This is a genomic window from Streptomyces durocortorensis (assembly GCF_031760065.1).
Classification (GTDB): domain Bacteria; phylum Actinomycetota; class Actinomycetes; order Streptomycetales; family Streptomycetaceae; genus Streptomyces.
Map to the genome: position 1 here is coordinate 685,262 of NZ_CP134500.1, position 113,917 is coordinate 799,178.

A 113,917-nucleotide genomic window follows, 5' to 3' on the forward strand; every position below is an offset into this window, starting at 1 on the left:
CCCTCTCCCCCGTGACCGCGACCGCGACCCCGGCGGCCGCGCCCGCGCTGACCCTGGCGGGGCGGCCCGAGGCGTCCTGGGGCGTGCAGGTGGGAAGCGTCACGGCTTCGTCGGCGCTGGTCTGGGTACGGTCGGATCGGCCCGCCCGGATGCTGGTGGAGACCTCGGCCACCGCCTCGTTCCGGCGGCCCCGCCGGTGGCACGGGCCGCTGATCGGCCCCGGAACGGACCACACCGGAACGACGCCCCTCCGCGGCCTGCCCGCGGGCGAGCAGGTCCACTACCGCGTCACGCTCACCGACCCGGATGATCCGCGCCGTACCGGCCGCCCGGTGTACGGAACCTTCCGTACCGCTCCGTGCCGGCGCCGGGACGGCGTGCGCTTCCTGTGGTCCGGCGACATCGCGGGGCAGGGCTGGGGCATCAATCCGGACATCGGCGGCTACCGGGCGTACGAGGAGATGCGCCGCCTGGACCCGGACTTCTTCCTGTGCAGCGGCGACAGCATCTACGCGGACGGGCCGCTGGAGGCGAGCGTCAGACTGCCGGACGGGCGGGTCTGGCGCAACGTCATGACCGAGGAGAAGGCGAAGGTCGCCGAGACCCTGGACGAGTACCGGGGCAACTTCCGCTACAACCTGCTCGATACGAACGTCCGCCGCTTCAACGCCCAAGTGCCCTCCATCGTGCAGTGGGACGACCACGAGGTGCGCAACAACTGGTATCCCGGCCAGATCCTCGACGACTCCCGTTACACCGAGAAGAACGTCGACATCCTCGCGGCGCGTTCCGTGCGGGCCTTCCACGAGTACGTCCCGCTGTCGCCCTCGTACGGTTCGGCGCGGCCGTCCCGCATGTACCGGGTCGTCCACCACGGGCCGCTGCTGGACGTGTTCGTCCTCGACATGCGTTCGTACCGCAACGCCAACTCCCCGAACCGGCAGGCCGACGACACGACCGGCATCCTCGGCGCCGAGCAGCTGCGGTGGCTGAAACGCTCGCTCGCCGCGTCCCGGGCGGTGTGGAAGGTGATCGCCGCCGACATGCCACTCGGCCTGGTCGTCCCGGACGGCTCGGCGAACTTCGAAGCGGTGGCGCAGGGCGACCCGGGCGCGCCGCTCGGGCGTGAGCTCCAGATCGCCGAGCTGCTGCGGTTCATCAAGCACCGCGGGGTCACCGGCACGCTGTGGCTGACGGCGGACGTGCACTACACCTCGGCCCAGCACTACGCGCCGGAGCGAGCGGCGTTCAAGGACTTCGCCCCGTTCTGGGAGTTCGTGTCGGGCCCGCTGGCCGCGGGCGGCTTCCCGGCCAACAAGCTGGACGGCACGTTCGGACCCGACCGGGTCTTCGTGCGGGCCCCGGACCGCGCCAATGTGTCGCCGATGGAGTCCCCGCAGTATTTCGGCGAGGTCGAGATCGACGGCGACAGCGCGGATCTGACGGTGCGCCTGCGGGCGGAGGGCGGGGCCGTGCTGTTCACCAGGGTGCTCCGGCCCGGCCGCGTCGGGCAGTAGCGGCCGGGGGCGGCTTCGCCGTCCCCGACTCCCCCGTGCCCGGGAGTGCTGCCACTGGGCCCCGAGCAAACGATGTCAAGTACGTCAAATATGACCCCCAGAATTTGACTGAAAGGCGACGATAGGCAACCAGATCCACACTTAACCCATCAGTCACAAGGCGTTCGTGATCAGGCAACACCCTTCCTTCACAGTGAGGGTATGACTGATGTGACATCCGCGAAGAGCGCCCGCCGTCCGCACCACTGGCGACGGGACCTGATCGAGCTGGCCGCCCTGTTCACGGCCGTGGCCGTGGCAGACGCGATCGCCAATCTGATCGGGCACCAGCCCGACGGTCCCTATCTGCTCCTGGCCTCCGCGGTTGCGCTGGTGGCCACCGCGGCGTTCCACACCTGGTGGGCACGGAAGCACAGTCACGCTCCCCCATCAGCCGGTGGAGAGGCCGATACGGATACCGACGCCGGTGCGAGGACGGAGGCGGGCGGAGTCTCCGGCGCCGAGGAGACCGTGCTGTGGCGGATGCGGACGACGGTCCGCGACGCCCCCGGGAGTCTGGCCGCGCTGTGCGTGGCTCTCGCCCGGCTCCGGGTCGACATCCTCACGTTGCAGACCCACCCGCTCGCCGACGGGACGGTCGACGAGTTCCTGCTGCGGGCGCCCGCCGCGCTCCAGGCGCAGCAGCTGACCGGGCAGATCTCCGCCGCGGGCGGCTCCTCCACCTGGATCGAGCGGGCGGACGCCCACGATCTGGTCGACACCCCGACGCGGGTGCTGTCGCTGGCCACGCGGACGGCGCTCGACGCGGCCGAGCTTCCCCTCGCGCTGCGCCAGCTGCTGGGCCGGTGCACCATCCACTCGCTGCCCGCCGTCTCCGTCACCGGCCGTCCGACCGGGGAGAGCGCCCCGGTCGAAGGCGTGCTGGAGGAGACGGTCATGCGTCTGCGGGACCCGTCGGGCGGGGTCATCTCCGTGGAGCGGCCCTATCTGCCGTTCACACCGACCGAGTTCGCCAGGGCCCGGGCCCTGGTCGAGCTCGACGCCCGCCTCGGCCCCCGGGTGCCGCGCAGCGAGGACATCCTCACGCTGCCCGAGGGCAACGAGATCACCGTGCGGCGCGCGGACCGCGGCGATCTCGCCGCAGCCCGCGCCATGCACGACCGCTGCTCCCAGCACACCCTGGGGCTGCGCTACCACGGTCCCGTCGGGGACGCGGACCGCTATCTGGACCATCTACTGAGCCCTCGCTTCGGGCGCACCCTGGCCGTGCAGACCGCCTCCGGAAAGCTGGTGGCGCTGGGCCACCTCCTGTGGGACGGGGACGAGACCGAGGTCGCCCTCCTCGTCGAGGACGACTGGCAGCGCCGGGGCATCGGCTCCGAGCTGCTGCGCCGGCTGGTGGCCCTCGCCGACGAGGCGGGCTGCGACAGCGTCTACGCCGTGACGCAGGCCCGCAACACCGGCATGGTGGCGGCGATGCGCGCGCTTGAGCTGCCCCTCGACTATCAGATCGAGGAGGGCACGCTCGTCATCACCGCCCGGCTGAGGAGTGAACGGCTCACGCGGGAGCAGCTCACGAGTGAGCCAGGGACGGGTGAGCAGCGGGCGAGTGGGCAGGCCGCTCCGCCGACGGCCGCTCCGGCTGAACGGACCCGTCACTGAGGGCCTGGCACAGGTCCGCCCACAGGTCCTCGACGTCCTCCAGGCCGACCGACATCCGCAGCAGCCGGTCTCCGACGCCCGACGCCCGCCGGTCTCCCTCGTCCACGATGCGGTGGCTGATGGAGGCCGGGTGCTGGATCAGCGAGTCCACACTGCCGAGGCTGACGGCAGGGGTGATGAGCCGCACCCCGGCGATCACCCGGTGCGGGTCCCCGTACACCTCGAAGGAGACCATCGCGCCACCGATCTCCGGGTAGTGCACCCGGGCGATCCGCGGGTCGGCGGTGAGCCGGCGGACGAGTTCGGCAGCGCTGGCCGAGGCGGCCCGTACCCGTACGGGAAGGGTGGAGAGGCCGCGCAGCAGCAGGTATCCGGCCAGCGGGTGCAGCACACCGCCGGTGGCGAACCGCACCTGGCGCAGCGTGGCGGCGAACTCCTCGTCGCAGGCGACGACGCCGCCCATGACGTCCCCGTGTCCGCCGAGGTACTTGGTGGCGCTGTGCAGGACGATCCGCGCGCCGTGTTCGACGGGGCGCTGGAGGACGGGGGTGGCGAAGGTGTTGTCGACGAGCAGCGGTACGGAACCGCAGGCCTGGGCGACGGCCTGGATGTCGATCTCGGCCAGCGTCGGGTTGGCGGGCGTCTCGACCATCACCAGACCGGTGTCCGGGCGGATCGCGTCGGCTATGCCCGCCGGGTCGGTCCAGGTCACCTCGGTGCCCAGCAGTCCGGCGCCGAGGAGGTGGTCGCTGCAACCGTAGAGCGGGCGGACGGCGACGACATGGCGCAGCCCCAGGCTCGCCCGGGCGAGCAGTACCGCGGTGAGGGCGGCCATGCCGCTGGCGAAGGCGACCGCGCTCTCGGTGCCCTCCAGCCGGGCGAGCGCCGTCTCGAAACGGCCGGTGGTGGGGTTGTCCAGCCGGGCGTAGACCGGGGGCCCGTCGGGGCGTGCGCCGGTGGTGGCGAAGGCGTCGATCCGTTCGGCCTCGGCCCGCGAGTCATAGGAGGGGTAGGTGGTGGACAGGTCGAGCGGCGGGGCGTGCAGGCCGAGGGAGGCGAGGTCGTCGCGTCCGGCGTGCACGGCTTCGGTGGCGAGAGCCCTGGAAGGGGTGGCGGCAGGGGGCGTCATCGAGACTTCGTTCTCCATGCGCGTCACTCTGAACAGTTACCGGTTCGTAGCGGTATATCCCCGTGCTACGTTCGCCACATGGCCGATTCAGTCGCTCTTGATCCGGTGGATCTGCAGATTCTGCGGCTCCTGCAGAACGATGCGCGGACGACGTACCGGGAGCTCGCCGCCGAGGTGGGCGTGGCCGCCTCGACCTGCCTGGACCGGGTGGCCCGGCTGCGCCGTGCCGGGGTGATCCTCGGCGACCAGCTGCGGCTGGACCCGGCGAAGCTGGGCCGGGGGCTTCAGGCGCTGCTCCTGGTGCAGGTCAGGCCGCACCGCCGGGAGCTGATCGGACCGTTCGTCGACCGTGTCCGGGCCCTGCCGGAGTCGCGCGCGCTGTTCCATCTCACCGGCCCCGACGACTATCTCGTGCAGGTGGCGGTGGCCGACACGGCGGATCTGCAACGGCTGGTGCTGGACGAGTTCACCTCGCGCCGGGAAGTGGCCCGGGTGGAGACGCGGCTGGTCTTCCAGCAGTGGGACTGCGGGCCGCTTCTGCCGCCCCGGCAGGCTCCCGAGGCGTGATCGTCTTTCGGACGTCCCGTATTGAATGGTGGTGACGGGGGGCGTGCCGCCGTACGAGGATGTCCGCATGTCAGACACTTCGAGCAGCGCGCTGCCCCGTCAGGTCGCCGACGCCTACGTCGACGCGATCATCGAACTCGACCCCATCACCGGCACCTACCTGGGCGTGCCCGAGAGCTCGCACCGCCTGCCCGACTTCTCACCGGCCGGTCAGGCCGCGGTCGCCGACCTCATCCGGAAGACGCTGCGGGACCTGCACGCCGCGGAGCAGCGGCCCGGCGCGGACAGTGACGCCGAGCGGCGCTGCGGACGCCTGCTGCGGGAGCGCCTGACGGCGGAGCTCGCCGTTCACGAGGCCGAGGAGGGGCTGCGGACCGTCTCCAACCTGCACTCGCCCGCGCACAGCATCACCGAGGTCTTCACGATCACACCGACCGGGACGGACGAGGACTGGGCGGCGGTCGCGGAGCGGCTGCGCGCCGTGCCCGCCGCGCAGGAGGGGTACCGCGCCTCGCTCGCGCTGGGTCTGGAACGCAAGCTGTACGGCGGGCCGCGCGCGACCGCGACGTTCATCGGGCAGCTGACGGAGTGGGGCGGCGAGAGCGACAGCCCCGCGTTCTTCGAGGACTTCGTCGCCTCGGCTCCCGACGCCCTGCGGGCGGAGCTCGACGAGGCGGCCCGGCTCGCGACGGCCTCCGTGCTCTCGCTGCGGGACTGGATGCGCGATGTGTACGCCCCGGCGATCGAGGGGGCGCCGGACACGGTCGGCCGGGAGCGGTACGCGCGCTGGTCGCGGCTGTACAACGGCACCGACCTGGATCTCGACGAGGCCTACGCGTACGGCTGGTCCGAGTACCACCGGCTGCTCGCCGAGATGAAGACCGAGGCCGAGAAGGTGCTTCCCGGGGCCGGTCCCTGGGAGGCGCTCGCCCACCTCGACGTGCACGGCAAGCACATCGAGGGCGTGGACGAGGTCCGTGACTGGCTCCAGGAGCTGATGGACGAGGCGATCGAGGCGCTTGACGGCACCCACTTCGACCTCGCCGAGCGGGTCCGGAAGGTGGAGTCCCACATCGCCCCGCCCGGCGGGGCCGCCGCGCCCTACTACACCGGTCCGTCCGAGGACTTCTCGCGCCCCGGACGCACCTGGCTGCCCACCATGGGCGAGACCCGCTTCCCGGTGTACGACCTGGTCTCGACCTGGTACCACGAGGGCGTTCCCGGCCACCACCTCCAGATCGCCCAGTGGACGCACGTCGCCGACAGCCTCTCGCGCTACCAGGCGTCGGTCGGCCAGGTCAGCGCGAACGCCGAAGGCTGGGCGCTGTACGCGGAGCGGCTCATGGACGAGCTGGGCTTCCTGCCCGATCCGGAGCGGCGGCTCGGCTATCTGGACGCCCAGATGATGCGTGCCTGCCGGGTCATCGTCGACATCGGCATGCACCTGGAGCTGAAGATTCCGGCGGACTCCCCCTTCCACCCGGGCGAGCGCTGGACGCCCGGCCTGGCGCAGGAGTTCTTCGGCAACCACAGTGGGCGTCCCGCCGACTTCGTGGAGAGCGAGCTGACCCGCTATCTGTCCATGCCGGGCCAGGCCATCGGCTACAAGCTGGGCGAGCGCGCCTGGCTGCTGGGCCGCGAGAACGCGCGCGCGGCACGCGGCGACGCGTTCGACCTCAAGGCCTGGCACATGGCGGCGCTCTCCCAGGGGTCGCTGGGTCTGGACGATCTGGTGGACGAGCTGTCCCGGCTCTGACCGCACCGGCGGTGCCGACGGCTGTGGCGGGTGGTTGAAGTCGGCGGCGGCCAGGTCAGCGGGGTGCCTGCCGTGGTGGCGGCCGGGGAGCTGTTCGCGGCGCCGGCCGCCGCCGTGCCGCGCCGGAGACCCCGCGGACGGGGCCGCATCGGTGACGCCGGGTCAGCTGTTGCTCTCAGCAGCCGCAGTCGGCGTCGTCGAGCGGTGCGGTGAGCGGGTCGGCGGCGCGGCGCCCGCTTCCCTCCCAGGTCTCGTAGGCGAACCCCTCGCGCGCCCAGTACTCGAAGCCGCCGAGCATCTCCTTGACCTGGTAGCCGAGTTGAGCGAGGGCCAGGGCCGCACGGGTGGCGCCGTTGCAGCCGGGCCCCCAGCAGTACGTGACCACGGGCACGGCCGGGTCGAGCAGCGCCGCCGCCTGCTCGGGGATCAGGGCGGTGGGCAGATGCACCGCCCCGGGAATGTGCCCCTGGTCCCAGGACGCGGTGGAACGGCTGTCCACGACGACGAACCCGGGGTCGCCGTCGGAGGCGAGTGCGGAGGCGACATCGGAGACGTCGGCGTGGAAAGCGAGCGAGGCGGCGAAGTAGGCGGCCGCGGCGGCGGGGGAAGCGGGCGCGACGCGCAGCACGGGATTGTCGGCCGGAGTCGTGGATGCGGGTGCGGGCTGAGAGTTCATGACCATGAATTTACGGTCGCAGGCCGGTGTCCGGAAGTGGGATCTCCCGGCGCTCTTCTTGATCCGCCGGGGATTTCCCTGTTCTATCCGACCCATGACCGACTATTCCCCGGACGCCACCGACTGGCGCATCCTCGACGTCCTTCAGCGCGACGGGCGGGCGACGTTCGCCGAGCTCGCCCGTGCCGTCGCCATGTCCCCGAGCGCCGTGACCGAGCGGGTGCGGCGGTTGGAGGAGCTGGGGGTGATCAGCGGGTACGCGGCCGTGGTGGACGCCGAACGGCTGGGGCTGCCGATCCTCGCGCTCGTACGGCTGCGGTACCCGAACGGCAACTACAAGCCGTTCCACGACCTCCTGGAGACCACGCCGGAGATCATCGAGGCCCACCACGTCACCGGTGACGACTGTTTCGTCCTCAAGGTGACAGCCCGCTCGATGAAGCATCTGGAGGAGACCACCGGCCGGATCGGCGCCCTGGGCTCCGTCACGACGAGCATCGTCTACTCCTCGCCGCTCCCCCGTCGCGCGATCGGACGCTGAACCGGCGTGCGCCCGGCGGGGGTCACAGGCGGTGGCGCACCGAGGAGCCCTGCCGCTCCTTGACCACTTCGAGGCGGACCGGGATACGGCGGCGCAGGTCGGCCACGTGGCTGACGATGCCCACACTGCGGTCCCGCTCCCGCAGCGAGTCCAGCACGTCGAGCACCTCGTCCAGGGTCTGGTCGTCGAGGCTGCCGAAGCCCTCGTCGATGAAGAGGGTGTCCAGGCGTACGCCGCCCGCCTCCTCGGTCACCACGTCGGCGAGGCCGAGCGCGAGGGCGAGGGAGGCGAAGAACGTCTCGCCGCCGGACAGGGTCGCGGTGTCCCGTTCGCTGCCGGTCCAGGCGTCCACCACGTGCAGCCCGAGCCCCGCCCTGCGGCCGCCGGTGCGGGCGTCGGAGTGGACGAGGGTGTAGCGGCCGGAGGACATCCGCCGAAGGCGCGCGGTGGCGGCCGCCGCCACCTGTTCCAGGCGGGCGGCCAGGACGTAGGCCTCCAGGCGCATCTTGCGTTCGTTGTCGGCGGAGGTGCCCGCGGCCAGGCCCGCGAGCCGGGCGACGCGCTCGTACTCCTGGCGCACCGGGCCCAGCCGCCGGACCTCGTCGGCGGCCAGCGACGAGAGGCGGGACAGCTCGGCGCAGCGCTCCCGGGCGGCAGCGAGTGCGGAGGCGGCCTCCCGCAGCAGCCATTCCGCCGTGTCGAACGCGCCCTGTGCGGCGGCGGGTCGGGCAGGGGGACGCTCCGCCGCGGCGCGGGCGTCCTGCTCGGCGCGGCGGTCCGCGACCGCGGCGGCCTCGGACTGCCAGGCGTCGATGCGGTGTTGGAGGTCGCGTTGGGCGGCGGCGTCGAGGAGGGTCGCCGCGGCGTCCTGCGGGGTGTCGAAGCCCGCGCGGAACGCCGCGTCGGACAGCCGGTCGTCCGCTTCCTTGCGCCGCTGGGCCGCTTCCTGTTCAGCGCGTACGGCCTCGGCGGCGTCCGCGAGCAGCGCGACCCGGCGGGTGAGGCGGTCCGCGTACGCGGCTACCGAGCCGGACTCGGCCCGGGCCACGGCGAGTTCGCCCTCCAGCCCCACCTGTTCGCGGTCGAGCGCCTCGCGCCGCGAGGTGCGGGCGGCGTCCCTGCGCTCGGCCTGCTGGCGGAGTTCGAGCCGCCCGAGGTGCTCGCGCTCGGCCGCGTCGAGAGCCTCGTGCGCGGCGTGGGTCCCGGCGGCGAGGCGGTGGGCCTCGGCATGCTCCTCGGTCAACCGGTCGACGATCTGGCGGAGTTCGGCGACGGACGGGCCGGAGCCGGCCTCGGCCGGAAGGCCGGCGGGCTCCGCCGCCTGCGCGGGGACCGGGGCGGCGGGGAGGCCCGCGGTCGGCTCCGCCCGCGCGGCGTGCTCGTCGGCGGCAGGGCACGCAGCCGCCCCGTCCCCTGCCGTCACCGAAGGCTCCGCCTCGCGGGCCTCGGCGTGGGCTGCCGCGTGGCGTTCGCGGATGAGGCCGAGGGCCTGCTCCGCGCGGGCGCGGGCCTCCTCGGCGCGCCGGTGGGCGGTGAGAGCGGCCTCCTCGGTGGCCCGGTCGACATGGCCGTCGCCCTCGGTGGCGGGCGCCGGGTGGTCGGCGGAGCCGCAGACGGTGCAGGGCGCGCCGTCGACGAGCCCCGCGGCCAGCTCCGCCGCGATGTCGCGCAGCCGCCGCTCCCGCAGCCCGAGCCAGGTCTCGTGGGCGTCGAGGGCGCGTTCCCGGGCCTCGGACAGGGCGTGCCGGGCGGTCTCCTCCTCGACGGCCAGGGCGTCACGGCGGAGGGCCGCGTCCAGTCGGCGGCGGGCCGGCCCGAGGCGTCCGGCGAGTTGTTCGGCGCGGGTCGCGGCCTCCTGGGCCGTCGCGACGCGCTCCCGGAGCCGGGTGTGGACGGCGTCCCAGTCGGCCAGCCACGCGTCCGCGTCGCGGACGGTCGCGTCGTCAGCCCGGGCCTCCCGCTCCAGGAGGTCCCGTTCCTCGTCGATCTCAGTGCTGCGCCGCTCGGCCCGGCGGGCGGACTCCAGGCCGCCCAGCTCCTGCCGGAACCGGCGCTCCAGCTCGGTGAGTTGTTCGGCGCCCGCGTCGACGAGGTCGGGCGACAGTCGCGCCCTGGCCGTGTCGAGGGCGTCGCTCGCCGTCCGGTGGGCGCGCTCGGCCTCCTCGCGCAGCTCCAGCGCGGGGGCGACCCGCTCGGCCTTGCGGGCGCGCTCCAACTGCCGCTGGCAGCAGTCGTGTTCGGGGCGGCTTTCCTCCAGCGCCGCGGCCCGCGCCCGGGTCTCCTCGTACCGCTGCTGGAGGCGGGCCAGTTCGCGTTCGGCGTCCAGGGCGTGGCGGGCGGCGGTCTGCCGCCCCTCCGCCTCGGCGAGCACGCAGTGGGCGATGTCGAGGTGTTCGCGGGCGGCGCTGCGGGCGAGGGCGGCCCATTCCAGGGCGGCGTCGGCGAGGCCGGGTTCGCCGGGCCGGGCCGCGGGCGGCGCGGCCTCGGTCCCGGCGGGTCCGGCGGCCTGGGCGATGCGCTGGAGGAGGGCGAGGATCTTCTCGTCGCCCGCGGTCACCCTGGCCTCGGCGCCCCGGCGCAGTTCGGCGAGCCGCTCCTCGACGGCGGCGAAGCGGCGGGTGTCGAAGAGCCGGCCGAGGAGCTTGCCGCGGGCCTCGGCGTCGGCACGCAGGAAACGGGCGAAGTCGCCCTGCGGCAACAGCACGACCTGGCAGAACTGGTCCCGGCTCATGCCGATGAGCTGGGTCAGCTCCTCGCCGATCTCCTGGTGCGACTTGCTGAGGGCCTGCCAGCCGCGCTCGGGGTCGTGTTCGCGCAGCCTGCTCTGCGCCTTCTCCAGGGTGAAGCCGTCGCCCCGCTTCTTGGGGCGGGGCTGGGCGGGGCTGCGGGTGACTTCGAGGCGTCGGCCGCCGACGGTCAGTTCCAGCTGGACCTCGGTGGCCAGGTCCGCGGGCGCGTGGTCGCTGCGCAGGGAGGCGCCGGGGCTCTGGCGGGCACCGGGGACGGCCCCGTACAGGGCGTAGCAGACGGCGTCCAGGACGGAGGTCTTCCCGGCGCCGGTGGGGCCGTGGAGGAGGAACAGTCCGCCCGAGGAGAGGGTGTCGAAGTCGACTTCCTGGGTGGCGCCGAACGGGCCGAAGGCGGTGAGGGTGAGGCGGTGCAGTCTCAACGGGACACCTCGCGCACGCTCTCGTCCACCCGTACGTCGTCGAACGCGGCGCGCAGGACAGTGCGTTCGAGGTCGCTGGGTCCGCTGCCGCCGCGCACGTGGGCGACGAAGTCCTCGGCGATCTGGTGGTCGTCGCGGCCCTTGAGCCGTTGGGCGTAGGAGGCGAGGGGGTCCTCGGGGGGCCGCTCGGGGTCGAAGACGAGGCTGAGGGTGTGCGGGAAGCGCCGGGCGAGGCGGGCCATGGGGTCGGCGGGGCGGACCGGGTCGGTGAGGGTCGCCTCGACCCAGGCGTGCTCGTGGCGGTCCAGGCCCGGGTCCTCCAGGAGGGTGTCGAGGCGGCCGCGGAGCCGGGCGAGGGGACGTTCGACCGGGCAGTCGATCCGTTCCTCGGCGGCGATGTTCCCGTCGCCGTCGAGGTCGATCAGCCACATGGTCTTGCGGTGGCCGTCCTCGGAGAAGGAGTAGGCGAGCGGGGAGCCGGAGTAGCGGACGCGTTCGGTGACCCGCTGGCTGCCGTGGAGGTGGCCGAGGGCGACGTAGTCGACGCCGTCGAAGACTCCGGCCGGGACGGCGGCGACCCCGCCGACGGTGATGTCGCGTTCGCTGTCACTGGGCTCCCCGCCCGCCACGAAGGCATGGGCGAGGACGACGGAGCGGGTGCCCGCGGGCCGGGCGGCGAGGTCGGCGCGGACCCGGTCCATGGCGGCGGTGAGGACCGCCTCGTGACCGGCCTTGGGGGCACGCAGGGCGTCCTTGACCAGGGCCGGTTCCAGGTAGGGCAGCCCGTAGAGGGCGACGTCCCCGTGGTCGTCGGTGAGGACGACGGGGGTGGCGCAGCCCTCGGGGTCGGTCCGCAGGTGGATTCCGGCCCGCTCGAAGAGTCCGGCGCCGACGCCGAGGCGGCGGGCCGAGTCGTGGTTGCCGGAGATCATGACGGTGGGGACGCCGGCGGCGGCGAGCCGGTGCAGCGCGCGGTCGAACAGTTCGACGGCGCTGAGCGGCGGGACGGCCCGGTCGTAGACGTCGCCGGAGACGAGGACGGCGTCGACCTCGCGTTCCCGTACGGTCGCCACGAGGTGGTCGAGATAGGCGGCCTGGGCCTCCAGCAGGGAGACGCGGTGGAAGGACCGGCCCAGGTGCCAGTCCGAGGTGTGCAGAAGCCTCACGCCACCACCCCGCCGATCCGGGCCCGCATCGCCGTCACTCCGCCGGTACCGGCCCGCATCGTCCTCGTCCTCCACCCCGTGGGTCGCACGCCGTCGGTCCGCGGTCGCGCCGTCGGCAACGACCACGCTAACGCCGCCGGGTCGCCGAACCCGCATCGATCATGATTTTCGCGCCCAGCTCCAGGGTCACACCCCGGTCACACGTCCCCGTACGCCTCGCCGCCCAGCTCCAGTCCGGCGGTCCCGGCGGTCGCGTCGGCCAGCCAGGCGGTGAACGCCGCCACATCGGCGTCCGGCAGCCCGATCTCGATGGTGACGGCCTCCGCGTACCGCACCTCGCGGACGTCCCGGCCGGTGGCCCGAAGATCGTTCTCCAGCTTGCCCGCCCGCTGGTGGTCGACGCGGACCGTGGCGAGCCGGAAGCGCTGCCGGGTGATGGTGCCGAGCGCGTCGAGGGCCTCGCCGACCACTCCCCCGTACGCCCGGATCAGCCCGCCCGCGCCGAGTTTGACGCCGCCGTAGTAGCGGGTGACGACCGCCGCGACGTACCGCATCTCCCGCCGCATGAGCATCTGGAGCATCGGGACGCCCGCCGTTCCGCCGGGTTCACCGTCGTCACTGGCCTTCTGTACGGCGGCGTCGGCGCCGATCACGTACGCGAAGCAGTTGTGGGTGGCGGTGGGGTGCTCCTTGCGGACGCGGGCGACGAAGTCCTGCGCCTCCTGCTCGGTGGCGGCGGGGGCGAGGGAGCAGAGGAAACGCGATCGGTTGATCTCGCTCTCGTGCACACCCGCGCGGGCGACGGTCCGGTACTGCTCCTGCATCCGCCCACCCTATGTCCCGTCGCGCGGGCAGCTCCCGGCACTCCCGTCGGGAATGGCGGACGGGGGCCGCCGGTTGTCCCGGCATGCACGCAGACACAGACGCACGCCAAGAGGCGGAGACGATCCGGCGGATTCTTCAGGACACCGGCGACACCTGGGCGGTGGTGGGCCTGTCCGACAACCCCTCCCGGGCGGCCTACGGGGTGGCTCAGGTGCTCCAGCGGTTCGGGAAGCGGGTGGTGCCGGTGCACCCGAAGGCCGAGGCGGTGCACGGGGAGCAGGGCTACGCCTCGCTGGCGGACATTCCTTTCCCGGTCGACGTGGTGGACGTGTTCGTCAACAGCGAGCTGGCGGGCGCGGTCGCCGACGAGGCGGTGGCGGCGGGCGCGAAGGCGGTGTGGTTCCAGCTCGGGGTGGTGGACCGGGCCGCGTACGGGCGGACGCGGGCGGCGGGCCTGGACATGGTCATGGACCGGTGCCCGGCGATCGAGATCCCGAAGCTGCCGGAGCATGTCTGAGGGTGTGGGACCCGTCCCACGGCGGGAAGGATTTCCGCCGTGGACCACACGCTCCTTCACGACACGCTCGACGGGGCCCTGACGGCGTCGGCCCTCACCGCGCTGGGGGTGCGCCCCGGAGACGTCCTGCTGGTGCACGCCTCGCTGCGGGCGGTGGGCCCGGGCGCGGGCGGGGCCGACGGGGTGCTGGACGCGGTGCGCCGGGCGGTGGGGCCGGAGGGCACGGTGGTGGTCCCGGCCTTCACTCCGGAGAACTCGGACACCTCGCCGCACTACCGCGAGCGGGTCCGGGGGCTGGGCGACGCGGCGCGCGAGGCGGTGCGGGCGTCGATGCCCCCGTTCGACCCGGCGCTGACACCCGCGCCGTCGATGGGCGCGCTGGCCGAGACCGTGCGGACGGCGGCGGGCGCCGCGCGCAGCGCCCATCCGCAGACCTCGTTCGCCGCGCTCGGCCCAGGTGGAGCAGGTCTCCTCAGCGGCCACCGGGCCGACTGCCATCTGGGGGAGGATTCGCCGCTCGCCCGGCTGTACGAGGCGGACGCCCGGATTCTGCTGCTCGGCACCGGCTACGCCACCTGTACGGCCTTCCACCTGGGCGAGTACCGCATGCCGGGTCCGCCGCGCCGCCGCTACCGCTGTGTGGTGGCGCCCGCGGGTGTGCGCCAGTGGTGGGAGTACGAGGACGTCGCCCTGGACGACAGCGACTTCGCGGCCCTGGGCGCGGCGTTCGAGGAGGCCGCCGCCGGTGACGTACGGACGGCCCGGCTGGGGGCGGCCGCCTGCCGGCTCGTCGGGCTGCGGGCGGCGGTCGACTTCGCCACGGGCTGGCTCACGGAGCACCGGCCGGCGACGGCCGGCTGAGGCTGTCCGCCGGGCGGACACCGCCGACCGCCCCGGGCTTCTCAGCGGGCGGGCGGGATGGCGACGGCCAGGGTGAACACGGTCGGCTCGACGCCCTCGTTGCGGTAGCCGTGGGACACGTGCGCCTGGAACGTGGCGGAGGTGCCCGCGGGGACGGGGTAGCTCCGGTCCTCGACGAGGAGGGTCAGTTCGCCCTCGGTCACATGGAGCAGTTCGACGGTTCCCTCGGGGTGCGGGTCGGAGGTGCTGCCCTCGCCGGGCATCAGCCGCCAGGCCCACAGTTCGAGCGGGCCCCGGGCCTCGGTCCCGACGACCAGCGTCGTGGAGCTGCCCGCTTCGGTGGACCACATACGGACGGCCTGGCTCTGCGGCACCAGCCGGACCTGGGCGTCCTGCTCCTGGTCGAGAAGAGTGGTGATGCTGACCCCGAGGGCGTCGGCCAGCTTGACGGTCGTACCGACGCTGGGGTTCGTGCGGGCCTGCTCGATCTGGATGATCATGCCACGGCTGACTCCGGCGCGGGCCGCGAGGACGTCGAGGGTGAAGCCGCGCTCCCCCCGCCAGCGCTTGAGGTTGCGGGCGAGCGACCGGGTGAGCTGATCGAGGTCGGACACGTTCCGTCCCTGCGGTGGATGGCGGAGTGTGAAGGGGCCAGGCGTGGGCGGCACAGTCGCGTACAGCGCATGCCGGGGTCAAGAATATTGCACCGCCCCGCATGGCACTGCTCCGCATGGCACTGCCCCACGGCGTGCGCCCCCGATCACGGGCCGGTGGTGTCCCGCGCCCCGTCCAGCTCGGTGAGGGCGAGGAGCTGCTCGGGCGTGACGCCTTCCGGGATGGGCACGGGTGCGGGCGTGCGCAGGGGCGGCTGCCAGCCCGTCTCCGGGTCCCAGCTGCGCACGACGCGGGCCGGGGCGCCCGCGACCACCGCGTGGTCGGGGACCTCGCCCCTGACGACCGCGCCCGCCGCGACCACCACGTTCCGGCCGAGCCTGGCTCCGGGCAGGATCACGGCGCCGGTGCCGATCCAGCAGCCGGGGCCGATCGCCACGGGCTCCATCCGGGGCCACTGCTTGCCCACGGGCTCGTGCGGGTCGTCGTAGCTGTGGTTCGTCGAGGTGATGTAGACGTACGGACCGCAGTACGTGTCGGAGCCGATCGACACGGTCGTGTCCGCGATGACGTGGCTGCCGCGCCCCAGCACGACGCCGTCGCCCAGCGTGAGGATGGGGTCGGGCCCCAGGTCCAGGTCAGGCATCATTCCGGCCGTGAGGGTCACCTGCTCGCCGATGATGCAGTGCGCGCCGAGCTCGATCCACGGCTCCCCGAAGACGGTTCCCTGCGGGAAGGCGAGCCGGGTGCCCTCGCCGATCGCGCCGAACCGCAGCCGCCCGGGGTGTTCCGCGGTGACCGCGCCCGCCTCCTGCACCCACGCCCAGCCCCGGTGCACCGCGCGAGAGGCGGCACGGCGCGGCCAGCGGGCGAGGAAGGAGAACGTGTTTCGGTTCTTCGGCACGGGCTCACGGTAGTCGGAGGCGCGGGTGGCGATCCGCGCGGTGACCTGTGATGTTCGCCCCACTGCTCGGCGCACGCCGGGAACCGTCACCTACCGTGTGAGTCGGCCCGATCCGGCGGAGAGGGCCCCAGGAGCACCACACCGGCGCGAGGGAGCAGGCGATGGCGGAGCAGGCGTTGATCACGGGCATGGGCGGCAAGGAGCCGGACATCGCCGTGGACGCGTTCGTGGCCCCGACGTCCGTGGTCATCGGCGAGGTGACGCTCGCCCCGGGCTCCAGCGTCTGGTACCAGGCCGTGCTGCGCGCCGACTGCGGCCCCATCACGCTCGGCCCCGACAGCAACATCCAGGACAACTGCAGCGTGCACACCGACCCCGGGTTCCCGCTGACCGTGGGCGCGCGGGTGTCGGTCGGCCACAACGCGGTGCTGCACGGCTGTGTGATCGAGGACGACGTGCTGGTCGGGATGGGCGCCACGGTGCTCAACGGTGCGCACATCGGCGCGGGCTCGCTGATCGCGGCGCAGGCACTCGTTCCGCAGGGGATGCGGGTCCCGCCGGGGTCGCTCGTCGCGGGGGTGCCCGCCAAGGTCAAGCGGCCGCTGACGGAGGAGGAGCGGGAGGGCATCCGCTTCAACGCCGCCGGGTACGTGGAGCTGGCCAAGGCCCACCGCCAGGCGCACGAGGCCTGAGGCCGCACGCCGGGACGCGCCGGAACACGTCGGGCCGTGAACGCGTGAACGGCGTACGGCCCGGGGCCGTACGCCGTTCGTCCGCCGCCTACGCCGTTCGTCAGTCGTCGGCGCGCGGTCTCAGCTGTTGGGGCGCAGGGTCCACACCACGGTCATCTCTCCGGTGACCGCGCCGTCGGCACGCGTGATCTCGATGGCGACGGGGAACTCGGGGCGCTCCCCGGCGTCGAGTTCGGCGACGACGTCGGCGATCGGGCGGCCGAGGGTGGCCGTCGCGGTGACCTCGCCCATGGCGAGCTTCTTGTAGCCGATCTCCGCCTTCACGGCGAGCGGCACCGCCCGCGACATCTGGTCGCCGAAGGCGGCGATGACGATGGCACCGCTGGCGGACTCGGCGAGCGTGAACATCGCTCCGGCGTGCGGTCCGCCGACGTGGTTGTGGTAGTCCGCCTGGTCCGGCAGCCGGACGACGGCACGCTCCGGGGTCGACTCCAGGAATTCGAGGTTGAGGGTCCGGGCCATCGGAACCGTCGCGACGAGCATCTCGCCGACGGTCATCTGTTCAGCGCTCATGGACCGAAGGTTACTCACGAGTAGCCAGGTTTGGCCATCCCCCCGTGACAGCACCGGAACAGCACTGGGACAGGGGCGGCCGTAGCAGTGGACACGCAGCCCCTCTATGGTTACTGGCCATGTGGCCAGGACAGCAGCCGCCCGGGGGCGAGCAGAACCCGCAGGACCAGAACCAGAACCCGTACCAGCAGCCGGGGTACCAGCAGCCGAATCCCTATCAGCAACCGGGGTATCCGCCGCAGGGCCAGCCGGGGCAGCCCGGGGAGCCGGGATACGGATACCCGCAGGGGCAGCCCGGCGCGCAGCCGGGGTACCCGCAGCCCAATCCGTACCAGCAGCCGACCGTGGCGCAGTACGCGGTCCCGGGTACGCCCGGCGGGCCGAAGCCCGGCGACGACAAGAAGAAGACGACGATCGTGGCGATCGTCGCGGCGCTCGCGGTCGTGGCGGCCGCGGGCGTGACCGGTTTCCTGGTGTTCGGCAAGGACGACGAGGGCGGCAAGTCCGTCGCCGACGGCAAGAAGTCCGCGTCGCCGAGCGCGAAGCCCAGCGAATCGGACACCGGTGCCGCGCCGGCGGAGAACCCGCGGGGCTCGGACGGGGACCCCAAGCCGCTCATCGCGGGCTGGAAGGTCGTCACCAACCCCAAGTGGGGCACGCAGTTCGACGTTCCCGGCGACTGGGAGGTCGCGGGCACGGGCGTGTTCTCCGGCTTCGAGGACGTCAAGGACCCCACCGGCCCGCCGGTCGTGGGCTTCTCCGCACCCGCCTACTACAAGAGCAAGTGGTGCGTCGACGACTCCGACGGGGACGGCCGCGAGGAGAGCACCGGGCTGGCCGGCGTCGGCACGAAGGGCGCCCAGGGCGCCAAGAGCGCCGAGGAGGCCGCCCGGAACGAGGCCGCCAACTGGGTGTGGGGCGCCTACGCCCAGACGGACCCCAAGAGCAAGGTCAAGATCGGCAAGCCCGAGGCCTACACCACGAAGTCGGGTCTGTCGGGCAGTGTCGTGGAGGCCACCGCCCTGGAGCTGAGCAACAAGGAGAAGTGCGACACCGACGGGAAGTCGATCGCCTTCACCTTCAAGAACGCCAAGGACGAGTTCTCGACCTGGGTGCTCTACGCGAACGCGGGCGTCAAGGACGAGCTTCCGGACACGACCGTCCAGAAGATCCTGAGCACCGTTCGACTGGCCGGCACACCCACCGACTGACCCGCGCCCGGCCGCCGCACGTCCCCGCCTCAGCCGACGCTGAAGGCCCCGTCCGGCGGCTCGGGCGAGGCGACCGCGTCCGCGTCGGCCACCGGGCGGGCCGCGCCCATGAACCGGGTCACCGCCTCACCGTGGGTGACCCGGGCCGGGAAGGCGTCGGCGGCGCAGCGCCGGGTGAGCGGGGCCGCGTCGACCGGGGCGTGCGAGGCGAGCAGGACGACATTGCCGAAGCGCCGGCCGCGCAGCACCGCCGGTTCCCCGATCAGCGCCACCTCCGGGAAAACGGCCGAGAAGTTGGCCAGTTGGGAGCGGAGGAAGGCGAACGGGGCGCTGTCGGCCAGGTTGGCCGCGTAGATGCCGTGGGGGCGCAGCGCCCGCCCGGCGGCGCGCGCGTACTCCACGGAGGTGAGGTGCGCGGGCACCCGGGAGCCGCCGAAGACGTCCGCGATCAGGAGGTCGGCACTGGCCGGGGCCGCCGCTTCCAGCCGGGCCCGGGCGTCGGCGGCGTGCACGGTGATCCCGCTGCCCTCGGGCAGCGGCAGGTGTTCCCCGACCAGCCGCAGGAGACCCCGGTCCGCCTCCACGACGTCCTGGCGCGAGCCGGGCCGGGTCGCGGCCACATAGCGCGGCAGGGTCAGCGCCCCGCCGCCGAGGTGCAGGACGTCCAGCGGGGCGCCCGGCTCCGCCGCCCCGTCCACGACGTGGGCGAGCCGCCGTACGTACTCGAACTCCAGGTGGGTGGGGTCGTCCAGGTCGACGTAGGACTGGGGGGCGTCGTCGACGGTGAGCAGCCAGGCCCGGTCGCGGTCGATGTCCGGCAGCAGCCGGGCGGTGCCGCAGTCGACGTCGCGGATGACGGGTATCGGCTCGTTCACCCCTCCATTGTCGCCGGTGCCGCCCGCCACCCCTGAACTCGGGGGTGGCGGGCGGGCGGACCGCTAGAGCAGGCCGGTGACCGTGCCCGCGCCGACCGTGCGGCCGCCTTCGCGGATCGCGAAGCCGAGACCGGTCTCCAGCGGGACGTCACGGCCCAGCTCCACGGTCATCGTGACGGTGTCGCCGGGGCGCGCGACGGCCGCGTCGCCGAGGTCGACATCGCCGACGACGTCCGCCGTACGGATGTAGAACTGCGGCCGGTAGCCGGTGGCGACCGGGGTGGTCCGGCCGCCCTCCTTCGCCGACAGCACATAGACCTGCGCGGTGAACCGGCGGCTCGGGCTCACGCTGCCGGGCGCGGCCACGACATGGCCGCGGCGGACCCGGTCGCGCTCCACCCCGCGCAGCAGCAGCGCCACGTTGTCCCCGGCCTCGGCGGACTCCATCGGCTTGCCGAAGGTCTCCAGACCGGTGACGACCGTCTCCACTTCCGCGCCCAGCACCTCGACCCGGTCGCCGACGCGGACGGTGCCTCGCTCGACGGCGCCGGTGACGACGGTGCCCCGGCCGGTGATGGTCAGGACGTTCTCGACGGACAGCAGAAACGGCGCGTCGGTGTAGCGCACTGGCATCGGCACGTACGTGTCGACGGCGTCCAGCAGCCCCTCGATCGCCGCCGTCCAGCGTGGGTCGCCCTCCAGCGCCTTCAGCCCGGAGACCCGGACCACGGGCACGGCGTCGCCGCCGTATCCGTGCGCGGAGAGCAGGTCGCGGACCTCCAGCTCGACCAGGTCGGTCAGCTCGGGGTCGCCCGCGTCGGCCTTGTTGAGGGCCACGACGATGTGGTCGACGCCGACCTGACGGGCCAGCAGGACGTGCTCGGCGGTCTGCGGCATGATCCCGTCGAGCGCGGAGACGACGAGGATCGCCCCGTCGAGCTGCGCCGCTCCCGTGACCATGTTCTTGATGTAGTCGGCGTGTCCGGGCATGTCGACGTGGGCGTAGTGGCGGGTGTCCGTCTCGTACTCGACGTGCGCGATGTTGATCGTGATGCCGCGCTGGGCCTCCTCGGGGGCCCGGTCGATCCGGTCGAAGGACACGTAGGAGGTGCTGCCGCCGCCGCGCTCGCTGAGGACCTTGGTGATGGCGGCGGTGAGGGTGGTCTTGCCGTGGTCGACGTGGCCCATGGTGCCGATGTTGAGGTGCGGCTTGGTGCGCACGTATGCCGTCTTGGGCATGGCTGGTTCCTTTGAGAACGCGAAGCTGATGAAGAGAAGACCCCAGGGCCCCGCCGACCCTCCCCTTGCGGGGTCCGCCGGACTGTCGGGGGAGGGTCAGCTTCGGGCGCCGCCGATGGGCGCCGCGGCAGCGGTGAACGCTGCTGCCAGGACTGCTGCTGCGTTCGCGGCAGCCTTCGGCGCGTCCGCGACTGCGGACTGCGCTGCGAGGAAGGCGTACCGGAACATGCCCCTGATCATGTCGGGGAACGGCCGCCGCGTCGAACGGTTTTCGGCTGCCTCAGAGATGCTTGAGCGCCTCACGCACGGACAGCGGTGACAGCCGGTCCCGGGCGCCCTCGACGAAGGCCCGTACGGCGGTGGGATCGGTCTTGGCGTACTCCCGCAGGGCCCAGCCGATCGCCTTGCGGATGAAGAAGTCCGGGTCGTCCGCGCGTCGCAGGCAGTGGTCGAAGAGCCGTTCGGCATCGGTGGCCGACTTGTAGCGCAGCTGGTGCAGCAGGGCGGTCCTGGCCACCCAGAGGTCGTCGTCGATCCAGCGGTCCATCTCCCGGCCGAGCGCCGGATCGGCTGCGACCAGAGGCCCCGCGACATACGCGGCGAGCAGATCGACCGTGTCCCACCAGGGGACGGTGGAGACGAGGTGGTGCAGGACGGGCAGGGATCCGGAGGAGCACCGGCCCGCGTGGCGGCGCAGGTAGTCGACGGCGAAGTAGTGGTACTCGCGCTCGGGCAGCCGCCAGCAGCGCAGGGCGACCGCCGTGCAGTCCCGCTCGTCCGGCCGCCCGGTGCCCGCCAGCACGGCCCGCGACAGGGCCCGGCGCTCGGGGGTGGGAATCCCGAGGAACGGCGCGACGTGCTTCATGTACGCGGCGGCCGCCTGGGCCCGTACGGGGTCGGCGGCCGGGGCGTACGCGGCGGTCAGCCGTTCCAGCACGGCGTCGGCGAGCGGGCTGTCCGGCGGTACGGGGGCGGGGCGGGCGGCGGCGTTCACGCGACGCACATTACGGCGATCACACATCGTTTTCGGTTACTCTCCCGGAATGTTCGACCCCGTCCCCGCTGCCCGGCCCGCCGAGGGTCCGGCCCTGCGGCTCTCCAGGGCGCTGCTCTCGCCGTGGTCCCGGTTCTCGTTGCTCGTCGTGGTCCTGCTCGGGGCCGCCTCGACGATGCTGCTGTTCGAGCCACAGCGGCTGCTGGCTTCGGGGTGGCCGCCCCAGCTGACCGGCAGCGCGGCGGCGATGCTCTTCGGGCTGGCGTACGGGGCGCTGACGGTGGCGTTCGTGCCGCGTCCGCTGCTCAACCTCGCCGCCGGGGCGCTCTTCGGTACCCAGACGGGTCTGGCGGCGGCGCTGGCGGGCACGGTCCTGGGCGCGGGCGTCTCGTTCATGCTGGGCCGGGTGCTGGGCCAGGACGCGCTGCGCACGCTGCTGCGGGGGAAGCTGCTCACCGCGGCCGACGGGATGCTCAGCCGGCACGGCTTCCGCTCGGTGCTGGCCCTCCGCCTCTTCCCCGGCATCCCGTTCGCCGCCGCCAACTACTGTGCGGCGACCTCCCGCATGGGCTGTCCGCCCTTCCTCCTGGCCACGGGGCTCGGCTCCATCCCGAACACGGCGGCGTACGTGATAGCGGGCAGCGAGGCCGCTTCGCCGACCTCGCCCCTCTTCCTGGCCGCGACGGGCTTCATCGCGGTGTCGGCTCTCGGCGGGGCGCTGGTCGCCTGGCGCAAGCGCCACCGGCTGGGCCGGGGCACGGCGAAGGGCTGACCGGACGGCGACCGGGGCCGGTCGGCCCCGTTCACTTTCAGGCGATACGCTGCCCGCGACCGACCAAGGATCTCCCGGGGCCCGGGCCCCTCTTTCGTGATGTCCTTGACCGCACGCCGCACGCCGCCGACGGGCACCTTGCTCGTGGCCGATGCACGATCACCTCCGGGATGGCCAAAGCCCCATGAGCTGGTTCGAATCATTCGTCCTGGGACTCGTTCAGGGACTGACCGAGTTCCTGCCGATCTCCTCCAGCGCCCATCTGCGGCTGACCGCCGCGTTCGCCGGCTGGCAGGACCCGGGGGCGGCGTTCACGGCGATCTCCCAGATCGGCACGGAGGCGGCGGTGCTCATCTACTTCCGCAAGGACGTCGCGCGGATCGTGTCGGCGTGGTTCCGCTCGCTGACCGACAAGGCGATGCGCTCCGACCACGACGCCCAGGTGGGGTGGCTGGTCATCGTGGGCTCGATCCCCATCGGGGTGCTGGGCCTCACGCTCAAGGACCACATCGAGGGGCCGTTCCGCGATCTGCGGCTGATCGCGACGACCCTGATCGTCATGGGCATCGTCCTCGGCATCGCCGACCGGCTGGCCGCACGCGACGAATCGGGCGGCAGGCACCGCGTGGTGAAGGAGCGCAAGACCCTCAAGGACCTCGGCGTCCGGGACGGCCTGATCTACGGCTGCTGCCAGGCGATGGCGCTGGTCCCCGGGGTCTCCCGGTCGGGCGCGACGATCAGCGGTGGTCTGCTGATGGGCTACACCCGTGAGGCGGCGGCCCGCTACTCCTTCCTGCTGGCGATCCCCGCCGTGCTCGCCTCGGGCGCCTACGAGCTCAAGGACGTGGGCGAGGGACACGTCTCCTGGGGCCCGACGATCTTCGCGACCCTGGTGGCGTTCTTCGTCGGATACGCCGTCATCGCGTGGTTCATGAAGTTCATCACCACCAAGTCCTTCATGCCGTTCGTCATCTACCGCATCATTCTCGGCATCGTCATCTTCGTCCTCGTCTCGGCGGGTGTACTGAGCCCGCACGCGGGTGAGTCGGCGGGCTGAGGACAGCCCTCGGTCCACAGTCAGGTGTGCGTCCCGCCCGGGAGCAGCCGGGCGGGACGATCCAGCAGCGCAGCAGCCAGCAGCGCGGATAGATGTCACCACCGTAGGACGAGGGTCTGACAACGCGGTCGCACCGACGGCTCAGGGGGTGACGAGCCCCGTCGCCGCCAGGACCGCGTCCACCGTCTCCGCCACCGTCAGCTCGGAGTTGTCGATCCGGACGCCCTCGTCGGCCACCTCGGCGCACATCGCCCTCTCCAGGAACGACCAGTCCGTCGTGAGCGGCTTGTCCCGGGCGAGGTTGCGCTCCCCCGCCTTCGCCGCGCCCGGGGTGAGCACCACGAAGTGCAGCGGCCCGAGGGCGATCCGCCGTCGGTAGAAGTCGAGGTGGGCCCGGCGTACGACCACGTCGTCGATGACCGGCAGAAAGCCCGCGGCGGCGAAACTGTCCGCCAGCAGGCAGGCGTTGCGGGCCCGGAGGAAGATCTGCCGGTCCGCCTCCTCGTCCGGCTCCGGTGCGGGCCACCGGCCGCCGGAGACGATGAGGTCCTGGAGGGCGTCCACCTCGATGTGGGCCGAGGCGGCGAACCGGGCGGCGAGCGCGGCGGCCACCGTGCTCTTGCCGCTGCCGGGGATACCGCTCAGCAGGACCGTCCCCGGGGCCGGTTCCGCGTCCACCGGGACTTCCGTCCACCCCATGGCCACGCCCTTCGGTCACCTCGGTCAGTACACGTCACGCACGTATCTGCGGTCCGAGGCCAACTGCTTGACCTGGACCGCCGCCGCCTCGGGGTCGAGACCCCCGTGGGCGACCGCGATGTCGCGCAGGGCACGGTCGACGTCCTTGGCCATCCGGGAGGCATCACCGCAGACGTAGAAGTGGGCCCCCTCACGCAGCCAGGACCAGAGCTGGGCGCCGTGCTCACGCATCCGGTCCTGGACGTAGACCTTGGCCCGCTGGTCGCGGGAGAACGCGGTGTCCAGCCGGGTGAGCGTACCCGCTCGGCGCAGTGCGTCGAGTTCCTCACGGTAGTAGAAGTCGGTGGCCCGGTGCTGCTCGCCGAAGAACAGCCAGTTGGCGCCGGAGTGCCCCAGCGCCCGGCGCTCCTCCAGGAAGCCCAGGAACGGGGCGACCCCGGTTCCGGGCCCCACCATGACCATCGGGGTGGCCGGGTCTGCGGGCGGGCGGAAGCGCTCGTTGCGCTGGACGAAGACCGGCACGGGACTGTCCGGCGCGGCGTCGGCGAGGAAGGTGGAGGCCACACCCTTGCGTGTCCGGCCGCGGTGGCTCTCGTAGCGGATCACGGAGACCGTCAGGCGCATCCGGTGGGGGTCGACGAGCGGGCTGGAGGCTATGGAGTACAGCCGGGGCCGCAGCGGTTTGAGCACGGCGGCCCACTCGGCGGCCGTGGCCCGGGCGGGGTGCTCGGCGAGGACGTCGACGGCCTGCCTGCCCCATGTCCACCGGTCCCGCTCGCCCTTGTTGTCCGGGCGCAGCAGCTTCTTCAGGGTCCGGTCCCCGGTGTGGTCGGCGACCAGGCGCAACAGGTCCGGGGTGATGCGGGTGATGTCGAGGTGGCGGCGGAGGGCCTCGTCGAGCGCGACCTGGCCGTGGCCGGGGACGTCCACCCCGTCGGCGGGGTCCAGTCCGGTGGCGGCCAGCCATTCGGCGACCAGCTCGGGGCAGTTGAGCGGCTGCACTCCGAGGGCGTCCCCGGCCTCGTAGGTCAGCGGGGTGTCCCCGTGCCGGGTGTCGAGCGTGAACGCGCGGACCTCCTTCGTCGCGCCGGGCAGGCTCAGCAGCCGGTTCCCGGTGAGGAGGGCGGGGACGGGGACGGCGCGGGCGGGGACGGCCGGGACGGCCGGGACGGCCGGGGCCCGGGGTGCCGGGGCACGCCCGGCCGGGGCCGCGTTGTCCTCCAGCGCCTCCGTCGACTCCGTCGGCGCCTCCAGCGCGGCACGGACCTCTTTGAGCCACTGGTCCACGGGCTGTTCGTAGTCGGGTTCGCAGTCGGTACGCGGGACCAGCCGCTCCGCGCCCAGCTCCCCGAACCGTTCGTCCAGGCGGCGGCCGTGGCCGCAGAAGTCGTCGTACGAGGAGTCCCCGAGCGCGAGAACGGCGTAGCGGACGCCCTCCAGGCGGGGGCTTCCGGGGGCGTTGAGCGACTCCCAGAAGCCGGAGCCGTTGTCGGGGGCGTCGCCGTCACCGAAGGTGCTGGTGACGACGAGGAGATCGGCAGGGCGCGGCAGGGCCTCCGGCGTCCCCTCGTCCATGCCCAGGAGCGAGGTGCGGTGCCCCTCGGCGGCCAGGGTGCGCGCGGCCGAGGCGGCGACCTCCTCGGCGTTGCCGGTCTGCGAGGCCCAGAGCACCACGACGGGCCTGCCCTCGTCCCCGTCCGGGCCGGGTTCCGGGGGTGCGGTGGGCGCGGGCTCGGCGGCGGGGAGCCGGGAGTAGGTGCCCGCCAGCACCCCGTTGACCCACAGGGCGTGGTCCGGGGCGAACGGGGCGTGCTCGGGGAGCACCGGAGTGCCCGACGGCCGGTCGCCGAGGCCCGCCAGGAACCCGGCCAGATAGCGGCGTTCCGGGTCGGTGAGGACGGGCGGGGCGGTGTCCGCGAGCCCGAAGGCCGCGATGAGCGCGGGCCGTTGCCGCTTCTGGCCGTTCCGTGGCACCGCCGGGGCGGCCACCTTCGCCAGCCGTACCGCGCAGACCTTCAGTTCGGGCTGGAAGGAGATCGGGTCGACCGCGTCGTTGGTCACGGCGTTCACGCCGAGGTACTCCCCGAACAGGTCGTTCCAGTGGAACGGGGCGAAGCACTCCCCCGTCCGGACGCGGTCGGTGATCCGGGCCGGGAGCACCGCACGGCCGCGCCGCGAGGCGACCTCGACGCCGTCGCCCTCGGCCAGTCCGAGGGCGGCAGCGTCCTCCGGGTGGATCTCCACGAACGGGCCGGGGTCGAGCCGGTTCAGCTTGCCGATCTTCGCGGTCTTGGTCAGGGTGTGCCACTGGTGCTGGAGCCGCCCGGTGTTGAGGACGAACGGGAAGTCCTCGTCGGGCATTTCGGCCGGGGGCAGATGCGGGCGGGCGTGGAAGACGGCGCGGCCGCCGGGCAGCGGGAAGGCGAGCCTCGGCACGCTGCCGTCGGGCCGTACGGCCAGCTCCTGGCTCACGCCGTCGTTGAGGTACCGCACGGGGTTGCGGGCGGGGCCGTCGACCGCGGCGCTGGGCCACTGCACGGGGGTCTCGCGCAGCCGCTCGTACGTCACTCCGCGCAGGTCGTAGCCGGTGCGCGGGTTCGACGCCCGGGTGATCTCGGCGAAGATCTCCTCGGCGCTCGTGTAGCCGAAGGCGTCCTCGTACCCCATGGCGCAGGCCACCGCCGCGATGATGCGCCAGTCCGGCCAGGCCTCGCCCGGCGGATCGGTGGCGCGGCGGGAGAGGGTGAGCGTGCGCTCCGAGTTGATCATCACGCCTTCGGACTCGGCCCAGAGCGCGGCGGGCAGCACGACATCGGCGTACGCGTTGGTCTCGGTGTCGGCGAACACGTCCTGGGTGACGACGAATTCGGCGGCCTCCAGGCCCTCGATGACGGTTCTGCGGTTGGCGACCGAGGCGACCGGGTTGGTGCAGATGATCCAGCAGGCCTTGATCTCCCCCTCGGCCATCCGCCGGAACATGTCGACGGTGCCGCTGCCCGATCCGTCCGCGCGCAGCGTCCCGGGTTCCAGCCCCCACAGCTCCTCGGTGAAGGCCCGGTCATCGGCGTCGAGCACCGATCGCTGGCCGGGCAGCCCCGGGCCCATGTAGCCCATCTCGCGCCCGCCCATGGCGTTGGGCTGGCCGGTGAGTGAGAACGGGCCGCTGCCGGGGCGGCAGATGGCCCCGGTCGCCAGGTGGAGGTTGACGAGCGCGTTGGTGTTCCAGGTGCCGTGCGTGCTCTGGTTGAGCCCCATCGTCCAGCAGCTCATCCACTCGCCCGCCTCGCCGATCCAGCGGGCCGCCTGTCGGATGTCGGCCTCGGGGATACCGGTGATGCCGGCCACGGTGGCGGGCGGGTAGTCGCGCAGGAAGGCGGGCATCGCCTCCCAGCCGTCGGTGTGCTCGGCGATGAACCCGGGGTCGGTGTGGCCGTTCTCGACGAGGAGGTGCAGCAGCCCGTTGAGGAGGGCCAGGTCGGTACCGGGGCGGATGCGCAGGTACAGGTCGGCCTTGGCGGCGGTGGCGTTGCGCCGGGGGTCGACGACGATCAGCTTCGCACCCGCCTTGACCCGCTCCATCATCCGCAGGAACAGGATCGGATGGCAGTCGGCCATGTTGGCCCCGGTGACGAGGAAGACGTCGGCGTGGGCGAAGTCCTCGTAGGAGCCGGGCGGCCCGTCCGCGCCCAGGGACAGTTTGTAGCCGCTGCCCGCACTCGCCATGCACAGACGGGAGTTGGACTCGATGGTGTTGGTCCCGATGAAGCCCTTGGCCAGCTTGTTGGCGAGGTACTGCGCCTCCAGCGTCATCTGGCCGGAGACGTAGAACGCCACCGCGTCCGGGCCGTGGGTGTCCAGCACGGACCGCAGCCGACGCGCGGTCTCCGCGATCGCGGCGTCCCGGCCGAGCGGGACGGGCTGCTCGCTGCGGTCGGCCCGGGTCACGGCCGTGGTGAGCCGCCCCGGTGCGGCGAGCAGGTCCGCGCCGGTCGCTCCCTTGGTGCACAGCCGGCCGGCGTTCGACGGATGCTCCTTGTCCCCCGACGCCTTCAGCACACCCCGGCGGCCGTCGGGGCCGGTGGCGATGTCCAGGACGATCCCGCAGCCGACACCGCAGTACGAGCAGACCGTACGCACCCGGTCGGTGGCTGGGGCGTACGGAGGCGGGGTCGGCACGGTCATGGGCGGGGCCCTTCGGGGGTCGGGCGTTCCCGGAGGGACGCGGGGTGGGCAGCGGGCACCTCCGAATCTAGGAAAGGCCCGTTACCCAGGGATGACACCGGGCGAACAACACCGGTTACGTCGCCTGCACACCGCCCCCGGACCCTCGGTGAGGCTCCCGGCGGCCGGGCCCGCGCGGGGCAGTCGTCGGCCACGGCCGGGGTCGGGCACTTCCGGCCGGGGCGGCCGACCACTGGAGAGACACCGGGGGCGGGAGAGCCGCCCGGTGCCGGACACGGCAGGAGAGACACCGGGCCCACGGGGCGCGGGCCCGGAGGTGGCGCGCGCGGATCGGGCAGCGGCGCGCGATGCTGCTGGCGTTGGTCGCGCCGCTCCGCCGCCGTCACACGCTCAGCGCCTCCCGGACCGCCTCTCCCCGCTGAAGTTCAAGAACCTCAACGTCCTGGGCCGCTACAGCTTCACCCCCTCCACCCCGCGCCAGGGCCTGCGCCCGCTGCGCGCCCCGGACGCCCCCGAGCTGGACGAGGACGAGGACGAGGAGATGGCGTAGCGGACGGCGGCGATCGCGGGGCGCAGGCGCTACCAGCCCTGTCCCTCCGGCAGGTCACCCAGGCCGGGGGCAGACAGGTGCAGCACCTCGTAGCGCTCGGTCGCCTCCTCGTCCGGCGCGGAGGAGTCCGCCCACACCACGAACCGCAGCAGCTGCCAATGGTGAGGGTCGACGGCCAGTGCAGCGGTGTGTACGCCGTCATGTCCGGAGAGCCGTCGAAGTTGTTCGACCTCCCGCTCGATCAGCGCGGACAGGCCCAGTCCGGTGCCGTCCAGGTCCGCGTCGGAAGGTATCGGGATGAGACGGCGCGAGGCTGCCTTGGGAAGTGCTGAGCGGGCGGGGCCGGCATGGCAGGCAATGCCGGCCCAATGCCGGGCGACGGGGCGGCCGAAGTCCCGAACGATGTTCTGGAATCCTCCGCCACCGACGAGGAAGTGAGCCATCGCACCGGTGTCGTTCCACAGGTAGAAGGGGGCGTACTGGTTGACCGGCGAGCCGTCGATGCCGCGTTCACGGATGGCATACGCCTTCAGACCCAGTCCTGCCCGGTCGTCGAGGACGTGGCCGCCCTCGGCGACCCGCTTACGGATGATCTTCATGTCGTAGTCGGCGGGCAGGGTGATCTCGTACTGCTTTGCGTACACGGACGGCACTGCCTTTGTTCGTGGGTAATCAGTGGGCGAGCGGGCCGGTGAGGTATTCGGCCTCGGTGACATGGGGGCCGCGTTCGGCTTCGGTGCCGTCCTCGGCGACTTCCTGGATGGCCAGATGCGTCATGAAGGTGCTGGAAGAGGCGCCGTGCCAATGCCACTCGCCCGGCGCGACGCGCACACTGTCTCCGGCGCGAATGATGTGCACCTCTCCGCCGCGGCACTGGACGAGCCCGGTCCCCTCGGTGACGTGCAGAACCTGGCCGAGGGGGTGGCGATGCCACGCGGTGCGGGCGCCCGGCGCGAAGTGAACGCTGTCAACCCGGAAGCGCGAGGGTTCCTCGGGCGCGGCGAGCTCGTCGACCCATGCCGCGCCGGAAACCCATTCGGGTGGTGCGACGGCGGTGGGCTGCGGCGTACGGGAGACACGCATGAAACGCAGGACCTCTCTACTCGTGGGTGGTGGAGATATGTGCGGCCAGGAGGCCCAGCACCCCAGTGATCGCCTGGTCGAATGGCTGCACGGAGTCGGCAGCGCGAGCCAGGACGTAGCCGCCTTGCAGTACCGCGACGACAGTCGCGGCGGTCGCCTGCGGGTCCAGCGCGGCACCCAGTTCGCCGCGCTCGCGCCCCTCGACCAGCAAGTCGGCAAGGCGTTCCCGCAGCCAGGCGAGGGTTTCGTCGACGGGGGCCCGCAGCGCAGGGTCGGCCACGACATCCGGGTCCTGGGTAAGGCGCCCAATCGGGCAGCCCTTGAGGACGTCCCGCTCCCGGCGCAGGTACGCGGTGATGCGATCTACCGCGGTCTCCGGTGTGGAGAACTGCTCCTCGGCCCTGGCGCGCATCTCCTCGGCGGTGCGCCGGATCGCGGCGAGCGCCAAGTCCGGTTTTCCAGCGAAGTGGTGGTACATGCTTCCTTGCCCGGCGCCGGCCCGCTGCTGGATCGCTTTCGGGCTGGTGCCGGTGTAACCGCGTTCCCACAGCAGTTCGCGAGTGCTCTCGACAAGACGTTCCGCAGCGCTCATGCAAGCAGTGTACATACTCATAGGTACAGAAGATCCCGAACGCTTGGCAGCGCGAAAACCCGGGCTCATGACGGACCTCAAGAACCTTCCCCGCCCACCGGGTCGGAAGCCGATCTCGTCGAACGCCATCCGTGCCCGAGGTCCAAGGCGGCTCCCGGCTCGCCGTGCCGCTCGCGCTCCGCCGCGGTCGCGAGCGCGTATCACACCGGACGCTTCACCAAGGTGCCGAAGCTCGCGAAGGAGCTGCGGGTGCAGACGCCGGCCGACCGCGGGCCCGGCCAGCCCTGGCGCCCCGGGGCTCCGGTGCCCGCCGCGGTCGATCCGGACCTGCCGAGCGCTGACATCCGTATCGGCTACGGTCGTTGCTCGACGCTCGGGCAGGAGCTCGACTCGCAACTGGACGCACTCGCCAAGCACGGCATCGAGCGAGAAAAGATCTTCAGCGAGAAGATCAGCACCCGTATCAAGGTCCGCCCCGCCTTCGAGGAGGCTCTGAAGAGCGCCCGGGAGATCAGGGCCCACGCGCCGCACTGCCGGGCCCTGTTCACGGTGTACGAGATGAAACGACTCGGGCGGGACGCGGCCGAGCTCACCGCCCTCGCCGACCACCTCACTGAGCACGGCCTGGTACTGGAGATGCTCTCCGGGCCGCTGCCCGGCATCTACGACCCCACCGGGCCGGGCAAGCTGTTGCTCGGCTTCTTCGCGGCGATGGCGGAGACCGAGCGGGAGACCATCCGGGAGTCGACGCTGGAGGGGCTCGATGCCGCGGCCCGCAAGGGCAAGCACGGCGGTCGGCCCCCGGTCATCACCGACGACATGCCGCACACCGTCCTGCGCCGCAAGGCACTCGGCGAGCCCGTCGAGCAGATCCAGCCCGACCTGTTCATCCCCACCGGCAAGCGCAAGGGGCACAGCCCCTCCGTCGCGAGCATCTACCGGGCCCTCGCCGAACACGAGAAGGCCCAGGCGTACCCCGAAGCCATCGAGGTGGCCCACGCTGACTTCGCGGCACTCCTCCGGCGTCCCCCAACCCCGTCCGGACGCCACAACGCTCAGCTCATGACCATGACCAAGTGCTTAGCGTTAGTGGCTGCACCGATGTTCCCCAAACCGTTGACCTCCTCCACGGCCAGCCGCACACACGTCTCGCACCCCGGCCCGAAGATCCCCGCCGGGCCCTGCATCGGATACACCAGTGCCACATTCAGCACCGACGCGTCCACCGAGAACCACTCGGGGCTGCGCAAGTGCGTCGAAGGCCGTGACATGCGCCCATGATTGCGCCATCACCCGCCTGGATCCCGACGAGCGCCACGATCGAGACCGATTCGTAGACGTCCGCGCCCGCGACCGTCCGCTGAACGGCGTTTCACCTCGCGGCGACCGCATCCGGGCGGCGAGGTGAAACGTCGGAACGCCGCCTATCCCACGCGTACGGGGTCGGCCGGTTCGGTGCGCCACTGCCCGGCCAGTTCGCGGCGGGCGCGCGCCACACGGGAGCGCACCGTACCGATGGGGCATCCGGCGGCGGCCGCGGCGTCCTCGTAGGACAGCCCCAGCAACTGGGTCAGGACGAACGCCTGGCGCCGCGCCGGGTCCAGTCGCCGCAGGGCGTCCAGCACCGCCACGGACTCCTCGAACCCGGGCAGATGGCGGGGCTGGGCGCGTTCGGCCGCGGTCTGCCAGTCCGCGGTGTCGGCGGTCCGGGGGCGCGCGGCGGCGGTGCGGTACCGGTCGACGACGACGCGCCGCGCGATGGACATCAGCCAGGTCCGGGCGCAGGAACGGCCCGCGAACCGGGCCAGCCCGCTCATCGCCCGCAGATACGTCTCCTGGGCCAGGTCGTCCGCGCCCGGGACGTCCGCGCTGAGGTAGGCGACGAACCGGCGGACGTCCTCGTAGGTCGCCCGGACGAACCGGTCGGCGGCCTCGCGGTCCCCGCCGCCCGCCGCCAGGGCCCAGTCGGTGATCTGGCCGTCGTTCTGCCGGGCGGCGGGGGCCCGGGGCGGGCGGGCGGCGGTCACCCGGATCACCGGGGGCCGGGCGGTGGGCACCCGGGCGGGAAGCCCGGGTGCCGGTGGTGCGGTGCCTCGCAGTGTGGGGGCAGGAAGTGTCACAGCAGCCCTTCGCGTCCTAGCGGAGCCGGCGGCCGGCAACGGCCTCCGGGTCCGGTCACCGGCCCCGGACGCCCTGGGGCGCCCCCGTGGACCGGCATGCCTGTCACGGGTGTGCGCGACGCGCACACCCGTACCGCCTCCGGCCCGCAAGGGGCCGTAAGGGCGGATGGAGTTCAGGTCAGAGGAGGCGGAGGCGGTACGGGGGCCCTCGCCGGGAGACGCTGTGCCGGGCGAGAAGGTCCCGGCGGCGGCCGGGCCTGCGGCAGGTGCGCCGTGGGGCGGGGTCCGCCGGGGCGGGCGGTGTCGCGGACCACAGGCGCAGGGCCGACCGCAGCGGGGCCCGTACGAACAGCACCAGGGAGCGGCCCAGCCGGGCGGCGGCGACCTCGCCGCGCCACAGCCACCAGCCGCAGATGAGCCCGGCGATCGCGTGGGCGGCTGCCATGCCCGTGGTGAACAGCGAGCCATCGAAGGCCGCCAGAACCCCCATCAGGTCCGACGGGCCTCCGATCGACATGTCGTGGGCGGAGTGGCTCATCGCGCCCGGCAGATGGTGGGAGCCGCCCATGCGGTGCGCACCGGCACCGGACGGCAGCCAGGAACCGGCCGCGCTGAGGAAGCCGTGCAACCCCAACTGGCCCGAGGCGTGGGCCGCGACGGTCACCGGAGCGTTCCGTTCCCGTGCCGCGAGCCACCACCCCGCGCCGCCCACCGGCAGCAGCGCGGCGGCCTGGACGGAGAGAGGCAGGGGCGTGCCGGACATCAGCGCGTGGCCGAGCCCGGACACGGCGACGCACACCAAGGCGAACAGCGCGGTGCGCCCGAGTCGGAGTGCGGTTCCGGCTCCCATGGCGGCCATCGTGCCAGCACCACCCACCCCGGCGAGAAGGGGGCCGTAGGCGACAAATGCCGGGGTTCACCTTGTTTACCCCAGGAGCATCAAGTGTGATTCACATCACAAAAGAGTGCCGGGAACTTTCCCCGCCCCCCACCCGACTGCTCCGACGACGGGAGGCGCGCACCCGCAGACGTACGCTCGGAGACATGACCACTACCGATACCGATCTTCCCGTGATCGCCGCCGTAGACGGTTCCACGCACAGCTGGCAGGCGCTCGACTGGGCCACGCACGAGGCCGCTCGGCGCCGGCTCCCCCTGCTGATCGTCCACGTCCGCCCGCTCACCCGGCAGGCCGACGAGCAGACCCGGCGGCGCGAGGCGGACGAGCTGCTGGCCGACGCCGTACGCCGGAGCGCGCGGACCGTTCCGGATCTGCGCCCCTCGACGCTTGCGCCTCTGGACTTCCCGTCGGCCGCGCTGGTCTCGCTCGGCCGGGACGCCTCGATGATCGTGGTCGGCTCGCGAGGGCTCGGCGGCTTCCGGTCGCTGATGATCGGCTCCAACAGTCTCGCCACCGCATCGATGGCGAGCTGTCCGGTAGTGGTCGTGCAGGACGGCCGTCCTGAGGAGGACGACCAGCCCGGGGACCTGGAGGTCTTCACCGACATCGTGGCGGGGGTGGCCGCCGACGAGAGCAGCGAGGCGGTCCTGGAGTTCGCCTTCGCCACCGCGGCCTCCCGGCCGGACGCGCGGCTGCGGATCGTGCACGGCTGGACGATGTTCTCCTCGATGCTCGCGGGCGGTCCCGCCCTGGACCGGGAGGCGGCGGCGGGCTCGGCCGCGCGAACCCTGGCGGAGCTGACCTCGGGCTGGCACGAGAAGTACCCGCAGGTGGAGATCGTCCGGGAGCCGGTCAACGGCTCCGCCGCACGCACCCTGGTGACCGCGTCGGCGACCGCGGCGCTGACGGTGATCGGCCGCCGCAGGGGCGGCGAGTCGCTCGGGCTCGGGCTGTCCCCGGTGGCACAGACGACGCTCACGCACGCGCTCGGGCCGGTCGCGGTCGTGCCCTGCTGAGCGGTGCCACCCCTGTGAGGCCGCCTCCCCGCTGCGGACCTCTTGGCCTGGCGGGCTGCTTGACCGAGACTTGCCCGATGACACAGCGTGTGGCACTCGCGACCGTACTGGACCGGCTTGCCATCGATGACGTGATCACCGGGTACGCGGTGGCCGTGGACGACGGGGCCTGGTCGGACTACGGAGCCCTGTTCACCGAGGACGGCCGCGCGGACTACCGGGAAGCGGGCGGGGCCGAGGGCCCGGCCGACGAGATCGCCCGGTGGCTCGCGGAGACGATGAGCCTCTTCCCCGTCCGCCAGCACCTGATCGTCAACCGCCGCATCGAGCTGGAGGACCTGGGCGGCTATCCGGGCGACCGGGCACAGGTGCGGGCCGACTACCTCAACCCGATGCGCCTGGCCCGGAAGGATGACGCGGGAGCGGACAACGCGCCCGACTTCGTCACCGGCGGCCGCTACACCTTCGAGCTGCGCCGCGCCGACCCGGGCTGGCTGATCCGTACGGTCACCGTCAACGAGAAGTGGCGGCGGGCACCGAGCGGGTAGGCCGCATCGGCCGGGGCGGGGCAGGGCCGCATGCCCCGCACGGCCGTGTCCCCTGTCCGGCGGGGAGCACCTGCCCCACACTGGGTGGACAGGGGCGGACCGGCACCGGGGTACACGGGGGCGGACCGGAGAAGGCAGCCGACCGCCCGCGCACCACCGAGGAGGCCACGGCATGCGGACCCCGGACGGCGGGCCCTCGGCCCGTGACCGGCTCCTCGCCTCCCGCTGGGGCCGTGCCGGGGCGGCGCTGCTCGCCGGGGCACTGCCCGCGCTGGCCTTTCCCGCACCCGGCCTCTGGTGGTTCGCCTATGTGGCCCTCGTCCCCTGGCTGCTGCTGATCCGCGGCGCGGGCACGCCCCGCCGGGCGGCGCTGGACGGCTGGATCGGTGGGATCGGCTTCGTCATCGCCGTGCACCACTGGCTGATGCCGAGCCTCCATGTCTTCATCGTGCTGCTGGCCGCGCTGCTCGGGCTGCTCTGGATCCCCTGGGGGCTGCTGGTGTTCCGGCTGCTCGGCGGCGCGCCCTCCGCATGGCGGGCCGTGGCCGCGGTGATCATCGTGCCCTCCGGGTGGCTGATGATCGAGCTGGTCCGCTCCTGGGAAGGGCTCGGCGGTCCCTGGGGCCTGCTCGGCGCGAGTCAGTGGGAGGTCTCCCCGGCCCTGCGGGTGGCTTCGGTCGGCGGGGTGTGGCTGGTGAGCCTGCTGGTGCTCGCGGTGAACACCGGCACGGCCCTGCTGATCGCCGTGCCGGCCGCCCGGCGGACCGCCGGTGTCGCACTGGTGGTGTGCGCCCTGTCCGTCACCGCGATGTGGGCGTGGGCACCCCGGCCCGAGAGCACCGGCACGGCCCGGATCGCCGTCGTGCAGCCGGGCGTCATCGAGGGGCCCGGCAGTGTCGCGCGCCGCCTCGACCGGGGCGAGGAGCTGACCCGCTCGCTGGAGGGCCGGGGGGTGGACCTGGTGGTGTGGGGCGAGAGCAGCATCGGGGCGGGCGCGTGGCAGGACCCGGAGACCGCGCGGCGACTGGCGGAGCTGTCCCGCCGGGTCGGCGCCGATCTGCTGGTCAATGTGGACGCCCGGCAGACCAACGGCACGGGGAGGTCGGGGATCTTCAAGTCGGCGGTGCTCGTGGGGCCGGACGGGCCCACCGGGGACCGCTACGACAAGATGCGTCTGGTCCCGTTCGGTGAGTACGTCCCGGCCCGCGCTCTGCTGGGGTGGGTTACCTCCGTGGGGCGGGCGGCGGGCGAGGACCGGCTGCGCGGCGACCGCCAGGTGGTGATGCCCCTGCCGGACGGTGCCCGGGGGCTCCGGGTCGGTCCGCTGGTCTGCTTCGAGTCGGCGTTCCCCGACATGAGCAGGCGGCTGGTCCGCGACGGTGCGCAGGTGCTCGTCGCCCAGTCCGCCACCTCGACGTTCCAGGACAGCTGGGCCCCGGCCCAGCACGCGTCGCTGGGGGCCCTGCGGGCCGCCGAGAACGGCCGCCCCGTGGTGCACGCCACGCTGACCGGGGTCAGCGCGGCGTACGGGCCCCGTGGTGAACGGCTGGGCCGCCCGCTCGGTACGGACGCGAGTGCGGCGGAGGTGTTCGACGTGCCGGTGGCCCGCGGGACCACGCTCTACGGCCGCCTGGGCGACTGGCCGGTGTACGGGGCGATGGGGGCGATGGCCGTACTGTGCGCCGCCGTGGGGGTGCGGGCCCTCAGGAAGCCTGCTCCAGGGCCTCCCGGACCACCCGCTCACACAGCTCATGGGTCGCCAGAGCGTCCCGGGCACTGAGTGTCCCGCCCTCGCGCACGGCGTCGAGGAAGGCGTGGACGCAGGCCTCGATACCGCGCTGGCGGGCCACCGGAACCCAGTCGCCGCGCCGCCGCACCGAGGGCTGGCCCTTGTGGTCGATGACATCCGCGATATTGAGGACCTGACGCTTGGTGTCCTGGCCGGAGACCTCCAGGACCTCCTCGGTCGAGCCGTTCAGCCGGTTCATCATGCCGATCGCCGTGAACCCGTCACCGGACAGCTGGAGCACCACGTGGTGCATCAGGCCGTCCACGATCCGGGCGCGCACGGTGGTGTGGTCGACGGGGCCCGGCAGAAGGAAGCGCAGCGTGTCGACGACGTGGATGAAGTCGTCGAGGATCATGGAGCGGGGGTCCTCGGGGAGCCCCACCCGGTTCTTCTGCATCAGGATCAGCTCGCGCGGGTGCTCGGCGCACTGCGAGTAGCTCGGGGCGAACCGCCGGTTGAAGCCGACGGCGAGGCTGACGCCGCGTTCCTCCGCGAGGTTCACCAGCCGCTCGGACTCGGCGTACTCGTAGGCGATCGGCTTGTCGACATAGGTGGCGACCCCGGCGTCGAGGAGCCGCTCCACGATCTGCGGGTGCACGGCGGTCGGCGCGTGCACGAAGGCCGCGTCCAGCCCTTCGGCGAGCAGGGAGTCAAGGCTCGTGTGCCGCGCGCCGGCCGGAACGCGGTGGGCGTCGCCGACCCGGTGGAGCGTGGCGGGGGTGCGGGTCTGCAGATGCAGGTCGACCCCTGGGACGGCGGCGAGCACCGGCAGGTACGCCTTCTGCGCGATGTCGCCCAGCCCGATACAACCGATCTTCACGAGGGTCTCCCTGTTCGCCGTGACGCACTGCTGTTCCGCTGTTCCGCCACGGCAGCATACGTCCGGTCCGTGGCGGCCCCGCTCGCCGGTTCCCCGGCGAAACCCCTGGCCAGGGACATGATCATGGACAAGGATGGCCGCCATGACTTCTTCCACGGCTCCTTCCGTGTCGTCTTCGTCGTCTTCCGCGTCCCCCTCCGCGACCTCTTCCGCACTGCCCCAGCGCTCCGAGCCCGCTCTGGACGCCGCCGAGCGCCCCATGCTGGAGGGCTGGCTCGACCACCACCGTGAGACGCTCGCTCTGAAGTGCGCCGGTCTCACGGACGCGCAGCTGCGCGAGGCGTCCGTCCCGCCCTCCGCGTTGACCCTCCTCGGCCTCGTACGGCATCTGGCCGAGGTGGAGCGGTTCTGGTTCCGCGAGATCCTGGAGGGCGCGGAGCTGCCGGACCTCTACTCCACCGAGGAGGACCCGGACGGGGACTTCACAGTCACGGAGTCCGACACCTGGGCCGAGGCGGAATCCGTGTGGCTGGCGGAGACGGCGGCGGCCCGCAGGAGCGCCGCCGCGTTCGGCCTGGACGACTTCTCCCAGGGCGTCGGCTCGTCCGGCGAGCCGTTCAGCCTCCGCTGGATCTATACGCACATGATCGAGGAGTACGCCCGGCACAACGGCCACGCCGACCTGCTGCGCGAGCGCGTCGACGGCGCCACCGGCGAGTGAACGAACCGGTGCACCGCCGGGCACGGGGCTGACCGGGTCACCCGTGCGGGCCATTTCTCGTCCACCGGCTCCCCGGGAGCCGTGGCGGGACCACAGAGTTACCCGGGTGCAGCGAACCAGAATCAGCGTTCAACTCCTGGTCGGCTTAGCGGTCACGGCCGTGTCCGGCTGCGTTTCGGTGACGCCCCCGGCCGGCCCTCCCGGCCATCCCCCGCCCCCGGGCGCCACCGGCCCGGCCCAGGACGTGGCCCCGCAGATCGTGCAGCCGCCCGCCCGCGAGGCACTGGAAGTCATGGTGGACCCGAGCCCCTCGGCCTCCCGGCCGCCCGCCCCCACGCCCCCGGCGGCCTCCGACGCCCGCCCGGCGCCCGGGCGGGCCGGACCGCCACCGGCGCGGGAGCGCACGCACCTCCCACCGCGCACAAGACCTCCCCGGGTGCCGGGCGTCCCTCCCGTCGTGGTGCCCGTGCCCTCCGTACCACGCCTCCCGGGAAGTGGCGGGACGGACGTCTGCGCGCTGGGCAGGGGGTACGGCGGCTGGCCGGCGGGCAGCCGGGAAGCCCGCAGTTGCGAGGAGGTGTACGGCCGCTGACGCGGAACTCCCGGACGCGGCGGCCTCGCCCGGAGCCGTACCCGGTCACTGCTGCCGCATACGGAGCTCCAGCCGGTCGATCGCGGCCCGCACCCCGCCTCCGTTTCCGCCGTCCACGAGCGCGTCGGCGGCGGCGCGGGCCCGGCGGAGGTGGAGGCGTGCCGAGTCCGGGCGCTGGAGCTTGAGGTAGTCCGCCGCGAGGTTGAGGTGGAGCGAGGGGTAGAACGCCCGGACGGCCAGGGTGTCCCGGTGCTCCGCCGCCCGCTCCTCGCTCAGCCCCTCGGCGGCCGTCAGCGCACGCAGGTCCCAGGCCAGCTCGTCGCCGGGATCGTCCTGCGTGTCGGCCATGTAGTGCGCGAGGGTGCAGCGGTGCAGGGCGTCGCCGTCCGCGCCGAGCTCCGACCAGAGGACACCGAAGCGGTTGCGGGCCTCCTCGCGGTCACCCCCGTGGAGCAGCATGACCGCCTGGCCGATCCTGGTCATCACGGCGTCCTCGGACGCCTCCTGCTGCTCCACCACTGCGGTCTCCTCGTGCCCGTGCTGCCGGTTGCGGTCGTTCCGACGCTAACGCCGGGATTCCGCATTACCGCTCAGACACGGACGTACCACGCAAGGACCGAACAGACCGATCGAACACGCGCATACCGACCGGACTCAGCGGCCCCGGCACGTCAGCCGAGGTCGGGGATGCGCCAGTCGATCGGCTCGTGGCCCTGGGCTGCCACGGCCTCGTTGATCTGGGTGAAGGGGCGGGAGCCGAAGAACCGCTTCGCGGAGAGCGGCGAGGGGTGCGCGCCCTTCACCACGACGTGGCGCTCCTCGTCGATCAGGGGCAGCTTCTTCTGCGCGTAGTTGCCCCAGAGCACGAAGACCGCCGGGTCGGGCCGGTCGGCGACGGCACGGATCACGGCGTCGGTGATCTTCTCCCAGCCCTTGCCCTTGTGGGAGTTGGCCTCGCCGCCCCGCACGGTGAGCACGGCGTTGAGCAGGAGGACGCCCTGCTCGGCCCACGGCATCAGATAGCCGTTGTCCGGGACGGGCAGGCCGAGCTCCTGGTTCATCTCCTTGTAGATGTTGCGCAAGGACGGAGGCGTCTTGACTCCGGGCCGCACGGAGAAACACAGCCCGTGCCCCTGGCCCTCCCCGTGGTAGGGGTCCTGGCCGAGGATGAGGACCTTGACCCGGTCGTAGGGGGTGGCGTCCAGGGCGGCGAAGACCTGCTCGCGCGGCGGATACACGGGACCCTTGGCCCGCTCCTCCTCGACGAAGTCCGCCAGCTCCTTGACGTACGGCTTCTGCAGTTCTTCGCCGAGGACGCCGCGCCAGGACTCGGGCAGCAGGTCGATATCGGTCACGTCCACAACCTCCGGTGAGCAACAGGTTCTTGATCCCAGAACCTACCGCCCGCCACTGACAACGGACCCGCGAGCCGTATCGGCTGCTGCCGGCCGGCCCAGGGCCGGCCGGACCGGCTACCAGCTGGCCTTGCGGTACAGCTCCCACATCTGCATGACGGTCTGCGGGTCGAGCGCGCGCTCGCCGCCGCCGATGTCCTCACCCGCCGCCACGTACAGCTTGCCCTGCCACAGCGGGAGCAGCCGGACGTCGTCGACCAGGATCTCCTGGGCTCGCTCGAACTGCTTGCTGACCGCGCCCCGGTCGCTCTCCTGCCGCGAGGAGGGGATCAGCTGCTGGGTGATCTCCTTGTTGATGTACGGGGTGCCGGTGACGCTCTCCTTGCCCACGAAGGGGGCGATGAAGTTGTCGGGGTCCGGGAAGTCCGGGAACCAGCCGCGGCCGAAGACCGGGTACTCGCCCTTGTTGAAGCCTTCCTGGAACTCCTGCCAGGGCTTGCCGTTCAGCGTGATCTCGAACAGCCCGGAGCCTTCGAGCTGCCGCTTGAGCTCCTCGAACTCGGGCTCCGTGGAGGAGCCGTACCGGTCGGTGGTGTACCAGAAGCTCATCTTCACGGGCTCGGTGATGCCGGCCCCGGTGAGGATCTCCTCGGCCTTCTCCACGTCCGGGTCGCCGAAGGTGTCGAAGAAGCTCGTGGCGTGTCCGGCGATGCCCTTGGGAATCATGGAGTAGAGGGGCTCGGCGGTTCCCCGGTAGACCTTGGCGACCAGGGCGTCACGGTCCACGACGTGCGCGATGGCCTTGCGGACGGCGGGGTTCGCGGCGGCCGGGTCCTTCGGGTTGAAGACCAGGAAGCGGATGTCCGCGCCGGTGCTCTCGACGATCTGGAGGCCGGCGTTGTCGGCCTTGTTGTCCTCCAGGCTGACGACCTCCTCGGCGGTCAGACCCCGGTAGGTGGCGTCGATCTCCTTCGCCTTGAGCGCGCTCACCATCTCGGCGGACTTCTCGAAGTAGCGGATGGTGACCGCGTCGTTCTTCCGGTTGGCGAAGCCCTTGTAGTCCGGGTTCTTCTTCAGCTCGGCGGTGGCCCCGGCGTCGTAGGACTCCAGGAGGTACGGGCCGGAGCCGGTGACCTTGCCGTCGTCGCGGATCCCGTCCTTGCGGTAGTCGCCGGGGGCGACGAGCGACATGGCGGGAGTGGCCAGAATGAACGGGAACGTCGCGTCGGACTTGTTCAGGTGGAAGATGACGGTGTCGTCGCCCTTGGTCTCCACCCGGTCCAGCGAGCCGAGCATTCCGGCCGGGCCGCCCTTGAAGTGGATGTCCAGGACACGCTCGATCGAGTACTTGACGGCCTCGGCGTCGAGCTTCTCGCCATTGGAGAACTTGAGGTTCTTCTTGAGCGTGCACCGGTAGGCCATGCTCGTGGCGTCGGTGAACTTGCAGGATTCCGCCGCGTCCGGCTCCGGGCTCGTGCTGCCGGTGGGGAAGCTCACCAGGGTCTGGTAAACGTTCCGCATCAGTTCCCAGGAACCGTCCCAGGCTGCCGCCGGATCGAGCGTGGACGGGGAGCTGGTCGTCCCGACGGTTATCTTCTGGTCCGTTTCCGATCCACTGTCGGAAAAGAGACCGCAGCCGGCCAGCAGAGAAAGGGAAGCTAGGGCTGCAGCGGCCTGCAGACTGGCCCGGTAGAACACGTGCACGCTCCTCGATCAGCCATGGGTCGGCAGACCATACCGCAGCGCCCCGACGGGTCAATCCGTCGGCCCGACGGGGCACTTGCGTCAATCAGGGCCAAACCGGTTCAGGCCGCTCTCAGCCCACGCCGGCGTTCAGGAAGATTCCCCCGTCCACCACCAGGGTCTGCCCGGTGATCCAGTCCGACTGCGCCGAGGTCAGGAAGGCGGCGGCGCCCCCGATGTCCTCGGGCACACCGAGCCTGCCCAGCGGATAGGCGGCGGCCGCCTCCGCTTCGCGGCCCTCGTAGAGGGCTTCGGCGAACCGGGTCTTGACCACGGCGGGGGCGATCGCGTTGACGCGGACGGCCGGGGCGAACTCGTGCGCCAGCTGAAGGGTCAGGTTGACCATGGCCGCCTTGCTCATGCCGTACGCGCCGATGAACGGCGAGGCGGAGACCCCGGCGATGGAGGCGATGTTCACGATCGCCCCGCCGTTCTCCTTCTGCCAGGCCTTCCAGGTCTGCTGGGCGAACCCCAGCGCCGAGATCACATTGGTCTCGTAGACCTTGCGGGCGACGCCGAGATCGAGCTCCGCGATGGGGCCGAAGACCGGGTTCGTCCCGGCGTTGTTCACCAGGTGGTCGACCCGGCCGAACGCCTCCATGGTGCGCTCGACCGCCGCCGCCTGGTGGGCCTCGTCGTGCGCCTTGCCCACGATGCCGATCACCCGGTCGGAGCCGAGCCTCTCGACGGCCTCCTTCAGGGCCTCCTCGCCCCGTCCCGTGATGGCCACCCGGTCGCCGCGGGCGACGAGCGCCTCGGCGATGCCGTAGCCGATACCCCGGCTGGCGCCCGTGATGAGGGCGACCTTTCCGCTGTCCTGCACCGTCATGTGTCCGCTGCCCTTCGGATCAGTTGAGGGGTCCGCCGGCCACGTACATGACCTGGCCGGAGACGAAGCCCGCGTCGTCGCCCGCGAAGAAGGCGATGGCGTTCGCGACGTCCTCGGGACGGCCGACGCGCTGGACGGGGATCTGGGTGGCGGCCGCCGCCTGGAACTCCTCGAAGCCCATGCCGACGCGGGCAGCCGTCTGCGCGGTCATCTCGGTGACGATGAACCCGGGCGCGACGGCGTTGGCCGTGACCCCGAACTTGCCGAGCTCCTTGGCGAGCGTCTTGGTGAGCCCCTGGAGCCCCGCCTTGACCGCAGAGTAGTTGGCCTGGCCGCGGTTGCCGAGAGCCGAGGAGGAGGAGAGCGAGACGATCCGGCCGAACCCGGCCTCGACCATGTGCGCCTGCACGGCCTTGGCCATCAGGAACGCACCCTTGAGGTGCACGTTCATCACGATGTCCCAGTCGGACTCGCTCATCTTGAACAGCAGGTTGTCGCGGAGCACACCCGCGTTGTTCACGAGGATCGTCGGCGCGCCCAGCTCGGCGGCGACCCGCGCGACGGCGGCTTCCACCCGACCGGCGTCCGACACGTCGCAGCCGACGGCGAGCGCGGTGCCCCCGGCGGCGGTGATCTTCTCGACGGTGTCCTTGCAGGCCGCCTCGTCGAGATCGAGTACGGCGACGGCGCGGCCCTCGGCCGCGAGGCGTACGGCGGTGGCGGCGCCGATGCCCCGGGCCGCTCCCGTCACGATGGCGACGCGCTGCTCGGTGGTGGACATGCTTGGTTCTCCTCGCCCTTGGATAGCGGCTCAGCGGACGTCGGGCGCCTCCCAGGCAGTCGTCGGCAGAGCGACCCGATGGCTGAGCAACCGCTTAGTACCTTCAGCAGACGAGACGCTAGAAGCCCTGGCACCCGGTGTCAACGGCGCACGGCCCGGGGGGCCGCACGTCACACACGGCGGCGGCCCCCTCGTACCGGACTCAGCGCACCAGCAGGTCGAGCAGCCGCTCCACCTCACCGGCCGGATCGGTGGTGAGCCCACTGTGCACGGCCCCGGGCTGGACTACCGTGGAGCGCGGGGCGATCAGCCAGCGGAAGCGCCGCCCGGCGTCGTCTCCGGCCGCCTGCCCGGCCCCTTCACCGCCGCCGCAGACCCCTTCCACCGCACGGAGGGCGGCCCGTACGCCCATCACATCGGCGTCCGGGTCCAGCGCCCTCAGCTTCGCCTCGTCCAAGTGCGTACGGGCGGCGACGAACGACCGGGCCCGGCAGTAGACGAGCACCCCCGCGTTGAAGCACTCGCCGCGCTCGACCCGGGGCACGACGCGCAGAATCGCGTACTCGAAGACATCGCGCCTCGTCATCGGCCACCGCCCTCTCCCGTACGGACGGCGGCAGCGGAGCGGTCGTCGCCGGATGGCTTCGGCCGGGGCGGCAGGCGCTCGGTGAGCCAGCCCGGCGCCTGGGAGGGCCGGGTCGAGGCCGGTGCGTCCAGGGTGATCCGCCGGTGGATGGTGGCGGCCCGGGCGAGCAGCGGGGCGATGTAGGCCCGGCGCAGCTCGTCGGTGGACCCGAACCCCGGCTCGTCGGCCAGCCAGACGTCCGGCACCTCGGCGGCCACCTCGGTGAGCAGTTCCTCGGTGACCAGGGGGGCCAGCTCGGCGGCGGCAGCGGCGATGTCCGGGGCGAAGGGGGCCAGGACATGGTCCGACGCGTTGTACGGCTTGGCCGCGGAGGCCTCGGCGCCCGGCCAGTTGTGGTGCCAGATCATGGTCGCGCCGTGGTCGATGAGCCAGAGGTCGCCGTGCCAGACGAGCAGGTTGGGGTTGCGCCAGGACCGGTCCACGTTGTTGATCAGCGCGTCGAACCAGACGACCCGCCCGGCCTCGGCCGCCCCGACCTCGTAGGCGAGCGGGTCGAACCCGAGCGAGCCCGGCAGGTAGTCCATCCCGAGGTTCAGCCCGCCGCTCGCCTTGAGCAGCTCCTGCACCTCCTGGTCGGGCTCGGCGAGCCCGATGACCGGGTCGAGCTCGATGGTCACCAGTTCGGGCACCCGCAGCCCCAGCCGACGGCCGAGCTCCCCGCAGATGACCTCGGCGACCAGCGTCTTACGGCCCTGTCCGGCCCCGGTGAACTTCATGACGTACGTACCGAGATCGTCGGCCTCGACGATCCCGGGGAGCGAGCCGCCTTCACGCAGGGGCGTGACGTAGCGGGTCGCTACAACCTCTTCCAGCACTTTCCCAGGCCACCCATCTCTTCAGCCTTGCAGTCACACGGACGACTTCTCCGGGGCGTAGAGGCAGGCATGGCCAGTCAACGACACTGGGGGAAATCCGGGATTCTCGGCCGGCGGGCCGGTCTCCCCGCTCCCCCCAGCAGACCGCCGATGGTGCCGCGCCCCTTGCTTCCGGCTTCCGGCTTCCGGCTTCCGGCTTCCGGCATGAAGTGAGCATAGTAACCGAGGGTGATCGTCGGCGAGGAGTGTCCGCGCCACCGAGCCAGGGGCACGACGGGCCTGATCCGGTTTGCCGATCAAGGTGTTGCGACGATCAGTGGAATCCATCCAGTACACCAGTCGGCAATTCGTTGCCCTGGCAGCCCAGTTCGGGGCCCCGATGTCGGTCGGCCGCACCGGTCGGTGCTGGGACAGCGTGCTCGCAGAGTCGTTCTTCTCGACCAACGAACGCGAAACGCTCGTCTCCTACTGCCGGCCTTGCCCCTCACCAGCCCCGCCCCGCGACGTCAACTGACAGGCATGTCGCGTACTGGCGCGGACGGACACTCACCTGGCTTTGTTCGCGAGATCCGGCAGCGGATGTTCACCAGTTTCGACAGCACCCGACTGGCGCGCTGTTCGATTGTGTGGTGGGGCGTCCTGGTGAGCCTCGGCCGCTGCGCCCGGCAGTGGCCGAGGTCTGGTGCTGCGGTTCTCGGGTCAGGCCAGGGTCTTGATCCAGTCGGTGATGACGTCGACGTACTGCTGTGCCATCGGCTCGTGCATGGTGTGCGGCGCGTCGAGCGGGGTGAAGGTGACCGGCTGGCCGGTGGATTCGAGCAGGCGGCGGGCCTGGGCGGCCTGGATGTCGGTCATCGCGCCCATGAGCTGCCCGGTGTCGGGGTCCGTCATGTGGAAGTGGTGGGTGAGTAGCACCGGGGTCTTCACCTGGGCGAGCATCGTGGCGTGATCGACTCCGGCGTTGGCGGTGTCGGTGGCCCACGCCTGGCCCCATTCGGGGTCGTACTCCTTCAGGTGCTGCACCGGGGTCGGGGACGCGCCGGCCTCGGGGTCGCCGTCGCCCATCATGAAGCCGATGCCCGGGTGCAGGAAGGCGGGCAGCTCCTCGGGGGCGGCCTTGACCATGCCGGTCCAGTCCCCGATCGACCACTGCGGGCCCAGCCACTTGGCCCACAGCGCGAAGATCGGCCCGAGCGTCTGCATCATCCCGGGCCCGTACGGCGGGGCGCCCTGGGAGGCGAACAGCGGCGGGTCCTCCAGGATCGCGCCGCGGACCAGGCCGGGCTTGCCGTAGGCGGCCACATAGGCGGTGATGATCCCGCCGGAGGAGTTCCCGGCCACGATCGCGGGACGCTGGATGACCAGGTCGATGAACCTCTCGACGTCGGCACCCCAGGTGCCCAGGTTGTAGCGGCCCGGGGTCCAGGTGGTGCGTCCCTGGCCGCGCAGGTCGATCGCGAACACCTGGAACTGCGAGCTGAGCAGCCCGATCGCTTCCTCATAGCCCCACCAGGACTCGCCCTGGGCGGGGATCAGCAGCAGCGCGGGGGCGCTGGGGTCGCCCTCGGCGACGTAGTTCATGCGGATCTCGCCCAGGTCCACCAGCTGCTCGGTGAAACGGTGCGGGACGAAGGTGTCGGCGCGGTCGGCCGCCTCGGAAATGCCCATGGTCATACTCCTTGCACGCGCGGCAGGTAGCCAGGGTCATGAGTGGCTACCAGCTGTGATTCTTGCTGCGAGCCGCCCGGTCAGCGACCCAGACCGACCGTAGGACGGATTGAGGACGGTCACTGTCCTCAATCCCAGCCAAGCCGGTCACTCGCGCTGCGGGAAGCAGCACCTGGCTGTTCGAATCTGCGAGTCCGAAGCGCGCTGTCGAAACTGGTGAACATCCGCTGCCGGATCTCGCGAACAAAGCCACTCTCCTCAAGGCCGGCGTGAGACGCCCTTCCCCGTTCGGTCCGCTCGTTCGCTCCAGCCAGTCGTCACGCCTCCGGCTCCCGCCACATGGCACGGAGGGCCGAACCATCGGGAAGCGGCAGCTCTCTGACGGTGCGGAACCCGTGGCGGGCGTACAGAGACTGATTGAGGGCGCTGGTCGCTTCCAGGTAGGCGGGCAGGGCCTCCCGGTCGCACTGCTCCAGCAGCGTGGTCAGGAGCGCCGAGCCGATGCCGTGGCCCTGGTGTTCGGGGCGTGCGGCCATGATGGGCAGGTAGTAGTGCGATTCGCGCGGATGGTTGTCGTCGAGCAAGGTCAGGAGTTCCATGACCGCCGGGGCGAACTCCTGTGCCACCCGTTCGACGTCGCCGGCGAACGCCTCGGCGTTGTCGTCGAACGCCTGTTGGACGTGCGGCGGCATCCACAGGGCGGCGCCGGCAAGGTCGTCGGTCGTGTAGACCTCGTCATACCGCATGCATCCGGCGACCCAGAGCTCGAAGAAGTCGGGGAGAATCCGCCGACGCCGTTCGGGCTCCGTCCAGGCCCAGCCGATCACCGGGTCGTCGAAGAATCCTGCCGCGAGCGCTTCCGCGACGGTTCGGGTTTCGTCCGGCATCGCCTTCCGGGGGCGGATGCCCGGCCGGAGCGAGTTCATCAGTGACATGACACGGCTCCTTGTCAGGATGCGCGGAACTGGACGGTGACGTCGGTGGGCCGCTGAAGCGCCAGGTAGACGGGGCAGCGCTCCTGCCAGACGCGGGCGACTTCGGCGACGGCCTCCGCGCCGTCCGGGCTGTCGACCGTGATGTCCACGGTCAGCTCGCCGAGGTCGGGGTGCGCGCCGTCCATGCCCAGCAGCCCACGGGCATCCGCGGCACAGCGCGCGGTCGCCTCCACGCCGTTGATCCGCACGCCGAGCTGGGGGCCCAGCGTGTCGTACACGAAGGCGACAGCGCAGCCGGCGAGCGCACTGAGCAGCAGGGCTGTCGGGCTGGGCGCCTGGTTGGTGCCGCCCAGCGGCGCGGGCAGGTCGGCGCGCAGAGTGAAGGGGCCCGCCTGGATCGCGGCCTGGCCGTCCTCCACGCGTGCGGTCGCCGTCGGCTTGCTGCGGCCCCGGTCCGGGTCTCGCGTCCAGGTCGCGAGGGTTTCTTCGAGGGTGGTCGTCTTGGTTTCCACGTTCCTCACACCTCCTGTACACGCACCGAATCTACGGAGGTGGTGAAGCGGCAGGAACGGCAGAACTACCGTATTTCGTCGGCGGTCAGGACCTGGTGGTGAGGACGGCGAGGTCCTCGGCTCTGCGCACCGCTTCCGTACGGGTGTGGCAGCCGAGCTTCGCCAGCAGGTTGCGGACGTGCATGTCGACAGTCCGGGTACTCAGGAACAGCCTGGAGGCGATCTCGCTGTTGGTGAGCCCGGCGGCGACCAGCCGCAGGACCTCACCTTCGCGTCGAGTGAGGCCGATCATGTCGGTCCGCCGGGCGGCCCGGGAGCCGAGTCGGCGGCGGACATCCTCGCCGATCTCCCGCAGCTCGCGGGTGGCGGCGGAAGCCAGCGGGCCTGCCCGGAGGGTGCGTGCCGTGTGGTAGGCGCCGACGAGGCGTTCGACCGCCTTGGTCCTGTCGCCGGCGCGCGACAGGGCAGTACCGGCCCTGACCTGTGTCTCGGCGGTTTCGGGTGGCAGTGCCACGGCCTCCAAGAGCGCGAGGGCGCGTTCGAACCGGTCGACGGCCCGGGGGGCGTCGCCCTCCAGCAGGGCGGCCTCGGCCAGCGCGTGCGCGAGGGCTGCGGTGGCCTCCGCGGTGCCCGTGGCGGCAGCGATGCGGGCCAGTGCGTCCGTGCAGGCACCGAGGTCGTCTCGCAGGTCGCGGCGGGCGAAGTACGTCGCTGCCCAGCGCAGCGCGGCGACGGAGTAGTGGTTCTCCTCCCGGGTCAGGCAGCGGGCGGTGAGTTCCCGCAGTCGGATCGTCGCGCTGTCGTCGTCGCCGTCGAGCGCATCGGTCCGGGCCAGGCCCCAGCCGGTGTCGATCTCCAGCCCGAAGAGCTCATGGGCCTGCGCGTACGCCGCGGCGCGAGCGAGGTGGCGGCGTGCCGTTTCCGTCGTTCCCCGGTTGGCGAGGATAAGCCCGACCTCCCCGGCGGCCACCATGCGCGCGACGTCGGGGGCGTCCCGCTGGGCGAGGACCTCCTGACCGGCATGGAGTGCGCGGTCCCACTGGCCGGTGTGACGCAGCGCCGGGGTCAGGCAGGCCAGGCATACATGGGCGTCGGCGTCCATACCGCGGGTGCGGCAGAACGACAGTGCGTCGGTCCAGGCGTCCAGCGCCGCGGGATAGGAGGTGCGCTGTTCGAGCGCGTCGGCGTACAGGTAGTAGATGTCGGCGGCCAGCGCGTCGGGCCCGGAGCCGAGAGCCAGGTCGAGGGCCTGGCGGGACAGCTCGATGCCGAGCGCCCCCTCGCCGAGCTTGGTCCTGATCAGTCCCTCTGTACCCAGGGCACGTATACGGACCTCGGCCGTCGGGTCGATCTGCGCGGCGTCGATGTCCCGCCAAGCGTCCCGTACGAGCCGCATCGCCCCGGTGAGGTCGCCGGCGGCGTGCAGGTGCGACGCCGCTGCGAGGCGTTCCGCCGCCGCCTCCGCCGGGCGGCCCGTCCGGGCGTACTTCTCAGCGGCGACGTACCGGGCCGCGAGCGCACGCGGCCAGTCGTCCGCCAGCTCGTAGACGCCGGCCAGGCACCGTGCGATGCGCGCATGGCCGGCGTGGTCCCCAGCCACCCGGCAAGCGGCGGCGACCTGCTCCCAGGCGCGGACGGCTTCACCCGTCTCACCACAACGGGCCGCACACTCGCCCAGCAGTTCGAGCGCACGCAACCGGGCCCGGCCCTCCGCGTCCGCGGGCCATAGCGCGAGGGCGCGCTTGATCGTGTCCATGGCGTCGCGGTAGGCATGGACACGGCACGCGGCCTCGGCGGCCTCCAGCAGCAACGGACCAGCACGCGTCGGCTCGTGCGCCTTCTCCCAGTGCCCCGCAACGAGCCCGGGCGCTTCACCGCGAACCTCCATGGCGCGCGCCAGCGCGGCGTGGAGCCGACGACGACGCGCCCAGGGCAGGGTCGCGTACAGCGCCTCACCCGTCAAAGCGTGACGGAAGGCCGCCTCGCCCCCTCCCGATCCTGGACACTGCATCAGCACACCGGCGTCCAACAACTCCTCGATGCCCGCCTCCTGCACACCTGCCGTGACCAGTACGTCGAACCGGGCCGACCGGCTCACGGCGATCACCTGAGCGGCCGCCTGCGCTGCCTCCGGCAGTCGAGCCACGCGCTGAAGCACGGCATCGGTGACCGACTCCGGCACCGCCGCCGCATCCCCTGTCTCGGCCACCGCCGAGGCCAGCTCCTCCAGGTAGAAGGGCACACCACGAGCACGGCGTACAACGGTGTCCACGATGTCCTCAGTGGCCACGTCCCCCAGCACGCGTCTCACGAGGAGAGCGCTGGCCGCCGGGTCCAGGGGGCGCAGCCGTACATGTCTCTCCCTGCCGTCGGCGGCTTGCCGCAGTTGTGACCGCAGGTCACGCACAGGATGCCGGCGTGGCAGCTCGTCACTGCGAAACGCCCCGATAACCAGGAGGGGAAGCCCTGGCGAAGGCACCGCCCAGCCTCCCAGGAGGGTCAGCGTCGCACCGTCAGCCCACTGCAGGTCGTCGAGGAAGACCACAGTGGGGCGCTCCCGAGCCAGGTGCTCGAACGCCTCCCTCAACACCGTCGGTACGTCGCCCTCAGCGCATTCGGCTGCTGGACAGTGGCTGCCGAGTGCAGACCTGAGCGGTCCGTACGAAATCCCCCGCTGCGAGCCGCAGCCCCGCATCACGCGCAGTTCCGAAGAAAGAACGGACTCGACCAGCGTCGTCTTCCCGGCCCCCGCCTCCCCCTCGACGAGCCACAAGCCACCGTGGCCGCCGCCCAGCAACCCGGCGAGGGCCTCGCGCAAGCGCTCCTGTTCGCGCCCCCGGCCCAGCAGTCTCCCCGCCTGGGAATTCTCAGCGGGTCGCTTCATCCCCAACACCCCACATGACTCGGGCCGGGCGCTTCATCCCATGCTAGGCCGACGGCCGACACCGTGCCCTTCCCCGCCAGGCGGAGAACCCGGGTCGGCGTACGTGAGCGCCGCACGCACCCGGGTCGAGGCCGCGCCTGCAGGCCGGACCGGGACCGAAGCCGAAGTGCGGACCGACTGGGCAGCAGCCCGCCTGGAGCGCCTCGACCCTCTCCACACACCGCCCTAGCTGCCCGACGTCCCGAACGACGAACCACGAACCACGAACCGAGGCTCAGCGGGCCAGCAGGTCCTGGATCGCCTCCGCGATCTCGCCGGGTGCCTCCTCGGCCATGAAGTGCCCCGCTCGGGTCAGCCGGTGGTCCAGGTCCGGCGCCCAGGCCTTCCACACCGCGGCCGCGTCGTAGCCCAGCTGCGCGCCCCAGTCCTGCTGGACGACCGTCACGGGCATGGCCAGTTGCGACCCGGCGTCCACGTCCGCTCGGTCGTGCGTGACGTCGATGCCCGCCGAGGCCCGGAAATCCGCGACGATCGATGTCACCGCCGCGGCGCTCGCCCGCAGGTACTCGGCACGGACATCCTCCGGCATGGCGGTCGGGTCGTTGGCCCAGGCGTCGAGGAACGAGCCGAAGAACACGTCCGCGCTGTTGGCGATCACCGCCTCCGGCAGGCCTGGCGGCTGCGCCATGAGGAAGAGGTGGTAGCCGACTGCCGCCGAGGCGCCGTGCAGGACGTTCCACATGTCGAGCGTCGGCACGATGTCGAGGATGCCCAGGTGCGTGATGCTCTCGGGGTGGTCCAGCCCGGCCCGGAAGGCGACCAGGGCGCCCCGGTCGTGGCCGACGAGGGCGAAGCGCTCGTGGCCGAGGGCCGCCGCCAGGGTCACGACGTCTGCGGCCATGGTGCGCTTGGCGTACACGTCGGTGTCGGTGACAGTCGGCTTGTCGCTGGCGCCGTAGCCCCGCAGGTCAGGACAGATCACCGTGTGCCCGTCGGCGAGCCGCTCGGCGACGTGTCGCCACATCAGGTGGGTCTGGGGGAAGCCGTGCAACAGCACAACCGGGCTGCCGCTGCCGCCGACAGCGGCGGCCAGTTCCACACCTCCCGCACCGGGCAGGCGGATGTGATCGAAGCCGGGAACGGTGAGCGTCATGAAAGGCCGTCCTTTCGGGTGGGGACCGGACCGGATCAGCCTGGGCGACGGCGATCAGCAGCCGATGAGTACGGTTGGGCGCAGCGGACCCCGGGCGCGGAGGATGGGGGTATGCGAATCGACGTGCTCGGTGCTGTGCGGGCCTTCCGCGACGACGGCAGTCCGGTTGACCTGGGCGGTCCTCGCCATCGCGAGGTACTCGCCCGGCTCGTCACCGCAGAGGGGCGGATGGTCACCACCGACAGTCTTGTCGACGACCTGTGGACCGATCCACCGGCCCGCGGCGTGGGCGCTCTGCGTACGTTCGTCGCCGCGCTGCGCCGCGCCCTCGAACCCGACCGGCCGCCCCGCGATCCGCCGCGCGTACTCGTCACCGAAGGTCCCGGCTACGCGCTGCGCCTGCCGCGCGAGGACGTGGACGTCCATCGGTTCCAGGACACCCTGGCCCGAGCCCGGCGCAACCCCGACGCGGTGACCGACCTCGGCACGGCACTCGCGGACTGGCGGGGACCCGCCTACGCCGATGTGACCGGCTCCGCATGGGCGCAGCGCGAGCGGACCCGACTGGAGGAGCTGAGGTTGGAGGGGGCGGAACTGCGTGCCCGTATCCTCCTTGGCTCCGGGGAAGGGGCCGATCTCGTCGCCGAACTGGGCGCCCACGTCGCCGAACATCCGTGGCGCGAGCCGGCCTGGGGGCTGCTTGCCCGCGCGCTCCACCGCGCGGGCCGCCAGGCCGACGCGCTGGCCACCCTCCGCCGCGCCCGAGCGATGCTCGTTGAGCAACTCGGGCTCGACCCTGGTGCCGGCCTCCAACGCCTGGAGACGGACATCCTCAACGGGAACGTGCCCCCCGAAGGCGCACGTACCGCGTGGACCGGCCATGGTGCACGTCTCGGCCCGCGCACCACCGTGGATCTGGCCCGCACCCTCGCACTGGCGGGTGGCGACGCCCTCGTCCACTCGCGGCGCGACCGCCTCGCCGCCGTCCAGGCGGCGGAACGCACGGGTGACCTCTCCCTGACCGCCCGGATCATCGCCGCCTACGACGTGCCCGCCATCTGGAGTCGGGCCGACGACCCCGAGCAGTCCCGCGACGTCGTCGCGGCCGCCGAGCGCACGCTCATCGCGCTCGGCCCCGACAGCCCTGCCGACCTGGCCGCCCGCCTCCTGGCCACGGTCGCCGTCGAGAGCCGCAGCGCCGGTCTGTCCAGGGCCGAGCTGAAGCGCGCGCGGCAGGCGGCACGGCAGGCCGAGGCGCTGGCACGGGGCCTGGCCGATCCCGCCCTGCTGGCGTTCGCCCTCAACGGGGTGTTCCTGCAGTCCTTCACCCGCCCCGGACTCGCGGTGGTACGGGACCGGATCGGCGCCGAGATCCTCGACCTGGCCACCCGGCACGAGCTGCCGAACTTCGCGCTACTCGGCCGACTCGTCCGCCTGCAATCCGCCTCGGCCCTCGGTGACCTCGACGCCGCAACCTCCCACGCCAAGGCTGCCGAACAGCTCGCCGTGACCACCGAGGCACCCCTTGTCCCAGTGCTCACCGGGTGGTTCCGGGCACGGGCCACGGCTGCCCGCAGCGTCGAACCCGGCGGACCGACCGCCGCCACGGCCGCAGCGCACTACCGCGCTGCCGAGGACGCCCTCCAGACGGCCGGAATGCCGGGGCTGCACCGCGGCCTGTTCCCGCTGGCCCTGCTGGGGCTGCGCCTGCTGCACGACCGGCCCGCGCCCACCGACCCGCACCTCGACTGGGGCCCGTACCGCCCCTGGGCGCGCCCCCTCGTGCTGCTCGCCCAGGACCGAGCCGGGGAGGCTCGGGCTGCCCTCGCCGCGGTGCCCGAACCACCGCGCGACCACATGCAGGAGGCACTGTGGTGCCTGACCGCCCGCGCCGCCGTGCGCCTCGACGAGCGCGGAATCGCCGCGCGCGCCGAGGCCGTCCTGCGCAGTGCCCGTGCCGAACATGCCGGTGCCGCCGGCGGAATGCTGACCCTGGGACCGGTGGCGCGCTACCTGGCCGAAGCGGAGGCATGTGCCGGAGCCGGGTGAGCGACCGCAGTACGCGGACCCCGAGCTCGTACGTGCCCGCCCCACGGCCCCGGCGTGATCAGGTCGCCAGGGCTCAGAGGGCGTCCATTGCCGCTGCCAGGGGTCGGTGACGGTTTCGGAGTGGCGGGTCGTGATCCACACGCGCTGCTCCGCGGGATCCGACCTGTCACGTCGGGACGGGTGTGAGCGGCCGGGTCGGCCCCCTCCCCGCGAGCGCCGCCCCGCCGTCCGTACGATCTGCGGATGAGGACCGGGAAGAAGAAGACGACGAGGGCGGCGAGGGCGCGGCGCGACAGGCGGATGCGCATCGTGGCCTGCGCGGGGTGGGCGACGTCCGCTCTGGTGCTTCTGGGAGCCTTCGCGTACACCTCCGTCCTCGCCACCGTGCGCGTGGGGCTCGTCGGGGAGCACCAGCACGTCCGCGTCGAGACATGCGAGGAGCGCAGCAACTCCCGGGCCGCGGGCAACCACTTCCGGTGTGCGGTCCGGTCTGCCGAGGCGCAGGACACCGGGAGGGAGCCGGACTCCTGGACCATGCGTTTCGAGAGCAGGCCGGGCCACACCGCCGAGGCGGCCCGGGCGCCTTGGGGGGAATGGGTCCGGCTGGAGCACGGCGCCCTCCAGTGGGCGACGAGCTTCCTCATCCCCGTGCTCCCGCTCCTGGGCGCGGGCCTCCTCACCGCTGCCGCCGTACGAGCCGTGCGCCCGTCGGAGTTCTGAGCCGCCGGAGTGCTGAGCCGGGTGCCGGAAACCCACCGGCGCGCCGCGGACTGAACGTCGGCGCCCTGTGGCACGTACCTCTGGGTGACGTCACCGAAGTTCGGTTCGGGACAACGACGAAGGGAATGCCGCGATGAGCGCAGCGCAGGAGCGCCGGATCCTCCTCGAACGCCGCACCGTCGTCGCAGCGGTGGGAGCGGCCGGAGCGGCTGTCGTCCTCACCGCGTGCGGCGGATCGGACGGGGCGGGAGGTTCCGGCGGATCGGAGGGCTCGGACGCCGTCGAGCAGCAGCAGCCCGGGAGCGGTGACGGCGGCGATGGCGGCAAAGGCGGGGAGATCCTCGCCGCCGCCTCGGACATTCCGGAGGGCGGCGGGGTGGTCTTCGCCGCGCAGAAGGTCGTGGTGACGCAGCCGCAGCCCGGTGAGTTCAAGGCGTTCTCGTCCACGTGCACCCACCAGGGGTGCGCGGTCAAGGACGTCTCGGGCGGCACGATCACCTGCCCCTGCCACAACTCCACGTTCGACGCCGCCACGGGCAGCCCGACCGGCGGTCCCGCCACCCGGCCGCTGCCCGCCCGCCGGATCACGGTGGAGGGCGACTCGATCAGGCTGGCGTAGCGGCCCCCGCTCTGCGGGGCCGCTTCCAGCCGCCCAGGACCGCGTCCGTGGTGGTGACGGTGGCGACCAGAGCGAGGGTGTTACGGATCATGGCGGGGGTGTACTCGGCGGGCACCCCCGCGATGGCGTCGGAGGGGACGACGGCCGTGTAGCCGAGGTTGACCGCGTCGAAGACGGCGTTGGGAACGGCCACGTTGGCCGAGACGCCGGTCACGATCAGCGTGCGGCAGCCGAGGTTGCGCAGCAGCGGGTCGACGTCGGTCCCGGCGAGCGGTGAGAGGCCGTGCAGCCTGCGGACGACGAGGTCCTCGTCGGCCACCTCGATGGGCGGCGCGACGCGGACGGCGGTGGTACCGGAGTGCTGCTGGACCGGCAGCCGGGCGGCGGCGCGGAAGAGGCGGGCATTGCGGCTGGCCCCGCGTCCGTCGGGGCGGCTCTCGGCGACCGCGTGCACCACCTGGACCCCGCTGTCGTGGGCGGCGGCGACGAGCCGGGCGATATTCGCGAGGGCGCCCGATGAGCGGGCGGCCGCGGCGAGTTCGGGCAGGGCGCTGTCCGGTCCCACCACGCCCTGCTGGCACTCGACGGTCAGCAGGACGGTGGTGGCCGGGTCGAGCAGTGCGGTGAGCCGCTCCTGCGCTTCCCTCGACGCTTCCCTCGGCGGCACGGCGCTCTCCTCTGTCTGCCGCCCGGCGGGGCGGACTTCTGCGGACGGACCGGGCGCGCGAGAGTACCGGCCATTGCCTCACGGCGGAAGAGCCTCCATGATTTCTGACACCCAGTCAGAAATCAGAGGAACAGGGGAGGGTGACCATGACCGACACCCAGCGACGAGGCCGCCGGATCAGGATGACCGACGGGGAGCGGGACGCGTACCTCGCCGAGCAGCGCACCTGCCGGGTCGCCACGCTCGGTTCCGACGGCGCTCCGCACGTCGGCGCGCTGTGGTTCGTCTGGGACGGCGGCTCACTCTGGCTGTACTCCATCACCCGCAGCCTGCGCTGGTCCCAACTGCGCGAGGACCCGAGGATCGCCGTGGTCGTCGACGACGGCGAGGGCTACGAGGAGCTGCGCGGCGTGGAGCTGGCCGGCCGGGCGGAGTTCGTGGGCGAGGCCCCCCGCACGGGCGAGCCGTGCCCCGAACTCGACGTAGCGGAACGACTGTTCCCCGCGAAGTACTTCGGCATGACAGAGATGCCGCACGACGGGCGGCACGCCTGGCTGCGGCTCACTCCGGAGAAAGTGACCTCCTGGGACTTCCGCAAGCTCGCCGGTCTCGTCTGACGGTCGCACCGCCCGTCACCGGTCGACCGACGTCACGGCCGGTCACTCCCCCGCGGCCCCGGCCGTCACACCCGCGCCCGCCGCCCGCAGCGCCGCCACCGCCGCACGGATCGACGGGCGGCGGTCGGCATCGGTGCGCCACACCGCGTGGACGTGCCGCCGCACGCTCTGCCGCACCGGCACCAGGCGCACCCCGTCGGGGACCGGCCCCCGCCCCAGCCGGGGAGTCACGCAGACGCCGAATCCTGCCGCGATCAGGGCGAGTTGGGTGTGGTGTTCACCGGCCAGGTGAGTGATGCGCGGTTCGATGCCCCGGGAGCGCAGGGTGAACATCAGCCACTCGTAACAGAATTCACCCTCCGGCCAGGACACCCACTCGTCGTCCGCGAAGTCCTCCAGCTCCACCTCGGACCGGTCGGCCAGCTGATGCCCCGCCGGCATGGCGATGTCCGGTGCGTCGTCGAGCAGTTCGACCTTGGTGAGGCCGCCCGGCACGGGCAGTCGCTTGTTGCTCCAGTCGAGGACGACGGCCACGTCGGCATCGCCCCGGAGGACCGCGAGGATGCCCTGCTCCGGCTCCAGCTCCCAGGTGCGGACGGTGAGGTCGGGGTGGTCCGCCCGCAGGGTGGTGAGCGCCGCGGGGAACAGTCCGCGGGCCGCGGTGGGGAAGGCGCTGATCCTGACCTCGCCGACGACCTCGCCCCGTTGGGCCTCGATGTCGGCCTGGGCCAGTTCGACCTGGGACAGGATCCGTGCGGCGTGCCCGGCCAGCAGACGGCCCGCGTCGGTGAGGCGGACCCCCCGGCCGTGCTTGGCCAGCAACTGCTGGCCCACCTCGCGCTCCAGCTTGGCCATCTGCTGCGAGACCGCCGACGTCGTGACGTGCAGCCCGTCGGCCGCCCGGCTCACCGATCCGTGCCGGGCGAGGGCATCCAGCGTCCGCAGCCGCTCAAGATTCAACACGTGAGCGATGCTAAGGGCTGTCCCGTCATCCCTGGCGGGTCAGCGCGCGGCGTCAGATGCGGTGCATCGCAAGGCGCCGGAGAGTCCTCACAGCAGAGCCACCCGGCTTTTCGACTACGCCGCACGCTGATCCACCAGGCATTCGGGACAGCCCCGAGGAGGTCAGGCTGTGGACCCTCACCCGTAGCTGACCGGCCGCGCCGGGCCCGCCGCGGCCGCAACCGCGTCCGCCAGCGGCCCGATGTCCGCCGCGGTCAGCGGGGAGACGGTGAGCCGCACCGCCTGGGGCGCGGCCATCCGGAAGCGGGCGCCCGGGGCCACGGCCCAGCCGGCGTGGAGCAGCCGGGTCACCGCCCCGGTCTCGTCGCTGACCGGCACCCACACGTTCATGCCGCTGCGGCCGTACGCGGTCACCCCGCGCTCCGCCAGCGCACGCACGAGCGCCTCCCGGCGGTCGCCGTAGGACCGGGCGACCGCCCGGGCGTCGACGGCGTCCGAGGTCCACAGATGGAGCACGGCGCGTTGCAGCAGCCGGCTGACCCAGCCGGGGCCCAGCCGCTGGCGCCCCCTGACCCGGTCGACCGTGAGCGCGTCCCCGGTGAGCACGGCCACCCGCAGGTCCGGGCCGTACGCCTTGGCCACCGACCGGACGAACGCCCAGTGGTCCGTGACGCCCGCCAGCGGATGGAGCGGCAGGTCGACGATGGCATGGCCGTGGTCGTCCTCGATCAGCAGCACGTCCGGGTGGCGGGCGAGGACCGCCCGCAGCTCCCGGGCCCGCGCCGCGTCCAGCGAGGCACCGGTCGGGTTCTGCGCCCGGTCGGTGACGACGAGCGCCCGCGCCCCGGCCCGCAGCGCCCGCTCCACATCCGCGGCCAGCGGACCTGCGTCGTCCACGCCGACCGGCACGGCGCGCAGCCCGAGCGCCGGTACGAGGTCGAGGACACTGCCCCACCCGGGGTCCTCCACCGCCACCGCGTCACCCGGCCTGAGGTGCGCCGCGAGGACCCGCTCGATCGCGTCGAGGGCCCCGGACGTCACGGCCAGCGGCCCGGCGGGCACCCCGTCGGCATCAAGCGCAGCGCGCGCGTACGCGGCGAACTCCGGGACCACCGCGGCCTGCCCGTACAGCCCGTGGGACTCCGCGTCGGCCGCGGCCGCGACCGCGAACGCCGGGCCGAGGCCGGGCAGGAGCGCCGGATCGGGGTTGCCCTTACCCAGGTCCCGGACGCCCGGCGGCGCCTCGATCCGCAGGGAGCCGCGTGAGGTGCTGGCGGGGGCGGACCGCACCCGGCTGCCCCGGCGACCCGCCGTCTCGATCACCCCGCGCTCGCGCAGCGTCCGGTAGGCGGCGGCCACGGTGTTCGGGTTGACCTCCAGCCGGGTCGCCAACTCCCGCAGGGGAGGCAGCACATGACCCGGCGGAAGGTCCCCGGAGCCGACCCCGCGCTCCACACTGGCGGCAATCTCGGATGCACGCCGCCCACTGATCCGATACTCTCCTAGCACAAACAACATTATGCACTAGTGCAATAGGAGTCCGCAATGCAGCACACCGCGACGCCCGACCGTACGGGCTCCGGAACCGCCGCGTCCTATGTCCCCACCGACCGGACTGTTCCCACCCGCGCCAAGCAGCGCGCCTCCTACGACCGCGAGCTGGTCCACTCGATCCTCGACGAGACCTACCTCTGCCATCTGGGATTCCTGCGCGACGGCGCGCCGGTCGTACTGCCGACGCTCTACGGCCGGATCGGCGAGCGGCTGTACGTCCACGGCTCGACGGGCTCGCGGCCGCTGCGGTCGGCGAAGAGCGCCGATCCGGGCCTGCCGGTCTGCCTGACCGTCACCCACGTCGACGCCCTGGTGCTGGCCCGGTCGGCCTTCCACCACTCGATCAACTACCGCTCGGTGGTGGTCCACGGCAACGCCGTGACGGTCACCGACCCCGAGGAGCGGCGGCTCGCCCTGGACGCGATCGTGGACCAGGTCGTGCCGGGCCGCTCCCGGGACTCCCGGCCGGCCGACGCCAAGGAGCTCGCCGCGACGGCGGTGATCCGGCTGGATCTCGACGAGGTGTCCGCGAAGGTCCGCACCGGCGGCCCCAACGACGAGCCCGAGGACCTCGGCCTCCCCCACTGGACCGGCATCGTGCCGCTCACCCGGGGTTACGCGGAGCCGGTCCCGGCCGACGACCTGGACCCGGCCATCGGCATACCGGACTACCTGTCCGCACTGTAGGGGCCGCCGTACCGCTACACCGCCACGGCCTCCCTCCGGCGGGTGGCCGAGGCCGTGCGCGCCTCGGCCAGGGCCAGTCCGGCCACGGCGGTCAGCAGGAGCAGCGTGCCGACGACCGTGGCCGCCGTCAGCCGCTCCCGCAGGACGGTCACCGCGATGACGGCCGCGCTCACCGGCTCCAGGAGCATGATCACGGAGACGGTCGCCGAGCGGACGGCGGCGGCGCCCGCGAAGTACAGCGCGTAGGCGAGCGCGGTGGGGACCGCCGCGACGTAGACCAGCAGCCACAGCACCTGCCCGGTCTCGGCGGTGTGCGGCACGAGGCCTTCGGCCAGCGCCAAGGGCAGCAACCCCGCCGCTCCGATGCCGAACGCCCACGCGCTGGTGGTCAGCGCGTCACCGCCGCCGCCGTCCCGCCCGAGCCAACGGGTGAGCAAGGTGATCGCCGCGTACCCGGAGGCCGACAGCAGCGCGAGCAGCACCCCTGCGGGCACCACGTCACCGCCCTCGCCGCCCAGGACGAGCACGACGAGACCGGCAAGCGCACCGGCAACGGCGGCCAGGCCGCCCGCGCCGAGGCGTTCGCCCAGCAGCAGCCGGGCACCGAGGGCGATCAGGACGGGCCCGGCGCCGAGCGTGACGACGGTCCCGACGGCCAGCCCGGTGACCTCGACGGCCGCGAAGTACGCGCTCTGGAACAGGGTGAGGCCGACGCCGGTGCCGATGATGCGCAGCAGACGGCGACGCCGGGGTTCGGGCTGCCGGGGCAGGCGGCGGGGACGCAGCGCGAGCGCCCCGGCGAGCAGGACGAGGCCGCCCGCACAGCGCCAGAAGGACAGGGCGAGCGGACCGAGATCGCTGACCCGGAAGATCAGCGACGCGGCCGCACCGGCGGTGCCCCAGGCGACTCCGGCGACGACGAGATACAACAGGCTCCGCCCGACGGGCAGCCCGGATACAGAGGTGGGCATGTGACTTCTCCACAGAGGACTCCTCCGGAGGAGGACAGGGTGGTGGTCGCTGGGCTCCGCACGCGGGCAGCGACGGACCGCTCGGGGAGTGCCCGAGCCCGGTCTTCGTCAGGAGAGGCCGCGCGCGCTAGGCGACAGGCGGCGGCAGCACAGTCAGATGCATGATCGTCACACTAGTGCGTGCTCCGTCCGGCGGACAACTCCTCCTCGGCGGCACCGGCCACGACGCCCGGCCCCGCCCCCACGCCCTCGGCGACGGGACCCGACGGGGGCTTCGGCGCGGACGACTGGGCGATGAACGCACCGGTCAGCACCACGAACCCGCCGATGAGCTGGGGCGCGGAGAGGTGCTCGCCGAGCAGCACCCAGGCGAGCCCGGTCGCGATGACCGCTTCCAGACAGGCGACCACCCCGGCCACCTGCGGCGAGAGCAGCCGGACGGAGACGACCCCGGTGCCGTACGCGACGACGGTGGCGACCAGCACGATCCAGCCGATCAGCGCCCAGGCGGGAACCTCGTTGCCGTTCATCCCGGCGCTGCCGCCGAGGAGCGACCAGTCCATGGCCCAGGGGCGTGCGACGACGGTGAGGACGAGGGTGCCGACGATCAGCCCGTACGCGATGACGCCGACCGGATGGGGAGGCTCGGCGCGCCCGCCGTCACCACCCTCGCCGGATCTCCTGCGGTCGTCCTGCCGCCCGCCGTGGTCCGAGAGCACGAAGTAGCCGACCTGACAGCAGGCCGCGCCCAGGGCGAGGAGCAGCCCGAGGAGGTCGAAGCCGAGCCCGGCCCACACCTCGACGACACACGCGAGGCCGCCGACCGCCAGCACCACCCCGACCGCGGCGGCCCGGGTGACCGGCCTGCGCTGGACGAAGCGGACCCAGCCGAGGACCAGCGCGGGCGCCAGATATTCGACCAGCAGCGCCACCCCGACCGGGATGCGGGAGATCGAGGCGAAGTAGAAGGCCTGGACCCCGGCCACCGCGAACAGTCCGAACCCGGCCAGCAGGGCGGGACGTTCACGTACGAGATTCCGGTGGCGCCAGGCGACCGGCAGCATGACGAGAGCGGCCCCGGCGACCCGTAGCCACACCACGTGGAGCGGGTCGAGCCCGGCTTCGATCAGCGGCTTGGCCGCCACTCCCGAACCGCCGAACGCGAAGGCCGAAACCAGGGCGAGCCCCAGGCCGGCCCCCCTGCCCTGAAACCCCGAAGATCCCGAAGACGCGTGCATCGGCACATCATGACAGCAGTCGACAGGACCGTCACCCCGGTGACACCTGTCGAGACGGCACGCCGTCCGACAGGTGAGGACCACCCGTCACACCGTGCGCGACGCCTCGTCCGTACGCTGCGCCGCGCGGCCCGCCAGCCGGGCGGCGTCCACGCCCGCACGGGCCAGCACCTCCACCGCACGGCACTCGGCGTCGGCGGCCAGGGCGGCGAGGAGGTCGAGGCCGGCGGCGTGCGGCGCGCCGCGCAGCCCGGCTCGGTGCAGCGCGCCCTCCATCGCGGTGTGGGCCGAGGGGGACCACCCCGCGGCGGCCGGGTCCCGTACCACCGGGACAGCGCCGGAGTCCTCGACGGACCCCTGCCAGCGGAGCCCGTAACCAATGCTGCGCTGGACGAGGTAGCCGAGGACCCTGGCCAGTTGCGGGCCTCCGTCGAACGCCTCGCGGACCTCGGGGTCAGCCTCGATCAGCGAGTGCAGGAGGTGGGCGGTGTCGATCTGCCGGTCCCCGTCGCGCAGCGCACGCCTGCGCGCGCCCGTGACCACCGATGCCAGTTCCACGGTGAGGCGGGCGTCGAAGTCTGCGGGGTTCGGTGCGGGCTGTTCAGGAATCCGCGGCGTCCGGTTTTGCACCCCTCCACCCCATCAGTCCGGAGACAGAGGGGCATCCCCGGAGCGACCCATTCACGCCTCCCACCGGAGTTGGGCACAGTGGAGCGACCCCTCATCCTTGTGGATGAGATCGTGCCGCGGCGCACAACCATTGCGCTGCGGGGGCGCGCGCCGCCTTGCCTTGTGCGCCCCCTGGGCAACCGCCGACCCCCGCGGGCACGTCCCTCAGGCCGAGCGCGCACGACGGGGGCAGGAGGGGAGGAACAGGTGTTCTGGCTGGTCGCACTGCTCGCCCAGGACGGACTGCAGTACGTCTACCGGGTGTACGCACCGGACGACGCCCTGCCCGCCGACCTGTTCTGGGCCGCCTTCCACTGCCACGACGAGGGCCCGCACCCGCGCGCATCGGACCGCTTCGACGCGGCGGCGATCTGGCAGAACCGCCAGCCCCAGCAGACATGACAGTTCATCAGTATTGAATGTTGTCGCGGCTGCCGCTACGTTCCGCAACACCGTAACCGGACCAACCAGGGGTGGTCGCATGGCAGAAGTCAGCGCCGAGGCGCACATCGAGGCACCCGCCGAGAAGATCTGGGACCTGCTGACGGACTTCTCGTCGTACGGCGAGTGGAACGCCACCCACACCAGCTTCCCCAAGGGCGGCCCGGCCGAGCTGGAGCTCGCGGCCACCTACGAGGAGAACATGAAGCTCATGGGCTTCCCCGCCGAGGTCACCTGGACGGTCGGCGAGCTGGAGGCGGGCCGCCTGCTGGCGACGCGGGGCAAGGGCCCGATGGGGGTCAACCTGGCCATGCGGTACACCCTGACGCCCGACGGGGGCGCCACGACGGTACGCATCGAGGGGGAGTTCACCGGCGCGGCGGTCTCCCTCATGGGCGGCAAGCTCAAGGACTCCGCCACGGCGGCGCTCCAGGAGTCACTGCGCAAGCTCGGCGGCCTCGTCGCACCGTGACGCCCGCCTGCCCCGGAGGGCGAACCGGTCAGTGATCATCTCGACCGACCCGTCGAGGGTCACGTTCTGGGTGATCGCGAGGGTGCGCATGATGCTCTCCCGTCCTGACGGATGCCTGCGGTCTCTCCTCCTATAGACCGCGTCGGGCTCCAGGACTCATCGGCGTGCGGGGCCAGACACCCCGAATTGGCCTTGGCCCGTCGCCGCGCGGGCGACCTACGGTCGGCCCATGAGGATTCGTATCGTCGACGCGTTCACCGACCGCCCCTTCTCCGGCAACCCCGCGGGGGTCCTGCTGCTGGAGGCCGACTCCTTCCCGGACGCCGAGCGCCTCCAGGAGATCGCCGCCGAGGTCAATCTGTCCGAGACGGCCTTCGCCCACCCGCTGCCGCCCGGCGGCACGGCCGACTGGGCGCTGCGCTGGTTCACCCCGGTCACCGAGGTCGACATGTGCGGCCACGCGACGCTCGCCACCGCGCATGTCCTGCGCACCACAGGGCGGGCGACCGGCCCGGTACGTTTCGCCGCGCGCTGCGGGACCCTGACCGCGACAGCACGCCCGGACGGCGGGCTGACCCTCGACTTCCCCACCGCCCCGCTGACCGAGGAGCCGGTGCCCGCGGGGCTCGCCACCGCCCTGGGGGCAGAACCCCTCTCCGTGCACGACACCGGTCAGCACATCGGCGATCTGCTGGTGGAGCTCCGTGACGAGGCGACCGTACGGGCGCTCGCCCCGGACTTCGCCGCCCTCGCCGCCCACTCCCGGCGCGGGGTCGTCGCCACCGCGGCGGCCGACGACCCCGCCCGTGGCTACGACTACGTCTCGCGCTGCTTCTTCCCGGGCGTCGGCATCGACGAGGACCCGGTCACCGGCAGCGCCCACACCGCGCTGGCCCCCTTCTGGTCGGCCCGCCTCGGCCGCGACGAACTCACCGGCCTCCAGGCCTCCGCCCGTTCGGGGCTGGTCCGTACCGCGCTGCGCGGCGAACGCACCCTGCTGACCGGGACCGCGGTCACCGTCATCGACGGCGAACTGCTGACCGCCTTCTGAGGTTTCAGGGGCGGCACACCTCCTGCGCCGCCCCCGCTTCCTACGGCGTCGGCAGCCAGCCCACCCGTCCCGCGAGCAGCGCGTACCCGACGAACGCCCCGACATCAAGGAGCGTGTGCGCGACGACCAGCGGGCCCACCCGGCCCCAGCGCCGGTAGAGCAGCACGAAGACGACGCCCATCACCACGTTCCCGATGAACCCGCCGATGCCCTGGTAGAGGTGGTACGAGCCACGCAGTACGGAGCTGGCCACCAGCGACCGCGTCGGAGTCCAGCCCAACTGGTCGAGCCTGCGCAGCAGATACCCGACGACGATGACCTCCTCCACCACCGAGTTCTGCATCGCGGAGAGGATCAGCACGGGGAACTTCCACCAGACGTCGGGCAGGGACTCCGGGACGACGGTCAGGTTGAATCCGGTGGCCCTGGCCCCGAGGTAGAAGGCCAGACCGGCACTGCCGATCCCGGCGGCGATCAGCGTCCCGCGGCCGAGGTCGAACCAGGGCCTGGTGCGGTCGAAGCCGATGCTCCGCAGGCCCGCCCCTTCCCGGATCAGCAGGTGCGCCACCAGGGCGACAGGTACCAGAGCCGTTGCGATTCCGAACATTTGCCATGCCAGATCAAGCCATGGGCGGCCCGGAGCGTACGAGCTGTTGAGCGTCGCCGCCTGCTCCTTCAACCCCCCCGGTTTCGTCAGTGATCCGACAAAACTGATGAGGGCCGACACCGCACTGGCGCCCAACGAGAGCGCCAGGACCAGCACCGTCTCGGACCGCAAGATCCTTCGTGGCACGGCCTCTTGAGGAAAAGAATCAGCCACGCGGCCCGCCTCCACCGGTACACCTGCCTTCAGTTCTGCAATCGCGTCTCATCCCACCCACCGTCCCGCTAGGGTCTCGAATACAGGTACGAAGATCATGCGTGACAGGCCGGGGGACGACCACCATCGCTGATGGCGTGGTCCCCCTTTTCCTTGTTTCATCCTCAAGGAGGGGCACCACCGACATGGGACGTCATAGCTTGCCCGACGGCTACGAGGTGGAGGGCGACCGGGACCGGCCCGGCCCCCGGCGCCGACGTCGTACGGTCACCATCGCCACCCTGCTCGTCCTCGCCGTGGCGACGGGAACGGCGGTGGCGGCCAAGGGCGGCCTGTGGTCGTTCTCCGATTCCTGCGAGGACTCCGCCGTACAGCTGTCCCTGGCCGCGTCCCCGGACATCGCCCCCGCCGTACGCGCCATAGCCGAGCAGGCCCGCGCGGACGAGGTGAGATCCGACGGCCGCTGCCTCGCGGTCGAGGTGCTGACCCGCGAGTCCCACACGGTCACCGAGGCGCTCGCCGCGGGCGGCGAGCCACCCCGCTTCCAGGTCTGGCTGCCCGACTCGGAGCTCTGGCTGGAGAGGGCCAAGGGAACGGGCGAGGGCATCCCCCTCTCTCCCTTCGGCTCGGTGGCCTCCTCACCGGTGACCCTGGCCATGGTCCCGTCCGCCTCCAAGAAGCTGGGCTGGCCCGAGAAGACGTACTCCTGGGCCGAGTTGGTCGCCGCCACGCTGAAGTCGGACCGGGTGCGCCTCGGCTCGGCCGATCCGGCGCGCAGCGCCACCGGGCTGCTGGCGCTCACCAGCATCGGCGCCTCGTCGGCCCGGCAGAGCGGGGAGAGCGACACCCGGGTCGCCGAAACCGCGAAGGTGCTGGCCGAGCGGATGTCGGACAGCGACGCGCGTGTACTGGAGACCCTGGCGCGGAACACGTCAGACGCCGAGGAGGGCAACCCCAAGCGGAACCGGGCGGTACTGATCTCCGAGCAGGCGGCCTTCACCCACAACGCGGAGGCGGCGGCCGGGGGCAAGCTCGACCTCTTCTACCCCGAGGACGGCACTCCGCTGCTCGACTACCCGTACACCCTGGTCGACGAGAATCGGCTGACCACCCCGGAGTCCCGTGCGGCCCTGCGCTTCATGACCCTGCTCAACGGCCGGGACGCCCACGACACGTTCGCCCGGTACGGGTTCCGGACCGGCAACGGCAACGCACAGGACTCCCTCGTCGTCTCGGCGGGCGGCCGGTCGCCCCAGCCGTACGCCGCATCGGCCGCCGAGGCGCCGTCCGCGAAGCAGCTCCAGGAGACGCTGGGGATGTGGACGATCACCGTGCAGAGCGCCCGGCTGACGACGGTCGTCGACGCCTCCGGTTCCATGGCGACGCTCGTGCCGGGGCGCGGCCAGTCCCGGATGGACGTCACCAAGGAGTCGCTGATCCAGGCGCTCGGCCAGTTCACCCCGGACGACGAGATCGGGCTGTGGGAGTTCGCCACCACACTGGACGGCGAGAAGGACTACCGGCGGCTCATGCCGACGAGGCGTCTCGGCGACCCGGCCGCGGGCGGCGGGACCCACGGGGAGAAGCTGACGGCCGCGTTCGCCGGGCTCCAGCCGGTACCGGGCGGGGCGACCGGGCTGTACGACACGACGCTGGCCTCCTACCAGGCGGCCCGGTCGACCTTCGTGAAGGGCAAGTTCAACGCCCTGGTGATCCTCACCGACGGCTCCAACCAGGACGAGCGCGGCATCTCCCGCAGCGCGCTCATCGCCGAGCTGAAGGAGCTGTCCGACCCGGAGCGCCCCGTCCCGATCATCGCCATCGCGGTGGGCCCGGACGCCGACCGCGACGAGGTCGCCGAGATCGCGCGGGTCACCGGCGGCGACGGCTACGAGGTGAGCGACCCGGCGGAGATCCAGGCGGTGATCCTTCAGGCCATCATGGCGGCGGGACAGAACGGCCGCGCGACACAGGGGTGACGGCGACCGGGGCTCATCACCGCGCCGCGCAGCCGTCCCGAGCAGTCGTGCGGCGCGCGACGCGTCAGCCCCCTCACGGCGCCGGGAACCCCACCGGCCAGGTGTGCACCGGCTCCCCCGCGTGCATCAGCTCGGCATAGCGGCGGGTGGTGGCCGCGAGCGCCGCCTCCCTCCCGAGTCCGGCCTCCAGGGCCCGACGGTAGGTGGCGACCTGCCAGGAGGCCCCGTTGACGCGCCGTTTGCAGCGCTCCTCGATCACCCCGAGGTAGCGGTCCCGGTCCGCGGGCTCGATGTGCCAGGCGTCCAGCCCGGCGGCGGCCAGCGGCAGCAGCTCCTCCAGGACCAGCTGTACGGCGGGGATCCTGGTCAGTCCCCCGGAGCGGCCGGAGCGGGGCCAGATCATCTCTGCCTCGATGCCGTGACGGCAGGCCTCGGTGAAGTTCTCCTCGGCGGCCTCGAAGGGCAGTCTGCTCCAGACCGGCCGGGACTCCTCGGCGAGCGCCCGTACGAGCCCGTAGTAGAGCGCGGCGTTGGCGATCACGTCGGTGACGGTCGGCCCGGCGGGCAGCACCCGGTTCTCCACCCGCAGATGGGGCACGCCGTCGGCGATCCCGTACACCGGGCGGTTCCAGCGGTAGACGGTGCCGTTGTGCAGGACCAGCTCGGCCAGCTCGGGCACCCCGCCCTCGTCGAGGACCTTCAGGGGGTCCTCCTCGCCGCAGATCGGCAGCAGCGGCGGGAAGTAGCGCAGGTTCTCCTCGAAGAGCTCGTGGGCGGAGGTGATCCAGCGTTCCCCGAACCAGGTCCGCGGCCGCACCCCCTGGTTCGCCAGCTCAGGCGGCCGTACGTCGGTGGCCTGCTGGAACAGCGGCGGCCGGGACTCCCGCCACAGCTCCTTGCCGAACAGGAAGGGGGCGTTGGCGCCGAGCGCGATCTGGACGCCGGTGATCGCCTGGGCGGCGTTCCACACGTCGGCGAACCGGCCGGGCGTCACCTGGAGGTGCAGCTGCACCGAGGTGCAGGCTGATTCCGGGGCGATCGACGGCGAGGTACAGACCAATCGCTCGACGCCTTCGATATCCAGGGCGAAATCCTCCCCCCGGGCGGCCGCCATTTGGTCATTGAGCAGGGTGTAGCGGTCCACGTCCGAGAGATTCGCGGACACCACGTCGTGCTCCCCCAGGGTGGGCAGGATTCCGATCATCACGATCCCCGCATCCACCTCTCCCGCCTTGCGGTGAGCATAGGCCAGGCCGGTCCGCAACTCCTCCGAGAGCTGATCGAATACCCGGCCGCCCAGCCGGTGCGGGACGATATTCACTTCGAGATTGAACATCCCCAGTTCGGTCTGGAAATCGCGGCTCGCGATGCGCTGGAGCACTTGCTGGTTCATCATCCGGGGCATGCCGTCGGAGCCCGCGAGATTCAGCTCTATCTCCAGCCCCATCAGGTTCCGGGGACGGTCGAACCTCCGCTCCGCCAGAAGTCTGCCCAGCCCTTCCAGGCACTGGTTGAGCTTGGTGCGGTACTCCTGCCGGTCCGACAGGTCAAGGGCTCCCGCGGCGACCTTCTCCCCCATCGAGGGGTCCCTCCTCCAGTGGCGGCCCGCGGCCCAGGCCGCTCGCATCACGATCGATAATGCCCCGTGGAAGTGATCCGTAACGCCCCCACGGGCTTCCGATACCCGATAGTCTGGTGGAGGGAGACCGGGGGCACATTCCTACGGCATGCGGCCATCGGCATTTTCGCCCGGGGAGAGCATGCCGGAAGCCGTGGTGGAAACACCGACGAGTTTCGGCCTACCGCAGGGCCGGAAGGGGTCCAGGTCGAGGCCGGGAACAGCGGAGCACTTCACCAGAAATACCGCAACTCGAAGTCCGGATGGAGCCTTGCGCGAAATATCCCCGGCTGCTAGCGGAAACACTGTGTGAACACGCGTCATATAAACTCCGGTGGACGAGGCAGAGAGTTGATACGCATCGCCCGTCATCGGCCTCTTACGGCCCGAACGCCGACAGCGCCGTCTGCACCCGCCCACGCATCACCGTGTCTCCGAAGTGAGAGGCGACCCACTATGCCGCTGCATGTCCCCTCGGCTCCCGCGCCCGCCCTGCGCAGCGTGTCCGCGGCCCTCGGTTCTCCCACCGCCGTCCGCGAGGCCCGAACGTCCGCTCTCCGGTCCGTCCAGGGACCGCTGAGCCCCGAGCTACCGCTTCCCGTCCATGTGCTGGACCGGACCACTCCCGCCCGGACAGCTCCCCTCACGCGCCTCACTGCCTGGCGCTTCCTGATCCGCAGCGAGGGCCGTGCGGTGGCCGCGGCGGACACCGTGCTCACCCCCGACGGCTGGACGTTCTCGCACTTCTTCGAGGGGCCCTACCTCGCCTCGACGGAGCTGGCCGTGCGGCAGGCGGAGGCGTCGGCCGCCACCTATCAGGCGCGGCTGCTGTCCATCCCGGAGCTGTACATGCTCACCCTCTGGCTGCACGGCGACCCCGATGCCGACCCCGCGGACGGCGTGCTCGCGCCGACAGACGTGCTGGTACCCCTGGCGCCGGCCCCGCCGGGCATCGCCGCGCACCGCCTGCACCGGGTCGCCGACCTGCTGCCGGTGATCTCGCTGCGCGTGACGCCCGGGCCTCTGCTCAGCTCGGCCTGACCGCCCCCGCCCCGCCGCACGCCCTCGTAGCGGCCCGCATCCGCCCCGTACGTCCGTACGGCGGAAAGGGTCGCTGCGGGGGCGTCCTGCTGCCCACTCGGACTAGTCCCGTCCGGCCACCCCGAACCACCCAAAGGGACCCTGCAGTTGCGGTGAACCGTCCGCGCGGGTGATGCGTCATGGGAGGAGTACGGGAGCTGCAGCGAAATCCCTGCGGAATCACCCCCGTAGGGCAACACTGGGACCGGACCGACTGATACGGGGGCGGCCATGAACACCTCATCCAGCCGCAGGACACTCGACTCGACGCAGCGAAAGAACCCATCCATGTGCCAGCACCAGCCACCCTGCCCCACCGCCGACTCACCCGACCGGGAGGCGGCCCGCCTGACGGCCCACCACCCCGAACAGGGCTGGAGCCTTCTGTGCAACGGCGTCCTGCTCTTCGAGGACACCGGCGAACTGCTGCCCGACGGGCAGATCATCGCCCCGCACCGGCCGCTGGCAGCGGGCCGCGTGGTGAAGGCCGCCTGAGCGGTCGTACGAAACAGGGGCCGGCCCGGAGAGATCTCCGCACCGGCCCCGACGCATGCCCGGACCTACGCCACTCCGGGCGCACGTCCTACGACAGGCCGCTTCAGTTGTCGTACTCGTCCAGCGGCGGGCAGGAGCAGACCAGGTTCCGGTCGCCGAAGGCCCCGTCGATGCGGCGGACCGGCGGCCAGTACTTGTCGGCGGCGGACACACCGGCCGGGAAGACGGCCTCCTCGCGGCTGTAGCCGTGCTCCCAGTCACCGCCCAGCGCGCCCGCGGTGTGCGGGGCGTTGCGCAGCGGGTTGTCGTCCGCGCTCCACTCGCCGGAGGCGACCTTCTCGATTTCGGCGCGGATCGCGATCATGGTGTCGCAGAACCGGTCGAGCTCCGCGAGGTCCTCGCTCTCGGTCGGCTCGATCATCAGCGTGCCGGCGACCGGGAACGACATGGTCGGCGAGTGGAAACCGTAGTCGATCAGGCGCTTGGCGATGTCGTCGATGGAGACGCCGGTCGCCTTGGAGATGGGCCGCAGGTCGACGATGCACTCGTGCGCGACCAGTCCGGCCGGGCCGTTGTACAGGATCGGGAAGTGCGGCTCCAGGCGCTTGGCGATGTAGTTGGCGGCCAGCACGGCGACCTGCGTGGCGCGCTTGAGACCCTCGCCGCCCATCAGACGCACGTACGCCCAGGAGATCGGCAGAATGCCCGCCGAGCCCCACGGGGCGGCCGAGATCGGGCCCACCCCGGTCTCCGGGCCCGCGGCGGGCTGGAGCGGGTGGTTGGGGAGGTACGGGGCGAGGTGCGCGCGGACACCGACCGGGCCGACGCCGGGGCCGCCGCCGCCGTGCGGGATGCAGAAGGTCTTGTGCAGGTTCAGGTGCGAGACGTCGCCGCCGAACTTGCCGGGCTTGGCGAGTCCGACAAGCGCGTTGAGGTTGGCGCCGTCGACGTAGACCTGGCCGCCCGCGTCGTGCACCTCGCCGCAGATGTCGGCGACGTGCTCCTCGAAGACCCCGTGGGTGGAGGGGTAGGTGATCATGAGCACGGCGAGCTCGTCGCGGTACTGCTCGATCTTGGCGCGCAGGTCCGCGATGTCGACCTCGCCGTCGTCGGCGGTCTTCACCACGACGACCTTCATGCCCGCCATGACGGCGCTGGCGGCGTTGGTGCCGTGCGCGGAGGACGGGATGAGACAGACGGTGCGCTGGTCGTCACCGTTGGCACGGTGGTACGCCCGCACGGCCAGCAGACCCGCGAACTCGCCCTGCGAACCGGCGTTGGGCTGGATGGAGACGGCGTCGTAACCCGTGACCTCGGCGAGGCGCTCCTCCAGCTCACGGATGAGGGTCAGGAAGCCCTGCGCCTGCTCGGCCGGGGCGAAGGGGTGCAGCGCGCCGAACTCGGGCCAGGTGATCGACTCCATCTCGGCCGTCGCGTTCAGCTTCATCGTGCAGGAGCCGAGCGGGATCATGCCCCGGTCCAGCGCGTAGTCACGATCGGCGAGCTTGCGCAGGTAGCGCAGCATCGCGGTCTCGGAGCGGTGCTGGTGGAAGACCGGGTGGGTCAGGATGTCGTCGGAGCGCAGCGCCCCCTCGGGCAGCGCGTCGCCGACCGTGGCGTCCAGCGCCTCGATGTCGCCCTCGGCGCCGAAGGCGGCCCAGACAGCGGCGATCTGCGCCCGGGTGGTGGTCTCATCGCAGGCGATGGAGACGTGGTCGGCGTCGACGAGGCGCAGGTTGACCCCGCGCTCCCGGGCGTCCGCGACGATCCCCGCCGCCTTGCCGGGCGCCCGCACGGTCAGGGTGTCGAAGAACGCGCCGTGCACGACGTCGACGCCGGCGCCCCGCAGGCCGTCGGCCAGGATCGCGGCGAAGCGGTGCGTGCGCCGGGCGATCGTCCGCAGCCCCTCGGGGCCGTGGTAGACGGCGTACATCCCGGCCATGACGGCGAGCAGGACCTGCGCGGTGCAGATGTTGCTGGTGGCCTTCTCGCGGCGGATGTGCTGCTCGCGGGTCTGGAGGGCCAGGCGGTAGGCCTTGTTGCCGTCGGCGTCGACGGAGACGCCGACGAGGCGGCCGGGCAGGGAGCGGGCGAACTTCTCGCGGACCGCCATGAAGCCGGCGTGCGGGCCTCCGAAGCCCATCGGGACACCGAAGCGCTGGGTGGTGCCGACGGCGATGTCGGCGCCGAGGTCTCCGGGCGAGGTGAGCAGCGTCAGGGCCAGCAGGTCGGCGGCGACGGTGACGATCGCGCCGAGCTCGTGCGCCTGCTCGATGACGGGCTCGATGGCGCGGACGGCACCGGAGGCGCCCGGGTACTGGAGCAGGACGCCGAAGACGCCGCGCGCGGCGATCTCGGCGGGGATGCCGTCGCTGAGGTCGGCGACGACGACCTCGACGCCGGTGGGCTCGGCGCGGGTCTCGATCACCGCGATGGTCTGCGGCAGGGTGTCGGCGTCGACCAGGAAGACGCCGTTCTTGACCTTGCCGACGCGCCGGGCGAGCGCCATCGCCTCGGCGGCCGCGGTGCCCTCGTCGAGCAGGGAGGCGCCGGAGGTGGGCAGCCCGGTCAGCTCGGCGACCATCGTCTGGAAGTTCAGCAGGGCCTCCAGGCGGCCCTGGGAGATCTCCGGCTGGTACGGCGTGTAGGCCGTGTACCACGCGGGGTTCTCCATGACGTTGCGCAGGATGACGGGCGGCGTGAAGGTGCCGTAGTAGCCGAGGCCGATCATCGGGGCGAGCACCTGGTTGCGGTCGGCCAGCGACCGGAGCTCGGCCAGGACCTCGGCCTCGGTGCGCGCCGAGGGAAGGTTCAGGGCCTCCGCGCTCTTGATCACGTCGGGCACCGCGGCGGCGGTCAGCTCGTCGAGGGAGCCGTAGCCGACTTGGGCGAGCATCTTCGCCTGGGCCTCGGCATCGGGCCCTATGTGGCGCTGCTCGAACGGAATGCCCTGCTCCAGCTGGGAGAGCGGAGTGCGACGGGGGGTCATGGTGGAGGCCTCCTGGTCTGTCACGACCTGCGAGGGGCACCACGGCGCGGGTGCCCGGACGGCCTCCCCCTCTGTCATCTCAACCTGAGAGCTTCGCCGGCCCGCCCAAGGGCGTGCCGGCTTTCACCGTCGGTGAGGGTCGAGTCCGCCTGAGCCTGCGCCCGCACGGAACCGCCCTGCTTTCCAGAGTGACCTCATCCGTGCGGTACGGGGGCCTGAGAGATTCCGGGGAGGAGTTGCTCCTTCGGCGCCTCCGGATTCTTCACCGGAGGACTCTCCCGCACGGGGTCAGCAGCCAGTGCCAGCCTACCAGCGGCCATCAGCGCGGAGCTCTCAAGTGGCCGACACCACGGATCTGCACTTGTGTGGTGCTGGTGGGCATCAGGGACCGCCCTGAGCAGTCTGCGACCAGTGGGAGGCACCGTGCAGACCGATATCGATCCGCGCCGCCTGATCGGCCGCAAGGCATTCGATCGCAAGGGCACCAAGATCGGAACGGTGGATGAGGTCTATCTCGACGATGCGACGGGGGTCCCCGAGTGGGCGGCCGTCCGCACCGGCCTGTTCAGCAGGGACGCCTTCGTTCCCCTGGAACCCAGCGAATTCGTCGACGACACGCTGCGCGTCCCCTTCGACCGCACGCTGATCAAGAACGCGCCGGACTTCGGTGTCGGCAGGCATCTCTCGCCCGAGCAGGAACTCCAGCTCTACCGTCATTACGGACTGGACTCCTCGCCCCCGGAGGAACCGTCCACCGACCGTGACTTCGGCAGGCTGGCGGGCCAGGAGGAGTAGTCCGGCGCTTCTCGGACGAGCGGCAGCGGATCGGCGGGCCGCAGCAGCGCATCGTCGATACGGAAGGTGAGAACCCGGCCGGGCGCGCTCCACGGTTCCTCGAACCGGACGGTGACCCGGCCGATGCCGCTCCCCTGCACCCAGCCGTGCCCGTGCTCCTCGTGGTGCACGTCGTGTCCGGCGGGCCAGCGCCGGGCGGCGAGCTGCTCGGCGCTGTCCGCTTCCGGTTCCGGGACGGCCTCCTCTCCGGGTGCCCCCACAGCCTGCTCCTGCGGCTCGTGGGAGCGCCGCTCCAGCTCCCGGGCATCGGCGGCCTGCGCGAACAGATCCTCCTGAGTGAAGTCGGCCAGCCCCGTGACACCCACGCCCAGGAGCCGTACGCCGCCGGTGGTGTCGACGGACTCCAGCAGCCGCCCGGCCGCCTCCCGCACCACCGTGGGGTCGTCCGTGGGCCCCCGGAGCGTCTCGGAGCGGGTCAGCGTGGAGAAGTCGTAGCGGCGCACCTTCAGCACCACCGTGCGCCCCGACCGGTCCGCCGCGCGCAGCCGCTCCACGCACCGCACGGCCAGCCGCTCCACCTCGGCGCGCACCCGCACCCGGTCGTGGAGATCCACATCGAAGGTGTCCTCCACGGAGACGGACTTGGCGTCCCGCTCGGCGACCACCGGCCGGTCGTCGAGTCCCAGGGCCATCCGGTGGAGCCCGTGCCCGTGGGCCTTGCCGACCAGCCGCACGAGCTCCGCCTCGCCCGCCTCGGCCAGGTCGTGGATGCTGGTCATCCCCGCCCGCCTGAGGTGGTCGCCGGTGGCCGGCCCGACCCCTGGCAGGACGCGGACGGACATGGGGGCGAGCAGCTCGCGTTCGGTGCCCGGCTCGATGAGCAGCAGCCCGTCCGGTTTGGCCTGCTCGGAGGCGATCTTGGCGAGCATCTTGGACCCGGCCAGGCCGACGGAGCCGCTGAGTCCGGTCACCGCCCTGATGGCCGCCCGCAGTCCCTCCCCCGTCGCCCGGGCCGACGCCGCGTCGTCCGCCGCCTCGCCGGCCTCCAGGTCGACGAAGGCCTCGTCCAGGCTGAGCGGCTCGACCAGGGGCGACAGCCGCCCCAGGAGCTCCATCACCTGGTCGCTCACCGTCCGGTACAGCGAGAAGCGGGGCACCAGGTAAGCGGCGTTCGGCGCGAGCCGCCGGGCCTGGGCGGTGGGCATCGCCGAGTGCACCCCGAGGCGCCGGGCCTCGTACGAGGCGGTGGCGACCACTCCGCGCGGCCCGAGGCCGCCCACCACGACCGCTTTGCCGCGCAGGCTCGGCTTGGCCGCCTGCTCCGCCGACGCGTAGAAGGCGTCCATGTCCAGATGAAGGATGGTGGGCGCGGGTCTCACACCGTCGATGCTGCCCTACGGCACTGACAACGGGACGGCCCGGCGCCCCGTGGGGTGCCGGACCGTCCCGTGCTGTCCAGCTGTCTGTCCGTCCGACCCGGATCGTCCGGGGCGCTCAGCCCGCCCGGTTACGCCGCCGGGCCAGCTCGTCCGCGGGGTTGTGGCCGATGAGCGTCTCGCCGGTGTCGACCCGCTCCCCGTGCAGCTGCGAGAGCGCCACGTCCACGTCCCGCCAGACGACGCCCACGGCGATCCCGAAGACGCCCTGCCCGCCCTGGAGCAGGCTGACGACCTCGTCGGGCGAGGAGCACTCGTAGACCGTGGCCCCGTCGCTCATCAGCGTCATGCGCTCCAGATCCTGAAAGCCCCCGGCCCGCAGATGCTGGACCGTGGTGCGGATGTTCTGGAGAGCGACTCCGGTGTCCAGGAACCGCTTGACGATCTTGAGGAGGACCACGTCCCGGAAACTGTAGAGACGCTGGGTCCCCGACCCGTAGGCCGGACGCACACTCGGCTCGACCAGGCCCGTACGCGCCCAGTAGTCGAGCTGGCGGTAGGTGATGCCCGCCGCCGCGCACGCCGTCGGTCCGCGATAGCCGATATCGCTCGCCGCTGCCACGCCGTCCGCTGCCACCGCGGCCGGCTGTACCGGCTGCCTGATGGCGTGGTCGGCTCCACTGCCGTGCTGCGGATACGGCCCACCAGCCGCCGTACCGTCGCCGCTGCTTCTCACGCCGACCTCCGTCCTTGACCTGCCCACTCGAAGGTAGGCAGTCACTCGGGGTGCGTCAACGATCGCCACACTCGGCACGCCGAGTGATAATCACCCTGAGGGTGGTTTCCCGTGACTCGTTTCCGGGAAAGGCTTGCCGGATGCGCTGACGACACCCCTGCGGGACGGTCACTGACTGTTCGTACCGAAGTCCTCCGGCGAGATCTGGTCGAGGAATTCGCGGAACTTCTCCACCTCGTCCTCCTGCTCGTCGGGGATCGCGATGCCCGCATCGTCCAGCACGCCGTCACTGCCGTAGATCGGCGTGCCGGTCCGCAGGGCGAGCGCTATGGCGTCGGACGGCCGGGCGCTCACCTCCACCCCGCTGGCGAAGACCAGCTCCGCGTAGAAGACCCCTTCGCGAAGGTCCGTGATGCGCACCTCGGTGAGCTCCTGGCCCACGGCCTCCAGCACATCCTTGAACAGGTCATGGGTCAGCGGCCTGGCCGGAGCCATGCCCTGCTGGGCGAAGGCGATCGCGGTCGCCTCACCAGGACCGATCCAAATGGGGAGGTACCGGTCGCCTCCCACTTCACGCAGGAGAACGATCGGTTGGTTGGAGGGCATTTCCACCCGGACACCGACAACGTCGAGCTCGTTCACACAGCAACCCTAGGACGTGCTCGCCATGTTTGGGTAGTCGGGCTCCGCCGAGGTCAGTGCAGACGGCTCCGCAGAGCGGTCTGGACGAGTGCCGCGTGCAGCCGTACGGACAGCTCCGCGAGCTCGTTCGCGGTGGCCTCCGCATGGGCTCTGGTCTGCGGATTACGGTGTCGGCGCAGCGGCGCGACCACCTGCTCCACCAGGCCCGCCTCCCGGTCGGCGGAGGCCCGCATGGCTCGAAGGTGACGCGGTTCGAGTCCGAATCGCCCCAGATCAGCGACCAGCTTGGCTACGGTGACCATCTCGGCGTCGTAGCCGCCCTCGGGGGCCGGAACGATGAGCCCGTAGGACTCCCACTCCTCCAGCCGCTCCTCATCGACCTCGGCCGCCGCGAGCAGCTCGGCGCGCCCGATCCGCACGGCGGTGGCCGCACCCGGACCTGCGGCGTCCCAGACCCCGTCGGTCAGGTCCCGCCGATCGCCCGGAGAGGGCAGGACGGGCTGCTCTCCCCGCGCCAGGGCGTCCAGGTGCTCCCGGATGACCTTGAGCGGCAGATAGTGGTCCCGCTGCATGCGCAGCACCTGGGCGAGGCGCTCCACATCCCGCGGGGCGAACTTCCGGTATCCGGAAGGAGTGCGCTGCGGCTCGATGAGCCCCTCGGCCTCCAGGAACCGGATCTTGGAGATGGTGACTTCGGGAAACTCGTCGCGCAGCTCGATGAGCACCGTACCGATGCTCATCGAGCCCTCTTCCGCGGTGGCGGCGCCGTGACCGGCACCGCCTGTCGGTGTTCGCAGCATGGGCCTTCCTGGGGGTCCCCCCGGACAAGGAGTCCGGGGGCTGGTCACACGCCCCGCGGGCTCGCATAGAAGACCAGGCGGTACTTTCCGATCTGGACTTCGTCGCCGTTGGACAGCTGGACCGAATCGATGCGCTCACGGTTGACGTAGGTGCCGTTGAGGCTGCCGACATCTCCCACGGTGAAGCTACCGTCCGGACTCCTGCGGAACTCCACATGACGGCGCGACACGGTCACGTCATCGAGAAAGATGTCGCTCTGCGGGTGACGGCCGGCCGTCGTCAGATCACTGTCGAGCAGGAATCGGCTTCCGGAGTTCGGGCCGCGCCGCACGACCAGCAGGGCCGAACCACCCGGCAGCGCGTCGACGGCCGCCTGAGCCTCCGGGGAGAGCGAGGGCAGAGCCGTCTGCCCCGTCGCCTCCGCCTCGTACGCCTCAAGACCCGAGATCGAGATCGTCGACGTCGTCTCCGAGGCGCGCTCGGGAACGCCGCCCCTCAGCGGAGTACCGCAGTTGGAGCAGAACCTGCTGGCCTCCGCGTTGCGGTGACCGCACCTCGTGCAGACCGGCATCGACGAGCCCTCCGGGGTGAACCCTCCACCTGCACCTGAGGCTGATGGTTCGCCGAAACCTATTGCCCCGGCACCGGCAGGGTCAACAGACGACACGCCGGGTCCGCCCGTGGTACCGGACACCTCGTCACGGAAGAGCGGACGCTCCGCCTCCGGCTCCTCGGCCTGACCGTGGCGCGGAGCACGGTGGCGGGCAGCACTGTTGCTGTCCTCGCGTGCGCTCTTACCGAACAACTTCGCAAACAACTTCACGGGCGATTCCCCTTGACCGACATAGACCCGCCCGTGGGGCAGGACGAACCCTGAATGAATACACCTGCCGACCCGGACATCTTCACAACGTCCGTATCCACTCGACAGTTTCCACCACGCACCACCAATCCGGTGCGGCGACCCCCCGCAAGCTCCCGACCCGGTCCACCGGCCCGTACACTCACCGGACTCACGGGGATGACGACCGAGCGTAGTCAGGCCGCTGCGCCGGTCGCAAGGCGTCGACCACGATGTCGTCGGACCGCTCCACGACCACCGTGGCCTGCTCCTTCTCCAGCGTCTGGACCACACCGCCGGGGATGTTGAGCGCGGGCTCCAGGTCCTGCGGCTGGCCGATGACCGTGAACTCGTACGGCGCCTCGATCTTCTCGCCGTCCACCTGGACGTCCCCACCCTCTCCGGCGAAGTAGGTGTTGGCCACCACGCGCACCCCGTTGACCTCGATGGCCTCGGCGCCCGCCGCCCGCAGCTCCTGAAGTGCGTCGAGCAGCATGTCGGCCGCGACCGCCCGGGCCGGGTCACTGATCGTCAGGGTGATGCCGGGGCCCTGTGCCGCCACGGTGCCCGCGAGGATGCCGAGCTGACGCTCCTTCTCCCGCGTCTGCTTCCGGGCCTCCTCGGCCTGGTCGGAGCTGTTCTCCAGCTCGGTGCGCTGGTCGTCCAGGCGCTGCTTCTCGTCCTCCAGGCGCTGCGTCCGGTCGTCGACCTCGTCGAGGATGCGGACCAGGTCCTCCTGTCGGGCACCGCGCAGCGCACTGTCGTCGCCGGCGGACCGCACCTGGATGGCAAGCCCCAGACCGAGACCGAACAGCAGCAGGGCGACGATGAGTTGGGCCCGGCTGAGCCGGGGCGGCCACAGGCCCGCCAGCAGTCTCTGCCGCCCGGAGACCTCCTCGGCCGCAAGCGGGGGCACGGAAGCTTCCGGGGTGGCGGGCGCGCCGTCCTCGGGCTGGGGGCTGCGGATGTTCTCGTCGTTGTTCATCGGCCTCAAGCCCGGAAGACGTGGCGGCGGATCGCCGCGGCGTTGGAGAAGATCCGGATGCCGAGCACGACCACCACACCCGTGGAGAGCTGAGCGCCGACCCCCAGTTTGTCGCCGAGGAAGACGATCAGCGCGGCCACCACGACGTTGGAGAGGAAGGAGACGACGAAGACCTTGTCGACGAAGATGCCGTCGAGCATCGCCCGCAGACCGCCGAAGACGGCGTCGAGCGCGGCGACCACCGCGATAGGCAGGTAGGGCTCGACCACCGCCGGTACCTCGGGCCGGACCAACAGTCCGACCACGACTCCCACGACGAGGCCCAGTACGGCGATCACGATGTGCCCTTCCCTGTGTCTGCCGCACCACTGCCGGCGGCCTTCGGCTCTGCTGTACGGACGATCAGGCTCGGCGCGGCCGGAAGCCGCACCTTGGCCTGGTCGGACATGCTGGTGCGAATGTCGAAGCTCTCCTTCAGCGCGTTCAGATACTGGCCGTCGGCGCTGTCCCGGAACGCGGCCGCGAGCTTCTTCCCGTCCCCCACCACGAGCACCGTGTACGGCGGTACAAGTGGCCTGTTGTGGACCAGTATGGCGTCGCCGGCGGCTCGGATGGCGGACAGCGCGGTGAGCCTTTGCCCATTGATGGCGATGGCCTCGGCGCCGGACTCCCACAGCCCGTTGACCACACGCTGCATGTCCCGGTCGCGCACCCGCCCGGTGTCGGTGAAGCCGCTGGACTCCCGCGGCCCGCCGCCGCCCTGGTCGGTGTTCTTGGCGTCGTCCACGACGAGCTTCACACCCGGGCCCTCGACCGGGGTCGCCCCGGCCAGCAGGGACACCAGCTCCCCCTGGGCTCCCCCATGGCGCTCAAGGGCCTTGCGCTGGCGTTCGCTCACGTCGGCACGGAGCTTGTCGACATCCGACTCCAGCGTGTCCGCCGCCCTGGTCTCCGCGTTGATGCGGTCGATCAGTTCCTCGCGCTCCTTCGCGACGACGGGGGCCGCGATCCGCGCCTCGGCCGCGCCGAGGGTGACCACGAGGGCGGCCACCACCAGTCCCGCCGCCAGCCAGAGCTTCGACCTGAGCGTACGGGGCAGGCCCTCGCTCCCGTCGGCCTTTCGGCGCGCCGCGGCCTCCGCGTAGCCCTCGTCGAGGCTGTGGTCCATCACGTTGTTCAGCAGCGACATGGAGGCGTCGGGGCGTGCGGGCGGCGAGGCGGTGCTCCGATCGGGGGACTGCTGCGACATGCCGCACATCGTCGCACGTCACCACGGCTGCCGCCGAATGGCCCCACCGGTGTGCCGGAAGCCCCTGCCCGGGGCGTTCCGGCACACCGGTTCACAGCGACTAGCTGCCCGCGCTGTCCACGACCGCGGACCACTCGTCGAGCAGCGCCTGGGCCGAGGCGTCGTCCGGGCCTTCCGCCCACAGATGCGTCACGGCCTCGGCCCGGTCGGGCAGGACCATGATCCACCGCCCGTCCGCCTCGACCACACGCACCCCGTCCGTGGTGTCCACACTGCGCTCACCGGCCGCTTCGACGACCCGCCGCATGACGAGCCCCTTGACGGCCCAGGGCGTCGCCAGATCGCGGCGCAGGACATGGGCGCGGGGAATGCGCGCGTCGATCTGGCTCAGGGTGAGCTGGGTGCGCGCCACGAGCCCGATGAGCCGGACGAAGGCCGCCGTCCCGTCGAAGACGCTGCTGAATTCGGGAACGATGAACCCTCCGCGCCCGTCTCCTCCGAAGATGGTGGCTTCCTCACGGCCGACCCTGGTCAGGTCGTCGGGCGAGGTGGTCGTCCATTCCACCTGCGTACCGTGGTAGGCCGCCACCTGCTCGGCGACGCGCGTGGTCGTCACGGGCAGGGCGACCCGGCCGCTGCGCCGCTCGGCGGCAACGAGATCGAGGAGGACCAGCAGGGCCCGGTCGTCCTCGATGATCCGGCCCAGTTCGTCGACGAGGGAGAGCCGCTCCCCCACCGGGTCGAACCGCACCCCGAAGGCCGCCCGGGCCGAGGACACGATCTCCCCGAGCCGTACGAGCCCCGCGCGCCGGGTGTCGGCGGACTCGGTGGGCCGCGACTCGTCGAGCCCGGGATTGATCGTCAGCGCGTCCACCCCGAGCCGCCCGAGCAGGCTGGGCAGAACGAGTCCGGCGCTGCCGTTGGACGCGTCGACGACAACCTTCAGCCCGGAGTCGGCGATGCCCGTGATGTCGACGTTGCGCAGCAGCGAACCGGTGTACGAGTCGAAGACGCTGGACGGGAAGTACAGGTCCCCGATCTCACCGGGGAAGGCCCTGCGGTACTCCTGGCGCGCGTAGACCCGGTCCAGCTTGCGCTGCTGGGCCTGCGAGAGATCCGCGCCGCGCTCGTCGATGAACATGATGTCGACGGAGTCCGGCACACCGGGCGACGTACGGATCATGATGCCGCCCGCACTGCCGCGGGCCGTCTGCTGCCGGGCCACGGGCAGGGGGACATTCTCCAGGTCCCGTACGTCGATGGCGCTGGCCTGGAGGGCCGAGATGACGGCCCGCTTGAGTGCCCGCGCGCCTCGGGAGTGGTCACGGGCGGTCGTGACCGTGGACCCCTTCTTGAGGGTCGTGGCGTAGGCGCCCGCCAGCCGTACGGCCAGCTCCGGCGTGATCTCGACGTTCAGAATGCCGGAGACCCCGCGCGCGCCGAAGAGGTGTGCCTGTCCCCGGGATTCCCAGATCACCGAGGTATTGACGAACGCACCGGCCTCGATGGTCTTGAACGGATACACCCGTACGTTGCCCTGGATGATCGACTCCTCGCCGACCAGGCATTCGTCACCGATGACAGCGCCGTCCTCGATCCGGGCCGCACGCATGATGTCGGTGTTCTTGCCGACCACGCAGCCGCGGAGGTTGCTGTGCTGTCCGATGTAGACGTTGTCGTGGACCACGGCCTTGTGGAGGAAGGCACCCGTCTTGACGACGACGTTCGACCCCACCACCGTGTGTTCGCGGATCTCGACGTCCGCCTCGACCTTGGCATAGTCGCCGATGTACAGCGGCCCGCGCAGCACCGCGTCGGGATGAACCTCCGCGCCTTCGGCCACCCACACTCCGGGCGAGATCTCGAAGCCGTCGAGCTCCACGTCGACCTTGCGCTCCAGGACGTCGGCCTGGGCCTTCACATAGCTCTCGTGCGTACCGACGTCTTCCCAGTAGCCCTCGGCGATATAGCCGTAGATGGGCTTGCCTTCCTTCATCAACTGCGGGAAGACATCACCCGACCAGTCGACGGACGTATCGGCCTGGACGTAGTCGAAGACCTCGGGCTCCATGACGTAGATGCCCGTGTTCACGGTGTCCGAGAAGACCTGACCCCAGGTCGGCTTCTCCAGGAACCGCTCGACCTGCCCTTCCTCGTCCACGATGGTGATCCCGAATTCCAGCGGGTTGGGAACCCTGGTCAGACAGACCGTGACGAGTCCGCCCTTTTCCTTGTGGAAGGCGATGAGGTCAGTGAGGTCGAAGTCGGTGAGCGCGTCACCGGAAATGACGAGGAAAGTGTCGTCCTTCAACGCCGCCTCGGCGTTCTTCACGCTGCCCGCAGTGCCGAGTGGCTTCTCCTCGTTGGCGTAGGTGAGCTCCATCCCGAGCTCCTCGCCGTCCCCGAAATAGTTCTTGACGAGGGAGGCGAGAAACTGGACGGTCACCACCGTTTCACTGAGCCCATGCCGCTTCAGCAGCCGCAGCACATGCTCCATGATCGGCCGGTTGGCCACGGGCAGAAGCGGCTTGGGCATGCTTGAGGTCATGGGGCGAAGGCGTGTGCCCTCGCCGCCAGCCATCACGACGGCCTTCATGTCGGGAACGTCCTCCTAGAAGAGACGACGGTTAGCCGACTTCGCCCGTCGGGGCATCATTCAAGACAACTGCCGCGGACCGGCCACACTGCGCGGCACCGCATCAACGAGCTCAATCGGCTACTGCATCCGCCTTGACGAGTCGGCGGACCTGAACCACGTAGAGGATCCCTGCCCACCAATAGAGCGTTGTACCCCATCCTGCGAACGCCCATCCGAAAACGGCAGCCAGTGTTGCCAGCCAACCACTCCCGTCGCTGAGCAGCAACAAGGGGAACGCGTACATCAGGTTGAAAGTTGCAGCTTTCCCGAGGAAGTTGACCTGCGGCGGCGGATAGCCGTGGCGGCGCAGGATGGCCACCATCACGAGCAGCATCAGTTCCCGGGCGAGAAGGGCCGCGGTGAGCCAGAGCGGTAGGATCTCCCGCCAGGTGAGGCCGAGCAGGGTGGAGAGAATGTAGAGGCGATCGGCAGCCGGGTCCAGGAGCCGGCCGAGACTGCTGATCTGGTTCCACCGTCGGGCGAGCTTCCCGTCGAGGTAGTCGCTGATGCCGCTGAGCATCAGCACCAACAGCGCCCACCCGTCGCTGTTGGGACCGCCGAACACGGGGCGGAGAATCAGCCACAGGAAGAGCGGCACCCCGACAAGGCGAGCCATGCTGAGGATGTTGGGGATGGTGAGGACCCGGTCCGTCTGGACCCGAGTCTCCTGGACCTCCACCCGGGGGCCTCCTGTGAAGAACGTGCCAATGATGCCCCCTGACCTTACCCGCAGCTTCTGCCGACGGATGCACAGGGGTCCGCGCTCAGCTCTTGCTGCTGAACGCAGAAAAGCCCCGTACCTTGCGGTACGGGGCTTTCCCGGAAAAATTGTTCGGCGGCGTCCTACTCTCCCACAGGGTCCCCCCTGCAGTACCATCGGCGCTGAAAGGCTTAGCTTCCGGGTTCGGAATGTAACCGGGCGTTTCCCTAACGCAATGACCACCGAAACACTATGAAATTAACCAACACCGGACAACAACACGGCCGTTCGTTATTTCAGAACTAACACAGTGGACGCGAGCAACTGAGGACAAGCCCTCGGCCTATTAGTACCAGTCAGCTCCACCCGTTACCGGGCTTCCACATCTGGCCTATCAACCCAGTCGTCTACTGGGAGCCTTAACCCCTCAAGAGGGTGGGAATACTCATCTCGAAGCAGGCTTCCCGCTTAGATGCTTTCAGCGGTTATCCTTTCCGAACGTAGCCAACCAGCCATGCCCTTGGCAGGACAACTGGCACACCAGAGGTTCGTCCGTCCCGGTCCTCTCGTACTAGGGACAGCCCTTCTCAATATTCCTACGCGCACAGCGGATAGGGACCGAACTGTCTCACGACGTTCTAAACCCAGCTCGCGTACCGCTTTAATGGGCGAACAGCCCAACCCTTGGGACCGACTCCAGCCCCAGGATGCGACGAGCCGACATCGAGGTGCCAAACCATCCCGTCGATATGGACTCTTGGGGAAGATCAGCCTGTTATCCCCGGGGTACCTTTTATCCGTTGAGCGACAGCGCTTCCACAAGCCACTGCCGGATCACTAGTCCCGACTTTCGTCCCTGCTCGACCCGTCGGTCTCACAGTCAAGCTCCCTTGTGCACTTACACTCAACACCTGATTGCCAACCAGGCTGAGGGAACCTTTGGGCGCCTCCGTTACTCTTTAGGAGGCAACCGCCCCAGTTAAACTACCCATCAGACACTGTCCCTGATCCGGATCACGGACCCAGGTTAGACATCCAGCACGACCAGAGTGGTATTTCAACGACGACTCCACAACCACTGGCGTGGCCGCTTCAAAGTCTCCCACCTATCCTACACAAGCCGAACCGAACACCAATATCAAACTGTAGTAAAGGTCCCGGGGTCTTTCCGTCCTGCTGCGCGAAACGAGCATCTTTACTCGTAGTGCAATTTCACCGGGCCTATGGTTGAGACAGTCGAGAAGTCGTTACGCCATTCGTGCAGGTCGGAACTTACCCGACAAGGAATTTCGCTACCTTAGGATGGTTATAGTTACCACCGCCGTTTACTGGCGCTTAAGTTCTCAGCTTCGCCAACCCGAAAGTCAGCTAACCGGTCCCCTTAACGTTCCAGCACCGGGCAGGCGTCAGTCCGTATACATCGCCTTACGGCTTCGCACGGACCTGTGTTTTTAGTAAACAGTCGCTTCTCGCTGGTCTCTGCGGCCACCCCAGCTCACCGAGTAAATCGGATCACCAGTGATGGCCCCCCTTCTCCCGAAGTTACGGGGGCATTTTGCCGAGTTCCTTAACCATAGTTCACCCGAACGCCTCGGTATTCTCTACCTGACCACCTGAGTCGGTTTAGGGTACGGGCCGCCATGAAACTCGCTAGAGGCTTTTCTCGACAGCATAGGATCATCCACTTCACCACAATCGGCTCGGCATCAGGTCTCACCCTTAATGTGTGACGGATTTACCTACCACACGGGCTACACCCTTACCCCGGGACAACCACCGCCCGGGCTGGACTACCTTCCTGCGTCACCCCATCGCTTACCTACTACAAGTCTGGTTCATCGGCTCCACCACTACCCTCAACTCCGAAGAGATCGGGCCGGCTTCACGGACTTAGCATCGCCTGATTCAGTACTGGGCGTTTCAAAGCGGGTACCGGAATATCAACCGGTTGTCCATCGACTACGCCTGTCGGCCTCGCCTTAGGTCCCGACTTACCCTGGGCAGATCAGCTTGACCCAGGAACCCTTAGTCAATCGGCGCACACGTTTCTCACGTGTGTATCGCTACTCATGCCTGCATTCTCACTCGTGAACCGTCCACAACTCGCTTCCGCGGCTGCTTCACCCGGCACACGACGCTCCCCTACCCATCCACACAGGCGTTGGCCCTATATGTGTGAATGACACGACTTCGGCGGTACGCTTGAGCCCCGCTACATTGTCGGCGCGGAATCACTTGACCAGTGAGCTATTACGCACTCTTTCAAGGGTGGCTGCTTCTAAGCCAACCTCCTGGTTGTCTCTGCGACTCCACATCCTTTCCCACTTAGCGTACGCTTAGGGGCCTTAGTCGATGCTCTGGGCTGTTTCCCTCTCGACCATGGAGCTTATCCCCCACAGTCTCACTGCCGCGCTCTCACTTACCGGCATTCGGAGTTTGGCTAAGGTCAGTAACCCGGTAGGGCCCATCGCCTATCCAGTGCTCTACCTCCGGCAAGAAACACACGACGCTGCACCTAAATGCATTTCGGGGAGAACCAGCTATCACGGAGTTTGATTGGCCTTTCACCCCTAACCACAGGTCATCCCCCAGGTTTTCAACCCTGGTGGGTTCGGTCCTCCACGAAGTCTTACCTCCGCTTCAACCTGCCCATGGCTAGATCACTCCGCTTCGGGTCTAGAGCGTGCAACTCAAACGCCCTATTCGGACTCGCTTTCGCTACGGCTTCCCCACACGGGTTAACCTCGCTACACACCGCTAACTCGCAGGCTCATTCTTCAAAAGGCACGCAGTCACGACTGACAGCACAAGTGCTGCCAGCGACGCTCCCACGGCTTGTAGGCACACGGTTTCAGGTACTATTTCACTCCGCTCCCGCGGTACTTTTCACCATTCCCTCACGGTACTATCCGCTATCGGTCACCAGGGAATATTTAGGCTTAGCGGGTGGTCCCGCCAGATTCACACGGGATTTCTCGGGCCCCGTGCTACTTGGGTGGTTCTCAAACGAGCCGTTGATGTTTCAGCTACGGGGGTCTTACCCTCTACGCCGGACCTTTCGCATGTCCTTCGCCTACACCAACGGTTTCTGACTCGCCGACCAACCGGCAGATTGATCAAGAGAACTCCCACAACCCCGCATGCGCAACCCCTGCCGGGTATCACACGCATACGGTTTGGCCTCATCCAGTTTCGCTCGCCACTACTCCCGGAATCACGGTTGTTTTCTCTTCCTGAGGGTACTGAGATGTTTCACTTCCCCTCGTTCCCTCCACACTGCCTATGTGTTCAGCAGCGGGTGACAGCCCATGACGACTGCCGGGTTTCCCCATTCGGAAACCCCCGGATCAAAGCTTGGTTGACAGCTCCCCGGGGACTATCGTGGCCTCCCACGTCCTTCATCGGTTCCTGGTGCCAAGGCATCCACCGTGCGCCCTTAAAAACTTGGCCACAGATGCTCGCGTCCACTGTGCAGTTCTCAAACAACGACCAGCCACCCACCACCCCACCCCCGAAGGGACGAGTTCACTGGGGCCGGATCGAAGGACAGCCAAACGGCCATACCCTCAGATACCCAACAACGTGCCCGACCCGACCGATCCACCACCACGTTCCACGCCCCGAAGAGCAGTACTAACAATGACCAACCAATCGCGCCGAATAGTCAACGTTCCACCCATGAGCAACCAGCACCGAACACTCGCCGGTGTACTGGCCTCTGACCAAACCGAAGCCTGGTAAGAAGTGCTCCTTAGAAAGGAGGTGATCCAGCCGCACCTTCCGGTACGGCTACCTTGTTACGACTTCGTCCCAATCGCCAGTCCCACCTTCGACAGCTCCCTCCCACAAGGGGTTGGGCCACCGGCTTCGGGTGTTACCGACTTTCGTGACGTGACGGGCGGTGTGTACAAGGCCCGGGAACGTATTCACCGCAGCAATGCTGATCTGCGATTACTAGCAACTCCGACTTCATGGGGTCGAGTTGCAGACCCCAATCCGAACTGAGACCGGCTTTTTGAGATTCGCTCCGCCTCGCGGCATCGCAGCTCATTGTACCGGCCATTGTAGCACGTGTGCAGCCCAAGACATAAGGGGCATGATGACTTGACGTCGTCCCCACCTTCCTCCGAGTTGACCCCGGCAGTCTCCTGTGAGTCCCCATCACCCCGAAGGGCATGCTGGCAACACAGAACAAGGGTTGCGCTCGTTGCGGGACTTAACCCAACATCTCACGACACGAGCTGACGACAGCCATGCACCACCTGTATACCGACCACAAGGGGGCACCATCTCTGATGCTTTCCGGTATATGTCAAGCCTTGGTAAGGTTCTTCGCGTTGCGTCGAATTAAGCCACATGCTCCGCTGCTTGTGCGGGCCCCCGTCAATTCCTTTGAGTTTTAGCCTTGCGGCCGTACTCCCCAGGCGGGGAACTTAATGCGTTAGCTGCGGCACCGACGACGTGGAATGTCGCCAACACCTAGTTCCCAACGTTTACGGCGTGGACTACCAGGGTATCTAATCCTGTTCGCTCCCCACGCTTTCGCTCCTCAGCGTCAGTAATGGCCCAGAGATCCGCCTTCGCCACCGGTGTTCCTCCTGATATCTGCGCATTTCACCGCTACACCAGGAATTCCGATCTCCCCTACCACACTCTAGCTAGCCCGTATCGAATGCAGACCCGGGGTTAAGCCCCGGGCTTTCACATCCGACGTGACAAGCCGCCTACGAGCTCTTTACGCCCAATAATTCCGGACAACGCTTGCGCCCTACGTATTACCGCGGCTGCTGGCACGTAGTTAGCCGGCGCTTCTTCTGCAGGTACCGTCACTTTCGCTTCTTCCCTGCTGAAAGAGGTTTACAACCCGAAGGCCGTCATCCCTCACGCGGCGTCGCTGCATCAGGCTTTCGCCCATTGTGCAATATTCCCCACTGCTGCCTCCCGTAGGAGTCTGGGCCGTGTCTCAGTCCCAGTGTGGCCGGTCGCCCTCTCAGGCCGGCTACCCGTCGTCGCCTTGGTAGGCCATTACCCCACCAACAAGCTGATAGGCCGCGGGCTCATCCTTCACCGCCGGAGCTTTAACCCCGTCCCATGCGGGACAGAGTGTTATCCGGTATTAGACCCCGTTTCCAGGGCTTGTCCCAGAGTGAAGGGCAGATTGCCCACGTGTTACTCACCCGTTCGCCACTAATCCACCCCGAAAGGCTTCATCGTTCGACTTGCATGTGTTAAGCACGCCGCCAGCGTTCGTCCTGAGCCAGGATCAAACTCTCCGTGAATGTTTACCCGTAATCGGGTGCACACACACGAGAGCGGAACAACCGGTCGGAATAAGACCCGTTGTTCACAGCGTCCTCGCTGTGTTGTTGCCTACCGCCGCACATGGCGACCGTAGGACTTTCAAAGGAACCTCCAACCTGCACCAGGTGCAGGCCGGGGTATCAACATATCTGGCGTTGACTTTTGGCACGCTGTTGAGTTCTCAAGGAACGGACGCTTCCTTCGGTCCCGTTTCACCGGGGCCCTCCGGGCGCTTCCCTTCGTTCTTGCGTTTCCGACTCTATCAGACTCTTTCGTGTCCGATTCCCGGTCGAAGCGGGTCCAGCAATACTTCCTTTTCGCTTTCCGGGTCTTCGCTTTCGCGGTTCTCCCTTTCGGCGAGTCCGACTCTATCAGGCCTTTTCCGCTTCCCTTGACCACGTCCTGCGGGCATGCCGAAGAGAGGTTCAGGGTTAGGATCTGGGCTTGAAGGTCGCCGCCGACCCCCGACTCAAAGTCGCGTTGGGGTCAGGCAGGAGTACGACAGTACAGGGCACCGGGGATCGAGGCAAATCGTTTCTGGTGCACCCCTAGGTCCGTCAAGCGGTAGGTCTCGGGCGGAACCGGGACTTCATATGACTTACGCTGCTGAGCAGTACGCCGCCCCCCATCAGCCACGGCGGCGACACCTGAATCTCCACCCCCTGGGAGGCTCCCCATGACCAACGTGACGTCCCCTCTTACTGGACGCGCCATTGGACTCACCGCGGTTCCCGACCCGGTCTTCTCCGGCGCGATGGTCGGTCCCGGCACCGCCATCGACCCCGTACGTGAGCCCTCCGAGGCCGTCTCCCCGGTCGACGGCATCGTCGTCTCCCTGCACCCCCACGCGTTCGTCGTCGTCGACGCGGACGGGCACGGGGTTCTGACGCACCTCGGCATCGACACCGTCCAGCTCAACGGCGAGGGCTTCGAGCTTCTCGTGAACAAGGGGGACACGGTGACCCGCGGCCAGAGCATCGTGCGCTGGGACCCGAACGCCGTCGAGGCGGCCGGCAAGTCACCCATCTGCCCCATCGTGGCCCTGGAAGCCACCGCCGAGTCGCTCTCCGAGGTTCGCGAGGACGGCGACGTGAAGGTCGGCGACACGCTGTTCGGCTGGCAGTGACACCGCGCGCGCAGTAACAGCCAGTTGCACAACCACCGCGGTGGCACGAGTCACCGCACAACCGGAGACGGGTGAAATGGAGACAACGCTGCGAGGCGTCGGCGTGAGCCACGGTGTGGCCATCGGCGAGGTTCGGCACATGGGTACGGCGGTGCTGGAGCCGCCCGCCAAACAGATTCCCGCCGAGGAGGCCGGGCGCGAACAGGGGCGTGCCCGGCAGGCTGTGGAGGCGGTGGCGGCCGATCTGATCGCGCGGGGCAATCTGGCCGGTGGCGAGGCACAGCACGTGCTTGAGGCGCAGGCCATGATGGCGCAGGACCCCGAGCTGATGTCCGATGTCGAGCGGCGCATCGCCGTGGGCAGCACCGCCGAGCGTGCCGTGTACGACGCGTTCGCCGCGTACCGGGCGCTCCTTGCCAACGCCGGGGAGTACCTGGCGGGGCGAGTCGCCGACCTCGACGACGTACGGAACCGGATCGTGGCGCGGCTGCTCGGTGTGCCGATGCCCGGGGTGCCGGACAGCGACGAGCCGTATGTGCTGATCGCGCGCGATCTGGCACCGGCCGACACGGCGCTGCTCGACCCGACGCTGGTGCTCGGCTTCGTCACCGAGGAGGGCGGGCCGACCAGCCACAGCGCGATCCTGGCGCGCGCGCTCGGCGTGCCGGCCGTGGTGGCTCTGCCCGGTGCCGGCGAGCTGGCGGAGGGCACGGTCATCGCGGTGGACGGCAGCACGGGTGAGATCTTCGTCGACCCGAGCGCCGAGAAGCGTGCCGAGATGGAGAGCGCCGCGGCGGCTCGCAAGGCCGCGCTGTCCGCCTCGACCGGTCCTGGTGCCACGTCGGACGGGCACAAGATGCCGCTGCTCGCCAATGTCGGCGGTCCGGGCGATGTGCCCGCGGCGGTCGAGGCGGGTGCCGAGGGTGTGGGGCTGTTCCGGACCGAGTTCCTGTTCCTGGACGACAGCAAGCAGGCTCCCTCCGAGGAGAAGCAGGTCGCGGCCTACCGTGCGGTTCTGGAGGCGTTCCCCGAGGGACGTGTCGTCGTACGTGTGCTGGATGCGGGCGCCGACAAGCCGCTGGACTTCCTGACTCCGGCCGACGAGCCGAACCCGGCGCTCGGAGTCCGCGGGCTGCGGAGTCTGCTGGACCACCCCGAGGTGCTGCGCACCCAGCTGACCGCGCTGGCGAAGGCCGCCGAGGGGTTGCCCGTATACCTTGAGGTCATGGCGCCCATGGTGGCCGACCGTATCGACGCCAAGGCCTTCGCGGACGCGTGCCGTGGGGCCGGGTTGCAGGCGAAGTTCGGTGCGATGGTGGAGATTCCGTCCGCCGCTCTGCGGGCCCGGTCGATCCTCCAGGAGGTGGAGTTCCTTTCGCTGGGCACCAACGACCTGGCGCAGTACACCTTCGCCGCCGACCGTCAGGTGGGCGCGGTGTCGCGGCTCCAGGATCCGTGGCAGCCGGCGCTGCTGGATCTGGTGGCCCTGTCCGCCGAGGCCGCCCGTGCCGAGGGCAAGAGCTGCGGTGTTTGCGGTGAGGCCGCGGCCGATCCGCTGCTGGCCTGTGTGCTGACGGGTCTGGGTGTCACCTCGCTCTCCATGGGTGCGGCGTCCATTCCCTATGTGCGCGCCACGCTGGCCAAGTACACGCTGGCGCAGTGCGAGCGTGCGGCGAACGCCGCCCGTTCGGCCGACTCCGCCGATGAGGCGCGCAAGGCCGCTCAGGCTGTGCTCTCGGGCGAGTAGCCGAACCGGTTGTCTGTGTTGGAGGGGCTTTCCGCCGTGGGCGGGAAGCCCCTCCTGTTGTGTTCCCGCCTCAGTGGTGGGGCTCCGCCGGGTCGGCCCGGATGTCGAATCCCGCGCAGTACTCCACGCCGGATTCCGGGGAGACGGGCTCTCCGGTCTCGGCGTCGGTGCAGTAGGCGTTGAAGACCTCGCCCGCGGTGAGCGGGGCGAGGGTGCCGTGGGCCAGCCGCCAGCCGTGGACACGGTCCGGGCTCTCGGGGGCGCTGGTGCGCAGGACCACTCCCCCGCGCGACTCCAGGGCGACGGCCACCGCGAGCACGGTGGCGAACTCCGCGCCCTCCGAGCTGTCCATGCGGGTCGGGCCCGTCGGGTCGCGGTGGGTGTTGAGCACCGCCAGGAGCTGGTCGTCCTCCGTGGGGGTCGAGCAGACCAGGTGGTGGGTGCCCGGTCCTGCCGCTTCCAGCAGGCGCAGCAGGAGGTGCGAGGCCCGGTCGAAGGCCGCGCGCCCGATGTCCTGGCCGCAGTCCGCGCAGGCGCCGAGGTCGGCGAGGAGGAGTGTGGCGTACTCCCAGGTGGCCTGGCGGACCGCGCGGGAGACCAGGAGCGGGATGAGGTCGCTCAGGCGTTGGCCGGTGTAGGCGACGGTGGCTCCGGCCGCGGCGATCTCCGCGGTGAAGCGGCTGCGGCTGGCTCCGGTGTCCGCGTCGAGTCCGGACTCGGCGCAGAATTCGGCGTAGTCCTCGGGGTCGAAGAGGGCGATCGTGGTGTGCATGCCCTGGGCCGTGAGCGTTTTGAGCAGGGCCTCGACCTGTTGCAGATAGACGGTGTGGTCGTCGAAGGGAAAGGTGCGGTAGTGCCGCATGGCCGCGAAGTCCTGCGCGTCGACCAGGAGGCCGATGGTGCTGGGGGCCTCGCGGCGCAGCGTGCGTCGCAGGGTTGTGCCGTGTGCCGTGCCGGGTGCGGTGCCGTGCTTCTTGTTGTGTTTGGAGTTGTGCTGGGTGTTGCGCCTGGTGTTTTCGGTCTGCGCCATGTGTCCCCCTGTGCGCGGTGAATCATTGCTCACTCAGCGTAATCAGGGGGACTGACAAGCGGGCTAGCCGCGGCGGTTCGCGGCCAGTTCGGCGTAGAAGTGGAGGAGGTCGAGGTTGTCCACCGAACCCGGGTTGACCGCCTTGGCGAGTTCGGTTCCCTGGAGGAGGCGCTTGACCGGGACCTCGATGCGCTTGCCGGTGAGGGTGTGCGGGATGCCGGGGACCTCGATGACCTCGTCCGGTACGTGGCGTGGGGAGAGGTTCTCACGGATGGTGTTCTTGATCGCGGCGCGCAGGTCGTCGTCGAGGGTCGCGCCTTCGGCGAGGTGGACGAAGAGCGGCATCCAGTAGCCGCCGTCGGGTTCTTCGAGGCCGATGACGAGGGACTCGCGGATCTCGGGGAGCCGTTCGACGGCCTCGTAGATGTCGGCGGAGCCCATGCGGACGCCCTGGCGGTTCAGGGTGGAGTCGGAGCGGCCGTGGATGATCACCGAGCCGTGGTCGGTGAGGGTGATCCAGTCGCCGTGGCGCCAGACGCCGGGGTACATGTCGAAGTAGCTGTCGTGGTAGCGGCTGCCGTCGGGGTCGTTCCAGAAGCGGATCGGCATGGACGGGAGCGGGTTGGTGACAACCAGCTCGCCGACCTCGTTGGTGAGCGGCTTGCCCGCCGGGTCCCAGGACTGGAGGTCGGTGCCGAGGCAGGGGGCCTGGAGCTCGCCGATGTGGACGGGGAGGGTCGGAACGGCTCCGGCGAAGCAGCTGCAGACGTCGGTGCCGCCGCTGACCGAGGCGATCCAGAGGTCGTCGGCCACCTCGTCGTGGAGCCAGCGGAAGCCGTCGGGCGGGAGCGGTGAGCCGGTGGTGGCGACGCACTGGACGCGGGAGAGGTCGAAGTCGCGGCCGGGGTGGATGTCGGCCTTGCGGCAGGCCATGACGTAGGCGGCGGAGGTGCCGTAGAGGGTGGCGCCGGTCTGTTCGGCGACCCTCCACTGGGCGCTGATGTCGGGGTAGCCGGGGCTGCCGTCGTACAGGACGACGGTGGTGCCGGTGAGGAGGCCGGAGACGAGGAAGTTCCACATCATCCAGCCGGTGGAGGTGTACCAGAAGAAGCGGTCCTCGGGGCCGAGGTCGCAGTGCAGGCCGATCTGCTTGAAGTGTTCGAGCAGGATGCCGCCCTGGGACTGGACGATGGCCTTGGGCAGGCCGGTGGTGCCGGAGGAGTAGAGAACCCACAGCGGGTGGTCGAAGGGGACCTGTTCAAAGACCGGCTCGGTGTCGGCGGAGGTGAGGGCGGCCCAGGCGAGGGCGCCTTCGGGGGCGTCGGTGCCCAGCAGCGGGATGTGGACGACGGCGCGCAGGGTGGGCAGTTCGCGGCGGAGTTCGGCGACGGTCTCCGTACGGTCGTGCTCCTTGCCTCCGTAGCGGTAGCCGTCGACGGTGAACAGGACGACGGGTTCGATCTGCTGGAAGCGGTCCAGCACGCTTCGGGCGCCGAAGTCGGGTGCGCAGGAGGTCCAGACGCCGCCGACGGCCGCGGTGGCCAGGAAGGCGACGACGGCCTGCGGGATGTTGGGGAGGTAGCCGCTGACGCGGTCGCCGGGGGTGACGCCGAGGGCGCGGAGTTCGGCGGCGAGGGCCCCGACCTGGCGGCGGAGGTCTGCCCAGCTGATGGGGATCTGGGTGTGGGTCTCGTCGACGTACAGGAGGGCGGGAGTGTCGGCGCGGGACGGCTCCTCGGCGGTCCGCAGGGCGTGTTCGGCGTAGTTGAGGGTGGCGCCGGGGAACCAGGTGGCGCCGGGCATGGTGCGGTCGCCGAGGACGCCTTCGTACGGGGTGGAGAAGCGGATGTCGAACCAGTCGGCGACGGCCTGCCAGAAGGTGTCGAGCTCGTCGACGGACCAGCGGTGCAGGGCTGCGTACCCGCCGTCGGCCGGGGCGCCGTACCGGCTCGCGGCCCAGTTCTGGAAGCGGGTGACGGCCGCGGCCTCGATGCGGTCGGGGCCGGGCTGCCAGAGGGGCGTGTCGGGCGTGGCTTCGGTCATGGGGCTGCTCCCTGGCTGTACGGGTACGCGGGGTCGGCGTGTCGGCGCGCACGGGCTGGGGTGTGCGCGTGAGCGGCTGACACGGACGATGCCATGTGATCGTCTTCGGCACCAGGGTGGCCCCGCCTCCGGGCGGCGGGGAGCGGGCGCCCGACATGGATGAACGGGAGTTGAACGGGAGGTTCTGCGGGCCGGGCGGGTGGCAGGGTGTGCGCCATGGACGGTCGTGACCTGGTGCGTCGGGTGAGGTTGGTCGGTTCGGTGCGGGGGCTGCGCACGGTGCGCTCGGCCTGGCGGCGCCGGTCGGCGGACGCGCGTGCGTTGCCCGCGCGCGGGGCGGAGCGGGCCCGGGTGCCCGGCGCGCTGACGGGTGCGGAGCCGGGGCCCGGCGGGGGTGTGGTGCGGTTCGCCCGTTCGGAGCTGCGGATCCGGGTGTCGGTGGGGGGTGCGGTGTTCTGGGCGTGGGACGGGGCGGAGCCGGTGCCGTCGTACGCGGTGGCGGGTGAGCCGCCCGCGCCGGACGAGCGGGCGGTGCTGGAGCCGGACAAGGACGGCGGCTGGCAGGTGGTGTCGGAGCGGCTGACGGTGGTGGTGTCGCGCACGGGGGCGGTGGAGCTGCGGACGCCGGGCGGGGTGTTGTTGCGGCGGGAGTTGCCGCCACGCTGGTGGGAGCCGGTGGGCGGGGGGCCGGTGCGGTGGGTGCAGCGCTCGGAGGTGCCTGCGGACGCGCGGTTCTTCGGCCTGGGCGGCCGGTCGGGCGGGCCCCGGTTGCGGGACGGGGCGTACGGGCTGTGGAACACCGATCCGGGCGGGCGGTTCGGTCCGGGGGACGATCCGCTGTATCTGACGATGCCGGTGCAGGTGGTGGTGTCGGACGCGGGAACGCATCTGGCGTTCCACGACAACACCTGGGCGGGCCGGGTGGTGTTGCGCGAGGGCGAGGAGGGCGCGGGCTCGGGGCATGACCGGCCGGGGACGTGCGAGGTGCGGATGGAAGGCGGTCCGCTGCGCTGCTGGGTCGTGGCGGGGACGCCGGCCCGGGTGCTCCAGGGGTGGACGGCGCTGACGGGTGCGCCGGCGCTGCCCCCGTCCTGGGCGCTGGGGCCGCAGCACGCGCGGTGGGGCTTCGGCAGTGAGCAGGAGGTGCGGCGGATCGTCGACGGGTACCGGGAGCGGGGGCTGCCGCTGTCCGTCCTGCATCTGGACATCGACCACTACGACGGGCACCGGGTGTTCACGGTGGACCGGGAGCGGTTCCCCGGGCTGCCCGCGCTGGCGAAGGAGCTGCGCGAGGAGGGAGTGCGGCTGGTGTCGATCGTGGACCCGGCGGTGAAGGCCGAGCCGGGTGCCGCGGTGTTCGAGGGGGGCGCGGCGGTCGGGGAACGGGGTGCGTACGTACGGGACGCGCGGGGGCGGGTGGTGGTCGGGGAGGTGTGGCCGGGGGCCTCCGTTTATCCGGATTTCACTGATCCGCTTGTGCGGGAATGGTGGGGATCTCTGTACGAGGAGCGGCTTGCGCAGGGCTTCTCGGGGGTCTGGCACGACATGAACGAGCCGGTGTCCTTCGCGGCGTTCGGCGATCCGTCGTTGCCGCGTTCCGCCCGGCATGTGCTGGAGGGCGCGGGCGGTGATCACCGCGAGGCACACAACGTGTACGGGCTGGCGATGGCCCGGGCCGGGTACGAGGGGCTGCTCCGGTGGCGTCCGGAGGAGCGTCCGTTCCTCTTCTCCCGGTCGGGCTGGGCGGGGATGCAGAGGTACGGGGGCACCTGGTCCGGTGATGTGTCGACCGGGTGGCCGGGGCTGCGGGCCTCGCTGGCCCTGGTGCTGGGTCTCGGGCTGTGCGGGGTGCCGTACTCGGGGCCGGATGTGGGCGGGTTCGACGGGTTCCCGTCGCCGGAGCTGTATCTGCGGTGGTTCCAGCTGGGCGCCTACCTGCCGTTGTTCCGCACCCACGCGGCGATCGACGCGGGGCGCCGGGAGCCGTGGGAGTTCGGTCCCGAGGTGCTGGAGGGCGCGCGGGCGGCGCTGGCGGAACGGGAGCGGCTTCGCCCGTACCTCGTGACGCTGTCGCACGTGGCTCGGCTGACCGGTGCGCCTTATGTGCGCCCGATGTGGTGGGGCGTGCCGGGCGACCGGGCGCTGCGGGAGTGCGAGGACGCGTTCCTGCTGGGCGATGCGCTGCTGGTGGCTCCGGTGCTGGAGCCCGGGGTGCGGCGGCGGGCTGTGCGGCTGCCCCGGGGGCGGTGGTACGACACGGAGACCGGGCGGGCGTACGAGGGGCCGGGGCAGGTGTTGGTCGACGCGCCGCTGTCCCGGGTCCCGGTGCTGGTCAGGGCCGGTGCGGTGATCCCGGTGCGGGGTGCGGACGGGGACCTGGAGCTGGAGGCGTGGGCGCCCAGGCCGGGGCGTACCGGGGGCGGGCTCGTGGTGCGGGATCCGGGTGACGGGTGGGCGGAGGCGGAGGTCGAGCGGTATGTGACGCGGTGGGAGGGCGACCGCGTGGTGGTTCAGCGGCACGGGGTGGAGGGTGAGGTGGACTGTGTGGTGCGGGGGCGGGGCTGACCGGACGGTGGGGCAGGGGCGGCGCATGGCGGTCAGCGCGCCCCTCAGCCGTAGCGCCCCGCGAACCAGGCGTTCGCCGCTTGCGTGTGCAGGGGGAAGGCCAGAGTCCGCGGGGCGCTCAGGATCTCGTAGCCGGAGGTCTCCTTGGTGGGGGCCGAGGGCGGGAGGGCGGCGAGGGGGCGGGGCGGGAGGAGGCCGAAGAGCAGGAGGTGCCCGGCCGTGTCGCTGAGGGCGTCGGCGAGGCGGACGTCCTCCTCGGTGGCCTCGATGCCGGTCTCCTCGCGCAGTTCGCGCACCACCGCGTGGCGCCAGTCCTCGGCGTGGTCGACGAAGCCGCCGGGCAGGGCCGTTCCGCCCTTCTGGGGTTCGATGGTGCGGGTGATGACGACGAGTCCGGTGGGGCCGGGGCCCGTAACGGGGAGCAGGGCCACAGCGACGGGGAGCGGGTTGCGGTAGGCGGTGGTGCCGCAACGCGTACAGGTGCGCGGCCAGGTGTCGGCGGACGGGAGGGCGCGATACGGCGCTCCGCACGTACCACAGTGGGAACCCCGTACGTACCGGGGTGACCGCGGGGCGGTCGGGGCGGGCCTGTTGCCGGGTTCGGACACGGGCGGACTGTATCCGATCGTTCTTCCCCGCGGGCAGCCCAGCTGGTAGACGGTGGGCCCATGACAGGATCGCGTACCGCTCTCCGCGCCCTGGCCACCGCGGCCGCCGCTCTGTTCGCCGTCACCGCCGCCTCCCCGCCCGCGCAGGCGCACCCCGAGCCGATCGCGCCCGAGGAGTTCGTGGCGCTGCGCTCGGTGGACCCGACGATCATTCAGGAGATGCGCTACACGACTGCGCACACCTTCATGGGCGAGCGGGTCGACGGCTACCGGCAGCCGGTCTGCATCCTGACCCGGCCCGCCGCCCGTGCGCTGCATCTGGCACAGAAGCGGCTGCTGCGCCGGGGGTATTCGCTGAAGGTGTACGACTGTTACCGGCCGCAGCGGGCGGTCGACCACTTCGTGCGGTGGGCGAAGGATCTCGACGACCAGTCCATGAAGGGGGAGTTCTATCCCCTGGTCGACAAGTCGCGTTTGTTCGAGGACGGTTACATCGCGGAGAAGTCCGGGCACAGCCGGGGCAGCACGGTGGACCTCACTCTGGTCAGGCTCCCCGCCCTGCCGACCAGGCCGTACCGTCCGGGCGAGCGGCTGACTCCCTGCTTCGCACCGAAGGACGATCGCTTCCCCGACAACTCGGTGGACATGGGAACGGGTTACGACTGCTTCGACACCCTGTCGCACACGGACGATCCGCGGGTCCAGGGGGCGCAGCGCGCCAACCGGCAGTTCTTGAAGCGGACTCTGGCGGAGGCGGGGTTCGTGAATCTGCCCCAGGAGTGGTGGCACTTCACCTTCAGGCCGGAGCCGTTCCCCGACACCCACTTCGACTTTCCGGTGCACCGGAGGTCGGTCTCCGGGCGCTGAGGGGCCGCTCGCACGGGCTGACGAACGGGCGACCGGGACCACCCCCGTGGGCTCCGGCCGCCCGTTCTTCCTTTCGGACGCCGCGGAGACGTTTTCGGTTGCGGATCGGGCGGCTACGGTGCCCGTATGTCACAGCAGACGTTCGATACGTACGAGGAGTTCTGGCCGTACTACGTCGCGATGCACTCCCGCGCCGCCACCCGCTGGGTCCATCTGACCGGCACGCTGACCGGACTCGCGATCTCGGTCTACGGGCTGGCGCGGGGGCGGAAGCGCTGGCTGGCGGCCCTGCCACTGATCGGCTACGGCACGGCCTGGCCCGCGCACTTCCTGATCGAGAAGAACAACCCGGCCACGTTCGGGCATCCGGCGTGGTCGTTGCGCGGGGATGCGCAGATGATCCGGATGATGCTGGCGGGCCGGGACGCGGAGCTGGCGGAGATCGCCGCGAAGTGGCTGGCGGAGCACGGCTGAGCCGTACGCCGCGTACCCCTCGCCCGGGGAGGCCGCCCGTGGCACACTTCTGACGTCCCGTCAGATTCAGTGCTGGGGAGGGGCCTTGCCTCATACGCGCATTCCGGTGGTGGCCGGTTGGTTCACCGAGGGCGCCGGGGAGGAGGACTTCCGGCTGCTGGGCACCCGCTGCTCCGGTTGCCGGTCGGTCCACTTCCCCCGCGAGGACGGCCACTGCCGTAATCCGGGCTGTCCCGGCGGGGAGCTGGAGGAGGTGCCGCTGTCGAAGCGGGGCACGGTCTGGTCCTGCACCGACGGCCGCTACCGGCCCCCTCCCCCGTACCTCAGCGATCCCGAAGTCCCTTGGGCCCCGTACACGTTGGTCGCCGTCGAGCTGGCGGCCGAGCGCATGGTGGTGCTGGGGCAGGCCGTGCCCGGGGTCGGCGTGGCCGAGCTGCCGGTCGGCTCGACGGTGGAGGTGGTGCCCGGCGTGCTGGACGAGGACGCCGCGGCGGGCATCGTGCACACGACCTGGCACTGGCGCCCCGTCGGGGAACAGGGGGCCACGTCATGACCGGTGACGTGGCGGTGCTCGGAGCCGGGATGCACCCGTGGGGCAAGTGGGGGCGCGGATTCGTCACGTACGGGCGGGTCGCCGCGCGGGCCGCCCTCGCCGACGCGGGGATCGGCTGGCCCGAGGTGCAGTCGGTCGTGGGCGCGCAGACGGTGCGCGGGGGGTATCCGGGGTACGTGGCCGGGGCCTCGTTCGCCCAGGCGCTCGGGTGGCAGGGGGCGCGGGTCACCTCGGTGTACGCCGCGTGCGCTTCCGGGGCCCAGGCGGTCAACACCGCGCGGGCGCAGATACTGGCCGGGATGGCGGACGTGGTCCTGGTCGTGGGGGCCGATGCGGCGCCGAAGGGGTTCTTCGCCCCGGCGGGCGGGGAGCGACCCGACGATCCGGACTGGCTGCGCTTCCGGGTACTCGGGGCGACGAACCCGGCGTACTTCGGGCTGTACGCGCGCCGTCGCATGGCGCTGTACGGGGACTCGCCGGAGGATTTCGCCCTGGTCAAGGTGAAGAACGCGGCGGCGGGCGCGCTGAACGAGAACGCCCGCTACCGGAGACCGGTGACGGCCGAGGAGGTCGCCGCCTCGGCGGTGGTGGCCGATCCGCTGCGGCTGCTGGACATCTGCGCCACCTCCGACGGGGCCGCGGCCCTGGTGCTGTGCAGCATGGAGTTCGCGCGGCGTCGCGGGGTGACCGATCCGGTGCGGATCCGGGCCGTGTCCACCGTGACTCCGACCTTCCCGAGGACGGTCCTTGATCTGCCGGACATCGGCACGGACTCGGCGGTGGCGGTCGATCCCCCGCCGGAGAGCTTCCGTGCCTCGATCGCCCGGGCCGCGTACGAGGAGGCGGGGGCCGGGCCCGAGGACGTGTCACTGGCGGAGGTCTACGACCTGTCCACGGCACTGGAGCTGGAGTGGTACGAGGACATCGGGCTGTGCGCTCTCGGCGAGGGCGCGAAGCTGGTGCGGGACGGGACGACCGCGCTGGGCGGCCGGGTTCCGGTCAACGCGAGCGGGGGCCTGGCCTCGTTCGGCGAGGCGGTGCCCGCGCAGGCGATAGCGCAGGTCTGCGAGCTGACCTGGCAGTTGCGCGGCAGGGCCGGGGAACGGCAGGTGCCGGGGGCCCGAGTGGGCATCACGGCCAACCAGGGGCTGTTCGGGCACGGTTCGGCGGTGGTGGCGGTCCGCTGAGCCCGTCGCGCGAGCCGTCGCCTGAGATGTTCCCTGAGTCCGCCGCCCGACCGTGTGCCTGGGTCGCTCCCTGACTCCGCCGCCCGACCGTGTGCCTGGGTCGCCCCCTGAGTCATTCCCTGAGTCCGCCGCCGTAACAGATCACCTCTCATGAGGACTTGACTCGTCGTCACGACCGCAGAACACTCACAGCCCGGCCCGCCGGACGACGTGCGGCCCGTACCCCTGTCGGCGGGGGTACGGGCCGTACGCGTATCGCTGCCGGTATCTGCCGATCGGCGTCAGGTGGCGACGGGTTCACGGGCGCGCGCCACCCGCTCCAGAGCGTGCTCCACGACCGCGACCAGGACGTCACGCACCGAGGAGCGGTCCCGGGCGTCGCACACGAGCAGCGGCACCTCGGGGTCCAGGTCCAGGGCGGCCCGCACGGTATCCGGAGGGAACCGGTCGGCTCCCTCGAAGCAGTTGACGGCCACGGCGAAGGGGATGCCCCGGCGTTCGAAGTAGTCGACCGCCGCGAAGCAGTCCTCCAGCCGCCGGGTGTCGGCGAGAACGACCGCGCCCAGGGCGCCCTGGGCCAGTTCGTCCCAGAGGAACCAGAAGCGGTCCTGGCCGGGTGTGCCGAACAGATAGAGGACCAGGTCCTCGCGGAGCGTGATCCTGCCGAAGTCCATGGCGACCGTGGTGGTCGTCTTGGACTCGACGCCTTCGAGGTCGTCGACCGGGCGGCCCGCCTCGCTGAGGCGTTCCTCGGTGCGCAGCGGTCTGATCTCACTGACCGCGCCGACCGCCGTCGTCTTGCCCACGCCGAATCCACCCGCCACCAGGATCTTCAGGGTGACGGGCTCGACGGGCCGCTGTCCGCGGCTAGAGCGCCCGAAGGCCATTGATCACCTCGCGGAGGATGTTCACGTCCGGCAGCTCGGCCGGCGGAACGGGGCGGGTGACATGCACCAGCTCGTCCTCGACGAGATCACCGACCAGGACCCGTACCACCCCTACCGGGAGGTCGAGTTCGGCGGCGAGCTCGGCGATCGACTGGGGCATGCCGCTGCAGAGTTCGACAATGCGTACATGTTCGGGGGCGAGCGTCTGGTCCCGGCCGGGGTCGTCGGCGGCCGGTTCCGGCACGACCAGCGCGATCAGGTCGAGCCGGTGACGGGTAGCGCTGCTGGTACGCCCGCGGGTCATCGCGTACGGACGGACCACGGGCCCCGCTTCCGCGTCGTACCACCGCGAGGACTGGGGGTCGAGGGGACCGTCCGGGGACCCGGGGTCCGTGCCCCGGCGGGAGTCGGCGCTCATGCCCGCCACTCACCCTCCGGCGGGCAGACCGGTCGTCCGTGGGGCGTTGGCCAGATGGGCCCCCACGCGCTTGACCATCAACGTCATCTCGTACGCCACCTGGCCCACGTCGGAGTCGGCATCGGCCAGGACGGCGAGACAGCTCCCGTCACCGGCGGCGGTGACGAAGAGGAAGGCCTCGTCCAGCTCGACGACGGTCTGGCGCACCCGGCCCGCGTCGAAGTGATGGCCGACGCCCTTGGCGAGGCTGTGGAACCCGGAGGCCACCGCGGCGAGATGCTCACTGTCCTCCCGGGTCAGGTCCTGCGAGGCGCCCGTGGCGAGCCCGTCGCTGGAGAGCACCAGAGCCTTGCGGATACTGGCGACGCGCTGGACGAGTTCGTCGAGCAGCCAGTTCAGTTCGCCCGAGCCCTGGCGTGCGGGGTCGTGTGCTGCGGCGTTCGGTGCGGTCATCGACCGTCCCCTCCCGGAGTGGTTCCTGGTCCTGTGCCACCGGGGCCGGCTGTGTCCTCGGTGTTCTGGGTGGTGTTGGTGTTCGCGGTGCTGTTGGTGTTCTGGGCGTTCGCGGTGGTTCTGGCGTTCTCTGTGGTCTCTGTGGCCCCTGCGGTCCCTGTGGTTTCGGCGTTCTGCCGTCGACCGCGCTGCCAGCCGCGCTGGAGCGATGCCATGCGGTCCCGTACCTCGTCCGCGTCCCGCTCGATGTCGTCGAAGGGGTCCACGGGTAGCCGGGGCTGAGTCCGTTCCGCCGGGTCCTGGAGCTGGGGGGCGAGGCTGGCCTGCCGGATCCGCCGGGGCAGGCCGCCCACGGTGTCGGGGGCCGGCGGAGTGCGGTGGGCCGTTGTGGGTGTGGCGGCCGGGGTGTCGTCCCTGGCTCCGTCGTCCACCCGGCGGCCCCGGTCGGCCACCAGGGTCGGCGGGGTGCGCCGGGGCAGCGGGACGGGGCCTGAGGGGCGCATCGGGCGGATGTCCGCCGTGGGCCCGTCGCCGCGGTCGCGGGCCTGCTCGTGCTGGTCCCGGTCGGCGCCCCGGCGCGGCCCCCCGCGCCCGCCACGACGGGCCCGGCGGTCGGTGTCGCCCTCGGGACCATGGTCGGCACCACGGTCGGCGTCACGCCGCAGGTCGCGGGAGCGGAAGATGCCGCCGCGCTCGCTCTCGGTGTCCTCCAGGTCGGAGACCCCGTCCAGTACGGGCCCCAGGGCCGGATCAAGAGCCGGGTCCGGGGAACGGTCAAGGGGGCAGCCGTCGAAGTCCAGCGGGCCGACGGGGGCTTCGAGTTCGATCGGGCCGTCGAGGACGTCGGGGCCGGTGAGCCCGGCGGGTACCGGGGAGAGCACCGCGGACCTGCCGTTGACACGGCGCTCCCCGCCCCACGTCACGCCCTCCGCGCCCTGCGCCGCCCCGGTGCTCCGGCCGCTGCCGATCGCCCGTTCGGCCCGGCGGTCGAGACGGAAGCCGGTGCCATGGGTGTCGGGAGCGTCGGTGAGCAGGGCGGCGGGGATGAAGACGACCGCGGTGGTGCCTCCGTACGGCGATTTCTGCAGGGAGACCCGGACGTTCTGGCGCTGGGCGAGGCGGCTGACCACGAAGAGGCCCAGTCGGTCGGTGTCGGAGAGTTCGAAGTCGGGGGTCTCGGCGAGCCGGAGGTTCGCGTCGAGGAGGACTTCGGGGGGCATGCCGAGGCCGCGGTCGTGGATTTCGAGGGTGAAGCCGTTGGAGACGCGTTCGCCGTGCACCTGGACCGCGGTGTGCGGAGGTGAGAAGACGGTGGCGTTCTCCAGGAGTTCGGCGATGAGGTGGGTGAGGTCGGCGACGGCGGGCCCGCCCACGCCGATACGGGCGATGCGGCGGACTTCGATGCGTTCGTAGTCCTCGACCTCGGCGACGGCGGCCCGCACCACGTCCATCAGCTGGATGGGCTTGCGCCACTGGCGGGAGGGGGCCGCGCCGGAGAGGATCACGAGCCCTTCGGCGTGCCGCCGCATGCGGGTGGTGAGATGGTCGAGGCGGAACAGGTCGGCCAGTTCGTCGCTGTTCTCGGTGCGGCGCTCCATCGCGTCCAGCAGGGTCAGCTGGCGGTGCAGGAGGACCTGGTTGCGGCGGGCCAGGTTGACGAATACCTCGGAGACGCCGCGGCGCATGTCCGCCTGTTTGACGGCGGCCTCGACGGCTGCCCGCTGGAGGGTGTTGAGCGCCTGGCCGACCTGGCCGATCTCGTCGGGTTCGTAGCTGAGTTGCGGGGCCTCGGTACCGACGTCCACCTGCTCGCCCGCGGCGAGGCGGCGCATCACACTCGGCAGCCGCACACCCGAGACCTCGTGAGCGTCCTTGCGTAGCCGGGAGAGGTCCCGGACGAGCTCGCGGCCGATGCGTACGGAGACGAAGATCGAGACGATCAGGGCCAGGAAGCCGAGGACTCCGGCGATTCCGGCCTGGGCGAGGACCCGGTAGGCGGCAGGCTCGGCACGGTCCCGGAAACGGTCGCCCATCTCCGTGGAGTGGCCCGCCAGCCGGTCGAGAACGGACCCGGCCGCCTCCTGCCAGCGGTCGGTGTCGACGGCTGCGGGGCGCTTCGTCGGCCCGGCGGCGATCAGGGCGTCCTCGGCGGTGCGCAGGGGTTCGGTGTCCGGGCTGCCCCAGAACTGCTCGACGCGGCGGCGTTCCGCCGCGGGGAGGTTTTCGAGGCTGACCTCGTAGAGCAGCTCGCGCTGGGCCACCAGGCCCGATATCCGGCGCAGTTCGGAGGTGGTGAACCGGCCCGTGACAAGGCCGGAGGCGACCAGGGCGTCCTCGCGCGACAGCATCTCCCGGGCCCGGGATATCCCGACCAGAGCCCGCATCTGCTTGTCCATCGACACGTTCTCCAGGGCGTGGAGTCCGTTGAGGAAGCGGTACGAGGGGTCGACGAGGCCGTTGTAGAAGTCCATCGCCTTCGCCCGGCTGATGGTGCGCTTCTCGACGGAGTCGCGCAGGGCGTCCAGTCCGTCGACGGCGCTGAGGATCGCGTCCAGGCGGCTGAGGTCCTCGGTGTTCAGTGCTTCGCGGACGTCCTGCTGCCGGGCGTTCTCCCTGACCTCGCCCACGATGCGGTCGGTGGCGGCGCGTTGGCCGAGGAGGAGGGGCAGCGCGTCGGAGGCTCTCGGGTCGGCGAGGAAGACCAGGGTCTGCCGCCGTTCCTCCTGGACGGCGCGGACGGCGTCCTCCAGAGGGTGGCCGACCTTCTCGACGATGGCCCCGGCGCTCATCAGTCCGCTCGCCTGACGGCCGGTGATGTACGTGGCGAAGACCCAGAGGCCCGAGAGGGAGACGAGCGGCACCAGCAGCAACGCCACGATCTTCCTGCGGATGGACTTTCCGCGAAAGCGCATGGCCTCCCCCAGATCGGCCCCGCACCGCGGGGGTGGTCTTCTCCCGGTCGTCCCTCGGCCCCGGCCCCAGCCCCGGCAGGCGCCGTGCGTACACCGGCGCGCATCGGGCGAACGCGGGCGAGGTCCGTCCTGCGTCAATAAACGGCGCGAGCCTACTACCGACGCGGAGACAACTCGAAGACACGTCCGGATGATTTTCAGCCGTTCGCACTGGACTTGATCATGAGTTGTCCCGGTATTCCGGGAGATGAAATTCGCGAAAGCGACAGAGGATCCCGACCGGACCGATCAGGACCGGCACGCATCAGTGGCTGGAATTCTTCGATCCGTGACGTTCCGTGCCGTGCGGGCGCTTTCCAGGGGAATCTTCGGGACGAGTGGTTCGTCCATATGTACGGGGAAGCGCGCAGTGGGGGCGTGCGCGGCGGGGCGGACGCGGTCCGCCCGCGTAGAACCGGCGCAAGCCGGGCAGCCACCCTGAAGTCGGACAGTGGTGGGGAGTTGAAGGGCCTTGAGCACGCAGGAGCGCGGGAGCGCTGGAGTTGCGGGAGTACCGGGAGTACCAGCGGCCGCGAAATCGGCAGCCGCGAACGGAGCGCGGGTTCCGCGGCAGTTGTGGGTGGAGGAGCCTGCGTCGAAGCGGCGTATGCCCGATGCGGTGCGGACGGCGGCCGTGCGTGCCGTTCTGATCATGTCGCTGACGATCATCCAGGCGATGGTCGCCTTTCTGAGCACCTTGACCGGTTCCTGGCTGGCCTTCCCGATGGTGCTGAGCAGTGTCGCCAGCACGGTGGTCGCCACCTGGGCGGTGCTCGATGTGTGGGTGACCCGACAGGTGTGGAACCAGCGCCATGGCGTGGTGTCCGTGCCGAGCAGCACAGCACGGCAGATACGCCGCGAGCGGCGCCGGGCCCGGCGGGCCGAGCGCGCTGCCCAGCGGGACGGCACGGGCGGCGGTATACCGGCCCGCCGGAACACCGGCGATCTGTCCCGCGCCTGATCCAGCGATACGGTCCGGGCCGGCCCTGGCCCGGGCCTCACTGGGCGACCTGTCCTTGGTCTCTCCCGGAATTCTGTCCCCGGGCCGGGCGACCCGTCCCCGGGCCTGTCCGGGCGACCCGCATCCGGGCCTGGGCCCCGCCCTTTTGGCGGGGCCGGCCCGGCGGTCTACTTGCCGGGGTGGGCGTCCGGCTCCTGGGCGGTGGTCTGTTCGCTCCGCTTGAACATGCGGGTCGCCGTGATCTCGCCGTGGACCGTCTCCCCGTCCGGGTCCTGCTGCGGCAGACCGGGGCGCAGGTGCTCCTCCACACTGATGTACTTCAGCCCGGCCCGCAGGTCGGCATCGTTGCGCAACCGGATGACCAGCGGGAATTCGGCGAGCGCGGTCGTGTCGAAGAGCCCGGTCGTGTACAGCAGCTGCACTCCCAGCGCATCGGAGACAGCGCGCTGGAGCTCCAGCAGATAGGTGGCGTTGGCGCGGCCGATCGGGTTGTCCAGGAAGAGCGTGCCGGCGTGGCGGTGGCGGTCGCGGCCCCGGTCGTTGCTGCGCAGGGCCGCCATCGTGCAGTAGAGGGCGATGGCGGCGGTGAGCAACTGGCCGCCGGAGAAGACGTCGCCCATCTGCCCGACCGGGACCCGCTCGGCGCGGAGCACGGCGTCCGGCTTGAGGATCTCCACCGCGATGCCCTTGGGGCGCAGTGCCGCCTCGACACCCCGCAGAAGCAGGGACATGCCGTCCCGGCGCAGGTCGGAGTTCTTCTTGAGGGCGGCGTGGGTGGCCTCGTCGATGACCTCGCCGAGGCGTTCGGTGAGGGTGGCCTGGTCGGGCTCCTCGAAGCGGATACGCAGGAATTCCTGCCCGGACCACTCTCCCAGTCCTTCGGGGAGCTGGGACAGCCGCTGGGCGGAACGCAGGGTGGTGAGCGCCGACTCGACCAGGCCGCGCAGCCGGTCGACGATCGAGTCGCGGTTGCGTTCCAGCTGGATCAGTTCGTCGGTGAGGACCCGGAGCCGCGGGGCGAAGGCGTCGGCCCACTTCTGCGCGTGCTCGGGCAGTGCGGAGGCGGGGAGCTCCCGGATCTGCTGGCGGGCCGGGGTGCGGACCTGCTCGTAGCGGGTGGAGTTGGCGTGCCGGACGAGGATGTCGCTCGCTTCCCGGACGGCGCTCTCGGCGGCCGAGAGGTCGGCGTTGCAGCCGCGCAGGGAGCGGCGGGCCTCGGCGGCAGACTGCCGGGCCTCCTCCAGGGTCCCGGGGTACGGGTCGGGGGACTCGGTGCCGTCCTCCGCGCCGTGGTCGCGCAGCAGGTCCCGCAGCAGGGCCGCAGTCTCGTCGAAGCCGCCCGCGGAGTCCTCGGCGGTGCGGTGGGCGTGGAGCAGCTCGCTGTGGGCGGCGCGGGCGGTGTCCAGGGCGGCGGTGGCGGCGGCCAGCTCGGCGGTGGCCGTACGCAGGAAGGTCTGGGCCTGTTCGGCGTCGTCCGGGACGAGCTCGTCGGACAGTTCGGTGTGGTGGGGGCGGTCGTCGTCGGGGGCGAGCCGCTCGGCCTCGCCACGCAGCCGGCCCAGGTGTTCGCTGGCGGTGGAGGCGCGGGTCTCCAGGAGCTGGACGTGGGATTCGGCGCGGGCGACAGCGGACTGGCGGGACGGGCCGTCCGCGCCGTCGGTGCCTTCCAGGAGCTGGGCGGCGCGGGTGCGGACCTTGTTGGTGAGGCGGTCCAGCTCGGCGAGGGCCGCGCTCTCGTCGCTCTCGGCACGGGCCTGCTCGGCGCGCAGGTCGGCGCCGACGCCGACCTTCTCGTACAGCTGGGAGGCGGCTCGGTACGCCTCGCGCAGGGTGGGCAGGGCGGTGCGGGCCCTGCTCTCGTCGGCCTCGGGGAGGACTTCGGGGACTCCGGCGATCTCGGCGCGCTCGGCCCGCAGGGCGCGGGCGGTGCGGCGGGCGTCGTCACCGGCGCGCTGGGCAGCGCGGCGGTCCTCGTCGGCGGCGCGGGCGAGGTCGAGGCAGACGGCGGCCCGTGCCTCGGACTCGGCGGCCTCGTCGACCAGTTCGCGCAGGCGGGCCCCCCAGCCCGCCCGTTCCCGCAGCCGGAAGGCGAGTCCGGCGAGCGCGTCGGCGGCGCGGCGGGCCCGCTGGGCGGCTTCCTGGCGCTCGTCGCGGACCCGGGCGGTGTCGGCGGCGGCCTCTTCGGCCTCGGCACGGGCGGTGCGGGCCTCGGTGAGGACGGCCTCGGCACTCTCGGCGTCCGTACGGGCACGGGCGGCGGCCTCGGCCAGCTCGCCGAGCATGCCGGGCGGGCAGTCGGCGCGCCAGGAGCCGATGCGGGCGGCGAGGGCGCGGTCCCCGGAGAGGCGGGCGGCGAGGGTGCGGATGTCCTCGTCGCGTGCGGCGGCACGGCTGCGCAGCGCGTGGCGTTCCTCGTCGGCGGCGTGTTCGTCGTGCATGGCCGGGTTCGGCGGGACGAGGAAGACGCCTTCGTTCTGCGCGTCGGAGCCGGTGCCGGGGGCCGGGACGGGGGCGAGGAGCGCGGCGGCGGTACCGACGGCCACGGTCGAGCGGGGAAGCAGGGCCGCACCGCCGAGGACTTCGCGGGCGCGGGTGTGGGCGTCGGGGTCGGTGATGACGACGCCGTCGACAAGCTCGGGGCGGGCGGCGAGGACAGCGGCGTGGTCGGCCGGGTCGACGGCCTGGGCGAGATAGCGCCAGCCGGGCAGGGCGGGGATGCCGTGCTCGCCGAGATATTCGACGGTGGCGAGGACGTCGGGGCCGGGGGGCAGCAGCCCGCCCTCGCCGAGGGCGCCGAGGATACGGGCGTCGTCGGCGGCGGCGGTGCGGAGGTCGAAGAGGCGGCGCTCGGCGGCGGTGACGGACTGGTCGAGGAGTTCGCGCAGTTCGTCGGCGCTGCGGTCGAACTCCTCGGCGCTGAGCGGCTGGCGGTCCTGGACGGCCTGGTCGGCGAGGGCGACCGCGCGGTCCGGGGAGGCGTCGGTGCCGGGGCCCGAGCCGTCGCCTTGGCGGGTGGGGCCCGTGCCGTCGTCGCTCTGCGGGCCGGGCCGGGCGGCACTCCGCCCGTCAGGTCCGGTCTGCTTGTCGGCGGCTTCCCGGCGGGGATGCGGGACGCCGGTGGCGGCGGGCAGGCCGAGCAGGTCGGCGAGGCGTGGGTCGGCGGCGATGGAGGCGGCCGAACGCAGCTCGTCCTCGTAACTCTGCTCGGCGGCCTTGGCCCCGTCGGCGGCGCGGGCGGCGGCCAGTTCGGCGCGGCTCTCGGCGGCGGCTGCTTCACGGGCGGTGTCGGCGGCGGTGCGGGCGGCCTCGCGGGCGGTGTCCCAGGCGGCGACCGCGGACTGCTCGGCGTCGTTGGCGGCGAGGGCGGCACGGGCCGGGTCGGCGTCGGGCGCGGTGTCGTCGAGCCAGCCCGCCCGGACCGCCTCTGCGGTTTCCTGTTCGACCTCGGCGAGGCGCTGGCGCAGGTGTCCGGCCTCGCTGCGGGCACGCTGGGCCTCGGTCGCGGCGACTGTGGCGTCCCGGTGGGCGCGTTCGCCGGTGGCCTGGAGGGTGTCGGAGCGCTCCTCCTCCTCGTTGGCGACGCGCTCGCCCTCCTCGGCGGCGGCGTGCAGGGCGCGCACGAGGTCGGTGGCGGCGGCGGTGCGGGCTGCCAGGGCGGGGGCGGCGTCGCGTTCGGCCTCGCGGATGGCGGCGGCGACCCTGGCGGAGCGGTCGGCGGCGGCGCGGTGGCGCAGGACGGCTTCGGCGGCCTGCCAGGCGGCGTGCAGGGTGCGGGCCTCGACCAGCTCCTTGCGTCCGGCGGCGGCGCTCTTCTCGGCGGCGGTCAGGGCCAGCGAGGCGTGCCGGTAGGCCAGTTCGGCGGCGATCAGGGCGCGACGGCCGCGGGTGGTCTCGGCCTCGGTGACGGTGTGGGCGGCGGCGGTGACCCGTTCGGCCAGCTCGGCGGTACGGCCGCGCTCCTCGGCGGCGCGGGCGGAGAGGCGGCGGGCGAGGGTGCGGGTGCGGCGTTCGGCGCCCGCGTGGATGTCGCGGGCTCGGGCTCGGGTGTCGGTGGCCCCGACGATCCGGCCGAGCAGGTCGACGGAGCCCGCGGTGAAGTCGCGTTCGGCGGTGAGCTCGGCGCGGCGGCCCAGCTTGTTGCCGAAGCCGCTGACGAGGTCGGCCAGGCCGTCGGTGTCGCGGGTGTCGGTGACGGCGCGGAGCAGCAGGTCGGTGAAGTCGGAGTCCTTCTTCACCGCGAACAGCCCGGCCGCCTCACCTTCGTCGGCGTTCATCTCGCGCTGGTAGCGGAAGAGTTCGGGGTCGAGTCCGAGGTCGCCGAGGTGTTCGTTCCAGCGGTCGTGGATCTCTTCCCAGTGCACGTCGAGGTGCTGGTAGAACTTGCCCGCGTCCATCAGGGCGTCGCGGAAGCCCTTCATGGTGCGGCGCCTGCCGCGCGCCCCGGAGACGCCTTCGGCGGGGCGGCCGACGGCGGAGGCCTCGGCGACGGGCAGGCTGTCGAGGCTGAGCCCGGGGCCGGGGCGGAACGAATACCAGGCCTCGGCGAACTTGCGCGGGTCGTTGGAGACCTGCCGTCCCCGCCACTCGCTGACCTTGCCCACGACGACGCACTCGCCGGTGAGGGTGTGCTGCCACTCCAGGGCGACATGGCCGCAGTCGTCGGCGAGCAGGAACTTGCGCAGCACGCCGGAGCTGGCGCCGCCGAGGGTGTTGCGGTGGCCGGGGAGCATCACCGAGAAGATCAGCTTGAGCAGGACGGACTTGCCGCCGCCGTTCTCCAGGAAGAGGACGCCCGCGGGGGCGGGGCGGCGGGGCGGGCCGACCGGCTCGTCCTCGAAGAACTCCGCCTGGGCGGGGGCCGGGCTGGGGACGGGTGCGCCGACACCGCGCAGGTCGAGGACGGTGTCGGCGTAGCGCGCACCGGCAGGTCCGATGGAATAGAGGCGGACCCGGGACAACTCGTACATGGCGGCGGACTCTCGTCGTTCGGTGAGCGGGGGTGGAGCTGGGCGGTGCGGCGGGGGCGGGTGGCGCGGGTCAGGAGTGGAAGGGCAGGCCCTCGTCGGCGGCCAGCTCCAGGTCGTCGGGGTCGGAGGGCGGCAGCAGGGTGGCGGAGCCGTCGGTGACGGGGACGACGCCGAGCTCCAGCAGTTCGGCCATGGCGGCGCTGCCCGCCATGTCGCGGACCTGGAGCTGATAGCGGGCGGTGGTGCGGTAGGCGCCGCCCGCGTCGTCGCCGGTGCGCTGGAGGAAGCCGGAGTCGGTGAGGAAGGCGACGGCCTTGCCGATGATGCCGGTGGTGGACCCGGCGAGCCTGCGGGCGTCCTTGGTCGCGCCGGTGGCGCTGCGGCGGGCGTAGATCCGCCAGCCCGCTTCGAGGCCGGGGGCGTCGGAGACCGGGTCGGTGTTGTCGCCCTGCTCCTCGGCGCGCTCCTCCAGCCGCCGGCAGGCCTGGCGTACGAAGGCGTCGACGCCGTTGACCGTGATGCGGCCGATGTAGGCGTCGTCCGCGAGGTCCTCGGGGCGGGGGAAGGCCAGGGCGGCGACGGCGAGATGGGCGAGGCCGTGCAGGAAGCGGTCGGCGGCGTCGGAGGAGGCGCGGCGGGCGTAGTCGCCCATGCGGACGGCGAAGACGGAGTCCTCGGCGGCGGTCACGGCCATCCCGGCACGCGGGGAGACCTCCAGGACGATGAGGCCGAGACCGGTGGCCACGGCGTCGGCGAGCCGGGCGAAGGCGCTCTCCTCCCGGTAGCGGCGGAGCAGGTCGGCGTACTCGGCATCGCGGGCGGGCAGCAGCTTGGGCTGGAGCCCGAAGGAGACCAGGCGGGCGGCGTCGGCGGCGTCGGCCGGGGTGACGGGTGTCTGGCCCGTGGGCTCGGCTCCGTGCGGATGCTCGGGGTCGCCCGCGTACGGGGCGGAGGGACCGGCGTGGGCGGCCGCGGGACCGGTGTACGAGGAGGAGGGACCGCCGTGCGCGGCGGAGGAACCGGTGTACGGGGAGGAGGAACCGGCGTGCGCGGCGGTGTCGGTCCACG

Annotated in this window: 96 protein-coding genes, 3 rRNA genes, 2 pseudogenes and 1 riboswitch (2 of these 102 cut by a window edge); of the genes and pseudogenes, 38 read left to right on the forward strand and 63 right to left on the reverse strand. The window is 71.4% G+C overall.

The window, feature by feature from the left end:
- Together RI138_RS02880 and RI138_RS02885 are read left to right on the forward strand one after the other, a co-directional pair.
- Positions 1-1,517, forward strand: partial view of an alkaline phosphatase D family protein gene (locus RI138_RS02880; protein ID WP_311118637.1) — the 3' portion only. The gene continues 79 nt to the left of window position 1, outside the view; 1,517 of the gene's 1,596 nt are visible here — the last part of the coding sequence; its start codon lies off the left edge, out of view; its stop codon occupies positions 1,515-1,517.
- A 210-nt stretch (positions 1,518-1,727) separates the two neighbouring features.
- Entirely contained in the window at positions 1,728-3,179 is a 1,452-nt protein-coding gene (locus tag RI138_RS02885) for a GNAT family N-acetyltransferase (protein WP_311122794.1), read from the forward strand.
- On the opposite strand, the gene RI138_RS02890 is transcribed toward RI138_RS02885, so the two are convergent.
- Positions 3,091-4,326, reverse strand: coding sequence for a trans-sulfuration enzyme family protein (locus RI138_RS02890; protein WP_311118638.1), 1,236 nt, complete (start codon positions 4,324-4,326; stop codon positions 3,091-3,093). The two genes, RI138_RS02885 and RI138_RS02890, sit on opposite strands and share 89 nt — an antisense overlap.
- Positions 4,327-4,386: 60 nt before the next feature.
- Here RI138_RS02890 and RI138_RS02895 point away from each other — a divergent pair, with 60 nt between their 5' ends.
- Together RI138_RS02895 and RI138_RS02900 are read left to right on the forward strand one after the other, a co-directional pair.
- Positions 4,387-4,875, forward strand: a complete 489-nt coding sequence (locus RI138_RS02895; RefSeq protein ID WP_311118639.1) for an Lrp/AsnC family transcriptional regulator — start codon at positions 4,387-4,389, stop codon at positions 4,873-4,875.
- 67 nt (positions 4,876-4,942) lie between these two features.
- Positions 4,943-6,631, forward strand: coding sequence for a DUF885 domain-containing protein (locus RI138_RS02900; protein ID WP_311118640.1), 1,689 nt, complete (start codon positions 4,943-4,945; stop codon positions 6,629-6,631).
- 175 nt (positions 6,632-6,806) lie between these two features.
- Here the strand turns inward: RI138_RS02900 and RI138_RS02905 are convergent, their stop codons facing one another.
- A complete protein-coding gene (locus tag RI138_RS02905) occupies positions 6,807-7,313 on the reverse strand; it encodes a rhodanese-like domain-containing protein (protein WP_311118641.1) in 507 nt (168 codons plus the stop codon).
- Positions 7,314-7,401: 88 nt separating this feature from the next.
- Between RI138_RS02905 and RI138_RS02910 the strand changes: the two genes are divergently transcribed.
- Positions 7,402-7,848: an Lrp/AsnC family transcriptional regulator gene (locus tag RI138_RS02910; protein WP_030811699.1), complete on the forward strand. Its 447-nt coding sequence runs from the start codon at positions 7,402-7,404 to the stop codon at positions 7,846-7,848.
- A 22-nt stretch (positions 7,849-7,870) separates the two neighbouring features.
- On the opposite strand, the gene RI138_RS02915 is transcribed toward RI138_RS02910, so the two are convergent.
- The 3 genes from RI138_RS02915 to RI138_RS02925 all read right to left on the reverse strand — a co-directional run bounded on the left by RI138_RS02915 (position 7,871) and on the right by RI138_RS02925 (position 13,007).
- Entirely contained in the window at positions 7,871-11,017 is a 3,147-nt protein-coding gene (locus RI138_RS02915; RefSeq protein WP_311118642.1) for an SMC family ATPase, read from the reverse strand.
- Complete coding sequence (locus RI138_RS02920; protein WP_311118643.1) at positions 11,014-12,183, reverse strand: exonuclease SbcCD subunit D; 1,170 nt, start codon at positions 12,181-12,183, stop codon at positions 11,014-11,016. The genes RI138_RS02915 and RI138_RS02920 overlap by 4 nt, the downstream gene beginning before the upstream one ends.
- Positions 12,184-12,380: 197 nt before the next feature.
- The gene (locus tag RI138_RS02925; RefSeq protein WP_311118644.1) at positions 12,381-13,007 is read right to left on the reverse strand and encodes a YigZ family protein; all 627 of its coding nucleotides are present in this window, start codon (positions 13,005-13,007) and stop codon (positions 12,381-12,383) included.
- Positions 13,008-13,090: 83 nt separating this feature from the next.
- Here RI138_RS02925 and RI138_RS02930 point away from each other — a divergent pair, with 83 nt between their 5' ends.
- Both RI138_RS02930 and RI138_RS02935 read left to right on the forward strand, forming a co-directional pair.
- A complete protein-coding gene (locus RI138_RS02930) occupies positions 13,091-13,525 on the forward strand; it encodes a CoA-binding protein (RefSeq protein WP_096631375.1) in 435 nt (144 codons plus the stop codon).
- A 39-nt stretch (positions 13,526-13,564) separates the two neighbouring features.
- Positions 13,565-14,386 carry an aminoglycoside N(3)-acetyltransferase gene (locus RI138_RS02935; RefSeq protein ID WP_311118645.1) on the forward strand — a complete coding sequence of 274 codons (822 nt, stop codon included), beginning with the start codon at positions 13,565-13,567 and terminating at the stop codon, positions 14,384-14,386.
- 41 nt (positions 14,387-14,427) lie between these two features.
- Here the strand turns inward: RI138_RS02935 and RI138_RS02940 are convergent, their stop codons facing one another.
- Positions 14,428-15,000 carry a helix-turn-helix domain-containing protein gene (locus RI138_RS02940; protein WP_311118646.1) on the reverse strand — a complete coding sequence of 191 codons (573 nt, stop codon included), beginning with the start codon at positions 14,998-15,000 and terminating at the stop codon, positions 14,428-14,430.
- A gap of 146 nt (positions 15,001-15,146) precedes the next feature.
- Positions 15,147-15,902, reverse strand: coding sequence for an acyltransferase (locus tag RI138_RS02945; RefSeq protein WP_311118647.1), 756 nt, complete (start codon positions 15,900-15,902; stop codon positions 15,147-15,149).
- A gap of 161 nt (positions 15,903-16,063) precedes the next feature.
- On the opposite strand from RI138_RS02945, the gene RI138_RS02950 reads away from it, so the two are divergent.
- Entirely contained in the window at positions 16,064-16,594 is a 531-nt protein-coding gene (locus tag RI138_RS02950) for a gamma carbonic anhydrase family protein (protein ID WP_096631381.1), read from the forward strand.
- A gap of 120 nt (positions 16,595-16,714) precedes the next feature.
- Here the strand turns inward: RI138_RS02950 and RI138_RS02955 are convergent, their stop codons facing one another.
- The gene (locus RI138_RS02955; protein ID WP_311122795.1) at positions 16,715-17,152 is read right to left on the reverse strand and encodes a DUF4442 domain-containing protein; all 438 of its coding nucleotides are present in this window, start codon (positions 17,150-17,152) and stop codon (positions 16,715-16,717) included.
- A 134-nt stretch (positions 17,153-17,286) separates the two neighbouring features.
- On the opposite strand from RI138_RS02955, the gene RI138_RS02960 reads away from it, so the two are divergent.
- Entirely contained in the window at positions 17,287-18,378 is a 1,092-nt protein-coding gene (locus tag RI138_RS02960) for a hypothetical protein (protein WP_311118648.1), read from the forward strand.
- Positions 18,379-18,407: 29 nt separating this feature from the next.
- Here the strand turns inward: RI138_RS02960 and RI138_RS02965 are convergent, their stop codons facing one another.
- The 3 genes from RI138_RS02965 to RI138_RS02975 form a co-directional block, all read right to left on the reverse strand.
- Positions 18,408-19,253 (reverse strand): spermidine synthase, encoded by an 846-nt coding sequence (locus tag RI138_RS02965; protein WP_311118649.1) that lies wholly within the window; start codon positions 19,251-19,253, stop codon positions 18,408-18,410.
- Between the two features lie 63 nt (positions 19,254-19,316).
- The gene (tuf, locus tag RI138_RS02970) at positions 19,317-20,492 is read right to left on the reverse strand and encodes an elongation factor Tu (RefSeq protein ID WP_311118650.1); all 1,176 of its coding nucleotides are present in this window, start codon (positions 20,490-20,492) and stop codon (positions 19,317-19,319) included.
- Positions 20,493-20,772: 280 nt separating this feature from the next.
- Positions 20,773-21,513, reverse strand: a complete 741-nt coding sequence (locus tag RI138_RS02975; RefSeq protein WP_311118651.1) for a DNA alkylation repair protein — start codon at positions 21,511-21,513, stop codon at positions 20,773-20,775.
- Positions 21,514-21,535: 22 nt separating this feature from the next.
- On the opposite strand from RI138_RS02975, the gene RI138_RS02980 reads away from it, so the two are divergent.
- Both RI138_RS02980 and RI138_RS02985 read left to right on the forward strand, forming a co-directional pair.
- Positions 21,536-22,258, forward strand: a complete 723-nt coding sequence (locus RI138_RS02980) for a TVP38/TMEM64 family protein (protein WP_096629768.1) — start codon at positions 21,536-21,538, stop codon at positions 22,256-22,258.
- Between the two features lie 184 nt (positions 22,259-22,442).
- Entirely contained in the window at positions 22,443-23,315 is an 873-nt protein-coding gene (locus tag RI138_RS02985; protein WP_096629767.1) for an undecaprenyl-diphosphate phosphatase, read from the forward strand.
- A 141-nt stretch (positions 23,316-23,456) separates the two neighbouring features.
- On the opposite strand, the gene RI138_RS02990 is transcribed toward RI138_RS02985, so the two are convergent.
- Positions 23,457-24,014: an AAA family ATPase gene (locus RI138_RS02990; protein ID WP_311118652.1), complete on the reverse strand. Its 558-nt coding sequence runs from the start codon at positions 24,012-24,014 to the stop codon at positions 23,457-23,459.
- A gap of 24 nt (positions 24,015-24,038) precedes the next feature.
- A complete protein-coding gene (locus tag RI138_RS02995; protein ID WP_311118653.1) occupies positions 24,039-28,196 on the reverse strand; it encodes a bifunctional nitrate reductase/sulfite reductase flavoprotein subunit alpha in 4,158 nt (1,385 codons plus the stop codon).
- 265 nt (positions 28,197-28,461) lie between these two features.
- Between RI138_RS02995 and RI138_RS03000 the strand changes: the two genes are divergently transcribed.
- Positions 28,462-28,746: a hypothetical protein gene (locus RI138_RS03000; protein ID WP_311118654.1), complete on the forward strand. Its 285-nt coding sequence runs from the start codon at positions 28,462-28,464 to the stop codon at positions 28,744-28,746.
- A gap of 29 nt (positions 28,747-28,775) precedes the next feature.
- Here RI138_RS03000 and RI138_RS03005 read toward each other — a convergent pair whose 3' ends face one another.
- Genes RI138_RS03005 through RI138_RS03015 form a run of 3 tightly spaced genes read right to left on the reverse strand, consistent with a single transcriptional unit; the run spans position 28,776 to position 30,421 of the window.
- Positions 28,776-29,390, reverse strand: coding sequence for a DUF4865 family protein (locus tag RI138_RS03005; protein ID WP_311118655.1), 615 nt, complete (start codon positions 29,388-29,390; stop codon positions 28,776-28,778).
- Between the two features lie 28 nt (positions 29,391-29,418).
- Positions 29,419-29,829, reverse strand: a complete 411-nt coding sequence (locus tag RI138_RS03010) for a (R)-mandelonitrile lyase (protein ID WP_311118656.1) — start codon at positions 29,827-29,829, stop codon at positions 29,419-29,421.
- A gap of 16 nt (positions 29,830-29,845) precedes the next feature.
- Complete coding sequence (locus tag RI138_RS03015) at positions 29,846-30,421, reverse strand: TetR/AcrR family transcriptional regulator (RefSeq protein WP_311118657.1); 576 nt, start codon at positions 30,419-30,421, stop codon at positions 29,846-29,848.
- On the opposite strand from RI138_RS03015, the pseudogene RI138_RS32535 reads away from it, so the two are divergent.
- Positions 30,314-31,198, forward strand: a pseudogene (locus RI138_RS32535) (recombinase family protein); the annotation flags it as partial. The gene RI138_RS03015 and the pseudogene RI138_RS32535 overlap by 108 nt on opposite strands.
- A gap of 647 nt (positions 31,199-31,845) precedes the next feature.
- Here the strand turns inward: RI138_RS32535 and RI138_RS03025 are convergent.
- A complete protein-coding gene (locus RI138_RS03025; protein WP_311122796.1) occupies positions 31,846-32,448 on the reverse strand; it encodes a sigma-70 family RNA polymerase sigma factor in 603 nt (200 codons plus the stop codon).
- Positions 32,449-32,719: 271 nt separating this feature from the next.
- Entirely contained in the window at positions 32,720-33,391 is a 672-nt protein-coding gene (locus tag RI138_RS03030) for a hypothetical protein (protein WP_311118658.1), read from the reverse strand.
- Between the two features lie 194 nt (positions 33,392-33,585).
- On the opposite strand from RI138_RS03030, the gene RI138_RS03035 reads away from it, so the two are divergent.
- The 3 genes from RI138_RS03035 (at position 33,586) to lnt (ending at position 36,786) form a co-directional block, all read left to right on the forward strand.
- Positions 33,586-34,458, forward strand: a complete 873-nt coding sequence (locus RI138_RS03035) for a universal stress protein (protein ID WP_311118659.1) — start codon at positions 33,586-33,588, stop codon at positions 34,456-34,458.
- A gap of 77 nt (positions 34,459-34,535) precedes the next feature.
- Positions 34,536-35,006, forward strand: a complete 471-nt coding sequence (locus tag RI138_RS03040; RefSeq protein WP_311118660.1) for a nuclear transport factor 2 family protein — start codon at positions 34,536-34,538, stop codon at positions 35,004-35,006.
- A gap of 172 nt (positions 35,007-35,178) precedes the next feature.
- On the forward strand, positions 35,179-36,786 hold the full coding sequence (lnt, locus tag RI138_RS03045) for an apolipoprotein N-acyltransferase (protein WP_311118661.1): 1,608 nt from the start codon (positions 35,179-35,181) through the stop codon (positions 36,784-36,786).
- Here lnt and RI138_RS03050 read toward each other — a convergent pair.
- Positions 36,710-37,615 carry a Gfo/Idh/MocA family protein gene (locus RI138_RS03050; protein ID WP_311118662.1) on the reverse strand — a complete coding sequence of 302 codons (906 nt, stop codon included), beginning with the start codon at positions 37,613-37,615 and terminating at the stop codon, positions 36,710-36,712. The two genes, lnt and RI138_RS03050, sit on opposite strands and share 77 nt — an antisense overlap.
- Positions 37,616-37,874: 259 nt before the next feature.
- On the opposite strand from RI138_RS03050, the gene RI138_RS03055 reads away from it, so the two are divergent.
- The gene (locus RI138_RS03055) at positions 37,875-38,336 is read left to right on the forward strand and encodes a DinB family protein (protein ID WP_311122797.1); all 462 of its coding nucleotides are present in this window, start codon (positions 37,875-37,877) and stop codon (positions 38,334-38,336) included.
- Positions 38,337-38,442: 106 nt separating this feature from the next.
- Positions 38,443-38,928, forward strand: coding sequence for a hypothetical protein (locus RI138_RS03060; protein ID WP_311118663.1), 486 nt, complete (start codon positions 38,443-38,445; stop codon positions 38,926-38,928).
- Between the two features lie 45 nt (positions 38,929-38,973).
- Here RI138_RS03060 and RI138_RS03065 read toward each other — a convergent pair whose 3' ends face one another.
- The 13 genes and pseudogenes from RI138_RS03065 to RI138_RS03125 all read right to left on the reverse strand — a co-directional run bounded on the left by RI138_RS03065 (position 38,974) and on the right by RI138_RS03125 (position 52,249).
- Complete coding sequence (locus tag RI138_RS03065; RefSeq protein WP_096629750.1) at positions 38,974-39,447, reverse strand: hypothetical protein; 474 nt, start codon at positions 39,445-39,447, stop codon at positions 38,974-38,976.
- Positions 39,448-39,599: 152 nt separating this feature from the next.
- The gene (locus RI138_RS03070; protein ID WP_096629778.1) at positions 39,600-40,283 is read right to left on the reverse strand and encodes a uracil-DNA glycosylase; all 684 of its coding nucleotides are present in this window, start codon (positions 40,281-40,283) and stop codon (positions 39,600-39,602) included.
- Positions 40,284-40,400: 117 nt separating this feature from the next.
- Positions 40,401-41,981 (reverse strand): ABC transporter substrate-binding protein, encoded by a 1,581-nt coding sequence (locus RI138_RS03075; RefSeq protein ID WP_311118664.1) that lies wholly within the window; start codon positions 41,979-41,981, stop codon positions 40,401-40,403.
- A 118-nt stretch (positions 41,982-42,099) separates the two neighbouring features.
- On the reverse strand, positions 42,100-42,855 hold the full coding sequence (locus RI138_RS03080; RefSeq protein ID WP_096629747.1) for an SDR family oxidoreductase: 756 nt from the start codon (positions 42,853-42,855) through the stop codon (positions 42,100-42,102).
- A gap of 19 nt (positions 42,856-42,874) precedes the next feature.
- Positions 42,875-43,636: a 3-oxoacyl-ACP reductase FabG gene (gene fabG / locus RI138_RS03085; protein WP_096629745.1), complete on the reverse strand. Its 762-nt coding sequence runs from the start codon at positions 43,634-43,636 to the stop codon at positions 42,875-42,877.
- A gap of 202 nt (positions 43,637-43,838) precedes the next feature.
- Entirely contained in the window at positions 43,839-44,222 is a 384-nt protein-coding gene (locus tag RI138_RS03090) for a DUF3037 domain-containing protein (protein ID WP_311118665.1), read from the reverse strand.
- Positions 44,219-45,097, reverse strand: a complete 879-nt coding sequence (locus RI138_RS03095) for a HipA family kinase (protein ID WP_096629742.1) — start codon at positions 45,095-45,097, stop codon at positions 44,219-44,221. Before RI138_RS03095 ends, RI138_RS03090 begins: the two co-directional genes overlap by 4 nt.
- A 699-nt stretch (positions 45,098-45,796) precedes the next feature.
- Positions 45,797-46,765, reverse strand: a complete 969-nt coding sequence (locus RI138_RS03105) for an alpha/beta hydrolase (RefSeq protein WP_311118666.1) — start codon at positions 46,763-46,765, stop codon at positions 45,797-45,799.
- Between the two features lie 317 nt (positions 46,766-47,082).
- A complete protein-coding gene (locus RI138_RS03110; protein ID WP_311118667.1) occupies positions 47,083-47,700 on the reverse strand; it encodes a GNAT family N-acetyltransferase in 618 nt (205 codons plus the stop codon).
- Positions 47,701-47,714: 14 nt separating this feature from the next.
- Entirely contained in the window at positions 47,715-48,212 is a 498-nt protein-coding gene (locus RI138_RS03115) for an OsmC family protein (protein ID WP_311118668.1), read from the reverse strand.
- An 85-nt stretch (positions 48,213-48,297) separates the two neighbouring features.
- Positions 48,298-50,502 carry a helix-turn-helix transcriptional regulator gene (locus tag RI138_RS03120; RefSeq protein WP_311118669.1) on the reverse strand — a complete coding sequence of 735 codons (2,205 nt, stop codon included), beginning with the start codon at positions 50,500-50,502 and terminating at the stop codon, positions 48,298-48,300.
- A gap of 204 nt (positions 50,503-50,706) precedes the next feature.
- Positions 50,707-51,096, reverse strand: a pseudogene (locus RI138_RS32360) (ATP-binding protein); the annotation flags it as partial.
- A gap of 274 nt (positions 51,097-51,370) precedes the next feature.
- Positions 51,371-52,249, reverse strand: a complete 879-nt coding sequence (locus tag RI138_RS03125; protein ID WP_311118670.1) for an alpha/beta fold hydrolase — start codon at positions 52,247-52,249, stop codon at positions 51,371-51,373.
- 111 nt (positions 52,250-52,360) lie between these two features.
- Between RI138_RS03125 and RI138_RS03130 the strand changes: the two genes are divergently transcribed.
- From RI138_RS03130 to RI138_RS03140, 3 genes are all read left to right on the forward strand, one after another.
- Entirely contained in the window at positions 52,361-54,298 is a 1,938-nt protein-coding gene (locus RI138_RS03130) for an AfsR/SARP family transcriptional regulator (protein WP_311118671.1), read from the forward strand.
- Positions 54,299-54,541: 243 nt separating this feature from the next.
- Positions 54,542-55,018, forward strand: a complete 477-nt coding sequence (locus RI138_RS03135; protein WP_311118672.1) for a hypothetical protein — start codon at positions 54,542-54,544, stop codon at positions 55,016-55,018.
- Between the two features lie 133 nt (positions 55,019-55,151).
- Positions 55,152-55,637, forward strand: a complete 486-nt coding sequence (locus tag RI138_RS03140; RefSeq protein WP_311118673.1) for a Rieske (2Fe-2S) protein — start codon at positions 55,152-55,154, stop codon at positions 55,635-55,637.
- Here the strand turns inward: RI138_RS03140 and RI138_RS03145 are convergent.
- Positions 55,624-56,304 (reverse strand): cysteine hydrolase, encoded by a 681-nt coding sequence (locus RI138_RS03145; RefSeq protein ID WP_096629728.1) that lies wholly within the window; start codon positions 56,302-56,304, stop codon positions 55,624-55,626. The genes RI138_RS03140 and RI138_RS03145 overlap by 14 nt on opposite strands.
- Positions 56,305-56,450: 146 nt before the next feature.
- On the opposite strand from RI138_RS03145, the gene RI138_RS03150 reads away from it, so the two are divergent.
- Positions 56,451-56,921 carry a pyridoxamine 5'-phosphate oxidase family protein gene (locus RI138_RS03150; RefSeq protein WP_311118674.1) on the forward strand — a complete coding sequence of 157 codons (471 nt, stop codon included), beginning with the start codon at positions 56,451-56,453 and terminating at the stop codon, positions 56,919-56,921.
- Positions 56,922-56,963: 42 nt separating this feature from the next.
- Here the strand turns inward: RI138_RS03150 and RI138_RS03155 are convergent, their stop codons facing one another.
- Together RI138_RS03155 and RI138_RS03160 are read right to left on the reverse strand one after the other, a co-directional pair.
- On the reverse strand, positions 56,964-57,884 hold the full coding sequence (locus RI138_RS03155) for a LysR family transcriptional regulator (protein WP_311118675.1): 921 nt from the start codon (positions 57,882-57,884) through the stop codon (positions 56,964-56,966).
- Between the two features lie 177 nt (positions 57,885-58,061).
- The gene (locus tag RI138_RS03160) at positions 58,062-59,393 is read right to left on the reverse strand and encodes an aminotransferase class I/II-fold pyridoxal phosphate-dependent enzyme (RefSeq protein ID WP_311118676.1); all 1,332 of its coding nucleotides are present in this window, start codon (positions 59,391-59,393) and stop codon (positions 58,062-58,064) included.
- A gap of 36 nt (positions 59,394-59,429) precedes the next feature.
- Between RI138_RS03160 and RI138_RS03165 the strand changes: the two genes are divergently transcribed.
- Positions 59,430-60,125, forward strand: a complete 696-nt coding sequence (locus tag RI138_RS03165) for a pyridoxamine 5'-phosphate oxidase family protein (RefSeq protein WP_311118677.1) — start codon at positions 59,430-59,432, stop codon at positions 60,123-60,125.
- A gap of 14 nt (positions 60,126-60,139) precedes the next feature.
- Here the strand turns inward: RI138_RS03165 and RI138_RS03170 are convergent, their stop codons facing one another.
- From RI138_RS03170 to RI138_RS03180, 3 genes are all read right to left on the reverse strand, one after another.
- Positions 60,140-61,096: a DMT family transporter gene (locus tag RI138_RS03170; RefSeq protein ID WP_311118678.1), complete on the reverse strand. Its 957-nt coding sequence runs from the start codon at positions 61,094-61,096 to the stop codon at positions 60,140-60,142.
- Between the two features lie 173 nt (positions 61,097-61,269).
- The gene (locus RI138_RS03175; protein WP_311118679.1) at positions 61,270-62,334 is read right to left on the reverse strand and encodes an EamA family transporter; all 1,065 of its coding nucleotides are present in this window, start codon (positions 62,332-62,334) and stop codon (positions 61,270-61,272) included.
- An 87-nt stretch (positions 62,335-62,421) separates the two neighbouring features.
- Entirely contained in the window at positions 62,422-62,964 is a 543-nt protein-coding gene (locus RI138_RS03180) for a Clp protease N-terminal domain-containing protein (protein WP_311118680.1), read from the reverse strand.
- A gap of 246 nt (positions 62,965-63,210) precedes the next feature.
- Between RI138_RS03180 and RI138_RS03185 the strand changes: the two genes are divergently transcribed.
- The 3 genes from RI138_RS03185 (at position 63,211) to RI138_RS03195 (ending at position 64,967) form a co-directional block, all read left to right on the forward strand.
- Positions 63,211-63,405 (forward strand): hypothetical protein, encoded by a 195-nt coding sequence (locus RI138_RS03185; RefSeq protein WP_311118681.1) that lies wholly within the window; start codon positions 63,211-63,213, stop codon positions 63,403-63,405.
- A 79-nt stretch (positions 63,406-63,484) separates the two neighbouring features.
- Complete coding sequence (locus RI138_RS03190; protein WP_311118682.1) at positions 63,485-63,916, forward strand: type II toxin-antitoxin system Rv0910 family toxin; 432 nt, start codon at positions 63,485-63,487, stop codon at positions 63,914-63,916.
- 229 nt (positions 63,917-64,145) lie between these two features.
- Positions 64,146-64,967 carry a PhzF family phenazine biosynthesis protein gene (locus RI138_RS03195; protein ID WP_311118683.1) on the forward strand — a complete coding sequence of 274 codons (822 nt, stop codon included), beginning with the start codon at positions 64,146-64,148 and terminating at the stop codon, positions 64,965-64,967.
- 40 nt (positions 64,968-65,007) lie between these two features.
- On the opposite strand, the gene RI138_RS03200 is transcribed toward RI138_RS03195, so the two are convergent.
- Complete coding sequence (locus tag RI138_RS03200) at positions 65,008-65,802, reverse strand: CPBP family intramembrane glutamic endopeptidase (protein ID WP_449343289.1); 795 nt, start codon at positions 65,800-65,802, stop codon at positions 65,008-65,010.
- Positions 65,803-65,972: 170 nt separating this feature from the next.
- Between RI138_RS03200 and RI138_RS03205 the strand changes: the two genes are divergently transcribed.
- Positions 65,973-67,766, forward strand: a complete 1,794-nt coding sequence (locus RI138_RS03205) for a substrate-binding and VWA domain-containing protein (RefSeq protein ID WP_311118685.1) — start codon at positions 65,973-65,975, stop codon at positions 67,764-67,766.
- 73 nt (positions 67,767-67,839) lie between these two features.
- Here RI138_RS03205 and RI138_RS03210 read toward each other — a convergent pair whose 3' ends face one another.
- Complete coding sequence (locus RI138_RS03210) at positions 67,840-69,345, reverse strand: glutamate--cysteine ligase (RefSeq protein WP_311118686.1); 1,506 nt, start codon at positions 69,343-69,345, stop codon at positions 67,840-67,842.
- Between the two features lie 495 nt (positions 69,346-69,840).
- Between RI138_RS03210 and RI138_RS03215 the strand changes: the two genes are divergently transcribed.
- Positions 69,841-70,425 carry a hypothetical protein gene (locus tag RI138_RS03215; RefSeq protein WP_311118687.1) on the forward strand — a complete coding sequence of 195 codons (585 nt, stop codon included), beginning with the start codon at positions 69,841-69,843 and terminating at the stop codon, positions 70,423-70,425.
- Positions 70,426-70,752: 327 nt separating this feature from the next.
- Positions 70,753-70,959, forward strand: coding sequence for a DUF5999 family protein (locus tag RI138_RS03220; RefSeq protein ID WP_007452228.1), 207 nt, complete (start codon positions 70,753-70,755; stop codon positions 70,957-70,959).
- Between the two features lie 103 nt (positions 70,960-71,062).
- Here RI138_RS03220 and gcvP read toward each other — a convergent pair whose 3' ends face one another.
- Complete coding sequence (gene gcvP, locus RI138_RS03225) at positions 71,063-73,948, reverse strand: aminomethyl-transferring glycine dehydrogenase (RefSeq protein ID WP_311118688.1); 2,886 nt, start codon at positions 73,946-73,948, stop codon at positions 71,063-71,065.
- Between the two features lie 193 nt (positions 73,949-74,141).
- Positions 74,142-74,239, reverse strand: a riboswitch (glycine riboswitch).
- A gap of 132 nt (positions 74,240-74,371) precedes the next feature.
- Between gcvP and RI138_RS03230 the strand changes: the two genes are divergently transcribed.
- Entirely contained in the window at positions 74,372-74,743 is a 372-nt protein-coding gene (locus RI138_RS03230) for a PRC-barrel domain-containing protein (RefSeq protein WP_311118689.1), read from the forward strand.
- Here RI138_RS03230 and RI138_RS03235 read toward each other — a convergent pair.
- The 13 genes from RI138_RS03235 to RI138_RS03295 form a co-directional block, all read right to left on the reverse strand.
- Positions 74,665-76,122: a DNA polymerase IV gene (locus tag RI138_RS03235; RefSeq protein ID WP_311118690.1), complete on the reverse strand. Its 1,458-nt coding sequence runs from the start codon at positions 76,120-76,122 to the stop codon at positions 74,665-74,667. The two genes, RI138_RS03230 and RI138_RS03235, sit on opposite strands and share 79 nt — an antisense overlap.
- Positions 76,123-76,237: 115 nt before the next feature.
- A complete protein-coding gene (locus RI138_RS03240) occupies positions 76,238-76,855 on the reverse strand; it encodes a MerR family transcriptional regulator (RefSeq protein ID WP_311118691.1) in 618 nt (205 codons plus the stop codon).
- Positions 76,856-77,023: 168 nt separating this feature from the next.
- Positions 77,024-77,497 carry a bifunctional nuclease family protein gene (locus RI138_RS03245; RefSeq protein ID WP_006123076.1) on the reverse strand — a complete coding sequence of 158 codons (474 nt, stop codon included), beginning with the start codon at positions 77,495-77,497 and terminating at the stop codon, positions 77,024-77,026.
- A gap of 53 nt (positions 77,498-77,550) precedes the next feature.
- Positions 77,551-78,297, reverse strand: coding sequence for a transcriptional regulator FtsR (gene ftsR, locus RI138_RS03250; RefSeq protein WP_311118692.1), 747 nt, complete (start codon positions 78,295-78,297; stop codon positions 77,551-77,553).
- 44 nt (positions 78,298-78,341) lie between these two features.
- Positions 78,342-79,121: an FHA domain-containing protein gene (locus RI138_RS03255; protein WP_311118693.1), complete on the reverse strand. Its 780-nt coding sequence runs from the start codon at positions 79,119-79,121 to the stop codon at positions 78,342-78,344.
- 190 nt (positions 79,122-79,311) lie between these two features.
- Positions 79,312-80,124, reverse strand: coding sequence for a DUF881 domain-containing protein (locus RI138_RS03260; protein WP_311118694.1), 813 nt, complete (start codon positions 80,122-80,124; stop codon positions 79,312-79,314).
- A gap of 5 nt (positions 80,125-80,129) precedes the next feature.
- On the reverse strand, positions 80,130-80,462 hold the full coding sequence (locus RI138_RS03265) for a small basic family protein (RefSeq protein ID WP_003970459.1): 333 nt from the start codon (positions 80,460-80,462) through the stop codon (positions 80,130-80,132).
- Positions 80,459-81,373, reverse strand: a complete 915-nt coding sequence (locus tag RI138_RS03270) for a DUF881 domain-containing protein (protein ID WP_311118695.1) — start codon at positions 81,371-81,373, stop codon at positions 80,459-80,461. Before RI138_RS03270 ends, RI138_RS03265 begins: the two co-directional genes overlap by 4 nt.
- A 100-nt stretch (positions 81,374-81,473) precedes the next feature.
- Positions 81,474-83,969: a mannose-1-phosphate guanyltransferase gene (locus RI138_RS03275; RefSeq protein ID WP_311118696.1), complete on the reverse strand. Its 2,496-nt coding sequence runs from the start codon at positions 83,967-83,969 to the stop codon at positions 81,474-81,476.
- 112 nt (positions 83,970-84,081) lie between these two features.
- Entirely contained in the window at positions 84,082-84,690 is a 609-nt protein-coding gene (locus tag RI138_RS03280; protein ID WP_096629700.1) for a CDP-alcohol phosphatidyltransferase family protein, read from the reverse strand.
- A 151-nt stretch (positions 84,691-84,841) separates the two neighbouring features.
- A 5S ribosomal RNA gene (gene rrf, locus RI138_RS03285) occupies positions 84,842-84,958 on the reverse strand.
- A 79-nt stretch (positions 84,959-85,037) separates the two neighbouring features.
- Positions 85,038-88,161: ribosomal RNA gene (locus RI138_RS03290) — 23S ribosomal RNA — on the reverse strand.
- A 305-nt stretch (positions 88,162-88,466) separates the two neighbouring features.
- Positions 88,467-89,990 (reverse strand): 16S ribosomal RNA (locus RI138_RS03295).
- Together the 16S, 23S and 5S rRNA genes form the textbook arrangement of a ribosomal RNA operon.
- A 698-nt stretch (positions 89,991-90,688) precedes the next feature.
- Between RI138_RS03295 and RI138_RS03300 the strand changes: the two genes are divergently transcribed.
- On the forward strand, positions 90,689-91,138 hold the full coding sequence (locus tag RI138_RS03300; protein ID WP_096632641.1) for a PTS sugar transporter subunit IIA: 450 nt from the start codon (positions 90,689-90,691) through the stop codon (positions 91,136-91,138).
- 76 nt (positions 91,139-91,214) lie between these two features.
- Positions 91,215-92,885 carry a phosphoenolpyruvate--protein phosphotransferase gene (gene ptsP / locus RI138_RS03305; protein ID WP_311118697.1) on the forward strand — a complete coding sequence of 557 codons (1,671 nt, stop codon included), beginning with the start codon at positions 91,215-91,217 and terminating at the stop codon, positions 92,883-92,885.
- Positions 92,886-92,955: 70 nt separating this feature from the next.
- Here the strand turns inward: ptsP and RI138_RS03310 are convergent, their stop codons facing one another.
- Together RI138_RS03310 and RI138_RS03315 are read right to left on the reverse strand one after the other, a co-directional pair.
- Positions 92,956-93,915: a hypothetical protein gene (locus RI138_RS03310; protein ID WP_311118698.1), complete on the reverse strand. Its 960-nt coding sequence runs from the start codon at positions 93,913-93,915 to the stop codon at positions 92,956-92,958.
- 63 nt (positions 93,916-93,978) lie between these two features.
- The gene (locus tag RI138_RS03315) at positions 93,979-95,958 is read right to left on the reverse strand and encodes an acetoacetate--CoA ligase (RefSeq protein ID WP_311118699.1); all 1,980 of its coding nucleotides are present in this window, start codon (positions 95,956-95,958) and stop codon (positions 93,979-93,981) included.
- 216 nt (positions 95,959-96,174) lie between these two features.
- Here RI138_RS03315 and RI138_RS03320 point away from each other — a divergent pair, with 216 nt between their 5' ends.
- A complete protein-coding gene (locus RI138_RS03320; RefSeq protein ID WP_311118700.1) occupies positions 96,175-98,523 on the forward strand; it encodes a glycoside hydrolase family 31 protein in 2,349 nt (782 codons plus the stop codon).
- Positions 98,524-98,567: 44 nt separating this feature from the next.
- On the opposite strand, the gene RI138_RS03325 is transcribed toward RI138_RS03320, so the two are convergent.
- Entirely contained in the window at positions 98,568-99,131 is a 564-nt protein-coding gene (locus RI138_RS03325; protein ID WP_311118701.1) for an NUDIX domain-containing protein, read from the reverse strand.
- Between the two features lie 60 nt (positions 99,132-99,191).
- On the opposite strand from RI138_RS03325, the gene RI138_RS03330 reads away from it, so the two are divergent.
- From RI138_RS03330 to RI138_RS03345, 4 genes are all read left to right on the forward strand, one after another.
- Positions 99,192-99,998: a M15 family metallopeptidase gene (locus RI138_RS03330; protein WP_311118702.1), complete on the forward strand. Its 807-nt coding sequence runs from the start codon at positions 99,192-99,194 to the stop codon at positions 99,996-99,998.
- A 126-nt stretch (positions 99,999-100,124) separates the two neighbouring features.
- Positions 100,125-100,472, forward strand: coding sequence for a DUF962 domain-containing protein (locus tag RI138_RS03335; protein ID WP_311118703.1), 348 nt, complete (start codon positions 100,125-100,127; stop codon positions 100,470-100,472).
- Positions 100,473-100,557: 85 nt separating this feature from the next.
- The gene (locus RI138_RS03340; protein WP_311118704.1) at positions 100,558-101,025 is read left to right on the forward strand and encodes a Zn-ribbon domain-containing OB-fold protein; all 468 of its coding nucleotides are present in this window, start codon (positions 100,558-100,560) and stop codon (positions 101,023-101,025) included.
- Positions 101,022-102,212 carry a lipid-transfer protein gene (locus tag RI138_RS03345; protein WP_311118705.1) on the forward strand — a complete coding sequence of 397 codons (1,191 nt, stop codon included), beginning with the start codon at positions 101,022-101,024 and terminating at the stop codon, positions 102,210-102,212. The genes RI138_RS03340 and RI138_RS03345 overlap by 4 nt, the downstream gene beginning before the upstream one ends.
- A 281-nt stretch (positions 102,213-102,493) precedes the next feature.
- Here RI138_RS03345 and RI138_RS03350 read toward each other — a convergent pair whose 3' ends face one another.
- From RI138_RS03350 to RI138_RS03365, 4 genes are read right to left on the reverse strand one after another with little or no spacing between them, the layout of a single operon-like run.
- Entirely contained in the window at positions 102,494-103,099 is a 606-nt protein-coding gene (locus tag RI138_RS03350) for a GTP-binding protein (protein WP_096632626.1), read from the reverse strand.
- Complete coding sequence (locus tag RI138_RS03355) at positions 103,080-103,517, reverse strand: DUF742 domain-containing protein (RefSeq protein ID WP_311118706.1); 438 nt, start codon at positions 103,515-103,517, stop codon at positions 103,080-103,082. Before RI138_RS03355 ends, RI138_RS03350 begins: the two co-directional genes overlap by 20 nt.
- A gap of 9 nt (positions 103,518-103,526) precedes the next feature.
- Positions 103,527-103,970, reverse strand: a complete 444-nt coding sequence (locus RI138_RS03360) for a roadblock/LC7 domain-containing protein (RefSeq protein WP_311118707.1) — start codon at positions 103,968-103,970, stop codon at positions 103,527-103,529.
- Entirely contained in the window at positions 103,967-106,882 is a 2,916-nt protein-coding gene (locus RI138_RS03365) for a sensor histidine kinase (RefSeq protein WP_311118708.1), read from the reverse strand. The genes RI138_RS03360 and RI138_RS03365 overlap by 4 nt, the downstream gene beginning before the upstream one ends.
- Positions 106,883-107,528: 646 nt before the next feature.
- Here RI138_RS03365 and RI138_RS03370 point away from each other — a divergent pair.
- Positions 107,529-107,882: a hypothetical protein gene (locus tag RI138_RS03370; protein WP_096632621.1), complete on the forward strand. Its 354-nt coding sequence runs from the start codon at positions 107,529-107,531 to the stop codon at positions 107,880-107,882.
- A 167-nt stretch (positions 107,883-108,049) separates the two neighbouring features.
- Here the strand turns inward: RI138_RS03370 and RI138_RS03375 are convergent, their stop codons facing one another.
- Together RI138_RS03375 and RI138_RS03380 are read right to left on the reverse strand one after the other, a co-directional pair.
- Complete coding sequence (locus RI138_RS03375) at positions 108,050-112,849, reverse strand: hypothetical protein (RefSeq protein WP_311118709.1); 4,800 nt, start codon at positions 112,847-112,849, stop codon at positions 108,050-108,052.
- Positions 112,850-112,919: 70 nt separating this feature from the next.
- On the reverse strand, positions 112,920-113,917 hold the 3' portion of the coding sequence (locus RI138_RS03380; RefSeq protein WP_311118710.1) for a hypothetical protein. 31 nt of this gene lie beyond the right edge of the window; the window shows 998 of its 1,029 coding nt (coding positions 32-1,029); its start codon lies beyond the right edge, outside the window — the gene reads right to left on this strand; the stop codon is at positions 112,920-112,922.

Excerpts from the sequence above, each read along its gene's own strand:
- RI138_RS03220 (WP_007452228.1), top strand. The coding sequence starts at position 70,753 with ATGTGCCAGCACCAGCCACCCTGCCCCACCGCCGACTCACCCGACCGG.
- RI138_RS03330 (WP_311118702.1), top strand. The coding sequence starts at position 99,192 with ATGACAGGATCGCGTACCGCTCTCCGCGCCCTGGCCACCGCGGCCGCC.
- RI138_RS02890 (WP_311118638.1), bottom strand. The coding sequence starts at position 4,326 with ATGGAGAACGAAGTCTCGATGACGCCCCCTGCCGCCACCCCTTCCAGG.
- RI138_RS02905 (WP_311118641.1), bottom strand. The coding sequence starts at position 7,313 with ATGGTCATGAACTCTCAGCCCGCACCCGCATCCACGACTCCGGCCGAC.
- RI138_RS02955 (WP_311122795.1), bottom strand. The coding sequence starts at position 17,152 with ATGACCGTCGGCGAGATGCTCGTCGCGACGGTTCCGATGGCCCGGACC.
- RI138_RS02925 (WP_311118644.1), bottom strand. The coding sequence starts at position 13,007 with ATGCAGGAGCAGTACCGGACCGTCGCCCGCGCGGGTGTGCACGAGAGC.
- RI138_RS03195 (WP_311118683.1), top strand. The coding sequence starts at position 64,146 with ATGAGGATTCGTATCGTCGACGCGTTCACCGACCGCCCCTTCTCCGGC.
- RI138_RS02985 (WP_096629767.1), top strand. The coding sequence starts at position 22,443 with ATGAGCTGGTTCGAATCATTCGTCCTGGGACTCGTTCAGGGACTGACC.
- RI138_RS02950 (WP_096631381.1), top strand. The coding sequence starts at position 16,064 with ATGGCGGAGCAGGCGTTGATCACGGGCATGGGCGGCAAGGAGCCGGAC.
- RI138_RS02980 (WP_096629768.1), top strand. The coding sequence starts at position 21,536 with ATGTTCGACCCCGTCCCCGCTGCCCGGCCCGCCGAGGGTCCGGCCCTG.
- RI138_RS03375 (WP_311118709.1), bottom strand. The coding sequence starts at position 112,849 with ATGTACGAGTTGTCCCGGGTCCGCCTCTATTCCATCGGACCTGCCGGT.
- RI138_RS03190 (WP_311118682.1), top strand. The coding sequence starts at position 63,485 with ATGGCAGAAGTCAGCGCCGAGGCGCACATCGAGGCACCCGCCGAGAAG.
- RI138_RS03300 (WP_096632641.1), top strand. The coding sequence starts at position 90,689 with ATGACCAACGTGACGTCCCCTCTTACTGGACGCGCCATTGGACTCACC.
- RI138_RS03040 (WP_311118660.1), top strand. The coding sequence starts at position 34,536 with ATGACACAGCGTGTGGCACTCGCGACCGTACTGGACCGGCTTGCCATC.
- RI138_RS03310 (WP_311118698.1), bottom strand. The coding sequence starts at position 93,915 with ATGGCGCAGACCGAAAACACCAGGCGCAACACCCAGCACAACTCCAAA.
- RI138_RS03150 (WP_311118674.1), top strand. The coding sequence starts at position 56,451 with ATGACCGACACCCAGCGACGAGGCCGCCGGATCAGGATGACCGACGGG.
- ptsP (WP_311118697.1), top strand. The coding sequence starts at position 91,215 with ATGGAGACAACGCTGCGAGGCGTCGGCGTGAGCCACGGTGTGGCCATC.
- RI138_RS03205 (WP_311118685.1), top strand. The coding sequence starts at position 65,973 with ATGGGACGTCATAGCTTGCCCGACGGCTACGAGGTGGAGGGCGACCGG.
- RI138_RS03320 (WP_311118700.1), top strand. The coding sequence starts at position 96,175 with ATGGACGGTCGTGACCTGGTGCGTCGGGTGAGGTTGGTCGGTTCGGTG.
- RI138_RS03165 (WP_311118677.1), top strand. The coding sequence starts at position 59,430 with ATGCAGCACACCGCGACGCCCGACCGTACGGGCTCCGGAACCGCCGCG.
- RI138_RS03370 (WP_096632621.1), top strand. The coding sequence starts at position 107,529 with ATGCCCGATGCGGTGCGGACGGCGGCCGTGCGTGCCGTTCTGATCATG.
- RI138_RS03055 (WP_311122797.1), top strand. The coding sequence starts at position 37,875 with ATGCTGGAGGGCTGGCTCGACCACCACCGTGAGACGCTCGCTCTGAAG.
- RI138_RS02990 (WP_311118652.1), bottom strand. The coding sequence starts at position 24,014 with ATGGGGTGGACGGAAGTCCCGGTGGACGCGGAACCGGCCCCGGGGACG.
- RI138_RS03105 (WP_311118666.1), bottom strand. The coding sequence starts at position 46,765 with ATGGGCATTTCCGAGGCGGCCGACCGCGCCGACACCTTCGTCCCGCAC.
- RI138_RS03135 (WP_311118672.1), top strand. The coding sequence starts at position 54,542 with ATGAGGACCGGGAAGAAGAAGACGACGAGGGCGGCGAGGGCGCGGCGC.
- RI138_RS03110 (WP_311118667.1), bottom strand. The coding sequence starts at position 47,700 with ATGTCACTGATGAACTCGCTCCGGCCGGGCATCCGCCCCCGGAAGGCG.
- RI138_RS02975 (WP_311118651.1), bottom strand. The coding sequence starts at position 21,513 with ATGTGTGATCGCCGTAATGTGCGTCGCGTGAACGCCGCCGCCCGCCCC.
- RI138_RS03030 (WP_311118658.1), bottom strand. The coding sequence starts at position 33,391 with ATGGGAGCCGGAACCGCACTCCGACTCGGGCGCACCGCGCTGTTCGCC.
- RI138_RS03130 (WP_311118671.1), top strand. The coding sequence starts at position 52,361 with ATGCGAATCGACGTGCTCGGTGCTGTGCGGGCCTTCCGCGACGACGGC.
- RI138_RS03215 (WP_311118687.1), top strand. The coding sequence starts at position 69,841 with ATGCCGCTGCATGTCCCCTCGGCTCCCGCGCCCGCCCTGCGCAGCGTG.
- RI138_RS03175 (WP_311118679.1), bottom strand. The coding sequence starts at position 62,334 with ATGCACGCGTCTTCGGGATCTTCGGGGTTTCAGGGCAGGGGGGCCGGC.
- RI138_RS03210 (WP_311118686.1), bottom strand. The coding sequence starts at position 69,345 with ATGGGGGAGAAGGTCGCCGCGGGAGCCCTTGACCTGTCGGACCGGCAG.
- RI138_RS03035 (WP_311118659.1), top strand. The coding sequence starts at position 33,586 with ATGACCACTACCGATACCGATCTTCCCGTGATCGCCGCCGTAGACGGT.
- RI138_RS03270 (WP_311118695.1), bottom strand. The coding sequence starts at position 81,373 with ATGTCGCAGCAGTCCCCCGATCGGAGCACCGCCTCGCCGCCCGCACGC.
- RI138_RS03140 (WP_311118673.1), top strand. The coding sequence starts at position 55,152 with ATGAGCGCAGCGCAGGAGCGCCGGATCCTCCTCGAACGCCGCACCGTC.
- RI138_RS03345 (WP_311118705.1), top strand. The coding sequence starts at position 101,022 with ATGACCGGTGACGTGGCGGTGCTCGGAGCCGGGATGCACCCGTGGGGC.
- RI138_RS03260 (WP_311118694.1), bottom strand. The coding sequence starts at position 80,124 with ATGAACAACGACGAGAACATCCGCAGCCCCCAGCCCGAGGACGGCGCG.
- RI138_RS03335 (WP_311118703.1), top strand. The coding sequence starts at position 100,125 with ATGTCACAGCAGACGTTCGATACGTACGAGGAGTTCTGGCCGTACTAC.
- RI138_RS03355 (WP_311118706.1), bottom strand. The coding sequence starts at position 103,517 with ATGAGCGCCGACTCCCGCCGGGGCACGGACCCCGGGTCCCCGGACGGT.
- gcvP (WP_311118688.1), bottom strand. The coding sequence starts at position 73,948 with ATGACCCCCCGTCGCACTCCGCTCTCCCAGCTGGAGCAGGGCATTCCG.
- RI138_RS02900 (WP_311118640.1), top strand. The coding sequence starts at position 4,943 with ATGTCAGACACTTCGAGCAGCGCGCTGCCCCGTCAGGTCGCCGACGCC.
- RI138_RS03170 (WP_311118678.1), bottom strand. The coding sequence starts at position 61,096 with ATGCCCACCTCTGTATCCGGGCTGCCCGTCGGGCGGAGCCTGTTGTAT.
- ftsR (WP_311118692.1), bottom strand. The coding sequence starts at position 78,297 with ATGCTGCGAACACCGACAGGCGGTGCCGGTCACGGCGCCGCCACCGCG.
- RI138_RS02930 (WP_096631375.1), top strand. The coding sequence starts at position 13,091 with ATGCACGCAGACACAGACGCACGCCAAGAGGCGGAGACGATCCGGCGG.
- lnt (WP_311118661.1), top strand. The coding sequence starts at position 35,179 with ATGCGGACCCCGGACGGCGGGCCCTCGGCCCGTGACCGGCTCCTCGCC.
- RI138_RS02995 (WP_311118653.1), bottom strand. The coding sequence starts at position 28,196 with ATGACCGTGCCGACCCCGCCTCCGTACGCCCCAGCCACCGACCGGGTG.
- RI138_RS03360 (WP_311118707.1), bottom strand. The coding sequence starts at position 103,970 with ATGACCGCACCGAACGCCGCAGCACACGACCCCGCACGCCAGGGCTCG.
- RI138_RS03090 (WP_311118665.1), bottom strand. The coding sequence starts at position 44,222 with ATGACGAGGCGCGATGTCTTCGAGTACGCGATTCTGCGCGTCGTGCCC.
- RI138_RS03350 (WP_096632626.1), bottom strand. The coding sequence starts at position 103,099 with ATGGCCTTCGGGCGCTCTAGCCGCGGACAGCGGCCCGTCGAGCCCGTC.
- RI138_RS02910 (WP_030811699.1), top strand. The coding sequence starts at position 7,402 with ATGACCGACTATTCCCCGGACGCCACCGACTGGCGCATCCTCGACGTC.
- RI138_RS02960 (WP_311118648.1), top strand. The coding sequence starts at position 17,287 with ATGTGGCCAGGACAGCAGCCGCCCGGGGGCGAGCAGAACCCGCAGGAC.
- tuf (WP_311118650.1), bottom strand. The coding sequence starts at position 20,492 with ATGCCCAAGACGGCATACGTGCGCACCAAGCCGCACCTCAACATCGGC.
- RI138_RS03365 (WP_311118708.1), bottom strand. The coding sequence starts at position 106,882 with ATGCGCTTTCGCGGAAAGTCCATCCGCAGGAAGATCGTGGCGTTGCTG.
- RI138_RS03080 (WP_096629747.1), bottom strand. The coding sequence starts at position 42,855 with ATGACGGTGCAGGACAGCGGAAAGGTCGCCCTCATCACGGGCGCCAGC.
- RI138_RS03275 (WP_311118696.1), bottom strand. The coding sequence starts at position 83,969 with ATGAAGGCCGTCGTGATGGCTGGCGGCGAGGGCACACGCCTTCGCCCC.
- RI138_RS03015 (WP_311118657.1), bottom strand. The coding sequence starts at position 30,421 with ATGAGCGCTGCGGAACGTCTTGTCGAGAGCACTCGCGAACTGCTGTGG.
- fabG (WP_096629745.1), bottom strand. The coding sequence starts at position 43,636 with ATGTCCACCACCGAGCAGCGCGTCGCCATCGTGACGGGAGCGGCCCGG.
- RI138_RS03125 (WP_311118670.1), bottom strand. The coding sequence starts at position 52,249 with ATGACGCTCACCGTTCCCGGCTTCGATCACATCCGCCTGCCCGGTGCG.
- RI138_RS03315 (WP_311118699.1), bottom strand. The coding sequence starts at position 95,958 with ATGACCGAAGCCACGCCCGACACGCCCCTCTGGCAGCCCGGCCCCGAC.
- RI138_RS03010 (WP_311118656.1), bottom strand. The coding sequence starts at position 29,829 with ATGCGTGTCTCCCGTACGCCGCAGCCCACCGCCGTCGCACCACCCGAA.
- RI138_RS02895 (WP_311118639.1), top strand. The coding sequence starts at position 4,387 with ATGGCCGATTCAGTCGCTCTTGATCCGGTGGATCTGCAGATTCTGCGG.